This window comes from Tateyamaria sp. Alg231-49 (genome assembly GCF_900143535.1).
GTDB lineage: Bacteria > Pseudomonadota > Alphaproteobacteria > Rhodobacterales > Rhodobacteraceae > Tateyamaria.
The window spans coordinates 1-115343 of sequence record NZ_FRFA01000009.1; the positions used below are offsets into that span (position 1 = coordinate 1).

100 protein-coding genes, 1 pseudogene and 2 riboswitches (1 of these 103 running past the window's edge) are annotated in these 115343 nt (G+C 58.2%); of the genes and pseudogenes, 48 read left to right on the plus strand and 53 right to left on the minus strand.

From position 1 onward, the window contains the following. Positions 1-335: 335 nt before the first annotated feature. Both DHN60_RS14600 and DHN60_RS14605 read right to left on the minus strand, forming a co-directional pair. Positions 336-1574, minus strand: coding sequence for an L-rhamnose isomerase (locus tag DHN60_RS14600; protein WP_108838070.1), 1239 nt, complete (start codon positions 1572-1574; stop codon positions 336-338). Positions 1575-1583: 9 nt separating this feature from the next. After that, positions 1584-3686, minus strand: a complete 2103-nt coding sequence (locus tag DHN60_RS14605; protein WP_108838071.1) for a bifunctional rhamnulose-1-phosphate aldolase/short-chain dehydrogenase — start codon at positions 3684-3686, stop codon at positions 1584-1586. Positions 3687-3873: 187 nt separating this feature from the next. On the opposite strand from DHN60_RS14605, the gene DHN60_RS14610 reads away from it, so the two are divergent. The 7 genes from DHN60_RS14610 to DHN60_RS14640 all read left to right on the plus strand — a co-directional run bounded on the left by DHN60_RS14610 (position 3874) and on the right by DHN60_RS14640 (position 11001). Further along, positions 3874-4674: a DeoR/GlpR family DNA-binding transcription regulator gene (locus DHN60_RS14610; RefSeq protein ID WP_108838072.1), complete on the plus strand. Its 801-nt coding sequence runs from the start codon at positions 3874-3876 to the stop codon at positions 4672-4674. A gap of 40 nt (positions 4675-4714) precedes the next feature. Beyond that, positions 4715-5716: a rhamnose ABC transporter substrate-binding protein gene (rhaS, locus tag DHN60_RS14615; protein WP_108838073.1), complete on the plus strand. Its 1002-nt coding sequence runs from the start codon at positions 4715-4717 to the stop codon at positions 5714-5716. Between the two features lie 74 nt (positions 5717-5790). Continuing rightward, a complete protein-coding gene (locus DHN60_RS14620) occupies positions 5791-7323 on the plus strand; it encodes a sugar ABC transporter ATP-binding protein (protein ID WP_108838074.1) in 1533 nt (510 codons plus the stop codon). A 12-nt stretch (positions 7324-7335) separates the two neighbouring features. Then, positions 7336-8319, plus strand: a complete 984-nt coding sequence (locus DHN60_RS14625; RefSeq protein ID WP_199913683.1) for an ABC transporter permease — start codon at positions 7336-7338, stop codon at positions 8317-8319. Further along, positions 8316-9302: an ABC transporter permease gene (locus tag DHN60_RS14630; protein ID WP_108838075.1), complete on the plus strand. Its 987-nt coding sequence runs from the start codon at positions 8316-8318 to the stop codon at positions 9300-9302. Before DHN60_RS14625 ends, DHN60_RS14630 begins: the two co-directional genes overlap by 4 nt. After that, complete coding sequence (rhaM, locus tag DHN60_RS14635) at positions 9302-9616, plus strand: L-rhamnose mutarotase (protein WP_199913684.1); 315 nt, start codon at positions 9302-9304, stop codon at positions 9614-9616. The genes DHN60_RS14630 and rhaM overlap by 1 nt, the downstream gene beginning before the upstream one ends. Then, the gene (locus DHN60_RS14640; protein ID WP_108838076.1) at positions 9613-11001 is read left to right on the plus strand and encodes an FGGY-family carbohydrate kinase; all 1389 of its coding nucleotides are present in this window, start codon (positions 9613-9615) and stop codon (positions 10999-11001) included. Before rhaM ends, DHN60_RS14640 begins: the two co-directional genes overlap by 4 nt. Positions 11002-11390: 389 nt before the next feature. Here the strand turns inward: DHN60_RS14640 and DHN60_RS14645 are convergent, their stop codons facing one another. The 3 genes and pseudogenes from DHN60_RS14645 to DHN60_RS22680 all read right to left on the minus strand — a co-directional run bounded on the left by DHN60_RS14645 (position 11391) and on the right by DHN60_RS22680 (position 14891). Continuing rightward, positions 11391-12242 (minus strand): transporter, encoded by an 852-nt coding sequence (locus tag DHN60_RS14645; RefSeq protein ID WP_234423649.1) that lies wholly within the window; start codon positions 12240-12242, stop codon positions 11391-11393. A gap of 50 nt (positions 12243-12292) precedes the next feature. After that, on the minus strand, positions 12293-13177 hold the full coding sequence (locus DHN60_RS14650; RefSeq protein ID WP_108838078.1) for an NAD(P)-dependent oxidoreductase: 885 nt from the start codon (positions 13175-13177) through the stop codon (positions 12293-12295). A 409-nt stretch (positions 13178-13586) separates the two neighbouring features. Further along, positions 13587-14891: pseudogene (locus DHN60_RS22680) on the minus strand (choice-of-anchor F family protein). A gap of 375 nt (positions 14892-15266) precedes the next feature. Here DHN60_RS22680 and DHN60_RS14665 point away from each other — a divergent pair. The 3 genes from DHN60_RS14665 (at position 15267) to DHN60_RS14675 (ending at position 19432) form a co-directional block, all read left to right on the plus strand. Further along, positions 15267-15785, plus strand: coding sequence for a hypothetical protein (locus DHN60_RS14665; protein WP_108838081.1), 519 nt, complete (start codon positions 15267-15269; stop codon positions 15783-15785). Between the two features lie 159 nt (positions 15786-15944). Beyond that, positions 15945-18080, plus strand: coding sequence for a polyribonucleotide nucleotidyltransferase (gene pnp, locus DHN60_RS14670; RefSeq protein WP_108838082.1), 2136 nt, complete (start codon positions 15945-15947; stop codon positions 18078-18080). A 203-nt stretch (positions 18081-18283) separates the two neighbouring features. Then, on the plus strand, positions 18284-19432 hold the full coding sequence (locus DHN60_RS14675) for a rhamnan synthesis F family protein (protein ID WP_159089230.1): 1149 nt from the start codon (positions 18284-18286) through the stop codon (positions 19430-19432). 20 nt (positions 19433-19452) lie between these two features. Here DHN60_RS14675 and DHN60_RS14680 read toward each other — a convergent pair whose 3' ends face one another. Further along, entirely contained in the window at positions 19453-20106 is a 654-nt protein-coding gene (locus DHN60_RS14680; protein WP_108838199.1) for a peroxiredoxin, read from the minus strand. Between the two features lie 133 nt (positions 20107-20239). Between DHN60_RS14680 and DHN60_RS14685 the strand changes: the two genes are divergently transcribed. Then, on the plus strand, positions 20240-21679 hold the full coding sequence (locus DHN60_RS14685) for an aldehyde dehydrogenase family protein (RefSeq protein ID WP_108838084.1): 1440 nt from the start codon (positions 20240-20242) through the stop codon (positions 21677-21679). 307 nt (positions 21680-21986) lie between these two features. On the opposite strand, the gene DHN60_RS14690 is transcribed toward DHN60_RS14685, so the two are convergent. Both DHN60_RS14690 and DHN60_RS14695 read right to left on the minus strand, forming a co-directional pair. Continuing rightward, entirely contained in the window at positions 21987-23324 is a 1338-nt protein-coding gene (locus DHN60_RS14690; protein ID WP_234423650.1) for an amidohydrolase family protein, read from the minus strand. Between the two features lie 275 nt (positions 23325-23599). Next, positions 23600-24307, minus strand: a complete 708-nt coding sequence (locus DHN60_RS14695; RefSeq protein ID WP_108838086.1) for an RluA family pseudouridine synthase — start codon at positions 24305-24307, stop codon at positions 23600-23602. 47 nt (positions 24308-24354) lie between these two features. Here DHN60_RS14695 and DHN60_RS14700 point away from each other — a divergent pair, with 47 nt between their 5' ends. Further along, the gene (locus DHN60_RS14700; RefSeq protein WP_108838087.1) at positions 24355-25152 is read left to right on the plus strand and encodes a PHB depolymerase family esterase; all 798 of its coding nucleotides are present in this window, start codon (positions 24355-24357) and stop codon (positions 25150-25152) included. Here the strand turns inward: DHN60_RS14700 and rarD are convergent. The 10 genes from rarD to DHN60_RS14750 all read right to left on the minus strand — a co-directional run bounded on the left by rarD (position 25149) and on the right by DHN60_RS14750 (position 35715). After that, positions 25149-26054, minus strand: coding sequence for an EamA family transporter RarD (rarD, locus tag DHN60_RS14705; protein ID WP_108838088.1), 906 nt, complete (start codon positions 26052-26054; stop codon positions 25149-25151). The genes DHN60_RS14700 and rarD overlap by 4 nt on opposite strands. Before the next feature lie 46 nt (positions 26055-26100). After that, entirely contained in the window at positions 26101-28548 is a 2448-nt protein-coding gene (locus DHN60_RS14710) for an FAD-dependent oxidoreductase (protein WP_108838089.1), read from the minus strand. Between the two features lie 12 nt (positions 28549-28560). Beyond that, complete coding sequence (locus DHN60_RS14715) at positions 28561-29454, minus strand: homocysteine S-methyltransferase family protein (protein ID WP_108838090.1); 894 nt, start codon at positions 29452-29454, stop codon at positions 28561-28563. A 4-nt stretch (positions 29455-29458) separates the two neighbouring features. Then, positions 29459-29923, minus strand: a complete 465-nt coding sequence (locus tag DHN60_RS14720) for a cupin domain-containing protein (RefSeq protein WP_108838091.1) — start codon at positions 29921-29923, stop codon at positions 29459-29461. Then, the gene (locus tag DHN60_RS14725) at positions 29920-32367 is read right to left on the minus strand and encodes an FAD-dependent oxidoreductase (RefSeq protein ID WP_108838092.1); all 2448 of its coding nucleotides are present in this window, start codon (positions 32365-32367) and stop codon (positions 29920-29922) included. Before DHN60_RS14725 ends, DHN60_RS14720 begins: the two co-directional genes overlap by 4 nt. A gap of 2 nt (positions 32368-32369) precedes the next feature. After that, positions 32370-32741: a GFA family protein gene (locus tag DHN60_RS14730; RefSeq protein ID WP_108838093.1), complete on the minus strand. Its 372-nt coding sequence runs from the start codon at positions 32739-32741 to the stop codon at positions 32370-32372. After that, positions 32741-33361, minus strand: coding sequence for a LysE family translocator (locus tag DHN60_RS14735; protein WP_108838094.1), 621 nt, complete (start codon positions 33359-33361; stop codon positions 32741-32743). The genes DHN60_RS14730 and DHN60_RS14735 overlap by 1 nt, the downstream gene beginning before the upstream one ends. Continuing rightward, on the minus strand, positions 33361-33933 hold the full coding sequence (locus DHN60_RS14740; RefSeq protein ID WP_108838095.1) for a helix-turn-helix domain-containing protein: 573 nt from the start codon (positions 33931-33933) through the stop codon (positions 33361-33363). Before DHN60_RS14740 ends, DHN60_RS14735 begins: the two co-directional genes overlap by 1 nt. Before the next feature lie 67 nt (positions 33934-34000). Next, complete coding sequence (locus DHN60_RS14745) at positions 34001-34453, minus strand: GAF domain-containing protein (RefSeq protein WP_108838096.1); 453 nt, start codon at positions 34451-34453, stop codon at positions 34001-34003. Between the two features lie 89 nt (positions 34454-34542). Beyond that, complete coding sequence (locus tag DHN60_RS14750) at positions 34543-35715, minus strand: acetyl-CoA C-acyltransferase (RefSeq protein WP_108838097.1); 1173 nt, start codon at positions 35713-35715, stop codon at positions 34543-34545. A gap of 93 nt (positions 35716-35808) precedes the next feature. On the opposite strand from DHN60_RS14750, the gene DHN60_RS14755 reads away from it, so the two are divergent. The 3 genes from DHN60_RS14755 (at position 35809) to DHN60_RS14765 (ending at position 38538) form a co-directional block, all read left to right on the plus strand. Next, entirely contained in the window at positions 35809-36147 is a 339-nt protein-coding gene (locus tag DHN60_RS14755) for an STAS domain-containing protein (protein ID WP_108838200.1), read from the plus strand. A gap of 28 nt (positions 36148-36175) precedes the next feature. Beyond that, on the plus strand, positions 36176-36625 hold the full coding sequence (locus DHN60_RS14760) for an ATP-binding protein (RefSeq protein WP_108838098.1): 450 nt from the start codon (positions 36176-36178) through the stop codon (positions 36623-36625). Between the two features lie 338 nt (positions 36626-36963). Beyond that, entirely contained in the window at positions 36964-38538 is a 1575-nt protein-coding gene (locus DHN60_RS14765) for a gamma-glutamyltransferase family protein (RefSeq protein ID WP_108838099.1), read from the plus strand. A gap of 28 nt (positions 38539-38566) precedes the next feature. Here the strand turns inward: DHN60_RS14765 and hspQ are convergent, their stop codons facing one another. Then, the gene (gene hspQ / locus DHN60_RS14770) at positions 38567-38893 is read right to left on the minus strand and encodes a heat shock protein HspQ (RefSeq protein WP_108838100.1); all 327 of its coding nucleotides are present in this window, start codon (positions 38891-38893) and stop codon (positions 38567-38569) included. An 85-nt stretch (positions 38894-38978) separates the two neighbouring features. Here hspQ and DHN60_RS14775 point away from each other — a divergent pair, with 85 nt between their 5' ends. After that, complete coding sequence (locus DHN60_RS14775) at positions 38979-39860, plus strand: AEC family transporter (protein ID WP_108838101.1); 882 nt, start codon at positions 38979-38981, stop codon at positions 39858-39860. A gap of 87 nt (positions 39861-39947) precedes the next feature. After that, entirely contained in the window at positions 39948-40523 is a 576-nt protein-coding gene (locus tag DHN60_RS14780) for a lytic transglycosylase (RefSeq protein WP_108838102.1), read from the plus strand. An 11-nt stretch (positions 40524-40534) separates the two neighbouring features. Here the strand turns inward: DHN60_RS14780 and DHN60_RS14785 are convergent, their stop codons facing one another. The 4 genes from DHN60_RS14785 to DHN60_RS14800 form a co-directional block, all read right to left on the minus strand. Beyond that, positions 40535-41119, minus strand: a complete 585-nt coding sequence (locus DHN60_RS14785) for an outer membrane lipoprotein carrier protein LolA (RefSeq protein ID WP_108838201.1) — start codon at positions 41117-41119, stop codon at positions 40535-40537. A 213-nt stretch (positions 41120-41332) separates the two neighbouring features. Next, positions 41333-44167 (minus strand): DNA translocase FtsK, encoded by a 2835-nt coding sequence (locus DHN60_RS14790; protein WP_108838103.1) that lies wholly within the window; start codon positions 44165-44167, stop codon positions 41333-41335. Between the two features lie 18 nt (positions 44168-44185). Beyond that, a complete protein-coding gene (locus DHN60_RS14795) occupies positions 44186-45364 on the minus strand; it encodes an aminotransferase class I/II-fold pyridoxal phosphate-dependent enzyme (protein ID WP_108838104.1) in 1179 nt (392 codons plus the stop codon). 208 nt (positions 45365-45572) lie between these two features. Then, entirely contained in the window at positions 45573-46901 is a 1329-nt protein-coding gene (locus DHN60_RS14800; RefSeq protein WP_108838105.1) for an amidase, read from the minus strand. A gap of 48 nt (positions 46902-46949) precedes the next feature. Between DHN60_RS14800 and DHN60_RS14805 the strand changes: the two genes are divergently transcribed. Further along, complete coding sequence (locus tag DHN60_RS14805) at positions 46950-48206, plus strand: FAD-dependent monooxygenase (RefSeq protein WP_108838202.1); 1257 nt, start codon at positions 46950-46952, stop codon at positions 48204-48206. Positions 48207-48214: 8 nt separating this feature from the next. Here the strand turns inward: DHN60_RS14805 and DHN60_RS14810 are convergent, their stop codons facing one another. The 3 genes from DHN60_RS14810 to trxA are packed head-to-tail and all read right to left on the minus strand — an operon-like array spanning position 48215 to position 49971. Then, a complete protein-coding gene (locus DHN60_RS14810; protein ID WP_108838106.1) occupies positions 48215-48391 on the minus strand; it encodes a Trm112 family protein in 177 nt (58 codons plus the stop codon). After that, positions 48388-49029, minus strand: a complete 642-nt coding sequence (locus DHN60_RS14815) for an LON peptidase substrate-binding domain-containing protein (protein WP_108838107.1) — start codon at positions 49027-49029, stop codon at positions 48388-48390. Before DHN60_RS14815 ends, DHN60_RS14810 begins: the two co-directional genes overlap by 4 nt. A 27-nt stretch (positions 49030-49056) precedes the next feature. After that, entirely contained in the window at positions 49057-49971 is a 915-nt protein-coding gene (gene trxA, locus DHN60_RS14820) for a thioredoxin (protein ID WP_108838108.1), read from the minus strand. A gap of 533 nt (positions 49972-50504) precedes the next feature. On the opposite strand from trxA, the gene DHN60_RS14825 reads away from it, so the two are divergent. Further along, positions 50505-51575 carry an efflux RND transporter periplasmic adaptor subunit gene (locus tag DHN60_RS14825; protein WP_234423651.1) on the plus strand — a complete coding sequence of 357 codons (1071 nt, stop codon included), beginning with the start codon at positions 50505-50507 and terminating at the stop codon, positions 51573-51575. Between the two features lie 4 nt (positions 51576-51579). After that, the gene (locus tag DHN60_RS14830; RefSeq protein ID WP_108838110.1) at positions 51580-54711 is read left to right on the plus strand and encodes an efflux RND transporter permease subunit; all 3132 of its coding nucleotides are present in this window, start codon (positions 51580-51582) and stop codon (positions 54709-54711) included. Between the two features lie 219 nt (positions 54712-54930). On the opposite strand, the gene DHN60_RS14835 is transcribed toward DHN60_RS14830, so the two are convergent. Further along, positions 54931-55356, minus strand: a complete 426-nt coding sequence (locus DHN60_RS14835; RefSeq protein ID WP_108838111.1) for a tellurite resistance TerB family protein — start codon at positions 55354-55356, stop codon at positions 54931-54933. Between the two features lie 144 nt (positions 55357-55500). Here DHN60_RS14835 and DHN60_RS14840 point away from each other — a divergent pair, with 144 nt between their 5' ends. Continuing rightward, positions 55501-57078: a lysine--tRNA ligase gene (locus tag DHN60_RS14840; protein WP_108838112.1), complete on the plus strand. Its 1578-nt coding sequence runs from the start codon at positions 55501-55503 to the stop codon at positions 57076-57078. A gap of 64 nt (positions 57079-57142) precedes the next feature. Further along, the gene (locus DHN60_RS14845; protein WP_108838113.1) at positions 57143-57544 is read left to right on the plus strand and encodes a DUF4864 domain-containing protein; all 402 of its coding nucleotides are present in this window, start codon (positions 57143-57145) and stop codon (positions 57542-57544) included. 3 nt (positions 57545-57547) lie between these two features. On the opposite strand, the gene DHN60_RS14850 is transcribed toward DHN60_RS14845, so the two are convergent. Genes DHN60_RS14850 through DHN60_RS14865 form a run of 4 tightly spaced genes read right to left on the minus strand, consistent with a single transcriptional unit; the run spans position 57548 to position 62021 of the window. Then, entirely contained in the window at positions 57548-58198 is a 651-nt protein-coding gene (locus DHN60_RS14850) for an ABC-type transport auxiliary lipoprotein family protein (protein ID WP_108838114.1), read from the minus strand. Beyond that, entirely contained in the window at positions 58195-59973 is a 1779-nt protein-coding gene (locus DHN60_RS14855; RefSeq protein ID WP_108838115.1) for an MlaD family protein, read from the minus strand. The genes DHN60_RS14850 and DHN60_RS14855 overlap by 4 nt, the downstream gene beginning before the upstream one ends. Positions 59974-59991: 18 nt before the next feature. Continuing rightward, the gene (locus DHN60_RS14860; RefSeq protein ID WP_199913686.1) at positions 59992-60786 is read right to left on the minus strand and encodes an ABC transporter ATP-binding protein; all 795 of its coding nucleotides are present in this window, start codon (positions 60784-60786) and stop codon (positions 59992-59994) included. Then, the gene (locus tag DHN60_RS14865; RefSeq protein WP_234423652.1) at positions 60783-62021 is read right to left on the minus strand and encodes an ABC transporter permease; all 1239 of its coding nucleotides are present in this window, start codon (positions 62019-62021) and stop codon (positions 60783-60785) included. Before DHN60_RS14865 ends, DHN60_RS14860 begins: the two co-directional genes overlap by 4 nt. Positions 62022-62117: 96 nt before the next feature. Further along, positions 62118-62209, plus strand: a riboswitch (glycine riboswitch). A 16-nt stretch (positions 62210-62225) separates the two neighbouring features. Continuing rightward, a riboswitch (glycine riboswitch) is annotated at positions 62226-62333 on the plus strand. A 61-nt stretch (positions 62334-62394) separates the two neighbouring features. Between DHN60_RS14865 and DHN60_RS14870 the strand changes: the two genes are divergently transcribed. Beyond that, positions 62395-63627 carry a D-amino acid dehydrogenase gene (locus DHN60_RS14870; protein WP_108838116.1) on the plus strand — a complete coding sequence of 411 codons (1233 nt, stop codon included), beginning with the start codon at positions 62395-62397 and terminating at the stop codon, positions 63625-63627. Between the two features lie 29 nt (positions 63628-63656). On the opposite strand, the gene dacB is transcribed toward DHN60_RS14870, so the two are convergent. The 3 genes from dacB to DHN60_RS14885 form a co-directional block, all read right to left on the minus strand. Then, positions 63657-65150, minus strand: coding sequence for a D-alanyl-D-alanine carboxypeptidase/D-alanyl-D-alanine-endopeptidase (gene dacB / locus DHN60_RS14875; protein ID WP_108838117.1), 1494 nt, complete (start codon positions 65148-65150; stop codon positions 63657-63659). 47 nt (positions 65151-65197) lie between these two features. Further along, positions 65198-65812: a nicotinate-nucleotide adenylyltransferase gene (locus tag DHN60_RS14880; RefSeq protein ID WP_108838205.1), complete on the minus strand. Its 615-nt coding sequence runs from the start codon at positions 65810-65812 to the stop codon at positions 65198-65200. Between the two features lie 64 nt (positions 65813-65876). After that, on the minus strand, positions 65877-66347 hold the full coding sequence (locus tag DHN60_RS14885; protein ID WP_234423653.1) for an MOSC domain-containing protein: 471 nt from the start codon (positions 66345-66347) through the stop codon (positions 65877-65879). An 89-nt stretch (positions 66348-66436) separates the two neighbouring features. On the opposite strand from DHN60_RS14885, the gene ettA reads away from it, so the two are divergent. The 3 genes from ettA to DHN60_RS14900 all read left to right on the plus strand — a co-directional run bounded on the left by ettA (position 66437) and on the right by DHN60_RS14900 (position 69703). Beyond that, positions 66437-68092 (plus strand): energy-dependent translational throttle protein EttA, encoded by a 1656-nt coding sequence (gene ettA, locus DHN60_RS14890; protein WP_108838119.1) that lies wholly within the window; start codon positions 66437-66439, stop codon positions 68090-68092. 516 nt (positions 68093-68608) lie between these two features. Further along, positions 68609-69166 carry a L,D-transpeptidase gene (locus DHN60_RS14895; RefSeq protein ID WP_108838206.1) on the plus strand — a complete coding sequence of 186 codons (558 nt, stop codon included), beginning with the start codon at positions 68609-68611 and terminating at the stop codon, positions 69164-69166. A gap of 168 nt (positions 69167-69334) precedes the next feature. Beyond that, positions 69335-69703 carry a DUF4157 domain-containing protein gene (locus DHN60_RS14900; protein ID WP_108838120.1) on the plus strand — a complete coding sequence of 123 codons (369 nt, stop codon included), beginning with the start codon at positions 69335-69337 and terminating at the stop codon, positions 69701-69703. Between the two features lie 161 nt (positions 69704-69864). Here DHN60_RS14900 and DHN60_RS14905 read toward each other — a convergent pair whose 3' ends face one another. From DHN60_RS14905 to DHN60_RS14935, 7 genes are all read right to left on the minus strand, one after another. Continuing rightward, entirely contained in the window at positions 69865-70854 is a 990-nt protein-coding gene (locus tag DHN60_RS14905; protein WP_108838121.1) for an ABC transporter substrate-binding protein, read from the minus strand. 40 nt (positions 70855-70894) lie between these two features. Beyond that, positions 70895-71740, minus strand: a complete 846-nt coding sequence (locus tag DHN60_RS14910) for an ABC transporter permease (RefSeq protein WP_108838122.1) — start codon at positions 71738-71740, stop codon at positions 70895-70897. Continuing rightward, the gene (locus DHN60_RS14915; protein WP_199913688.1) at positions 71740-72600 is read right to left on the minus strand and encodes an ABC transporter permease; all 861 of its coding nucleotides are present in this window, start codon (positions 72598-72600) and stop codon (positions 71740-71742) included. The genes DHN60_RS14910 and DHN60_RS14915 overlap by 1 nt, the downstream gene beginning before the upstream one ends. 54 nt (positions 72601-72654) lie before the next feature. Beyond that, the gene (locus DHN60_RS14920) at positions 72655-73476 is read right to left on the minus strand and encodes an ABC transporter ATP-binding protein (RefSeq protein ID WP_108838123.1); all 822 of its coding nucleotides are present in this window, start codon (positions 73474-73476) and stop codon (positions 72655-72657) included. Further along, entirely contained in the window at positions 73476-74936 is a 1461-nt protein-coding gene (hydA, locus tag DHN60_RS14925) for a dihydropyrimidinase (protein ID WP_108838124.1), read from the minus strand. Before hydA ends, DHN60_RS14920 begins: the two co-directional genes overlap by 1 nt. Positions 74937-75003: 67 nt before the next feature. Beyond that, a complete protein-coding gene (locus DHN60_RS14930) occupies positions 75004-75303 on the minus strand; it encodes a hypothetical protein (RefSeq protein WP_159089231.1) in 300 nt (99 codons plus the stop codon). Between the two features lie 52 nt (positions 75304-75355). Beyond that, entirely contained in the window at positions 75356-76606 is a 1251-nt protein-coding gene (locus DHN60_RS14935; protein ID WP_108838126.1) for a Zn-dependent hydrolase, read from the minus strand. A gap of 152 nt (positions 76607-76758) precedes the next feature. Between DHN60_RS14935 and DHN60_RS14940 the strand changes: the two genes are divergently transcribed. Then, the gene (locus DHN60_RS14940; RefSeq protein ID WP_108838127.1) at positions 76759-77394 is read left to right on the plus strand and encodes a TetR family transcriptional regulator C-terminal domain-containing protein; all 636 of its coding nucleotides are present in this window, start codon (positions 76759-76761) and stop codon (positions 77392-77394) included. Between the two features lie 68 nt (positions 77395-77462). Beyond that, the gene (locus DHN60_RS14945) at positions 77463-78110 is read left to right on the plus strand and encodes a DUF924 family protein (RefSeq protein WP_108838128.1); all 648 of its coding nucleotides are present in this window, start codon (positions 77463-77465) and stop codon (positions 78108-78110) included. A 13-nt stretch (positions 78111-78123) separates the two neighbouring features. Here DHN60_RS14945 and preA read toward each other — a convergent pair whose 3' ends face one another. Both preA and DHN60_RS14955 read right to left on the minus strand, forming a co-directional pair. Next, positions 78124-79428 (minus strand): NAD-dependent dihydropyrimidine dehydrogenase subunit PreA, encoded by a 1305-nt coding sequence (preA, locus tag DHN60_RS14950; protein WP_108838129.1) that lies wholly within the window; start codon positions 79426-79428, stop codon positions 78124-78126. Between the two features lie 25 nt (positions 79429-79453). Continuing rightward, complete coding sequence (locus DHN60_RS14955) at positions 79454-80785, minus strand: NAD(P)-dependent oxidoreductase (RefSeq protein ID WP_108838130.1); 1332 nt, start codon at positions 80783-80785, stop codon at positions 79454-79456. Between the two features lie 293 nt (positions 80786-81078). Here DHN60_RS14955 and DHN60_RS14960 point away from each other — a divergent pair, with 293 nt between their 5' ends. Beyond that, complete coding sequence (locus tag DHN60_RS14960) at positions 81079-81285, plus strand: cold-shock protein (RefSeq protein WP_108838131.1); 207 nt, start codon at positions 81079-81081, stop codon at positions 81283-81285. A 199-nt stretch (positions 81286-81484) separates the two neighbouring features. On the opposite strand, the gene DHN60_RS14965 is transcribed toward DHN60_RS14960, so the two are convergent. Together DHN60_RS14965 and DHN60_RS14970 are read right to left on the minus strand one after the other, a co-directional pair. Further along, complete coding sequence (locus DHN60_RS14965; protein ID WP_108838132.1) at positions 81485-82099, minus strand: SOS response-associated peptidase; 615 nt, start codon at positions 82097-82099, stop codon at positions 81485-81487. A gap of 1 nt (position 82100) precedes the next feature. Next, positions 82101-82736 (minus strand): arylesterase, encoded by a 636-nt coding sequence (locus DHN60_RS14970; protein ID WP_108838133.1) that lies wholly within the window; start codon positions 82734-82736, stop codon positions 82101-82103. Between the two features lie 51 nt (positions 82737-82787). Here DHN60_RS14970 and DHN60_RS14975 point away from each other — a divergent pair, with 51 nt between their 5' ends. The 4 genes from DHN60_RS14975 to DHN60_RS14990 all read left to right on the plus strand — a co-directional run bounded on the left by DHN60_RS14975 (position 82788) and on the right by DHN60_RS14990 (position 87482). Continuing rightward, positions 82788-83480, plus strand: coding sequence for an ABC transporter ATP-binding protein (locus DHN60_RS14975; RefSeq protein WP_108838134.1), 693 nt, complete (start codon positions 82788-82790; stop codon positions 83478-83480). After that, complete coding sequence (locus DHN60_RS14980) at positions 83477-86005, plus strand: ABC transporter permease (RefSeq protein ID WP_108838135.1); 2529 nt, start codon at positions 83477-83479, stop codon at positions 86003-86005. The genes DHN60_RS14975 and DHN60_RS14980 overlap by 4 nt, the downstream gene beginning before the upstream one ends. Before the next feature lie 71 nt (positions 86006-86076). Then, positions 86077-86946 (plus strand): inositol monophosphatase, encoded by an 870-nt coding sequence (locus DHN60_RS14985; protein ID WP_108838136.1) that lies wholly within the window; start codon positions 86077-86079, stop codon positions 86944-86946. Continuing rightward, positions 86943-87482, plus strand: a complete 540-nt coding sequence (locus tag DHN60_RS14990; protein WP_108838137.1) for a gamma-glutamylcyclotransferase family protein — start codon at positions 86943-86945, stop codon at positions 87480-87482. The genes DHN60_RS14985 and DHN60_RS14990 overlap by 4 nt, the downstream gene beginning before the upstream one ends. Here DHN60_RS14990 and DHN60_RS14995 read toward each other — a convergent pair. Together DHN60_RS14995 and gltX are read right to left on the minus strand one after the other, a co-directional pair. Beyond that, a complete protein-coding gene (locus DHN60_RS14995; RefSeq protein WP_108838138.1) occupies positions 87462-88856 on the minus strand; it encodes an MATE family efflux transporter in 1395 nt (464 codons plus the stop codon). The two genes, DHN60_RS14990 and DHN60_RS14995, sit on opposite strands and share 21 nt — an antisense overlap. A gap of 75 nt (positions 88857-88931) precedes the next feature. Then, complete coding sequence (gltX, locus tag DHN60_RS15000) at positions 88932-90254, minus strand: glutamate--tRNA ligase (RefSeq protein WP_108838139.1); 1323 nt, start codon at positions 90252-90254, stop codon at positions 88932-88934. Between the two features lie 273 nt (positions 90255-90527). Between gltX and DHN60_RS15005 the strand changes: the two genes are divergently transcribed. Further along, complete coding sequence (locus tag DHN60_RS15005; protein WP_108838208.1) at positions 90528-91457, plus strand: MBL fold metallo-hydrolase; 930 nt, start codon at positions 90528-90530, stop codon at positions 91455-91457. 42 nt (positions 91458-91499) lie between these two features. On the opposite strand, the gene DHN60_RS15010 is transcribed toward DHN60_RS15005, so the two are convergent. Further along, complete coding sequence (locus DHN60_RS15010) at positions 91500-92294, minus strand: PHB depolymerase family esterase (protein WP_108838209.1); 795 nt, start codon at positions 92292-92294, stop codon at positions 91500-91502. 92 nt (positions 92295-92386) lie between these two features. After that, positions 92387-94045: an NAD+ synthase gene (locus DHN60_RS15015; protein WP_108838140.1), complete on the minus strand. Its 1659-nt coding sequence runs from the start codon at positions 94043-94045 to the stop codon at positions 92387-92389. Positions 94046-94314: 269 nt separating this feature from the next. On the opposite strand from DHN60_RS15015, the gene DHN60_RS15020 reads away from it, so the two are divergent. The 4 genes from DHN60_RS15020 to DHN60_RS15035 all read left to right on the plus strand — a co-directional run bounded on the left by DHN60_RS15020 (position 94315) and on the right by DHN60_RS15035 (position 98105). Continuing rightward, complete coding sequence (locus DHN60_RS15020) at positions 94315-95739, plus strand: MORN repeat-containing protein (RefSeq protein ID WP_108838141.1); 1425 nt, start codon at positions 94315-94317, stop codon at positions 95737-95739. Then, the gene (locus tag DHN60_RS15025; protein WP_108838142.1) at positions 95739-96446 is read left to right on the plus strand and encodes a hypothetical protein; all 708 of its coding nucleotides are present in this window, start codon (positions 95739-95741) and stop codon (positions 96444-96446) included. Before DHN60_RS15020 ends, DHN60_RS15025 begins: the two co-directional genes overlap by 1 nt. Positions 96447-96541: 95 nt before the next feature. Continuing rightward, the gene (locus DHN60_RS15030) at positions 96542-96916 is read left to right on the plus strand and encodes a hypothetical protein (protein WP_108838143.1); all 375 of its coding nucleotides are present in this window, start codon (positions 96542-96544) and stop codon (positions 96914-96916) included. Beyond that, on the plus strand, positions 96909-98105 hold the full coding sequence (locus DHN60_RS15035) for an HlyD family secretion protein (protein WP_108838144.1): 1197 nt from the start codon (positions 96909-96911) through the stop codon (positions 98103-98105). The genes DHN60_RS15030 and DHN60_RS15035 overlap by 8 nt, the downstream gene beginning before the upstream one ends. A gap of 16 nt (positions 98106-98121) precedes the next feature. On the opposite strand, the gene DHN60_RS15040 is transcribed toward DHN60_RS15035, so the two are convergent. Beyond that, positions 98122-99651 carry a cryptochrome/photolyase family protein gene (locus DHN60_RS15040; protein ID WP_108838145.1) on the minus strand — a complete coding sequence of 510 codons (1530 nt, stop codon included), beginning with the start codon at positions 99649-99651 and terminating at the stop codon, positions 98122-98124. After that, positions 99645-100307, minus strand: coding sequence for an SDR family NAD(P)-dependent oxidoreductase (locus tag DHN60_RS15045; RefSeq protein WP_108838146.1), 663 nt, complete (start codon positions 100305-100307; stop codon positions 99645-99647). The genes DHN60_RS15040 and DHN60_RS15045 overlap by 7 nt, the downstream gene beginning before the upstream one ends. A 304-nt stretch (positions 100308-100611) precedes the next feature. Here DHN60_RS15045 and DHN60_RS15050 point away from each other — a divergent pair, with 304 nt between their 5' ends. From DHN60_RS15050 to DHN60_RS15100, 10 genes are all read left to right on the plus strand, one after another. Beyond that, positions 100612-102183 carry a 2-isopropylmalate synthase gene (locus DHN60_RS15050; RefSeq protein WP_108838147.1) on the plus strand — a complete coding sequence of 524 codons (1572 nt, stop codon included), beginning with the start codon at positions 100612-100614 and terminating at the stop codon, positions 102181-102183. A 128-nt stretch (positions 102184-102311) separates the two neighbouring features. Next, positions 102312-103145 (plus strand): amino acid ABC transporter substrate-binding protein, encoded by an 834-nt coding sequence (locus DHN60_RS15055; RefSeq protein ID WP_108838148.1) that lies wholly within the window; start codon positions 102312-102314, stop codon positions 103143-103145. 679 nt (positions 103146-103824) lie between these two features. Further along, the gene (locus DHN60_RS15065; RefSeq protein ID WP_159089232.1) at positions 103825-105072 is read left to right on the plus strand and encodes a hypothetical protein; all 1248 of its coding nucleotides are present in this window, start codon (positions 103825-103827) and stop codon (positions 105070-105072) included. A 185-nt stretch (positions 105073-105257) separates the two neighbouring features. Beyond that, complete coding sequence (locus tag DHN60_RS15070; RefSeq protein ID WP_108838151.1) at positions 105258-106304, plus strand: rod shape-determining protein; 1047 nt, start codon at positions 105258-105260, stop codon at positions 106302-106304. 91 nt (positions 106305-106395) lie between these two features. After that, positions 106396-107298 carry a rod shape-determining protein MreC gene (mreC, locus tag DHN60_RS15075; RefSeq protein WP_108838152.1) on the plus strand — a complete coding sequence of 301 codons (903 nt, stop codon included), beginning with the start codon at positions 106396-106398 and terminating at the stop codon, positions 107296-107298. Then, positions 107295-107834 (plus strand): rod shape-determining protein MreD, encoded by a 540-nt coding sequence (locus DHN60_RS15080; RefSeq protein WP_108838153.1) that lies wholly within the window; start codon positions 107295-107297, stop codon positions 107832-107834. Before mreC ends, DHN60_RS15080 begins: the two co-directional genes overlap by 4 nt. Continuing rightward, the gene (mrdA, locus tag DHN60_RS15085) at positions 107831-109774 is read left to right on the plus strand and encodes a penicillin-binding protein 2 (protein ID WP_108838154.1); all 1944 of its coding nucleotides are present in this window, start codon (positions 107831-107833) and stop codon (positions 109772-109774) included. The genes DHN60_RS15080 and mrdA overlap by 4 nt, the downstream gene beginning before the upstream one ends. Next, a complete protein-coding gene (rodA, locus tag DHN60_RS15090; protein ID WP_108838155.1) occupies positions 109771-110910 on the plus strand; it encodes a rod shape-determining protein RodA in 1140 nt (379 codons plus the stop codon). Before mrdA ends, rodA begins: the two co-directional genes overlap by 4 nt. Before the next feature lie 10 nt (positions 110911-110920). Further along, positions 110921-111331, plus strand: coding sequence for a VOC family protein (locus DHN60_RS15095; RefSeq protein WP_108838156.1), 411 nt, complete (start codon positions 110921-110923; stop codon positions 111329-111331). Continuing rightward, the gene (locus DHN60_RS15100) at positions 111328-112260 is read left to right on the plus strand and encodes a glyoxylate/hydroxypyruvate reductase A (protein ID WP_108838157.1); all 933 of its coding nucleotides are present in this window, start codon (positions 111328-111330) and stop codon (positions 112258-112260) included. Before DHN60_RS15095 ends, DHN60_RS15100 begins: the two co-directional genes overlap by 4 nt. A gap of 93 nt (positions 112261-112353) precedes the next feature. Here DHN60_RS15100 and DHN60_RS15105 read toward each other — a convergent pair whose 3' ends face one another. Both DHN60_RS15105 and DHN60_RS15110 read right to left on the minus strand, forming a co-directional pair. Beyond that, positions 112354-114366, minus strand: coding sequence for a M3 family metallopeptidase (locus DHN60_RS15105; RefSeq protein ID WP_108838158.1), 2013 nt, complete (start codon positions 114364-114366; stop codon positions 112354-112356). A 37-nt stretch (positions 114367-114403) separates the two neighbouring features. Continuing rightward, a protein-coding gene (locus DHN60_RS15110) for a molybdopterin-synthase adenylyltransferase MoeB (protein ID WP_108838159.1) crosses the window boundary here: on the minus strand, positions 114404-115343 show its 3' portion. 116 nt of this gene lie beyond the right edge of the window; the window shows 940 of its 1056 coding nt (coding positions 117-1056); its start codon lies beyond the right edge, outside the window — the gene reads right to left on this strand; it ends in the stop codon at positions 114404-114406.

Genomic DNA, 115343 nt, shown 5'->3' on the forward strand with positions numbered 1-115343 from the left:
GGAATGAGCCATACAAAGTGAGGTCCGTTTAAACACACCGGCGTAAACACAGGAGTTTGCAAGACCAATGAAGTGATGGAACTTTGTCAGCCCTAAAACCAAGACGCCCCGTGCTTTGTCCTGAACGCTTGCTGTTCGAGTTGCGGAATGGGACTTGGTTGGTGGAAACCATCAGGGCCAGCGGCCATGTGCGTCGCGCGAATAGGCCGAACACAAGACTGCTTCTGACAAATCCAAATCATCAAATAGGACTTGCAAAAAGGGAGCCATCCACACAGGACAAAGCTGCCGTTTGTTGCCCTACGACCAACGTCGGCTTTCCGGTCATGGAAGGCTTAGTCGCGGTCTGACACACTGCTTTGATAGCGGTCTAGCTCTTCAATCAACTTCTGACCGTTTGGAACGCTTTCACGCTCAGAAAACTCACTCCAAACGGTGCCGAACGGCATGTCCTTGAACTCTTCTGTCAGCGTTAATCGTGTTGTGAAGTCCAGGTTCGTTTCGGCGGTTTTCAGAACCTCCGTCGGCATCAATAGCGCGCGCAACAGTGCTTTTTGCATATTACGGGTTCCAATGACCCACGCGGCAGTCCGGCTGATGGTCGCGTCAAAGAAATCGAGCCCGATGTGGGTGCGATCCAGCAAATCCGCGCTGACAAGTTCTTGTGCCATTTGAAGGATATCGTCGCTCAGCAAGATCACGTGGTCGCTGTCCCAGCGCATAGGGCGCGAAACGTGCAGCAGGATTTCGTCCAGCGAAAGGGCGACGGAACTGAGCTTGTCTGCGATGTTTTCCGTTGGGTGGAAATGCCCCATATCAAGGCATAGCGACGTCCCTTTGCGGATCGCATACCCCATGTAGAATTCATGGCTGCCGACCGTGCAGGCCTCCACACCGATCCCAAATAGTTTGCTTTCTACGGCATCCAGCATCTGCGCCTTGTCTTGTGGTGACGCCAGCATCGCATCCAGTGATGCCTCCAGCCGCGCGCGGGCAGACATCCGGTCAATCGGGGTGTCTTTGTAGCCGTCAGGCACCCAGATGTTGTTCACACAGGGCGAGCCCAGCGCCGCACCCATTTGTGCGGCAATCTCTCGGGACCGACGGCCATGTTCGATCCAGAAATCGCGAATGCCCTCATCAGGATGGCTGAGGGTCAAGTTGTCGTCTGCTTTTGCGTGAGCAAAGAAGGTTGGATTGAAATCGAGCCCGAGCTTCTGATCACGGGCCCAGTCAACCCAAGGTGCGAAATGCTGATACTCAATCTCATCTCGATCAGGGTTTGCATCGGTATCAAGATACATTGCATGCAGGTTCAACCGGTGATTTCCAGGGATCATTGCATAGGCGAATTCCAGATCGGCGCGCAATTCGTCCGGTGTGCGGGCACGTCCGGGATGATTTCCAGTCGCCTGAATACCTCCCCCCGAGGATCCGGACTTTTGTTCGAACCCCACTACATCGTCGCCCTGCCAGCAATGCATCGAGATGGGAATGGTCTTTAATCGGTCCAGTGCCGCTTCAGTATCGACACCCCAGTCGGCAAATGCCGCCTTCGCTGTTTCATAGCTCATTGCCGGTTCCTATCGCGTAAAGGCTTGGACGTTACCGGCATCAACATTGATGATGTTGCCAGTTGATTTGGACGACGTATCAGCTGCAAAGAAATAGCAGGCTTCGGCAATATCCTCGGGCAGAACCGAACGCTTGAGCATGGATCGCTGGCGATACATCTCTTCCAGTCCATCTTTGTCCGTGCCGTAGGTCCCAGCACGTTGTTCGAGCCAGTCCCCTTCCCAGATCTTTGAGCCGCGCAGAACCGCATCAGGATTGACCACATTTACGCGAATGCCTGCTTCAGCACCTTCCAGTGCAAGGCACCTTGCCAGATGGATTTCCGACGCCTTGGCAGTGCAATAGGCGGCGGCATTGGGCGAGGCCGCGAGGCCATTCTTGGAGCCAACAAAGACGACCGAGCCACCCATGTCCTGCACCCGCATCAGTTTGAACGCTTCGCGGCTGACCAAAAAATACCCCGTCGACAGGATATCCATGTTCTTGTTCCAAAGTGCGAGCGAAGTGTCTTCGATCGGCGCTGAAGACGCGATGCCAGCATTGGAGACCAGAATATCCACCCCGCCGAACTCGACAGCGGCGTCTGCAAAGGCGGCGGCAACCGCATCTTCGCTGGTGACATCCATGCGAACCCTGCGCACGACGTCTTTGCCATAAGTGCCGGCAAGATTTTCCTGAGTAGAGGCGAGGGCCTCTTCGTTTATGTCTGCCAACACGACGCAGGCGCCTTCGGACAGATAACGCTTCGCCGTGGCAGCGCCGATGCCACCAGCACCACCAGTGACAAGGGCGACCCGGCCAGCGAGTGATTTAGGTTTGGGCATGCGCTGTAGTTTTGCTTCCTCCAGCAGCCAATATTCGATGTCAAAGGCCTCCTGTTCGGGCAGGCCCTGGTATTCGCTGACAGCAGAGGCGCCGCGCATCACGTTGATCGCATTGACGTAAAACTCGCCCGAAATGCGCGCAGTCGCTTTGTCTTTGGCAAAGGTGATCATCCCGACACCGGGCACCAGATAAACAACCGCGTTTGGGTCGCGCAGTGCTGGACTGTCATCGTGCTTGCAGCGCTCATAGTAGGCTGCATAGTCCTTGCGGTAGGCGTCAACCTGATCCGGCAACCCTTCCAGAACAGCGTCAATATTACTGGTAGCGGGATCAAATGGCACCACAAGTGGGCGGATTTTGGTGCGCAAAAAGTGGTCGGGGCAAGACGTGCCCAAAGCCGCAAGCGGTTCCATGTTCCGCGCATTTACGAATTCGAGAACAGCATCGCTGTCATTGAAATGACCGACCATGTGCTGATTGCCTGACACGAAACCACGGATGGCAGGCATCAGTCGGGCTGCGATCGCGCGCCGCTCGTTGACAGGTTGACTGTCATGCACAGGCCCGCCAAAGGGGGCGACCCCGTCACTGCGATCTGCCAGCCATTTGGTGGCCACGTTGATGACGTCGATGGTCTGGTCATAACAGTCTTTGGCCGTATCAGCCCAAGTGAACAGCCCATGGCTTTCCAGCACAACACCGTCAGCATCCGGGTTTTCCAGACAGAACTTTTCCAACCAAAGACCCAGTTCATACCCGGGCTTTTTCCAGGGCAGCCAGCCTATGCGGTCACCAAAAATCTCTTGCGTGAGTTCCTTGGAGTTTGTCGACGCGGCAATCGCGATAATGGCATCGGCGTGCACATGGTCCACATGTTTGCGCGGCACGTAGGCGTGGAGCGGAGTGTCGATGGAAGCGGCCCGAGGATTCAGTTTATATGTGCAGTGCGGCAGATACCCCACCATCTCATCTTCAAACTCCACACCACGGTAAAGCGACTTCAGCGCCTGCAACTTGTCCATGTAGAGCGTAGAAAAGCCATCCATCTTGATCGAACCGATGTCGCCACCTGATCCTTTGACCCACAACACTTCGACGTTGTCACCGGTTAGTGGGTCAACTTCCATCACTTTGGCTGATGTGTTGCCACCGCCATAATTGGTCACACGCTTGTCCGAACCCAGGATGTTAGAGCGATAAAGCAATAGTTCTGATTCGCTCATGCCTTGAGCCGCATCGTCATCCCATCGGCTTTCAAGAAGCTGAGTTTGCACTGTTTTCAACATGTTTCCTCCCGGTTGGCTTTACGAGCCCATCATTAATCTTCGCTACAAGGCTGATTGGAGTGCGGCGGTTTGTCAATCATAAACGGTCAAAACCGATCATGCTGCACCGCAATATGATTGCTAATGATCGAAACTGATTGACAGGTGCGGCGAATCTCGACAGTTTGTCGGATCAGGGAGGCCAGCAATGCACGAGAAAGAACGCCATACGATCATTCTGTCTGCGGTCGAAGAGCGGCCCGTTGTGACCGTGGTTGACCTTTGCAATCTGACTGGCGCGTCGGAGGCGACGATCCGGCGTGATATCGCAACGCTGGATCAGGACAAGCTGCTGCGCCGGGTGCGTGGCGGTGCTGAAGCTTTAAGCCCGCCGCAGTTTGTTGGCCTTGCCGGACGTCCGTTTTCGGTCAATGAGGCCATGCGTATCGACGAAAAGCAGGCCATCGCTGCCGCCGCCGTCGACCTGTGTGAAGATGGCGATGCGATCATCATCAATGGTGGCACGACGACATTTCAGATGGTGCACCCGCTGGCCAGCCGTCGGCTGCAGGTCTTCACCAACTCTTTTCCGATTGCCGAGCATCTGCTCAAGCATTCCAAGAATACCATCATGCTGTCGGGTGGCACGATCTATCGTGAACAGAACATCATTCTTTCGCCATTCGACAACGACGTGACACGGAATTTTTGTGCTCGGCGCATGTTCATGGGCGCGCAAGGGTTGGGACCACTTGGGCTGATGGAAGCGGATCCCTTGCTGATCCAAGCTGAGCAAAAATTGATCGGGCAGGCAGACGAGCTTGTCGTTCTGGCTGACAGCACAAAGTTCGAGCAACGCTCAAGCCTCGTTTTGTGCCCGTTGAACCGGATCACAACCGTCATCACCGATGACCAGATAACAGACAAAGCGGCCTCGATGCTCGAAGCCGCCGAAGTGACGCTGATCGTTACCCAGTCAGGGGGCGCTCAGAAAAACGTGGCCTCTTGATCGGGGCATTACCAGCGAACGTACTTTAGGGAGGAAACCAATGAAACGTCGCACTTTCACTACACTCACCGCAGGCCTCAGCCTTGCAGCAAGCCTGTTCGGCACCACAGCAATGGCGCAGGACGATATGCGTATCGCGCTGGTCGTAAAGGCCCTCGGCATCGGCTTCTTTGAAGCGGCTGCAGAAGGCGCCCAAGAGGCTGCTGATGAACTTGGCGGTGTCGAGATCATCTATACCGGCCCCACCGATACAACCGCTGAAGGCCAGATTGAGGTGATCAACTCGCTCATCGCTCAGGGCGTGGACGCAATCGCGGTATCGGCAAACGATACCGACGCGCTTGTGCCGACACTGAAAAAGGCCATGCAACGGGGTATCACGGTTATCTCATGGGACTCAGGCGTCGCAGATGAGGGTCGTCAGATGCACCTCAACCCATCCTCCAACGCGCTGATCGGCAACATGATCATCAAACTGGCCGCTGATCACCTGCCCGATGGCGGGGACGTGGCGGTGCTTTCGGCTACGACCACGTCAACGAACCAGAACATCTGGATCGAAGAGATGACCAAGGTGATGGGCAACTATCCCGGCATCAACGTCGTCTCGACCGTCTATGGTGACGACCTTGCCGACAAGTCCTATCGCGAAGCGACAGGTCTCATGCAGTCTTATCCCGACCTCGACGCGATCATCGCACCGACATCTGTCGGCATCGTGGCTGCTGCACAGGCCGTTGTCGACGCTGGCAAAGTGGGTGAAGTCAACGTCACCGGCCTTGGTCTGCCGTCCGAAATGGCAGGTGCTATCGAGAGTGGTGCGTCACAGTCCTTTGCGATCTGGAACCCAATCGATCTTGGATACTCCGCAGCAATGATTGCCCATGCGCTGGTCTCCGGTGCGGCAACGGCAGAGCCCGGTGCCGAAATCTCGATTGGTCGGGTCGGCACCATCACTTTGGATGAAAGCAATTCGGCTGCCATGGCAGATCCGTTCATCTACGATGCGTCCAACATCGATCAGTTCAAATCGATCTTCTGATCAACTGACGCGATCACTGGCGCGGCCCAATCGGCCGCGCCGACATCCCCCATCTGAACAAGTCGAGACCTGAAATGCTGAAAAAATCAGACAGCGCGATACCGTCTGAAGGTTCGACTGTGCAGACAGCAATTCTTGCGCTCGACGGGATTACGAAAACCTTTCCGGGCGTCAAAGCCTTGTCCGAGGTCTCGCTGCACCTGATACCGGGCAAAGTCACCGCTTTGATCGGTGAAAACGGCGCTGGTAAATCCACAGTCGTAAAGATCCTTACAGGCATCTATCAACCTGACGGCGGCGCCATTCTGGTCGATGGGCAGCCCACAACCTTTCCCGCACCGCAGGCCGCCGCTGACAACGGCGTGACCGCGATCCATCAGGAAACGGTACTTTTTGATGAACTGTCAGTGGCAGAAAACATTTTTCTGGGCCATGCCCCGCGCGGGGCGTTTGGCCTGATAGACCGAAAGACGATGAACCAGAAGGCGGGTGAAATCCTTGACGGTGTGGGTGCCAAGATTGAGCCCGATCACAAGCTCAAGGATCTCGGCATCGCCAACAAGCATCTGGTGGCCATTGCCCGCGCCCTGTCGATTGATGCCCGCGTTGTCATCATGGATGAACCAACAGCGGCACTGTCACACAAGGAAATCGAAGAGCTTTACGAGCTTGTTGAAAGCCTAAAGGCGCAAGGAAAGGCTATCCTGTTTATCAGCCACAAGTTTGACGAGATTTTCCGGATCGCTGACAACTACACAGTATTTCGCGACGGACAATTGATCGGTGATGGCGCGATTGCTGATGTGACTGAGGCTGACCTCGTCAAGATGATGGTAGGCCGCGATGTCAGCCAAATCTTTCCGCAGCGCACGCCCAATCCGGGCGACGACATTCTAAAAGTTGCAGGCTACAGCCATCCAACAGAGTTCGAGGACATTGGGTTCACCCTGCGCACGGGCGAAATCCTTGGCTTTTACGGTCTCGTTGGGGCGGGTCGGTCCGAGTTTATGCAAGCGCTGTTTGGCATGACGCGCCCCTCAGCCGGCACCGTTGAAATTGATGGAGCGTCCGTCCAGATCAAATCCCCTGCTGATGCTGTCGATCATGGCATCGTCTACGTGCCCGAAGACCGCGGGAAGCAGGGTGCGATACTTGATCTGCCAATCTTTCAGAACGTCACGCTGCCCTCTTTGGGGCGGCTTTCCAAAAACGGGTTTCTGAAGCTGGCCGAAGAATTCAAGCTGGCGCGCGAATATACCGAGCGACTGGATCTGCGCGCCGCGTCTTTGGACACACACGTTGGTAACCTATCCGGCGGCAACCAGCAAAAAGTCGTCATCGCAAAATGGCTGGCGACACAACCCAAGGTGATCATTCTCGATGAGCCAACCAAAGGCGTCGACATCGGCTCCAAGGCTGCGGTGCACGAATTCATGGCTGAACTTGCCGCGCAAGGGCTCGCGGTGATCATGGTCAGTTCCGAGATCCCGGAAATTCTGGGGATGTCCGACCGCGTTATCGTGATGCGCGAAGGCCGTATGGTTGCTGAATTGTCTGATAAAGACCTGCAACCCGAAACGCTTGTCCGCCACGCCGCCGGTATCTGAGGGGAACACAGCATGCTGAAACGACTGATCACATCGCGCGAGGCCCTTCTGGTCGGAGCCATTGTCCTGTTGCTGGCGCTTATCTCGTCGCGCTTTCCGGGCTTCATAACACCAGCCAATCTGGCAAACGTATTCAATGACACGTCGCCACTGATCCTTTTGGCCATCGGTCAGATGATCGTGATCCTGACCAAATGCATCGACCTGAGTGTCGCGGCCAATCTGGCGCTAACGGGCATGGTGGTGTCCATGGTCAATGTTGCTGCCCCGGGACTTCCGATTATCGTTATCCTTGTCATAGCAATCGGCCTTGGCACCCTTTTGGGCATGATCAACGGCGTATTGGTGTGGAAGCTGGCCATCCCGCCAATCGTGGTCACGTTGGGCACGATGACCATTTTTCGGGGGATCATCTTTGTCATTTCGGACGGGAAATGGGTCAACAGCCACGAGATGAGCCCGGCGTTCAAAGCGTTCCCGCGCACCGAATTGCTCGGGTTGCCGGTCTTGGGTTGGATCGCAATTCTGGCTGTAATTGTGTTCACCATCGTGATGACACGCACCACTCTGGGCCGGGCGTTTTATGCGGCTGGCGGCAATCCACATGCAGCCACCTATGCCGGGATCAACGTGGGCAAGACGCAATTCTGGGCCTTTACGATCTCCGGCGCGCTCGCGGGTTTGACGGGGTATCTCTGGGTATCGCGCTTTGCCGTGTCCTACGTTGATATCGCCGGGGGGTTTGAGCTGGACGTGGTCGCCGCCTGCGTGATCGGCGGCGTGTCCATCATGGGGGGCATCGGTACTGTGGCAGGTGCGCTGCTGGGAGCCTTGTTCCTAGGCATCATCAAAAACGCATTGCCCGTCGTCGACATCTCTCCCTTCTGGCAATTGGCCATCTCCGGTGGCGCGATCATCGTCGCTGTGGCGCTGAACGCGCAGGCCAATCGAGAAAAAGGACGCATAATTCTCAAACGCGCGGAGCAGGCATCATGAGCACCACCGAACGCATCATCCCTGACCGCCTGCGCTCGCCGCTAGAACAAAGGCTAAAAAGCTGGGAAACACTTCTTTTACTGGTGGCCATCGGCATCTTTATCGCCAACAGCCTTGCATCGCCCTACTTCCTCAACGCGTGGAACCTCAGTGACGCGACCTTTAACTTTACCGAAAAAGCGATGATTGCCTTTGCCATGGCGCTGCTCATCATATCCGGAGAGATCGACCTGTCCGTGGCTTCGATTATCGCGCTGGCCTCGACCGCGATGGGCGCGGCTGTGCAGATGGGCGTTGGCACACCGGGCCTCGTGATGATCGGACTTGGCGTTGGGCTACTTTGTGGTGCCTTCAATGGTGTGCTCGTGACCCGTTTGGGTTTGCCGTCTATCGTGGTGACGATCGGCACGATGAGCCTGTTTCGCGGCATCAGTTACATCGTATTGGGCGACCAGGCATTTCGTGGCTATCCGGCCAGCTTCTCTTGGTTTGGTCAGGGCTATGTCTGGTGGGTGATCTCGTTTGAATTCGTGCTCTTTGCGATCATCGCTGTGATTTACGCAGTCCTGTTGCACAAGACCAACTTTGGCCGCGCAGTCTATGCAATTGGCAACAACGCGACGGGTGCCATGTTCTCCGGCATACGGGTGCAGCGGGTAAAATTCATCCTGTTCTTGCTCACTGGCCTGATGTCCGGCGTCGCCGCCATCTGCCTGACGGCACGGCTCGGCTCAACCCGGCCGTCCATCGCGACAGGCTGGGAGCTTGAGATCGTGACAATGGTTGTACTGGGCGGCGTCAGCATCTTGGGTGGTTCTGGTACGATTGTTGGGGTTGTCATCGCGGCCTTCGTGATGGGGTTGGTCACGTTTGGACTGGGGCTGCTGAACGTGCCCGGCATCGTCATGTCCATCGTAATTGGCGCGCTTTTGATCGGGGTCATCGCCCTGCCGCGCCTTTGGTCCATGTGGCGGGCGCGGTGATGGAAAAATACGCCTTCAAGATGCGCCTGAACCCCGGATGTCGCGCAGAGTATATCAAACGGCATGACGAGATCTGGCCAGAGCTTGTGACACTCCTCAAGGATGCGGGCGTCACGGATTATTCGATCCATCTGGATGCAGACACCAACACCCTTTTCGGGGTCCTGTGGCGACAGGACGGGCGCAGCATGGACGCGTTGCCCGATCACCCGGTCATGCAAAAGTGGTGGGCACATATGGCAGACATCATGGAAACGCACGCTGGCAACGAACCGGTTGCAACGCCACTAGAAACCGTTTTCCACATGCCATGACACATCACGTCGCGGTCATAGACATCGGAAAGACCAACGCAAAACTTGTGCTGGTCGACAGGGAAAGCCTGACCGAGATTGTGGTGATCACCCGCCCAAACACCGTCCTGCCGGGGCCGCCATGGCCGCATTTCGACGTGGAGGGGCATTGGGCCTTTCTGCTCAAGGGCCTGCGCAGCTTTCATGCAGCGCACGGCATTGACGCGATTTCCATCACCACCCACGGTGCCTGTGCCGCGCTGCTCGATAGCAGTGGATATCTCGCGGCACCCATCCTCGATTACGAGTTTGCCGGGCCGGATGAGTCGGCTGACGACTACGACGCCATCCGCCCCCCTTTTTCCGAAACAGGATCACCACGACTGGCGGGCGGGTTAAACATCGGCGCGCAACTGTTTTGGCAGTTTCAGGTCGATCCGGATTTGAAGGCAAAAACCGACCAGATCGTGACCTATCCACAGTTCTGGGGCGCAAAGCTGACGGGCAACACCGCCATGGATGTCACGTCACTTGGGTGCCACACGGACCTTTGGAACCCGCACAAGGGCGACTTTTCGTCATTGGTGGACAGGCTCGGCATCTCGGACAAACTGTCACCCGTTCGCAAGCCGTCAGAGGTTCTAGGCCCGATCCTGCCGACAATCGCAGAACAGACCGGCTTGCCGCCCGGTACGCCCGTTTATTGCGGCATCCACGATTCCAACGCTTCGCTTCTGCCTTACGTCCTTTCGCAAACACCCCCGTTTAGTGTCGTTTCGACGGGAACATGGGTGATTGCGATGTCAATCGGTGGCAATTCTGTTCAGCTTGATCCCAATCTTGACACTTTGATTAACGTCACCGCCCTTGGCGATCCGGCACCGTCTGCACGCTTCATGGGGGGTCGCGAACACGACCTTGCCACGGGTGGCACTTGTCCTGAGCCAACGCCTCAGGATGTGCGCGATGTTCTGACGGAAGGGATCATGCTGATGCCCGCCGTCGTCGAAGATACCGGGCCATTCCGGGGGTATCCTTCGGGTTGGCTGGGGCCTGAACCAAACGTCGGCACCGGCACAAGAGTGGCCGCAGTGGCGGTTTACCTGGCACTGGTGACGGCGGAATGCCTTTCCAACATTGGCCACAAGGATACGATTGTTGTTGAAGGTCCATTCGCAAACAATCAGCTGTATCTTGAAATGCTGGCCGTCGCAGCGGCTTCAAAAGTCTATGGAGCTGCTGGCAGCACTGGCACGAGTGCGGGCGCGGCCATGTTGGTGAGGGGCAAGACGGATGTACTCGCGCAAGAAACCCTATCATTGATCAACTCGGACATTGGCGAGTCACTGGAGGCCTACGCGTCTCATTGGCGTCAGACCGTGCAAAATCGTCACCGACAGCAATAGTCCTCGATGATGGTATGCAAGTGGTCCAGAAGAGAATGACGCCCGTTTCGGCAGACTGGCGGTGCAACCAGTTTTTCATTTGTTCCTGCACTGTGAAAATTGCCGGACAATTAGCGGCGGTTTAGCCCGAAACCGCTGGAGCAAATGCCAGTGGATTGCAGTTGGCCGTCATTAAATGGCCGCGCAATAATTGTAACTTGGGCTCGAGCGGTCTTTCACTGCGGAACGCACTCAAGGTCAGAGATGGGTGCAAAGCAACTTTTCGCCGCAAAACGTGCCGAGGGCTGCGTTACCCCAATCACTCGCTTTGAGTTTAATGGGTCCAGAGCCTGGGCGCCGGGAGATTTGCTCGGCGGTCGGTTAAGAACTGAAAAAGGTTCGTGCCTAGATCATTTTGGGAACAGGTAAGTCACAATAAGACGGAGGCCAAAGTCTTCAGGCCCGTTTTCGGGGCTTTCAGCCCAATACCTGACGCCACCAGTAATCTGGACCGGCTGGTCTCCGATGGTTAGCACCTTACCGACGAGAAAGTTGATGGGAACGCTCCATTGGCTTTCATCCCAGTTGTAGATCGCCTCTGTGTTGACCGTGAAACTAACTGCTTTTTTCGTCGTGTAGGATAAAAATGGCTGGAGGAAGGTGTTGTTAATATCTGTGTCGCCACTCACGTCCCACAAATGGTTGGCCAGCGCGCCGAACGTCCATGGCCCCGTCTGTTTCAGCGCGACAGCCGTCGGACCGATGGCCCATTGATCCTCACCGAACTGATCATCTGTTGACGTCGGGAACTGGATTACCGGACCTGCGCCCCATATCCAGCCGCCACGTGTCGGCGCTTTGGGCGAGAAAAACAAGCTTTGCAGCACATTCCCGACACCGAATTCCGTGTCGCCGGGCACAAGACCATCACCATAGCTGAGCGGGACGATTGTGCGCGAGATCAGGTTCCAGTTTTCACCGATACTAAAGGGAATGACCGGCTGGACATTGAGTACGGTCTTTTTTCCGCTTCCATCCGGCCCGAACCCTTCATCGTAGTTCAACTGGAACGGTAAACTGATGAGCGATGCGATTGGGTTGCTCAGTTGCTTTGCAAGCTCTTCCGCTGATTGGGCAAATGCACTCGTTGCTGCCATGCCGCAGATGGCCAAGCCTCCCAAGGCTCCAGAAATGCATTTCATGCTGCGCTCCAAACCGATTGCTCTCTCTTGAACCTTTGTGCAATGCGGCGCGCCGGTCAAGCGTCGCACGTGCCGCAGGCATCGTTTGGGCGTTCAGTCTGCGCGGCCTTTCACCCGATTGCGTCCCGCCACCCAAACTTCGGCGCGAACCCCACAAGCCTTTTTGCCTTGGCGTTGGAATAGAACGTCTCGTGCGCGCCCATCTCTGCCACCTGAATGCCTTCGTAATACCGCGCCATGATGTCATCCGTTTCCAGCGCCACCGAGGTGTCGTCGTTGGCGACGTTGAACACCTCATAGCCCAGCCCGTCTGTGTCGAGGCAGCATTGCACCATGTGCCCCAGATCGCGCGCATCAATATAGCCAAAGATGTTGCGCAGACGCAGGTCTGGGTTTTCGATATAGGCGGGAAAGTCGGTTTCGTATTCGTGCGGCTCGATCACATTGTTGATCCTGAGCCCGTAGATATCCGCGCCCGAACGGCGCTGGAAACTGCGTGCTGTGACTTCGTTGCAGACCTTGGACATGGCATAGCTGTCTTCCGGGATAACCGGGTGGTCTTCGTCAACCGGCAGGTAGTCCGGCTTGCGTGTACCGTCCGCGAAACACACCCCGTAAGTGGTTTCGGATGAGGCAAAGATGATCTTGCGCACCCCGGTCTTAAGGGCCGCATCGATCACATTGTACGTGCCAAGCGTATTGACCCGGTAGCATTCAGCGTCCCCGGTGACGAGAATGCGTGGGACGGCAGCGAAATGAACAACGGCGTCGAATTTAGGAACCCCGGTCCCGGGCAGCAGGTCGTCAAAGCCCGCAATACTGGTAAGCGCGTCATAGACCTGCCCAAGGTCCGTCATGTCGCCAAGGCGGTCGTCCACCCCGTCAAGCCCCAGTGGCACACGGTCGAAATTCACAATCCGGTGCCCTTGGTCGCGGAGGTATTCGCAGGCGTGTCGTCCGGCCTTGCCCGAACCGCCAGTAAAGAGGATGCGCATGTGTGATACCCTTTCGTTTTTCGCCACTCTAAAGGGCAGCGTGGATGTGGACCAGCGCTGCAAGCATTTGGTTCAGAACCTATGTAAGCTGACCAAAAGCGATCACCCCATGTGGACCAGACAAAGAACCGTTCTGCGGGGCTGACTGGACCTTCGCTTCGCATTGCCTGAACGGCTGCCTCGCGGACGAAACGGACTGACGCGGGCGCAGCAAAATTCGGATCGTACAGTCGGATACGGAGGAACTGTTAAATGAGTACTGATGCTATTCCCCTTGAACCAGATATTCTCAGGTGGCCAAAAATCGAAAATCAAATGAGATTTTTGCGCAAGCTAGCTTTGAATGGCCAACACCGAAAGCGCGCCAGCCGCAACTAAATGCGACTGGCGCGGGTCACAATTTACAAGATCAGGAAATCCGACGCTTTCTGAGGAAACCGATCATCGCAACGCCAGCCAGCAGGAGCGGCGCACCGGCTGGCAAAGGCACCGGAGAGACTGGTGCGGCGACGCTGGCCAGACGCAGGGTGAAGTTGGTGTTCGTTTGGCCTGTTAGATCATCCGTCCACCCCATAAATGTGTCAGCCAACGTGATCCCGAAATTGAGGTTCAGGTTGGCGAGATCTTCGATGTTTGGTTCGGTACTGACCGTAGCACCTTGATCGGTGAAATACGCAATAGCGACCGCTTCATTGGCAAAGGTCATTGGGTCGAGCAGAATGCTAACTGCTGTACCAGCAGTCGGATCTACGTCATCAAGAGGGTCCCCCGGGTTCGGCAACGTGGCGATGTCACGAAGCGCTTCCCACGTTCCATCCTCAAGCTCCCACGCCATGACGAGGGCGTCCGTTGCCTCATCATTGTCGTTGTCCCACAACAGACCGGCGGGTGCCATTTCCCGCGACAGCCAGTTGCCGAACAGGTCTTCGTAGCCTCGACCATCGTTTAGTTCGGTAAGAATACTCTCATAGAACCCGTCGCTCGCGATCGAATCCTCAGAAAACAGGACATTGAAACCGGAGCGTCCATTGTTAAAAAACCCATCCAAGTCGGCGTTTTGGGTGGGTGCATCGCCGAACAGGCCGAATGGATACTGCGTGAAAGCATCCAGATTCTCAGGCCCAAGAGTCAGACCCGTTGCAAAGCTCAATCCGTCGCCTGCGGTCGATGCTTCGAAGTCAGCCCCTACGCCGAACCCCAACTATAGTTCGAAGGACTCAAGCTCAAGTCCGGTCAGGTTCACGGCACGGCCAAACACCTGATAGGTATTTGTGCCGGGTGTCGCGAAACTACCGTCAGTGTTCATACCACCCTGCGTGCCGGCAGCAGCCGGATCGACGTTGAATACGAGATCGACCGCACCTGTTTCTGTCAGTTGCAGTTTAAACCGGTTGCCGGTTTGATATCCCGTTGCGCAGTCTGTTCCGCCAACTTCCGCGCGAATACAGCCGTCAAATGTACCCGCACCCGATGCGTAAAAATCATTTAGAGCGGTTAAGCCCGGAGTTTGGGCTTCCGGGGCAGCGTAAGCGATCTGACCGTTCGAGTCTGTACTGTTGTTATCCACAAAAATGGTGCTGACTTCGGTCTCGCCGTCGGCAGGCACTCCACCTACTGCGACATTGCCTAGGTTCCAAGTCCCTAGTGTCGTTGCCGAAACTGGCAAAGCTGCCGAAAGTCCGACGATTGCACTTGTTAGAAACGTCTTCCTCATGCTTTTCCCTCTTTAAAGTTGGTCGTCTGAGCATGCTTCTGGCGGTCTCTTCGTTACCAACACCGAACATTCATTACCTGGGGAGGCAGACTTAAGAGTCACACTCAGACACAATCATATATACATTATATTGAATGCGTTGAGTTGACTTACATCAAATTCATTCATCTTTTTGAATGTAGAAGCTAGAAATTCATCTGTTTGGTCTAATGAAGTTAAACTTGAACAGCGTCCCAACTGCCGACATTACGCGCTTTGCTTTCCAGTCTGCGTTTGCTTCGGGCTCAAAGCCGACGCTCTCTTCAGTGTGCCCAAAGGTCCGCCATAGAGGTTTGTTAGTATCCATCCATAAGGCCAGCCCCTACTATCCGAAACATGGATGATCTGCCCCGCCTCGCCTTGTCTGTCCGCCAGCCCTCCGCGTGGGCGATCATTGCCGGTCACAAGCCGATCGAGAACCGGTCATTGGGGTCCATCCGCGCTGGGCGGATGGGTCCGGGACGGATTGCCCTGCATGCTGCCCTAGGCCTGAAAGAAGACGAGTTTCGTTATCTGCATTGGCGATTGGGTGAGCATGGCGTGCAATGCCCGCATCCGCTGGATTTACCGCGCGGCTGCATCATCGGGTCCGTCGAGGTGACAGGCGTGATAACAGAGTCTGATAGTGAATGGTTTGGCGGTCAGGCAGGTTTGACATTGAAGGATCCTGTCCCGTGCGCACCGATCCCCTGTGCGGGCGCACTCGGTTACTTCGAATGGGCGCGCGGTGGTACACTGGCACCCCCAACGAAGTGGATGAAGAATTGGGGGACCCCCGGAGCAGGCGCTGCGAGTGATCTCTTTCCAGAAGCCCCAATTGCCTTTGAACGTCCGCCGAAAAAGCCTTGGGGATAGCCCGTTTCTGCGCGCTTTCCATTTACCGCATTCTGCTGTAGACGCGCGACATCTGAAAGCATGGCGCCCGGACCTCAGCGCCCGCAAAAGAAGATACAGGGGTCAGGGGGAATACGCCCCCTATGCAAATGGCGAAACGCGCCAATTTAGGAAACAGAAATGTTCAACGAAGTGAAAAAATCGATGCAGTGGGGCGAAGAAACGCTCACACTGGAAACAGGCAAGGTTGCCCGTCAGGCTGACGGGTCGGTCATTGCCACGCTGGGCGAAACCAGCGTTATGGCGAACGTGACGTTCGCGAAAAAACCAAAACCCGGTCAGGACTTCTTTCCTCTGACCGTCCATTATCAGGAAAAATACTACGCCGCGGGCAAAATCCCCGGTGGTTTCTTCAAGCGTGAGGCCCGCCCCACCGAGAAAGAGACCCTGACAGCCCGTCTGATCGACCGTCCGATCCGGCCCCTGTTCGTCTCCGGCTTCAAACACGAAGTTCTGGTGATGTGTACTGTTCTGTCCCACGATCTGGTCAATGACCCGGACATGGTGGCGATGATTGCGGCCTCTGCCGCGCTGACGATTTCCGGTGCCCCCTTCATGGGCCCAATCGGCGGTTGCCGCGTTGGTTTTGAGGACGGCGAATACGTTCTGAACCCAACTGTCGACGACATGCAGGACCTGCGTTTGAACCCTGAACAGCGCCTTGATCTGGTTGTTGCGGGTACGAAAGAGGCCGTGATGATGGTCGAATCCGAAGCTTACGAGCTTTCGGAAGCGGAAATGCTGGGTGCGGTGAAGTTCGCCCACGAGCAAATTCAGCCGGTCATCGACCTGATCATCAGCCTCGCCGAAGATGCCGCCAAAGAGCCGTTTGACTTCCAGGCGCCTGACTATTCTGACCTCTCAGCTGCTGTGAAAGCTGCCGGAGAAGAGCAGATGCGTGCGGCGTTCGCGATCTCTGACAAGCAAGAGCGTACAACGGCTGTGTCCGAAGCACGTGCCGCAATCCTTGCCGCACTGACCGAAGAGCAAGCCGAAGACTCAAACCTTGGCTCCGCCATGAAGGGTCTTGAGGCGTCCATCCTGCGCGGTGACGTTGTCAAAACGGGTACACGGATCGACGGTCGTAAGACTGACGAAATCCGCGACATTGTATGCCAGACTGGCCTTCTGCCCCGGACGCACGGCTCGGCCCTGTTCACCCGTGGTGAAACCCAAGGTCTGGTTGTGACCACGCTGGGCACCGGCGATGATGAACAGTTCATCGACGCCCTGCACGGCAACTTCAAATCCAACTTCCTGCTGCACTACAACTTCCCCCCCTACTCGGTGGGTGAAGCGGGTCGCGTGGGCCCTCCCGGCCGCCGCGAAATCGGTCACGGCAAACTGGCATGGCGCGCGTTGCAAGCCGTGCTGCCAGCCTCGACTGACTTCCCCTACACAGTGCGCTTGGTCTCGGAAATCACCGAATCCAACGGCTCAAGCTCGATGGCTTCTGTCTGTGGCGGTTCGCTGTCGATGATGGACGCAGGTGTGCCGCTGAAGAACGCGGTTGCCGGTGTGGCCATGGGTCTGATCCTGGAAGAAGACGGATCCTACGCGATCCTGTCCGACATCCTGGGTGACGAAGACCACCTTGGCGACATGGACTTCAAAGTGGCTGGTACCGAAAACGGCATCACCTCGTTGCAGATGGACATCAAGATCGCAGGCATCACGCCCGAGATCATGGAAAAAGCGCTGGATCAGGCCAAAGACGGCCGGATGCACATCCTTGGTGAGATGGCGAAATCCATCACGGGTGCGGCCGAGTTCTCCGAACACGCGCCACGTATCGAAACCATGCAGGTGCCAACGGACAAAATCCGTGAAGTCATCGGCTCGGGTGGTAAAGTGATCCGTGAAATCGTTGAAGTGTCCGGCGCCAAAGTCGACATCAACGACGACGGCATCATCAAGATCGCATCGCCAAACGGCGAGTCGATCAAGAAAGCCTACGACATGATCTGGTCCATCGTGGCCGAGCCCGAAGAAGGCGCGGTTTACACTGGTACAGTTGTGAAAATCGTCGACTTCGGTGCCTTCGTGAACTTCTTTGGCAAGCGCGACGGTCTGGTACACGTCTCTCAGATCGAAAACCGCCGCCTGAACCATCCTTCGGACGTTCTGAAGGAAGGCCAGGAAGTGAAGGTTAAGCTGTTGGGCTTTGATGATCGCGGCAAAGTGCGCCTGTCGATGAAAGTCGTCGATCAGGAAACTGGCGAAGAAGTGAAGAAAGAGGAAGCGGCAGAGGGCTAAGCCCAACGCGACCTACACTCAAAGGCCCCGGCGGAAACGCCGGGGCCTTCTTGTTTCTGAACCGCGACTATGGTTTTAGACCTCTATCAAATACGGAGTCCGATCATGCACGCTTTGCCCGATACTGAGGTCGTGACTGTAGTTTGTGACAGGGCAGTCTTTTGGCGCGCGCCAAACCCTGCACCGGCCGGGAATTCGGGGCCATGACATTTCCACCCGCATGGAAAATCAAACGGGAACTGTTCAGATTTTTCAGAACATTGCGAGATGTGCCTCGCACCTTGATCTGGTATTTGTTTGCGACGCCCTATTATGAATTCCGCATCGCCAAAGGACGCAAGACGTGGCAAGGCAAACAGACCCTGACGGACCGCATTGTGGTGTTGGTCATCTACCCGTCGCATGGATTGCCTGAAAGCACGCGGCTCATGATGCAACACATCCACGACAGCGGATACAGCATGGTCGTAGTGTCCAATCTGCCGTTGCCGCCAACCCATCGCGAAACAGTGCTGAACCTGTGTGCGACCTACATTGAACGCCCCAATTTCGGCTATGATTTCGGAGCTTACCGAGATGGAATGCTCTACGTCACGGAGCATGCCAAAAACGTGCACAGGCTCGCGCTGCTGAACGACTCTGCCTGGTATCCGCTGCCAGAAGGCTACAATTGGCTGAAGCAGGCCGAAGACATGGGACCCGATCTGGTCGGCGCTATATCCAACTACGGCGTCCCACGCATCAAACCCGAAATGTTTCAAGACGTGGAATGGACGTATTCTACAAAGCACCGCAACTTTCACTATTGTTCCTTCGCACTTAGTTTTGGTCCCGCCATCTACAACAATCCGAAATTCACCCAGTTTTGGAAAGGGTTTGCCATGGACAACAACAAAGCTAGAGTGGTCCGGCGCGGTGAAATTGGATTGACGCAATGGGTCATAAAAAGCGGTTACTCGCACGACTGTACCTGCAATCCGCAAATCCTCGCCACGACCCTCGACGGGCTATCAGATGACCGGCTGGACGGACTCGCACATAACCTCATTTTCCCAGAACACCCACGCGGTATGGACAAGAAAATGGAAGTTCTGAGGATACCGCGAGAGGATCCGGAATGGCGCGTCACACTCAAACGGCTTGTGTTTATGGCGGCGTCTACGCAAGGGATGAGCTACGCGCTTGCGGATCTCAACATCAATGAACTGAGATTCCCGTTTCTCAAGAAATCTCCGCTGCGCCTGTCGCGGGATGGATCAGACGTCTCTTTGCGCCTGATCCAGGATTTGCCCGGTGACATGGGCACCGCAATACGCGCAGAAGCAGAGCAACTGCGTCGGTCTTTGGACTAAGACCGACGCCACTCAGGGGTTCACCCCGGCGCTTTAGTAGTGCGAAGGTAAGGCAACACGGTGGTGAACTCCCCAAACTTGGCCTTGGCATCTTCGTCCGACACAGCAGCCGGGATGATCACGTCATCGCCGACGTTCCAGTTTGCTGGCGTTGCCACGCCATTGCCTGTCGACATCTGCAATCCATCCAGTGCGCGCAGCACCTCGGCAAAGTTCCGGCCCACTGTCATTGGATAAGTCATCGACAGTTTCAACTGCTTGTCTGGCCCAATGATAAAGACAGAGCGCACCGTGGCGCTGTCGGCAGGCGTACGGCCATCCGGCAGGTAAGCTTCGGCTGGCAGCATATCGAACGCTTTCGAAATCTCTAATCCGTCGTCCGCGATGATCGGGAAGCCCGCCGGCGCGCCGCCGACCGTTTCGATGTCGGCCTTCCAACGCTTGTGATCCTCGACCCCGTCCACGGACACGCCAAGAACTTTGGTGCCTCGCTTGGCCCATTCATCGCTCAGCTGTGCCACAGCGCCGAATTCGGTCGTGCAGACCGGCGTGAAATCCTTGGGGTGAGAAAACAGGATGGCCCAGCTGTCGCCAATCCACTCGTGCAGGGAAAATGTGCCCTGATCGGTCGTGACCGTCAGATCGGGTATCGTGTCATTAATGCGCAGACCCATGAGTTCCTCCATTGGGATAATTGCTGTCGCGTTAGATGTAGTCGATTTGCACCCGGCTTTCATCCCCTGTCTTGCCGCCGCTTGCGCTCGGTGTCACAGTCTGCTGCGAAACGCATGTCCTGGAGGGATTTTCATGCTCATCAAACGCGATTTTTACATCAACGGTGCGTGGGTCGCCCCACTGAACGGCACCGACCATCATGTCATCAACCCCTCGACCGAAGAGCCTTGTGCAACCATCTCACTGGGCGGTTCTGAGGATGCAGATGCGGCAGTGGCTGCGGCCAAGGCGGCTCTGCCCGGCTGGATGCACACGGACCCTGCCGAGCGGATTGCGCTGGTTGAAAAGCTGATCACCGCCTACGAGGCACGCGCCGATGATCTGGCCGAAGCGATGTCCACCGAAATGGGCGCGCCCATCGATATGTCCCGTGGCAGTCAGGTGGGTGCAGGCACATGGCATCTCAAGAACTTTGTGGAGGATGCAAAGGGTTTCCAATTCAATCGCCCCCTTGGCGACCACGCGCCCGGCGATCGCATCATTTACGAACCCGTCGGCGTTGCCGCCCTGATCACGCCTTGGAACTGGCCAATGAACCAGGTCACGCTGAAAGTTGGCGCGGCGGCCATCGCGGGTTGCACGATGGTCCTGAAACCGTCTGAGGAATCCCCGCTCAACGCGATGATCTTTGCTGAACTGATGGACGAAGTGGGCTTCCCAGCAGGTGTGTTCAACCTCGTGAACGGGGATGGCCCGGGCGTGGGAACAGCATTGTCCGGGCACAAAGACGTAGACATGGTGTCCTTTACCGGATCGTCCCGCGCCGGCACGCTGATCTCTAAGAATGCCGCAGACACGCTCAAGCGCGTGCATCTTGAACTGGGCGGAAAAGGCGCAAACCTGATCTTTGAGGATGCAGACGAAAAGGCCGTGAAACGCGGTGTGCTGCACATGATGAACAACACTGGCCAGTCCTGTAACGCACCCAGCCGCATGCTGGTCCAGCGCGGCATTTATGACCGCGTGGTCGAAGAAGCAGCCACGGTTGCGGGTAAAGTCACCGTTGGTCCCGCATCTGAGGCAGGCCGCCATATCGGCCCTGTCGTGAACGAAGTGCAGTGGAACAAAATCCAAGGTCTGATCGAAAAGGGCATCCAGGAAGGCGCCAAGCTGGTTGCAGGCGGCCCGGGACGTCCCGAAGGTTTCAATAAGGGCTTTTACGTGCGCCCCACCGTCTTTGCCGATGTGACCAACGAAATGACCATCGCCCGCGAGGAAATCTTTGGCCCAGTGCTCTCCATCATCCCATTTGAGACCGAAGAAGAGGCTGTCGAGATCGCCAATGACACGCCCTATGGCCTCACGAACTACGTCCAGACCCAAGACACGGGCCGGGCCAACCGGCTTGCCACGCAATTGCGCTCGGGCATGGTCGAGATGAATGGCACGTCGCGTGCGGCAGGCTCACCCTTTGGCGGCATGAAACAGTCCGGCAACGGGCGCGAAGGCGGCGTTTGGGGGATCGAAGATTTCCTTGAGGTCAAATCCGTCAGCGGCTGGGCGGCTGAATAAACGACGGCAGGCGGGGGATACCCCCGCCTGACCCATATCAGATGTCGCGCAGGATGCGGTCCGGCGCGGCGCGGCCCTTGGCGGGCAAGTTTGCCTGCACCTCGTCAATCACGTCAGGGCGCGAACAGTGGCGTGAAGGACAAACTCTGATTAGGCCTGACCGACAGAAAAAACCAAAATAAGTCGGCAAGCTCGAGACAATCCCGCGCTCAGGCGTAGATACCCAGTTGCGTTCGCATCAAGGTCAGCTTTGATCCCAAAGCAGCCGTTACACAATCGGCATTGCTCAAATGAATTGCACTCGAACTCAGTTCAGCGTGTTCTTATAGACTTTGCCGTCCTTCATGATCAGGTCAAAGTTCTCATGTGGGTCCGCGATCAAATCGATATCTTGCAGCGGGTTGCCATCAACTAGGATCAGGTCGGCACAAGCGCCTTTTGCGATCACACCCAAGTCACCTTGTTGATAGGGGTGACGCGGGCCGGAGAGCTTGAGCAGTTCGGCATTGGTCGAGGTGGCCATTTTCAGCACCTCGTAAGGGGAATACCAACGCTGCAATTTAGCAAGGAAAGCGCCCTGACGTTCCGCCAGTTTGGGATCGAAAAGAATATCCGTGCCAAAAGCAACTTTCACGCCAACTTCTTTCGCTGTTTTATAAGTAAAATCTGTCCCGTTGGTGACATCGATCCATTTTTGTTGGCTGACGGGGTCGTCAAAAGAAAAACCATCCTCGTCATCCAGAAGAGGTTGCACTGACAACCAAACGTCATTCTCTCGCATCAATTCCATCGTCTCTCGGCTCATCAGGAAGCCATGTTCGATAGACTTAACTCCAGCGGCAACGGCAATTTCCACTGCTTCGTCCGTGAATACATGCGATGCGACATAGGTGTTGTATGTGTCCGCCACCTCTACGAAAGCCTCGATCTCGGCTTTGGTATATTGGCGTACATCCAGAGGGTCGTAGGTGGATGATACCCCTCCGCCGGTGGAAATCTTAAGCTGGGTCGCGCCCATACGCATGATCTCACGCGCGCGTTTGATCACCTCCGGCACTCCATCGGCCTGCGCCATTAAACCAACGCTGTACCAGTACCATTGTGAATCTGCGCCGTTCGTCGGCACCGCCTGATATGGGCGATAATCAAAGTGACCGCCGGTTTGTGTAACGGGTGGGCCGGACGGCAGGATACGGGGGCCTTCGATCTCGCCCGCGTCAATCATCCTTTTGATGGCAAACGAATTACCGCCAACGTCGCGCACTGATGTAAACCCACGCATCAGCGTTCCTTGGGACCCTATGGCACCGCGCACCGCGACCTCAAGAATATCTCCGGTCACAACCACGCTCTGCGGGTTACAGCAATAAAGCGTGTGCCAGTGTACGTCGATCAGGCCAGGCATCAAAGTGCGTCCGCCGCCGTCGATGACGATAGCATTGGCGACTGCAAGGGGTTCAGAGGACACCGCTGTGATCAGATTGTCGGTTACAACGACATTTGCATTTTCAATAATTTCCTCATTCACACCATCGAACACGTTGACGTTTGTGAACAGGATCGACCCCGCGTCCTGAGAGATTGCTTGTGAACTCGCAATAGTAAAAGCAATCGACGAAGCCGCCGCAAGTTTGGAAAAGCGCATTTTCAAATCCTCGAAAAACTTTGTTGTAGAAATCATCACAGCGGAAACGAATTTTTACAAGGATTGCCTCACCTTTCTGCGTGGCTGCTTTGTCCCGCGCCGTCGCCCTTCATCCTTTGTTAACGAATACCATCGCGCGCCCTGTTACCCCTGCAGGCGGTGCGCAGGTATTGCACGGGCGGTGTATGGGGTGTGACGGCCTCAATCACCATAAACCAAGGACGTTAACCCTAGATTCGCGCCAAGGCGAAAACCTGGCACCGCGCCTTGGGCGTTCAGAAAGGTGCGGGTGCACGAAACCGCATCATGCGCCCCGAATCCGGATGCTTGATGCGCAGTTCTTCGGAATGCAGCATCAACCGCTCAAAGTCGCGCGCCTCACCTGTCGCATAGAACGGGTCGCCCAGTATCGGATGGCCCAATGCCAGCATGTGCACGCGCAATTGGTGGCTGCGCCCGGTCTGGGGCATCAGCCGCACGCGGGTCTCCGTCGCACTGTCGCGCAGCACTCGCCAATCGGTCACGGCAGCCTTGCCGTTCTCGTGGTCTACATGCTGGCGCGGGCGATTGGGCCAGTCCACAATCAGCGGCAGATCGACCCGGCCGGTTTTGAGCGTCAGGCGCCCCCAAACCCGCGCCACATAGGTCTTTTTGGCAGCGCGCAATTCGAACTGTTTGGACAGGAAGCGTTGCGCGTGCGGAGTGAGGCCAAACACCATCACACCGCTTGTGTCCCGGTCCAGTCGATGCACAAGCAGCGCATGAGGCCAGACCGCCTGCACCCGCGCGATAAGGCAGTCAGACAGATGTTCGCCCTTGCCCGGCACACTGAGCAACCCAGATGGTTTGCTGACCACCAGCATCTCTGCATCGTCGTGCAGCACATCAAGCGGATCGCTCGGGGGGGTGTAGGTGTCATCCATGTCCTTCGCCTGACAAATGCGCGCGCCAGAGGCAACCCCAATCACGTTTCGGCGAGGCATTGGGTTGTCCCTTTGCATCCCGAACAGGGGGATGATCTGTCAACAACATGAGATATCTTGCCGCCCTGCTGTTCGCCCTGCCCTCACTTGCCTTTGCCCAGTGCGGCCCGGACGCCCCCTGCGAAATCGACGGCGGCAGCTATCACATGCTGGTGCCCGACGGGGTGTCTGAAAACGCACCTGCATTGGTGTTCTTTCACGGGCACAATGCGACAGGCGGGATGATCTTTCGGGGCGGCATCCGGTCGGACTTTGCTGAGGCCGGATATGTGGTGATCGCGCCCAACGGCACACCCATCGAGGGGCGAAGGACCCTCCGCTGGGCTGGGCGCGAGGGGGGCACACGCGATGATGTCGCCTTTACACTAGACGTGATCGAGGACGCGAAGACGCGTGTGTCCATCGACCCCGAGCGCATCTATGTGGCGGGCTTTTCTGCCGGTGGATCAATGGCGTGGCTTATGGCATGCAAGGCCGCGGCGCCCTTTGCTGGCTTTGCCTCGATCTCGGGAGCCTTGCGCCAGCCGAACGACACCACAGATTGCCCATCCGCGCCCGTACGCTTTCTGCAAATCCACGGGTTTGGCGACAATCAGGTCCCGTTTGAGGGACGCGCCATCCGGGATTGGCATCAGGGCAGTGTGTGGGACAGCCTGTCTCTTGCCCGGACAGTCAACCAATGCCGCAGCCATCCTGACAGCATCGACATTGGCGAGCGGTTCCGCTGCCGGATGTGGGATGACAGTTGCGGTGAAGGTGCCATCAAATTCTGCGAACATGATGGCGGTCATGGGCTGCCCCGTGGCTGGACGGTGATGGCCCGCGATTGGTTCGAAGCGGGTTAGGGCCCAACCTTGTCCCGGCTGCGCATTTGCCGGAACATCGACACCGAATAGATCACCAGCGCCGTCCAGATCATCGGGAAGGCAATCATGCGGGCCTGTCCAAAAGGCTCTTTGAATACCAGAACAGCACAGAGAAAGATCATAGTGGGCGCGACATATTGTAGGACTGCAATGGTGGTCAACTGTAGCCCTTTGGCCCCATTGGCATAGAGCATCAACGGGATCGCCGTCACCGCGCCACAGCCCAACAGTAACCAAGTGTTGCGCGCATCACCCGCCATGAATTGCCCCTGCCCGGTCAGTCCCAGCCATGTGGCATAGGCAAGCGCAGGAACAAGCAGGATCAACACTTCGAGCAGGAACCCTTGATTTGGCCCGATAGGAAGTTGCTTTTTGGCCAGCGCATAAAAGCCCCATGTGATTGTCAACGTTAGGGCCGCCCACGGCACAGTGCCTGCCGATATTGTCAGCACAGCCACCGCGCAGGCAGCCAATGCAATGGCGACCATTTGCGCGCGGGTCAGCCGTTCACGCAGGAAAATCGCCCCGAGGGCGACGGAAAACAGCGGGTTGATATAATATCCCAAGGCCGCATCCAGCGTCCTGTCAGCCGAGATTGCCCAGACGTAGATGCCCCAGTTCACCGACACGAGGGCCGCGGTCACACAGCCCATCGCCAACATCCGCGGATTGCGCAAGGCAGCGCTCAGATCACCGGTGCGCCTGATCACGATCAACACGACCGCCGCGATTGGCACCGACCAGATAACACGATGCGCAACGACTTCCGCCGCGCTGATATGGCTGAGCATTTTCATGTAAAGCGGCAAGAAGCCCCAGAACACATAGGCCCCAAGCGCGAACATCAGCCCGCGCGGCGTATCGCCAGAATTTTGCGTCATGAACGGGGTCCTCTCGAGCGACCCCTAGCACCGGATCAAAGCGGCGTCACGCCTTCACCCGCTCTGATTTCGGGTCATACATCGGTTTAAGCGACACCTCAGCCTTGACTCGCGTACCTGCCACGTCGATCTCGTAGTCTGACCCCAGAACATCCGCGACCGTCTGGCCCTTACACGGCACATAACCAAGACCCATCGCGGCTCCAAGGTGATGCCCATACCCGCCAGAGCTGAGGTAGCCCACGATCTCGTTGTCCCGCACAATCGGTTCGTTGTGATAAAGCAGCGGCTCGGGGTCCGTCAGCTTGAATTGCACAAGGCGATTGTCCAGTCCTTCGTCCTTTTTTCGCAGAACGGCATCGCGCCCGATAAAGTCAGGTTTGTCCGTTTTGACGGCAAAGCCAAGACCCGCCTCAAGCACGTGATCCTCGCAGGTGATGTCGTGCCCAAAATGGCGGAACCCTTTTTCGATGCGGCAGGTGTCCATCATGTGCATCCCGCACATCCGCAGGTCCATGTCCTGCCCGGCCTCATGCAGAACCTCAAAGACATGCCCCGCCATATCCGCGCTGACATAGACCTCCCATCCCAACTCGCCCACATATGTCACACGGTGCACACGAGCATGGCCCATGCCAATCTCGACGTCCTGCGCGGTGCCAAAGGGGTTAGTGTCGTTGGAAAAGTCATTCGGGCTGACAGCCTGCAACAGTTTGCGCGCGTTGGGGCCCATGACGGCCAGCACCCCCTCACCTGCGGTAACGTCCGTAATGACGACATTGAAATCACCCACATGGCGCTGCATCCATGTCTGATCGGCCAGCCGCGTCGCAGCAGGGGTGACCACAAGATAGGCAAGCTCAGAGAGCCGGGTCACTGTCACATCTGCCTCGATCCCACCCCGATCGTTGAGGAACTGGGTGTAGACGATCTTGCCCGCTGGTACGTCGTATTGCCCGCCACCAACATAGTTCATAAAGGCCATCGCGTCCGGGCCTTCGACCCGGATTTTTCCGAAAGACGACATGTCGTACATGCCAACATTCTCGCGCACTGCCTTGTGTTCCTGTGCGACGTTGCCAAAGAAGTTCTGGCGTTTCCACGAGTATTCGTAGTCAGCATTTTGCCCCGGATTGGCGAACCAGTTGGCCCGTTCCCATCCTGACAATTCACCCATGACCGCACCCCGTTCGATCAGGTGGTGATGGAAGGGCGTGCGACGCACACCGCGTGCCGTGGCCTTTTGTCGATAGGGGAAATGGTCTGCGTAAAGCAGGCCAAGCGTTTCAGTCGACCGTTCTGCAAGGTATGTTTTGTTGCCCTGAAATGGCTGCATCCGGGTAATATCAACGTCGCCCAGGTCAAAGGGCTTTTGCCCATCTTCCATCCACTGCGCCAGCGCCATACCTGCGCCACCCGCCGATTGGATGCCGATGGAGTTAAAGCCGCAGGCAACCCAGACATTGTCCATCTCGGGCGCGAGGCCAAGGTGGTAGGCATCGTCCGGCGTGAAGGACTCCGGCCCGTTGAAGAAGGTGTGAATGCCCGCCTCGGCCAACATTGGCATGCGGTTCACCGCCGCCTCAAGGATCGGTTCAAAGTGGTCGAAGTCCTCGGGCAGTTGATCGAATTCAAAATCGCGTGGGATACCGTCCACGGCCCACGGTTTAGCGTTGGGTTCAAACGCACCCAGCAGCATCTTGCCAGCGTCTTCCTTGTAGTAGGCGCATTCGTCCGGCACCCGCAGCACAGGTAGTTGGGTGAGTCCCGAAATGGCTTCGGTCACAATGTAGAAGTGTTCGCAGGCTTGAAGCGGTACGTTCACGCCTGCCATGCGGCCAACTTCATGGCCCCACATGCCCGCGCAGTTGACAACATGATCGCAAGCGATGTGGCCGCTTGTGCCATCCTCACCCTGCCAGTCGACGCCCGTGATGCGCCGCCCGTCTTTGGTCAGCCCGGTGACCGCCGTGCGTTCCTGCACCCGCGCTCCGCCTTGCCGCGCTCCCTTTGCCAGTGCCAGCGCGATGTTGGCCGGATCGCCCTGCCCATCCAGCGGCAGGTAAACGCCGCCCGTGACATCTTCGATATTGAGGTGTTCGTAGCGGGCTTTGATCTCGGCCGCCGAGGCTTCTTCGACCTCGACCCCAAAGGCCCGCGCCATGCCGGCCTGCCGGTGCAATTCCTCCAGCCGTTCCTCCGTGAGGGCCGCTGTGATCGACCCCACCCGTTTGAACCCGGTGGCCACGCCGGTTTCGGCCTCAAGGTTTCCGTAGAGTTCCTGACTGTACTTGGCGAGCTTGGTCATGTTGGCCGTGGCGCGCAGCTGCGCGATCAACCCGGCTGCGTGCCACGTGGTGCCAGAGGTAAGCTGTTTGCGTTCCAACAGCACAACGTCCTTCCAGCCCAGTTTGGTCAGGTGGTAAGCGACAGAACAACCGATGACGCCACCGCCGATGATGACGACGCGAGCGTGGGAAGGCAGATCAGGCATGACGCGGTTCCTTTAAACGATGGTGTGCCCCGCCGCGCGCAGGCGTCGGGCAATTTCGGCAATGTGGGTCGGGCTAACTTCGCAACAGCCCCCAACGATGGTCGCGCCCATGTCGATCCAAGTCATGACATGATCGGCGTAGGCTTCGGGCGCGAAGTCATGGCGCAGGGTGAGCGCATCAACAGTCGGCTTCTCCTCCAAAAATCCTTCGGAGATTTGGACAAAGCCGTTGGCATAGGCGCCGAAGGGGAGAGCTGTGTGCTTGATCTTGTCGAGCGCTGTGGTGATCGCCTCGGGTGCAGAGCAGTTGATCAGGAGAGCCGCCGCGCCGCTTTCGGCAATGGGCAAAACGTCTGCGACGGGCTCACCAGAGCGAAGGACGTTCCCGTCCTGATCATCGACGGTCATGGCAAGCCAGACAGGCTTTCCAGTTGTTCGGGCTGCGGCCAGAACGTCACGAGCGTGAGCAAGCGAGGACACGGTTTCGCACAGGATGAAATCGCAGCGTTCACCCAGATGGTCCGCGACTTCGGTGAACAAAGCGACCGCCTCATCCGACGCCGGATGCAAGTCGGGTCGATAGCTGGCACCAAGCGGGCCGATGGCCCCAGCCACACGGCCTGAACCGTGTTGGGCACGCGCCGTTGACGCTTCGTTCAGCGCGCGGGCGAAAAGGTCGGGCAGTTGCCCCTCGAGCGGAGTGTCTGCGACCCGGTCACGGTGCAAGGCATAGGTGTTGGCGGTGGCGATCGTGGCCCCGGCGGCAAAGAAATCCGCATGAATTGCCTGAACGAGACCCGGGTGGTCCTGCATCACTTGCGTGGACCATAGAGGTGTCGGGATGTCGCCAGAGCGGCGGACAAGTTCCTGCCCCATGCCGCCGTCCAGAAGGGTGATGTCTGTCATGTCTTCAGTCCTCGGGATGGGGCGGGACAGGGCCCATGGGCACGATGTCGTACTTTGCGTTCAGGGCATCCATCTTTGCACTGTCGGCAAAGTCGGCCTCGGACATCTGCGCCATCTCGGCCAGAAATCCGTCAAAGCCGGAGGGTTGGTAGATCATCAGCATGCGGGCCGGACCACCTGCACTGCGGCAGGCATGTGGCAGGCCCGGCGGCACGTGCAACGTCGTGCCCGCAACCGCCTTGTGCCACGTGCCATCGACGTAGAAATCGACCGCACCTTCGAGGATGTAAAACGTCTCTGCATGGGTGTCGTGCCGGTGCAGTCCAAGGGCAAAGCTGGCCTTGAGATTGTCTTCCATCAACGTGTAGGCGCCGCCTGTATCAGCGGCGGACACCTTCACAAACGTGTGGTCATTCTCCCACTGATAGTTGGTACCGGTGCCCGGCGGCAGGATGGAAGCCTTGGTCATGCCCGCAGCCGTTCGTTTTCCGGATCCCAAAGCGGAACGTCTGGCTGCACAGTCGCTTTGCACCGTTTGCCATAGATTTCGACTTCAAGCGTTTGGCCCGGCGTCGCCAGTTCGGTTTTCACCACACCCAACGCCACGGACGCCCCGATACGGTAGCCCCAGGCACCTGACGTGGTTTCCCCCACAACGGTGTCCCCGTCCCAAATCGTCGACATGTAAGGCGCGTCTTGATCACCTGCGTCCACCAGCAACGTCACGAACCGCTTTTTCGATCCCTGCTGCTTTTCGTTCATCAAGGCCGCCTTGCCGGGGAAATCCTGTGGCTTGTCGAGTTTGACAAACCGGTCGAGCCCACCCTCAAACAAGGTGTAGTCGGTCGACAGATCGCCCTTCCACGCGCGGTACCCTTTTTCGATACGCAGCGCATTGAGGGCATACATGCCAAAGGGGATGGCCCCCGCACCACGCACCGCCGCGTAAAGCGCGGGGATATCGGCGTTCTTGGCGTGGATCTCCCACCCCAGTTCGCCCGCAAAGCTGACGCGCGCCAACATGCAAGGCACGCCCGCAACCGTTGCAAGCTGGTGGCTGAGCCACGTCGCCCGCAGGTCCGCATCCGTACCCATCGCCTGAAACGCGTTGCGTGAATCCGGACCACACACGATCAGAGTGCTGAATTCTTCCGTGTGATCGGTCAGGCTCAACCCCTCGGGCAGGCCTGCCTTCAACACTTCGAAATCATGCCATTGCGCATTGGCCGCTGTGATCAGGGTAAAGTCATCCTCGTCGTGCCGGATCAGCGACATCTCAGTCAGGATGCGGCCACGGCTGTCTGCAAAGTAACCGAGGTTCATACGCCCTGCTTTGGGCAAACCGCCTGTAATGCGGCCACGCAAATATTCTGCGGCCCCCGCGCCCGTCAGTTTGAAACGGGAGAATCCGGGCAGGTCCAGAACGCCAACCTTGTCGCGCACAGCTTCGCATTCTTCTTTGACCCGAATGGTCCACGGCCCCTTACGGTTCCATGTTTCTGTCGCCTCAAGCGAGGTGTCGTCCCCGTCCTTGGCGAACCAATTGGCCCGTTCCCATCCGTTGTAGGCCCCCATGACACCGCCCTGCTCAAGGATCGTTTCATGCACGGGCGACAGTTTCTTGTCGCGCCCAGCTGGCCATTCGTGATGCGGGAAGTGCATGGCGTATTCGTGCCCGTATGTTTCCAGCGCTTTCTGCAGGGAATAGTCGTGATCGGCGTAGCCGGTATAACGGCGTGGATCGACGGCCCACATGTCCCACTCGGTTTCGCCGTGCATGATCCACTCCGACAGGACCTTGCCCGCACCGCCTCCTTGGGCGATCCCAAAGGTAAAGCAGTGCCCTTCGAACGCGTTTTTGACGCCCGGCATTGGCCCAAGCAGTGGTAGCCCATCGGGTGCGTATGGAATCGGTCCGTTGATGTTGCGGCCGACGCCAGCGGTGCCAAGGGCAGGAACGCGCTCCATCGCGTCTTCGATGTAGAACTCCAACCGCTCCAGATCGTCGGGGTAGAGCTGGAATGAGAAGTCTTCGGGCATCAGATCGTCAGGTGTGATCCAGTGCGCTTTGCAGTTGCGCTCGTATGGGCCGAGGTTCAGGCCGTTCTTGTCCTGACGCAGGTAGTAGCTGATGTCGACATCGCGGATGATGGGCAGTTTGCGCCCGTTTTCCTTTGTCCATGCGGCGACTTCAGGAATTTCGTCCGTCAGGAAGTACTGGTGGGACATGACCACCATCGGCACGGTACGCCCGCCGAAGGGTTTGAACATCTCGCCCACGCGCTGTGCGTAGTAGCCCGCACAGTTCACGACGAACTCGCAGCGGATGTCGCCCTTGTCCGTCTTCACAATCCACTCGTCCCCGTCCTTGTCGATGCCTGTGGCTGGGCAGAACCGTTCGATCCGCGCACCTGCGTCGCGTGCGCCCTTGGCCATGGCTTGGGTCAGCTGGGCTGGGTCAATGTCGCCGTCCAACGGGTCCCACATGCCACCTGCAAGCTCGTGCGTTTCCATGAAGGGATGGTGTTCTTTCATCTCGTCAGGCGTCAGGATCGGCATCTCAAGGCCCTGATAACGGCCCATGCCTGCGACCCGCTCGAACTCCTGCATCCGCTCTTTGGAATGTGCCAGACGCAGGGACCCTGTGACGTGGTAGTTCATCGGATAGTCCACGTCCGTCGCCAGCGTCCGGTACATTTCCAGCCCGTAGCGCTGCATATTCAGGATCGCCCAGGAGCCCGAAAAGTTCGGGCAGTTGCCCGCAGCGTGCCATGTTGAACCTGCCGTCAGTTCGTTCTTTTCCAGCAGAACGCAGTCTTTCCAGCCCGCTTTGGCCAGATGATAAAGGGTCGAGGTCCCGACAGCACCACCACCGATGATGACCACGCGGGCCGTTGTTGGAAAATCACTCATGCTCAGTTCTCCCGTTGCGGAACATCGTCCGCGATGTCGTAATAATCGCCCTTATCGGCAGTGAAGATATGGCGTTCCAGCCGGATGCCCGATGGCCCGTCGATCAGACCCATCGAAAAACTAATCTTGGGTTCGCTGTCCATTTTCCAGAACAGAAACGACCCGCAGGTAGGGCAAAACCCCCGACGTGCAACGTCGCTGGAGGCATACCAGCGCACCTCGCCTTGTGTTGTCAGGTCTTCGTCAGCGACCAGGCCAGACGCCCAATGATGGCCGGACTGTTTGCGGCACTGGGTGCAATGGCATGCACTGGCTCGGATCACGTTTTTGACCGTAAAGGTCACCGCGCGGCAATTGCAGCTTCCCTTCAGCATTACGCCCGCCCCGGTGTGGCGGCGGTGCCAAGAAGGACGCCATAGATAACAAAGCATGCGGCCATGACGCGTCTCACCCAGACATTGAAAACGGCCCCTAAGGCTGCGCGCCCGATCCCTGCCCCAAGTGCGGTGAACCCGACATAACTGAGCGCGGTGATGGTCAGCGCCGTTGGCACAATCAGCCCCATCTGATCCCAGACGGGCACGTCGGGCTGAACGAACTGCGAGAACGCTGCGAGGTAACCGGCCACGCTTTTGGGGTTGATCGTGGCAATGGCGAATGCGCGCAAATAGATGGATTTTCCCGAAGGGGCCACGAGTTTGGGCGGCTTGGTCGCATTCATCCACCCCCGAATGCCAAGAAACACAAGGAAAGCGGCCCCGATCAACTTGGCCACCCAGAACGCAGTGGGCGAAGCGGCAATCAACGCCGTCACACCAAGCGCCGAAAGCAGCAAGAACAATGTGGCTTGAGTAAGGATCGCCAGCACGCCGATCAGAGAGCGGCGAAAACCGAGCGTCATCCCGTTTGTGATGCAGTTCACGGCATTTGGCCCCGGCGTGGTGACAAACACCACCCAGAACAGCGCAAATATGGCCCATCCCTCAAACGACATCAGTACACCGGCGGCGCAATGACCCAGATCGCAACGGCTGGGGTGTCATAGGGGTTCATCCAGCGAAACGCCTCGCCCCGGATGCGAAAACTGTCGCCGGGGTGCAGGGTGAAATGCTGTCCAGCGATATCCAGATCAAGGCGACCTGAGATCAGATAGCCAACCTCTTGAGTTGGCCTTGCGACCGGGGTTTCGATCTCGCTATGCGCCTCGAAGGTGGAGTGCACCATTTCGAAATCATCCGTGAGGTCCGGAGAAAGTAATTCCTCGACCAGACCCGCGGTGCGTGAGCCAATTGGGCGGCGCGCGGTGCTGCGCACAACATACCCTTCCTCTTCTGCAGGGGCCGCGCCGCGCCGGAACAAGGTGGACACGGCAATGTCCAAGGTCGCTGCTATGTGACGCAAATCGGTAATTGAAGGCTCTGAAAGATCGCGCTCCACCTGACTGAGCCAACCGACCGAGCGCCCCAGAGCAGCCCCCATATCCTGTAGCGTCATTCCTCGCGCCTTGCGCAGGGCACGTAGGTCAGCCCCTAGGCTGGACGGGGAGGAGAGTTGGGTTTGCAGCATGATCTCGTGAAATTTTGGTTTCAAATTTCACGTAAAGTCAGAATCAGTGAAAAATCAAATGATTTTTTCACACAGCCCGAAATACGCCGGCAAGAATCTCGATCAAAGAGTCCGCGTCATCCCATGTGAAAGCGTCCTGTTGGTCACTGTCGATGTCAAAGACCGCAATCAGGTCACCCGCGCCGTTTCGCACCGGCAGGACCAATTCAGAACGGGTCGATGAAGCACATGCAATATGTCCCGGAAAGGCATCGACATCCGCCACCAACTGCACCTCGCCAGTCCGCGCCGCAGCCCCGCATACCCCGCGCGAAAAGGGTATTTGCAAGCAGCCGTGTCCGCCTTGATAGGGCCCGATCTTGAGCATTTCGGGGCCAGTGACCCGGTAAAACCCGGTCCAGTCAAAACGTGTGTCGCTGTGATGCACTTCGCAAGCAACTGTTGCCATGAGTGCAACGGCGTCATCTTCGCCTTCGGTCAGAGCCGCAATGGTTTTGGCGAGGTCTGTGTAGTCGGGCATGGTTTGTCTTTTTGGCTGAGCTCGGTTTGGGGGCTGTCTGCCCCCGGCGCTGGCGCGCCTCCCCCGAGGATTTTTTTAATCAGAGAAGGTTATGGGCGCTCAATGGCGATAGCTGTGCCTTCGCCGCCGCCGATGCAGATTGCTGCAACGCCGCGCTTGAGATTGCGCTTTTCCAGAGCGTTCAGCAACGTCACCATGATCCGCGCACCCGACGCGCCAATTGGATGTCCCAAGGCGCAGGCCCCACCGTTGACGTTGACCACATCATGGGACAGTCCCATTTCGCGCATGAAGGCGAGTGGCACCACGGCGAATGCCTCGTTTACCTCCCACAGATCCACGTCGTCTTTGGTCCAACCGATACGTTCGAGCAGCTTTTGCGCAGCCGGTACAGGCGCTGTTGTGAAAAGGCCCGGCGCCTGCGCATGACTGGCGTGCCCAAGGATGCGCGCTCGGATCGTCAAACCTTGAGTTTCCGCAGCTTTTTCAGAGGCGAGCAGAAGGGCCGCCGCGCCGTCCGAAATCGAAGATGAGTTGGCCGCTGTCACCGTCCCCCCGTCTCGGAATGCGGGTTTCAGGTGCGGAATCTTGTCGGGCCGCGCGGTGCCGGGTTGTTCGTCGGTATCAATTGTAATGGCCCCTTTGCGTGAAGGCACTTCGACCGGCGTGACTTCTGCGTCGAACGCGCCGTTCGCGATGGCGGCCTGAGCGCGCGAGAGCGATGTCAAAGCGAATTCATCCTGAATGTCCCGCGTGAACTGAAATGCCTCAGCACAATCTTCGGCGAAAGTGCCCATAAGACGGCCCTTGTCATAGGCATCCTCGAGCCCGTCGAGGAACATATGATCCACCACCTGTCCATGCCCCAGACGGGCCCCATCACGCATTTTAGGCAACAGGTAAGGGGCGCTTGACATGCTTTCCATGCCACCCGCGATCATCGTGTCTGTGTGCCCGAGAGCGATCTGATCAAAGGCGATCATTGCCGCTTTCATGCCTGACCCACACATCTTGTTCAGGGTGGTTGCCGGGACGTCCTCGCCAAGGCCCGCGGCAAACCCCGCCTGCCGCGCTGGGGCCTGGCCCTGTCCGGCGGGCAATACACATCCCATAAGAACTTCCTCCACCGTCTTGGCCCCGGCACCGGCCATGGCCGCCGAAATGGCCTGCCCCCCCAAACTGGCGGCAGGCACATCAGAAAGCGCGCCCTGGAAACCGCCCATCGGCGTGCGGGCTGCGCCTGCGATTACAACTGAGGTCATGGCTTTGGAATCCTTCGCGCAAGAGTGGAAACATAATAGTAAGGATTGTCTTTTAGACACGCAATCTAACAGGAAAACTGGATGAGGGCGGCCATGAATCTTCTCAGCCGATCAGAAGAAAACTTGCAAGTCATCTCTGTTCTCGACAACCGGATCGACGCCGCAGTGGCCATCGAGTTCAAAGATGCCATGCGCGCATCCACCGACGGGGGCTGCGAAACTGTGGTGCTAGACCTCAGTCAGGTCCAGTTTATCGATTCCAGTGGGCTTGGTGCGATTGTCGCGTCGATGAAGCACATGGGGGCATCGCGAAAACTGGCGCTGGCTGGTCTCACTCCGACAGTAGAGAAAGTGTTTAGATTGACCCGAATGGACAGCGTTTTTTGCGTCTTCAGGACGCTCAACGAGGCGTTGGGCAAATTGAAAGCCTGATTTGTCGTTCCATTTGAAAGACCGCGCCATGTCCCTCATATCGCAAATGCCTGCCTTTAAAATCTCGGTCCAAAGTGGCGAGTTGGCAGTACGCGAGGCACTTGCCAAGTTGCAGGACAACTTAACTCCTCTGTCGCTCGACGTTGAAGAGTCTGGCACTGTCGAACTGGTCATGGCCGAGGCGTTGAATAACGTTGTCGAACACGCCTATCCCCGCGGTGACCCCTGTGGCCCAATCTACATTACCTGCGCTCATGCGCGGGACGGGCTTCACTTGACTGTGGTCGATTCAGGTCGTGCCATGCCGGATGGGCACACGCCTCTAGGCGTCGCAGTTGAAACGGATGTGGCATTCGATGATATACCCGAAGGCGGCTTTGGCTGGTTCTTGATCCAAGACCTCGCCAAGGACGTCAGCTATGTCCGCGTTTCACGTCAAAATCGCTTGTGCCTGCGTTTGGCCGTTGCCATCTCTTGAGCGGCCGGGGAGTCTGAGTGCGCTCCCGATCTCCGTCTGCCCAAAACCTCGCCAAACATTCTGGCGCTCTGTTTTGCCAATTTCAGCCTGTGGATGGCACTGGGCGAACCAAAACCCCCGACATTCCAAGAAAGCGCCGCTCAGCGACCACATTACTGCCTTGATTCCCCGACATACCGTGACTTGTAGCTGCATATGGCTTCCCTCGGTGTCGCGTTTAATTGCCCCCACCCAGTGCGCGGCACCGAGGAACTATTGCCCCCAAAACAATCGAGTGGACAAAGCGGGTAACGCAGATACGTTACGCTTCAGTTTGAACACCACAGGGGCCAGCCAACATGCGAGACTTTCATCAACCGGGCCGTTCGCCTGTTCTGGCCACTTCTGGAATGTGCGCAACTTCTCATCCACTGGCGGCTCAAGTTGCTGTGGAAACGCTGAAGGCTGGTGGCAACGCCATGGACGCGGCCATCGCTGGTGCCGTGTTGCTTGGAATTTGCGAACCACAGATGACCGGGATCGGAGGCGACTGCTTTGTCCTCTGGTCAGATGCGAGCGGCAAAATCAACGCGCTCAACGGGTCGGGACGCGCTCCGTCTGCATTGGACGCTGCTGATCTAAGGGCCGAGGGCCATTCCGTGGTCCCACCACAAAGCGCGCATGCCGTCACCATCCCCGGCGCAATCGACGCCTTTTGCACCCTCTCTGAACGGGTCGGCACTCTTGGCCTTGACCGCCTCCTGGCCCCCGCGATCCACTATGCAGAACAGGGCATACCCGTGTCGCAGCGCGTCGCCTTTGACTGGGCAAGCGATTCAAGCGTTTTGCAGGGTGTGGCCCGCGACAAGTTTATGATTGACGGAAAGGCACCGTCCACCGGACAGATATTTGCCGCACCCGGTCAGGCCGCCGTTTTGCGCAAGATCGCGAGCCAGGGACGCGATGCGTTCTACACGGGTGAGATCGCAGAAGACATGGTCAGCGCGCTGAACGCAGCCGGTGGCAAGCACAGCCTCGCAGATTTCGCGACCACCGCCTGCACCGACACGACCCCAATCAGCAGCACATACAAAGGTATCGAGCTGTTCGAGCATCCGCCGAACGGCCACGGCGCGACGGCCAACCTGATCCTGAATATGTTCAAGCACTTTGACGTGGCCAACATGGACCCCTTCGGCACTGAACGGACCCATATCGAGGCAGAAGTGACCAAACTGGCCTATGACACGCGCAACCGGTTGATTGGCGATGCGGATTACACCACGCGTCTGGATCACATGCTGGCACCTGAAACAGCCGCCGCACTGGCCGCGCTTGTTAATCCAAACCGCGCCATGGACGACCCCACTGCCTTGTCCGAACAGGTTCACAAAGACACGATCTATATCACCGTTGTGGACCGCGACGGCATGGCCGTGTCGCTGATCTATTCGATCTTTCACGGGTTCGGGTCGGGCATTGCCACCGACAAATACGGAATCCTGCTGCACAACCGCGGCGCAGGCTTCACTGTGGAAGAAGGCCACCCCAACGAACTGAAGGGCGGCAAGCGACCCATGCATACGATCATTCCGGGCATGTTGGCCAAAGACGGCAAACCCTTCATGCCTTTTGGCGTCATGGGCGGCGCCTATCAGGCGACGGGCCATTCCCGGTTCGTGACCAACATCGTTGATTTCGGCATGGACGCGCAGACGTCAATCGATGCGCCACGTGCCTTCAGCGACAATGGCGATATGAAACTCGAACGTGGTTATTCCGATACGGTCCGCGCCGAACTGGCCGATATGGGACACAAGGTGGTTGTTCCAGACACGCCAATTGGCGGGGCGCAGGCCATCGAAATTCACGACAGCGGCGTGCTGGAAGGCGCCAGCGATCCTCGCAAAGACGGGTGTGCATTGGGGTATTAAGTCAGGCGGACGGCACGTCCGCCCGGCATTAGTTCAGCTGAAAGTGCAGCGGGTAGGTCCCGTCTTGAAACGGGCCAAACAGATCAGGGATGTCCGGGTGATCTACCGGCTCGCCGGAATAATCCGCAACAAGGTTCTGCTCGGACACGTAGGCCACGTAGTAGCTTTGGTCATTTTCCGCCAGCAAGTGGTAAAACGGCTGCGCCTTTTTGGGGCGGCTGTCTTCGGGGATCGCCTCGTACCACTCGTCCGTATTGGAAAACTCAGGATCCACGTCAAACACCACGCCTCGGAAGGGGTGTTTTTTGTGGCGGACGACTTGGCCCAAGTGATATTTTGCGCGCGTTCTGAGCATAGCGTTGCGCCCCCTATCTTGCGTGATTACACGGTGCAAGGGACATTTGTCCAACAATTGAGCACATTATTGCTGGAAACAGTCTGTGAACCTGACAGTAACAGTCCTTCAGATCGTCGCCCCTGTATTTTTACTGGCCAGTATCGGCTTTGTCTGGGTCAAGATCGGGCTGGAGTACCGCATTCAGTTTGTAACGCAGTTGGCAATGACACTGTCTTTGCCCTGCCTGATCTTCGTTTCTCTGATGCAGACCCGAATCGCGCCCGAGGCGTTGACCGCCCTGTCGCTGGCTTCGGTCATGGCTTATGCCCTCATCTCTCTGGCGTTTTTGGCACTGGTCAACTTGCTGCGTCTTGAAGGGCGCACCTATACCGCACCCCTTATTTTCGGAAACACCGGCAATCTGGGCCTGCCGCTGGCGCTGTTTGCGTTTGGGGATGAGGGTCTGAGCTATGCCATCATCGTTTTCGCAATCATGGCGCTGTGGTCCTACACTTATGGTATATGGCTGGTTGCCGGTTCCGGTTCGCTGGGCCGGGTCCTGCGCGAACCTTTGGTCTGGGCCACTATACTGGGCGCTCTGCTCATGTGGCAGGGATGGGAAACGCCCGGCTTTGTGACCAATACGCTGGAACTGATCGGACAGATGGCAATCCCGATGATGCTGATCACGCTTGGCGTCGCGGTGGCCCGTTTGTCGGCAAAGGGTATGTTGCGTGCGATCGGCTTGTCCTTTGTCAAACTGTCGCTCTGTGTGGCCGTCGCATGGGGTGTTGGCTCAGTCTTCGAATTGGATCGGGTTGCATTCGGCGTGCTTGTTTTGCAGGTGGCCACACCTGTTGCGGTGACTTCATATTTAATTGCTGAAAAGTACGGAGCCGATGCGCCCTCTGTCGCGGGCCTTGTCGTGGCCTCGACCCTGATGTCGGTCGCCGCCCTGCCCTTGATCCTCGCCTTTGTGCTTTAGCGACGCCTGCTAACAATTCGTGATTTCCACGTCCGGTGTTTTTCGCTATACTGCCTGCAAAATAAAAAACAAAAGCGAGTGAGGCAGATGAGCAGACTCTTTCGCGCATTGGCATTGGTTCTTTTGGCTGCCAGCTGTGGTGGCGGGTCGGGCACGGCCCCCCGTCAGCTGGACAACGCCTGTTCGATCCTTGCCGAGCGTCCCGGATACCTGAAGGCGTTCCGCGCAACTGAGCGGAAATACGGCGTCCCTGTGCACGTGCAGATGGCGACGATCTATCAGGAAAGCAAATTCATTTCCGATGCGCGCACCCCGTATCGGTATGCGGCTGGTGTGATCCCACTTGGCCGTCAATCCAGCGCCTTTGGATACTCTCAGGCTCTGGATGGCACGTGGGAAGAATACCTTGATGAAACGGGGCACCGCGTCGCCCGTCGCGATCGCATTCGCGATGCCACCGATTTCATGGGATGGTATATGCAGGAAACCCAAGAGCGCCTTGGCGTTCCCGTTTCGGACGCGCGCAACCAGTATCTGGCCTATCACGAAGGCCGCAGTGGTTACCGCCGTGGTAGCTACAATTCCAAACCATGGCTGGTGCGCGTGGCCGGAGAAGTCGACAAGCGTGCGGACATGTATGCCCTGCAGTTGCAGTCCTGTTAAGAGCAGTGAGCCTAGTTCCGATCGGGGCGCGGCTCACTGAAAAGGCGGTTTGACAGGGACCCACCGGTCTTCAGTTCGCCCAGTACAACGGTGGTTTTGCCACCACCGTTGTCGTTGACCACCCATTGCCGCAGTTGCACAGGGTTGCCTGTGAACTTCATCTGGATGCTGCCATATTCAGGATTTTTAGGATCTTGCGCCGTCACAACCGTCGCTGTGCCGTCAAAGTTGTGACCCACAACCATGTTTGCAGCACTCAGGTTCACATTGCGGGCAAGGATCAGCGACAAGGGCGTGCGCCGCAAGGGGTAGGTTTCGGGTGGCTGGTTGGATTTCGAGTCCACGATATAAACTGCGTTTGCAGAGGCAACGACCAATGCCGTATCGGGTGCGTTGTATTCAAACCGCATTCTGCCTGGCCGTTTGATGTAGAGTTTGCCGGTACTGATCGACCCATCGTCGTTGATCTGTGTGAACGACCCTTCGGCGGTTTTCAGGTCATTGAGATAGGCTGAAAGTGCATTCAGCGATAGCTTGTCGGCCAAGGCCGCTTGTCCTGCCAACAGGGCCAGTACGATTGCGGCGATACGTGTTATCCGGATCATAGGGTGTCTGCGTCCTTGGGGTCATGTGTCTTGAGTCTGATATAGAGCGCACCACCTTGATATGCGATAGCGCGGCCCAAAAGCTGGCAAATCACTGCCCACAGGGGCCGCACATCTGCGGCACTCATTTCCAAGCTCTGAAATAGCCAGACCTAATCAGGCGATGCACAAACTGTGCTCGGCCGGTACATCGCAAGGTGCAAATCACCCGTGCTCAGGCACCAGAATCTCGCGTTTTCCGACGTGGTTGGCACTGCTTACCACACCCTCGTCTTCCATCTGCTCAACCAGCCTTGCCGCCTTGTTGTAGCCGATGGCCAACTTGCGTTGGATGTACGAGGTCGAACACTTGCGGTCCTTGATCACGATGGCGACAGCAGTGTCATAAAGAGCGTCTTCACCGTCCGTATTGCCGCCAAGGCCCAGCACCTGATCGATGCTGCTTTCCTTGTCTTCGTCCGGCCCATCAAGCACGCCGCTGACATAGTCAGGTACACCAAATGCCTTAAGGTGGGTCACGACTTCTTCGACCTCTTCATCCGACACAAACGGGCCGTGGCAACGGGTGATCTTCGCCCCGCCCGCCATATAAAGCATGTCGCCCATGCCCAGCAGTTGTTCGGCGCCCATTTCACCAAGGATCGTCCGGCTGTCGATTTTCGACGTCACCTGAAACGAGATCCGCGTGGGGAAGTTGGCCTTGATCGTACCGGTAATAACGTCAACCGACGGGCGCTGTGTCGCCATGATCAGGTGGATACCCGACGCCCGGGCCATCTGAGCCAGCCGCTGAATGCAAGCCTCGATCTCTTTGCCGGCAACCATCATCAGGTCGGCCATCTCGTCGACGATCACAACGATATAAGGCAGGGCCTCGGGCGCGAACTCTTCCGTCTCAAAGATGGGCTCGCCGGTATCGTCATCAAATCCGGTCTGAACTGTGCGGCTGAACATCTCGTTCTTGGCCAGCGCTTCGCGCACCCGGCCATTGTATCCTTCGATGTTGCGCACGCCCATCTTGGACATCTTGCGATAACGTTCTTCCATCTCGCCCACGGTCCATTTCAGGGCCACGACCGCCTTTTTCGGATCTGTCACAACGGGGGACAGAAGGTGCGGAATGCCATCATAGACAGACAGTTCCAGCATTTTGGGGTCAATCATGATCAACCGGCATTCTTCAGGCGTAAGCTTGTAGAGCAGGCTGAGGATCATAGTGTTGATCGCCACCGATTTACCCGAACCCGTTGTCCCCGCGATCAGCAGGTGAGGCATCTTGGCAAGGTTGGCGACCATTGAATCGCCACCAATGTCTTTGCCCAGTGCCAGCGGCAAACGCATGTTGCTGTCGCCAAAGTCGCGCGACGACAAAATTTCGCGTAAGACCACCTTTTCGCGGTTTTCGTTGGGCAGTTCGATACCGATGACAGAGCGTCCGGGCACTGTGCTGACCCGCGCAGACAGTGCCGCCATGGAACGGGCAATGTCATCTGCCAGCCCGATCACGCGCGAGGCTTTGAGGCCCGGCGCAGGTTCAAGTTCGTACATCGTCACCACAGGGCCGGGGCGCACGCTGACGATCTCGCCCTTAACGCCATAGTCGTCCAGCACGTTTTCCAGCATCCGCGCATTTTCTTCCAAAGCCTCGTCGCTCAGGTGGTGGCGCTGCACATCTGTCGGGGTTTCCAACAGGTTGAGCGGGGGCAACTCAAAGCCGGGATGGGTGTCTTCGAATGCAAGCTTCGGCTGCGCCTCTGCTTGGGCGCGCGCACTGGGTTGCACAGGCTTGCGGGCGGGTTGCTGCACCACTTTACGCGGCTCGGCCACCGGGATTGCAGGCGCGGCAACAGGCTCGGGCGCAGCCGGTTCAATCAGGTCATCCTCAAATTCCTGCGCGCTCAGCGGTGGTTCGGCCCGGCGTGCCACAAGATCGGCAGTGAGGGGCGGTTCAGGTGGTAGAGGTGCGTGTGGAGCGCCATGAACCAGCAGTGGATCGGGGCCACGTCCACGACCTTTCGTCAGAGGCGCAGTTGGGTGTGCCTGCCCGGCCGGAGCAGCGCGCACCCGTGACTTGATCACATCTGCAATTTTACTTCTAACCCGCGCATCTACAGGGCTATCGTCCACTTCGACATCAGAATAGGTGTCGACCAATTCCATTTCCGGCAGCGTCTGCGGCTCTGGATCGGCGCGTTTGATCAGGGCGGGCATGCGGGCCAGCAGCCCCGGTTTGGGCGGTTCCATCTCAAGGCTTTCGTCATATGCTGGCTCGGGCACCGGGGCGATCGGCACCGCATAGGCTTCAGCCTCTTGCGCTGCGATCTCACGTTGAGTGCGCCGGTCTGCGGACCGCTCCTGCATCGTGCGCGCAGCCTGCACGGCCCCACTTGCGCCACGACCCAACACAGTCATCAGCGCCGCATAGACCATCACCAAACCGACCAGCAGGAATCGCGCAATGCGCGACAATTCTGCCCGTGTGAACCCAAGAACAAAGGCCCCGAACACCACAATTCCAACACCCATGGCAAAGGACATCAGCTTGACCGTAAAGGTGGACCCGATGGGCAAAGCCGTCAGCAAAAACGCCATAACCGTATCGCCAAACAGCCCACCAAGGCCAAAGCCATGCGTCGCGCTCCACTCCGAACCCGGCTGCAATGTGGCGGCATAAATCGACCCGAAGGCGATGGCTATGGGGGCAAAGATCAACCGCCCCAAGGCGCGTTCACGGCCCAAGTGCAGCGCAAACCGCACGCCCCAGACCATCAGCACAATGGCAATCCCAAAGATGCCCCAACCTGCGATCATCACCATGGGTGCTGCCAGCGAAGCGCCCGTGCGCCCCATCCAGTTCTGCACAGGCGCGTCCGTCGATGCCATCCAGTTCGGATCATGCGGCGTGTAACTCAGCATCATGGCTGCGACCATTGCACCGGCGATCACCAAAGCGATGCCGATCAGCTCGCGACTGCGTTTTTCAATCGCTGCCTGCACATCTTGATCAAAAAGTGGGTCACGCCGTGTTTGGTATGCCATGCCTTGTCCTTCGTTAATTCAATCGGCGTAGAGCGTGTCGCGGATGGCCATCAGCCCCCGCTCCGTCTCTGCCTTTGGGGCGACCAGAGCCACCCGAATGTATCCATGCCCGGGGTTCACCCCGTCTATTTCGCGCGCAAGGTAGGCGCCGGGCAGCACCCGCACACCAGTCGCCAGCCATAAGTTCAGTGCAGCGGCCTCTCCATCCCGAACCGGCAGCCACAGGAAAAATCCAGCCTCTGGGGCGGCGTAACCCGGCACATTGCCAAGAATGCGGTCGGCCAGATCGTATTTCTCATGATACTGCGCACGGTTGTCGATCACATGTTCCTCATCCGCCCAGACCGCGGCTGCCGCGTGCTGCAACGGGGTTGGCAGCGGTGTGCCCGCATAGGTACGCAACTGGCGCACTTCGCGCATTGTGTCAGGTCCGCCAACGATGAACCCTGACCGCAGCCCCGGCAGGTTCGAACGTTTTGACAGCGAATGAAACGCCACAACCCGCTCTGGGTTCGCATCACCAATGCATTCCAAAACGCCAACGGGCGGAACGTCACGATAGATCTCCGAATAACACTCGTCCGCAAAGACCTGGAAATCATATTGTTCGGCCAAGGCGATCAGATCACGCCAATACCCAGCATCCGCAACCGCCCCTTGGGGGTTTGCAGGTGAACACATATAGCACGCGACCGCACGGTTCAGTATGGCCGGGTCAACACTGGCAAAGTCAGGCAAATGATCGGTTTCAGCCGTCGCAGGCACCAATACCGGATCAGCACCGGCAGAAATCGCCGCCAGCATATAGACCTGATAAAACGGGTTGGGCATCAAAACGACGGGGCGCTGCCCCTTCTTCTGCTCCGGGCACAGTGCCATCGCAGCATTATAAAGCCCCTCGCGCGTCCCATTAAGCGGCATCACGTGCACATCCGGGTCTTTTTCGACCCCATAACGACGCCCAAGCCAATCACAAAAGGCACGACGCAACTCGGGAATGCCTTCATTGGGGGGATAGTTGTTAAACCCGGCGGCATGCGCCGCAATGACATCCGTAATCCACGCAGGAAAGGCATGCTTGGGCTCGCCGATGGTCATATGCACCACTTCGCCGCCCGCTGGATGGATGTCCAACAGGGCGCGCAAACGCGGAAATGCATAGGCCGGAAGGTTCGAAAACCGCTCGGGAAACTTCATCAAACTGCCTCAGGTTCGGGATCGTTATCGCCCCGTTTCTCCCAAGATAGCCCAAGCAAGACTCCCACGTCCAGAAAAACCGAGCCAAAACGTAAGCGGCGTGGCAATTCCGCCAACCAACGGCTTCTTTTGACAAAAAATACCATGGGGGAGTCCGAAGGACGGGGGTGAAACCCCCTAAAACATGGCGTCGCGCAAAGCGCGCTCGTCAGATCAACGCCGCTTCTGCTGCCATACCCATCCGCAACAAGGCCGTATCGCGATCACGCGCACCAAAAATCATGAGGCCGCAACTGGGCACACCCGTGGGCAACGTCAGCGCACAAATCCCAAGCAGGTTGCCAATGCGGGTGTTGCGCAGCGCCAGCAGGTTCTCTGTCTTGTAATACACTCCATCCGCATTCAAACGCTTGAGATTGGGTGGCAGGATCGGGGCGGTCGGCGCAAGCACACCATCATAGGCAACCGTGGCAGCATCCCAAGCAGCGCGCGCTGCGTCCAGTTGCGCCCAGGCTGCACTGTAATCCGGTGCGCTGAACTCCTTGCCAAGGCGGAACCGCTCAAGGATTTCCGCATACATCGCCTCTGGCTGTGCCTCGATCACGTCGCGCCAAAGGCCATAAACCTCGCCCGGCAACAAAGGCCCCGCAAGGGCCAGCGCGTCCGCAACTGCGGGCACCTCCAGCGGCTCGACAATGGCGCCTGCTGCTTCCAGCCTTGCAATCGCGGTTTCATAGGCCGCCAATGGGGCATCGCGGGTGTCTTCCAGCACAGATGTTTGCAAAGCCGCAAAGCGGCGACCCTTCAGCGACGCACCCCGTAAATCAGGCACGGGCACCCCTTGCATCAAAGCGATCAGAACAGCCGCATCTTCGACTGTCCGGGTCAGCGGACCCACTGTATCGAACTTGAGGCTGAGCGGCACACAGCCTTCCAGTGACAACTGTCCATGTGTGGTCTTCATCCCCACCAGATCGTTCCACGCCGCCGGAATCCGCACTGATCCGCCGGTGTCAGACCCAATGGCTGCGGGCGCGAGGCCAAAGGCCACCGACGCCGCCGCCCCCGATGACGAGCCCCCTGACACAGCCGACGCGTCATTCACGCAGGGCGGTGTTTGCGTGGACGGGTTGTAGCCAAGGCCAGAAAAAGCCAGCTCGCTCATATGGGTCTTGCCCAAACAGACCAACCCAGCAGACGTCGTATTTTGCAGCACTACGGCGTCCGCCTCCGGCACCCGACCCGCCAGCAGTTTTGATCCGGCTTCCGTCCCGTCTCCGGCAGTGTCGAACAGGTCTTTCCAACTGATCGGGACGCCATCAAGCACAGACAGCCGCTGCCCTGATTTTGCGCGCTGCGATGCGGCCCGTGCTTCGGCCATCGCGCGATCCTTGGTCAGACGGGCATAGATTTTGTCTTTGAGATCGTGACCCTCGATACGGTCAAAGAATGCGTGAGCCAGATTGACAGGATCAACGTCACCCGCGCCGATCGCGCGCCCCAGATCGCATGCACTTTTGCTCAACCAGTCCTGCATATGTCTTCTCCGCTGCTCTTTGCGGTGACGGTAGCGACGTCGGGGCGCATGGACAATCCCACCCTCACGGCCATATTGCGAGGCATGAGCACTGACATCCTCATCGTTGGCGGCGGCCTGTCGGGTCCGATCCTTGCCCTAGCGCTGGCACAGACGGGTCAACGGGTAACCGTGATCGACGCCTTGGAAAAAGAAACCCGCACCGCGGCCGACTTTGACGGGCGCAGCTATGCGGTGGCTCTCACCTCACAACGGCTGCTGGATGGCATCGGCATTTGGGACACGATTGCGGATCATAGCCAGCCCATCCTCGAGATCAAAGTTTCGGATGGCCGCGCGGGCGAAGGGCCCTCACCCTTTTTCATGCACTTTGATCATGCCGAGATTGAAGAAGGTCCAATGGGCCATATGGTGCAGGACCGCCACCTGCGCCGCGCGCTGATCGAAGCCATGGAAAAGACTGAAGGTATCACGCATCTGGCAGGTGAGACGGTGACCGATCAAGCGGTGACACCGGGAGGCGTTACGCTGACCCTGTCTTCTGGCAAAACCCTGACCGGGTCGCTTGTGGTTGGTGCCGACGGGCGCAGCAGCGGCACGGCGGTGCGCTCTGGGATCAAGCGGACAGGCTGGGAATATGGGCAGACCGCCCTCGTTTGCGCCATTGCCCATGAAAAACCGCACCATGGCATTGCGCACCAATTCTTTATGCCCGCCGGCCCACTGGCGATCCTGCCCCTGCCCGGCAATGTCAGTTCCATCGTATGGAGCGAGCGGGCCGAGACGGCGGCCGCCTTCAATGCCATGCCTGACGCGGAATACCTCACCATGCTTCGCCCCCGCTTTGGCGACTTTCTGGGCGAGATCAGTTTGACAGGTAAACGCTTCACCTACCCTCTGTCCCTGTCGCTGGCGTCGCGATTGGTGGCACCGCGCACTGCATTGGTCGGGGATGCGGCCCACGGCGTGCACCCGATTGCGGGTCAGGGATTGAACGCAGGTATGCGAGATATCGCCGCTTTGGCAGAAGTGATCACGGATGCCATACGGCGCGGCGAAGATGCTGGCAGCGAAGCGGTGCTGGCCCGCTACGAGGAATGGCGCCGCTTTGACAACACGGCGTTGGCACTGGCCACGGACAGCTTCAACCGATTGTTTTCGAACGATAATGCCTTGCTACGCGGCCTGCGCGATCTGGGCATGGGTGTCGTGAACAAGATGCCGGGCCTAAGACGCGGCTTTATCCGCGAAGCCGCCGGGCTGACGGGCAACTTGCCACGGCTGATGCGCGGCGCTCCGCTCTGAGGGCGGCCTCAGTCGATCTTGCGCGCCTCATCCACCAGCATAACCGGGATCCCGTTTCGGATCGGATAGGCAAGGCCCGCGTTGTCCGACACCAGTTCCTGCGCCTCCGCGTCATAGCGCAACGTGGCGTGGGTCTGTGGGCAAATGAGCGCCTCAAGCATCTTGCGATCTGCATCCGTGCTCATTGCAACATATCTCCTTCGCCGCCACGCAAATCAAACTCGATCAGTGTCACCAACGTCTCGCGCCGCGTGCTCAACGATGGCGCCTCAAGCAGCGCCTGTTTATCCTCGGGATCGAGATCCAGCATCATCGACAGAGAGTTGATCAGCAACTCATCATCCGCGTCCTTCAGCGTTTCCCAATCTGCCGAGAGCGAGCGCGCCTCAAAATACCGGCCCAACAGGTCAAGGAACCCATCCCGATCAAAAACGGCGTCTTCTTCGGTCTTGCCCTGATCGCGTTCAAACCCGTCCCAGATCACGTCACAACGCCGATATGGGGTGAACCCATCAACTTCCTTCATCACGCGAAAGCGTGAAATACCGCTGAGCGTAATCAGATAGCGGTTGTCTTCGGTTTCTGAAAACTGGGTGATCCGGCCCGCACAACCAATTGTGTGAAGCCCCGTGCCCCCGCGTCCGGCGACCTCGTTTGGTTGCACCATCCCGACCAGACGGCCTTCTGTTTTGAGCACATCATCGAGCATCTGCAGATAACGCGGTTCAAAAATATGGAGCGGCAACCGGGATCGCGGCAACAGCAACGCCCCCGGCAATGGAAATACCGGAATCGTATCGGGGAGGTCAGTCACTTTTATCATGTTCTGCCAGCTAGCCCGACAACGCCGTCAGGCAAATATCATTGAGCTAAGTTTACGACGGCCATTGAGCACAATCGGGTCATTGGCCTTGAGCGCGTCGAAAATGGTGAACAGCTGGGCCTTAGCCGCGCCATCGTTCCACTCTCTGTCACGACGGAACAGATCAAGCAGTTGGTCAACCGCCGCCTCGGTCTCGCCATTGGCATGAAGCGCCTTGGCCAGTTCCAGCCGCGCCTCGTGATCGTCCGGGTCAGCCTCGACCACAGCCCGCAAGTCAGCGACGGGGCCCGCATCGGCTGCCTGCTTGGCAAGTTGCAGTTGGGCATGGGCCGCATCAAGTTCGGGCGTGTCCGAGATTTCGGCAGGCGCGCCGTTCAGGATCGCTTCGGCCTGGTCCAGATCTTCGAGGGCGATGTGGGCGCGCACAAGGCCGCTATAGGCCACGGCATGAGCCGGTTCTTCGCCCAAAATTGCGGCAAAGGTTTGGGCGGCATCCACCGCAGCACCCTCGTTCAGCATCTCTTCGGCGGCGGCAACGGCCTCGTTCAGGCCATCTTCGGGGGAAGCGCCACCAGAGGCTTTGATCACCCGGTCAACAAAGGCCGTGATTTCGGAGTTGGGCTGCGCGCCCTGAAACCCATCCACGGGTTGTCCCTGCCAGAACGCATAGACGGTAGGGATCGACTGGATCTGCAACTGACCCGCGATCATCTGCGCCTCGTCAACGTTGATCTTAACCATCTTGACCGCGCCCTTGGCGGCTTTCACAGCCTCTTCGAGCATCGGCCCGAGAGTCTTGCAGGGGCCGCACCATGGGGCCCAGAAATCAACGATCACCGGCGTGGTCTGGCTGGCTTCGACCACGTCAGCCATGAAGGTCGCCTCAGTGCTGTCCTTGATCAGGTCAGCGTCGGCAGGGGCAGCAGACAATCCCAAATCCATGAATTTGATCCTTCTATCAAAACTTGGGGCTTATATGGATTGGAATGGGCAAACTTCCAAGGGGTGTTGGGGTGCCCGAGGCCAAGACAGGGTAAGGCAGACATGGACACATCGGGCGACGACGGCGGGTAGGACAGAGCGCCAAGGCGACCGGCATAGGACCGTGCAAAGGGCTTGATGTGTCCGTTTGTGCGCCGACCTGGTGCATTGTCCTGCCGTCTTTTTGTTTGGCGAACGGTGGGTTTGAAAGCACGTTAAACTGATAAAAACAAAGAGCATGGCCGCTCCTGATCCACCCCCGCAATCAGACATCGAACGCTATTGAACGACAGCCGGCATACGGGCGCGACCGCTATCGGGTGGCCACAGGCTTTATCTTGTGTTTTTAACTAAATGACGCGACGTTGGCTGGGAAACATCCGGACAACGCAAACAGAACTCTACGGTGGGGCAGGTACAGCATGACTTCGAGATTGTCGTTTTTTTTTCTGACGGTGGTGCTGAGCGTCACTTTTTTGAGCGCTCAGTTCTCAATGGCACAGGAACAAGCCGCCCCGGCGCCTAAGGTCGTCATATCCGCCGCGTACAGCAAAGAGCTCTTGAGTGAGACCACATTCGTTGGCCGCGGAGAAGCTGCGGCCGTAACAGACTTGGTCGCGCGCGTGACGGGGATCGTTACCGAGATTGTCGCCGAAGAAGGCTCCTTGGTCAAAACAGGCGATGTGATTTTTAAGATCGAGCCAGACACATATGCCGCGGAAGTGGCGGGGCAAAAGGCCGCTGTACAGCGTGCTGAGGCCAACGTAAAACTTGCAGAGATTGAACTGGTCCGAAAAACAGAGCTCTTCCGCCGCGACACCATTGCGGAGTCCGAGAAAGACATCGCAGAGGCCAATGCCTCGGTTGCAGAAGCCGATTTATCCTCTGCGCAAGCGTCTCTGAAGGAAGCTGAACTCAACCTTGAACGCACCACAATCACGGCCCCGTTCGACGGGCGGATTGGTCGATCAAATATCAGCCTTGGCGCTTTGGTCGGTCCTTCGACGGGTCCTTTGGCGACGGTGGTGCAAGAAACCCCAACATATGTGACCTTTTCGCTTTCGGAGTCTCAACTCTTGGGCGTTCTGGATCGTCTCGACAAAGGTGTGGATGATTTGGTGAACGACGGCGAGTCACCCAATGTGTTTGTTAAGCTGCCCAATAGCACCCTCTTGGACGAGCCGGGCGAGATCGTATTCATCGACAACCAGATCGACCCATCAACCGGGACAATTTCACTGCGTGCTAAATTCCAAAATGACCGCCGGATGATCCTCGACGGCGGCTTTGTGTCTGTTGTGATCGAAGCTCTGGAACCAACGCTGAGCGTTCTCATCCCGCAAAATGCGGTTCAGCGCGACCAGCGCGGCGATTTTTTGCTGGTGGTGACCGACAAACAGCTGGTGGAACAACGCTATGTCGTGCTCGGCGCACAGCACGAAATTGACGTGGTCGTAACTGAAGGGTTGCGTGAAGGCGAAAGCGTCATCGTCGAAGGCTTGCAACGTGTTCGCCCCGGCGTCGAAGTGAATGCGGTTCTGGCTGGCACGGCCGAGGGGAACTGAATTCATGCTCTCCACGGTATTTATCAAACGGCCCAAGATGGCCATCGTCATTTCGACCGTCCTTACGATCATGGGGCTGATCGCCTATGCCGTGATCCCGGTCGAGCAATTCCCAAATATCACGCCCCCGGTCGTGAACGTTACAGCATCGTATACAGGCGCCAATGCCGAGACCGTGGAAGCAACGGTGGCTGCTCCAATCGAGGCTGAGGTGAACGGCGTAGAGGACATGATCTACATGTCTTCCGACAGCTCAGACACCGGATCGTATTCACTGTCGGTCACATTCGAAGTCGGCACCGATCCGACTATCGCGACTGTGAACGTGCAAAACCGCGTGGCACAGGCCACCAGCGGGCTACCCGTAGAAGTCACCTCAACTGGGGTCTCAACCGAAAAATCGTCCACCAGTATGCTGTTGGTTGCGACACTGTATTCGCCCGAAGGAACCTATGACGAGGTATTCCTGTCCAACTACGCCTCTATCAATCTCAAAGATGCGCTTGCACGCGTACCCGGCGTCGGCAAAGCCGAAGTCCTGACGGATTTCGCCTACGCTATGCGGATTTGGATGGACCCGGATCGCATGACAGGGCTCGGCGTCACGCCCGCCGATGTGATCGCGGCTATTCAGGAACAAAACATCATTGTCTCCGCAGGCCAGATTGGGGCGCCACCTGCCCCTGATGGCCAACAGTTTCAATACTCTGTCACAGCGCAAGGCCGCTTGTCCCAAGCGTCCGAGTTTGAAAACATCATCGTGCGTACCGGAGATTCAGGCAGCGTTTTGCGCCTCGGAGACATTGCCCGCATTGAGTTGGGTGCCAGCTCTTACGGAGTGTCCGGGCGCTATCAAGGCCAGCCCGCAACAGTGCTGGCTGTCTACCAGGCACCCGGTGAAAACGCTTTGGGAGTCGCCCAAGGCGTCTATTCCGAACTGGAACGTTTGTCGGCCGCTTTCCCGCAGGACGTGGAATATGAAGTCCCGTTTGACAGCACTGATTTTGTCGAACAGTCGCTGAATGACGTGGTTTCCACGCTGATCCTGACCTTCGTTCTCGTGATGTCGGTCGTATTTATTTTCCTCGGCAGTGCGCGGGCGACCGTCATCCCCGCCGTGGCCATTCCAGTGTCTCTGATCGGGACCTTCGCCTTTTTGCTGCTGATGGGAATGACGCTGAATACAATCTCGTTGTTCGCTCTGGTTCTGGCCATCGGCATCGTTGTTGATGACGCGATTGTCGTTGTCGAAAATGTGGAACGGATCATTGCTGACGAGGGCCTCAGCCCGCCAGAAGCGACCGCCAAAGCCATGACGCAGATCACGACACCGGTGATCGCCACAACGCTCGTCTTGTTGGCCGTGTTCGTTCCCGTGACCTTCATGCCGGGCATTTCCGGTCAGCTGTTTTCACAGTTCGCCGTTACAATCTCTGTGGCTGTGGTGATCTCATCGATCAACGCGCTGACGCTGTCACCTGCGCTGTGCGCGATCGTTCTGAAAGCCCGGTCAGGTCCGCCCAAAGGTCTGTTGGCGGTGTTTGAACGCGTCATCGGAGGGCTGCGCGACGGCTATGCCGCGATTGTCGGGCGTTTGATCCGCATTCCCATCATAGGACTGGTTATCCTCATTGGCCTCGGCGCCGGTTCCGGAAGTTTGATGAACATGTTGCCCCAAGGGTTCCTGCCATTGGAAGACAACGGGTACGTTTTTGTTGATGTGCAATTGCCTGACGCGGCGACTGTCCAACGCACCGAAGTGGTGTCAGAGCGACTGAATGAACAAATTGCGAAAATACCCGGTGTGGCAAATACCGTTCAGGTCAACGGGTTCAGCCTGCTGAACGGGGCCGGCTCGAACGGGGCGATGATTATCGTCAACCTGAACAACTGGGAAGAACGTCCCGACGAAGAGCAAAGCGCCGACGGTATTCTTGCCCAGATTTTCGGTATCGCAGCACAAGAAGCGTCGGCCAAAGTCATCGCATTCAACCCACCCCCGATTTCCGGTCTGGGTGTGAGTGCGGGTGTTGAAATGAAAGTTCAGCAAACCGGAGGAGGCGAAGCCCGTGATCTTTCCGCCGCGATCAACTCACTTGTTTATGCGGTGAACCAGCGCCCTGAAATTGCGCAGGCTTACACCAGCTTCAGCGCGAATGTGCCCAAGCTGTTTGTTGATCTCGACCGAGAGAAAACGCGCACCCTTGGCATCCCTGTCAGCGATGTGTTCCAGACGTTGCAAGCGCATCTGGGGTCGATCTACGTCAATGACCTTAACCTTTTTGGCAAAGTGTATCGGGTGATGATTCAGGCCGACGCGGATTATCGCGATACGGTGGAAGACATCGGGCGTCTGCACGTGCGCACTGCAGACGGGCAAATGGCGCCGCTTGCGACACTCATGAATGTGGAAAAGGTGTTAGGCCCAGTTCTGTTGAACAGATACAACCTCTTCCGCGCGGCAACCGTGACAGCTGTTCCCGCCGCAGGCTTTTCGACCGGTGACGCCATTGCCATCATGCAAGAAGAATCCCTGACGGCCCTGCCGCCCGGCTACAGCTACGAATGGACAGGCACGGCCCAACAGCAACAGGACGCGGGCGGAACAGTCGTGTTCGTCCTCATCGCTGCGATTGTGTTCGGATATCTTTTCCTCGTTGCCCAATACGAAAGTTGGACAATGCCCTTCGGAATTCTGCTTTCGGTGACAGTGGCGCTTTTTGGGGCTTTGGCGGCCGTGCTGGTCACCGGGGGTGATGTGAATCTCTACACCCAGATCGGCATGATCATGTTGATTGGTTTGGCGTCGAAAAACGCGATTCTGATTGTTGAATTCGCAATGGACCAGCGGTCAAATGGGGCCAGCATCCGAGAAGCGGCGTTAGAAGCGGCGCGCCAGCGTTTCCGCGCTGTGATGATGACGGCACTTTCTTTCTTGTTGGGCGTTGTGCCTTTGCTGGTTGCATCGGGGGCTGGCGCTGCCAGCCAGAAGGCAATCGGGATCGCAGTATTTGGCGGCATGCTCGCCGCGACAGTCATAGGCGTTGTGATTATTCCAATCCTATACGTGTTGCTGCAATCCCTTCGAGAGCGCTTGAAGGGTGGAGCGCCTGTATCGAACCAACCCGCCGAGTGATCCTGTTGTCTGCTTGAACACGCGATCAACACGGCGTGCGGAAATTGCACAGCGAGGCATCTGCGATTGGTGCTCGCTGTGCCAATACGCGTTCTGTGCGAAACCGAAGTACCTGAACATCGAACGGCGCATCAACGCTTGGTCAGTTTCGCCTGATGTCCGCTGTGACAAGGCCTGGTGGAACTGGCCTCGCTGACGGTCAATCAGACGGCCACAACCTCAAACTGTCAAATGGCGTGCGCGGGCACCACGTTCGATCGCCGCCGCATGCAACCGGTCAATCTCCAGCTCATACCGCATCTCTTCCAGCAGACGCAGTTCGGTTTCTTCAAGCGTTCCGTCTGCCGCGGCCACATCGCAGGCCAACGCATAGGCTGTCTCGTAGAGCGGTTCAGGCAACGCTTCACGCACCAACCCAAACAGCGCATCCAGCCCGTCTTCCTGTTCGAACAGGTCAAACACGGTTTGCGCCACGCCATTCATGCGGTCCAGATCGTAGGACGCAAAGATCGGCAGGTGGTTTACCGCCGCATTGATCTTGACCAATTCAGCGGTGCGGATGTCCTCATCCGAGGCCGAAATTGCGATCATCATCGCCACAAGAGCATCCTGCGGCGTCAGGCTCAGCTGTTCGGTCTCAGACATGGGTATTCCTTTCCACTCACACTCCCCCTCAATATTGACGGCTGCCCCCCCTCGCAATAGGTAGCGGCGGAATGATGCTGTCCGTGGGGCGCGTCACATTGGCCCCCGCATCGGGCGGGTGGGCATAAATTAGGACAGTATCTTATGTCGAGTACGCGTGACAGTGCGATGACGAGCAAAGCATGGCCGTTTGAAGAAGCGCGCAAAGTGCTCAAACGCTATCAGAAAGCACCTCCTGAAAAGGGCTATGTGCTGTTCGAAACCGGCTATGGCCCGTCCGGTCTGCCGCACATCGGCACCTTCGGCGAAGTGCTACGTACAACCATGGTGCGTCGCGCGTTTGAGATGATCTCGGACATCCCGACCAAGCTGATCTGTTTTTCAGACGATCTGGATGGACTACGCAAAGTGCCCGGCAACGTGCCAAATCCAGAGCGCCTTGAGCAGCATTTGCAGCGCCCGCTGACGGACGTGCCAGACCCATTCGGCACGCATGAAAGCTTTGGCCACCATAACAACGCCATGCTGCGGCGGTTTCTTGATACCTTCGGATTTGATTACGAGTTTGTCTCGGCCCGCGAATTTTATGCGTCGGGACAGTTCGATGAAATTCTGCTGCGCTGCGCCGAAAAATACGATGACCTGATGAAAATCATGCTGAAGTCCCTGCGAGAGGAACGCCAGCAAACCTATTCGATCTTCCTGCCCCTGCATCCCGAAAGCCGCCGGGTGATGTATGTCCCGATGAAACATGTGGATGCAGTGAATGGCACCGTGACGTTCGACGATGAGACGGGCAAGGAATGGACGCTGCCTGTGACTGGCGGCAACGTGAAACTCCAATGGAAGCCAGACTTTGGCGCCCGCTGGGCTGCCCTTGGTGTCGACTTTGAGATGTATGGCAAAGAACACGCCACCAACGAAAAGATCTATGACGCGATCTGCCGAACACTCGGCGCACGCCCGCCCGAGCATTACAGCTACGAACTTTTCCTCGACGACAAAGGGCAAAAGATTTCGAAGTCGTCCGGCAATGGGATCAGCATTGACGAATGGCTAACCTATGCCAGCACCGAAAGCCTGTCCTACTTCATGTATCAAAAGCCGAAGACGGCCAAGCGCATGTATTTCGACGTGATCCCAAAGGCCGTAGACGAATATCACCAGCAACTGCGCGCCTATGTGGGGCAGGACGAAACACAGCGACTTAATAACCCGGTCTGGCACATTCATGGGGGCGACGTGCCCGCCAGTGACATGGTGGTGCCGTTCTCGATGCTGCTCAACCTCGCCTCTGTCAGCAGTGCGGAAACCAAGGACACGCTTTGGGGCTTTATCCAGCGCTATGCGCCCAACACTGGCCCGGAAACAAATCCCAGTATGGATCAGGCCGTCGGCTTTGCGGTGCGCTATTACAACGACTTTGTGAAGCCCACCAAAACCTATCGCCTGCCCACAGACCCCGAACGCGAAGCGCTTGAGGCACTGCGCGCTGAATTGGCCGCCTATGACGGCGCTATGGACGACGAGGCGCTGCAATCCGTTGTCTACGCAGTGGGACGCGACCGGTTCGACCCGCTGCGCGGATGGTTCACGGCCCTCTACGAAGTCCTGCTTGGCGCGAGCCAGGGACCGCGTTTTGGCGGATTCATCGCGCTTTATGGATTGGACGAAACCATCGCATTGATCGATCAGGCACTGGCCGGAGAACTCGTCGCTTAAACCCCAAGCCCTTGGCCGTTTCGAATCCCGCACTATCATCCTTGCATCAGCAAGGAGACCAGCAATGCACAATTGGATAATCGGGGCGGCCCTGGCCATCAGCATGACTGGCGCCGCTTGGGCCCAAGGCACAGAGATCGAAGGCGTAATCAGCGACCAACTTGACGCGTTCAAGGCGGACAATTTCGCCGAAGCATTCGAATTCGCGTCGCCCAACATCCGCGGTATCTTCGGCACGCCCGAGAATTTCGGTCGCATGGTGACCCAAGGCTATCCGATGGTCTGGCGCCCCACCGAAGTGACCTATCTGGAGCTGCGCCAAGAAAACGGCAGCTATTGGCAAAAGGTGCAAATCGTGGACGCCAAAGGGCAAGTGCACGTGCTGGACTACCGGATGCTCGAAACCGAGAACGGTTGGAAAATCAACGGCGTGCAGCTGCTTGAAAGCGCGGGCGTCAGCGCCTGACGCTTAGAACCGGGGCGCTCCATAAGACGCGATTGAACGAATACTCCACTCCACGGCATCCCGAAGCGTATCGCCCAGCGCTTCGTCAAAGGCGATGGCGACATCGCTGGCGTCGTCAGAGTCGGCCAGTGAAACTTCCTGGAACGACCGTGACGCGATGATGCGGTCGGAAAACGCATCGATGACCTTTATGTTCAGGCGGACATGAATGTTCAGAGGCGCGTCCGCGTCGACGGCCGGCACAAAGGCTTGAAATTCACGGATGTCCGTCACGATCAAAAAATCAGCGCGCAAACCGATGGCCGAACTGCCAACCGCAGGCACTTTGCCCGAATTCTCAAAACTTTCGATCATCAGTGACTGCACGATCAACGGGGCACGGTCCACCCAACGCGCCTCAGGCAGGTACTGCACCCGTAGCGGCGTGGGCTGCACGGCGATCTGGTCGGTATTGACTGACGCCGTCGCCGTCGGCTCCTCAACGGCGATCTGATAGCGCAGCCTTGGCAGGTTCGCATCAAACGTGCTCTTCGGGGTCAGCACATAAAGCTCACTGGGAACACTTGCTGCGGACAACCCCGAAAGGGCGGCACAGCCGGACAGCGCCATCATAAGCACCAAGGCCAATGGCCATGATCTGGAAAACGTCTTCATCGGCTGAACCTTGAATTCTGAGTACCTAACAAAAAGCGGGCCGGATCGCGTTCGATCTTGTTGACCAGACGATCAATATTGCTCACCAGACTGCGCGCGTCATCCGTAAACAATAGCAAGGAAGGCAGACCCAGCCGCACAAAGTCGGAGAGTTGGCGCTGGTTGCTACTGATCACCTCTTCCAGTGATGCGGTCAGGTTTGCAGCGGATGTGGACGCCGCAAGAACCTGCTCAGTGACTGTGTCGAGGCTTGCGGACGTTTTGTTGATCGTAGTGGTAAACGCCGTGGTTGCGCCACGTACATCAGCAACGATCCCATCAATATCCGTATCGAGAATGCGATTGGCCACCTCGAAGGTGGAATTGGCAGTCGCCAATGTGGCAGACGCATCCTCCATCGCCGTATAGATCGCGGCCAGAGTGATATCGGCATTGGCAAAGGTTTTGTCCGCCGTCGCGATCAGTTCAGTGCCATCATCGGCAAAGGTGATGAACCGGTCCGCAACCACCGACGCCTGACTGCCCACCTCGTCAATCACGCGGTTGGCGGTCTGTGTGGTTGTGCGCAAATCGCTGGTGAGGGGGGTCAGTTGTTCGTCAATATAGGTGTTCGCCCGCGCCACAGTGGTGCGTGCGTCCCGAATGGTGTTCTGAGCATCGTCCAAAGCAACAACGGTACTGTCCAGCACCACCGTTCCACGATCTGCAAGGTCGTCTATCCGCCCTGCGACCCGCTGAACCTCGGTCCCCGTTTCCGAAATGACCCGGTTGGCCGTCTGTGTCGTTGTGCGCAAATCGTCTGACAAGGGCACAAGGTTCGTGTTCGTGAACTCTGTGATCCCCTCAATCGCCGTATTGGCGGATGCAAAGGTCTGATTGGCCGTGGCCAGTGCTTGGCTCGCATCATCCAGAACGACACCACCACGCACCGCCAATTCATCAATCCGTCCCGCAATCACGCTCGCTTGCCCGCCAACATCGTCGATCACACGATTGGCGGTCTGGCTGGCAGTGCGCAAATCTTCGGCCAGAGGCACCAGTTGATCCGTTGTCAGATCACCCACGCGGGTCACCGTTTCGTTGGCAATTTCCAAGGTGCCAGTTGCAGTCGTCAGCGTCACGTCCGCCGTATCTGCCAGTGTATCCAAACGGTCCGTGAACGACGCAATCTCGCGCGCGGCAGACCCCAAATCACCCGACAAGGACTCGAAATCTTCCAGCACCGTATCAATCCGCGCCGAAGCCGACGACAGATTTGCGAGCAGGGTCGAAACGGCATCCTTGTTTTCGGTGTCAAACACGTCGTTGACGTTTTCCAGCAATTCAATCGCCCGCTCCAGCACCTCCGGCGCGCCCTCAAAAACGGTTTGCAGGGCGGTGCGCTCTGACGGGATTTCGCTGTTGTTAGGCAATGGCGTTGAGGTCTCAGAGCCACCCGACAAGCCAACAAAGCTGACGCCTGTCACCCCTTGGGATTGCAACTTTGCGACGGTTTCAGTGTTCACCGGTGTGTCTGCCGAAATCTCAATTTTCACACGGACCTGCGAGGAATCGCCGTCGTCCAACGCAAGATCAACCACCTGCCCCACCGGCAGACCGTTATAGCGCACGTCACTGGCCGCGCCCAACCCAGACACATCCTCAAACAGAATGTCGTAATAGGAATACTGGCGATCCACCTGAACTTTGGCCAGCCACAACAAAAGACCCAGCGCCCCCACGATACCGGCAAGGGTGAACAGCCCGATCAGAACATAGTTGGCTTTGGTTTCCATGGCCGCGGGCCGCTTCCTTCAGGTTTTCTTTGCTTGGGCCGCACGCGCGCGCGGACCGGTGAAATATTCTTGCACCCAAGGGTGGTCGATCTCTGTCATTCCCTCAATCGGCCCTTCAAACAACACGCGCTTTTCCGCCAGTACCGCAATTCTGTCGCAGATCGCATAAAGGGAGTCGAGATCATGGGTCACCATAAACACGGTCAGACCCAGCGATCGCTTAAGTTCGTTGATCAATTCGTCATATGCCGCCGCCCCGATGGGATCGAGGCCGGCGGTCGGTTCATCCAGAAACACGATTTGCGGGTCGAGCGCCAGTGCGCGCGCCAAAGCCGCACGTTTGCGCATACCCCCGGACAATTCCGAAGGCAGCTTGCCACAGGCCAAGGCGGGCAGACCTGCCATGCTGATCTTGAGTTGTCCGAGCTCTTTCATCAGCGCGGGGCTGAGGTTCAGGTGTTCCCTCATCGGGGCCATGACGTTTTGCAAAACCGTAAGCGATGAAAACAGCGCCCCATCCTGAAAGGCCACGCCCCAGCTTTGTTCGGTCTTCAGACGATCTTCGCGATTGCCATGCAGCACGTCTGTGCCCAGTACATTGATCGACCCGGCCGCAGGCGTGTTCAGCCCGACAATGGTGCGCAGCAAAACCGACTTGCCCGTGCCCGATCCACCGACAACGCCCAGCACCTCACCCTTCCAGACATCAAGGTCCAGATTTTCGTGCACCACTTGCGGCCCAAATTGGGTCCTCAGACCCCGCACAGTGATCACCGCCTCGCGGTCGTTTCGGGTTGCCGGGCTGTCGCTCACAATCCCAACTCCGCGAAAAAGATCGAAAATACAGCGTCGGCCACAATGACAAGGAAAATGGCCTGCACCACAGAGGTTGTCGTCCGACGCCCCACGCTTTCGGCAGAGCCTTTGACCTGCAACGCCTGCCAGCACGCCACGATCCCGATGATGGCGGCAAAGAACGGTGCCTTGATCATGCCAATGGCCAGATGCCAGACGTCAGTGTTCTCCTGCAAACGGGTCACGAACATGCTGGGACTGACGCCCAGTTCAATCCAACTCATCAACGCCCCCCCGAACAGACCCGCGATGTTGGCGATAAAGCCAAGGATCGGCAACATGATGATCAACGCGATCACCCGGGGCAGCACCAGTACCTCAATAGGATCAAGGCCAAGAGTGCGCATGGCATCCAGTTCTTCGCGCACCTTCATCGACCCGATAGAGGCGGTAAAGGCCGACCCCGACCGCCCTGCAACGATGATGGAGGTGAGCAGAATACCAAGCTCGCGCAGGATCGAGATGGCGATCAGATCGACGACAAACACCTCGGCCCCGAACTGACGCAATTGCGAGGCCCCTTGAAAGGACAGAACAACCCCAATCAGAAAACTCATCAAAACCACGATGGGGATGGCGTTGAACCCGACCTCTTGCATCTGACTGACAAGGGCCGCGCTACGCCAACGCCATGGGCGCACCAGCCCATAGGCAAACCGGGACAACACCTCACCAACAAAGCTCAGCAAAGACACAACCGCGTCACCCGCACCCGCCATCGCCGCGCCAATACTGGCCAGCCACGGAACAAACCCGCGGGGCGGGTCTTCGCCACCCTCTTGGTCGGGCAGTGCTGCGCGCACGGTGTCCACCAAAGCCTTGCGGTTGGTCGATGCGTCAATGATCTCAACCGTGACGCCCTCGGCCTCAAGACGCACCATCAGGGTGGCAATCAGCCACGCGCCACTGGTGTCCAGCGCTTCGACCGTGTCCAGATCGATTTGCAGATGCTTGGCACTGGTCGTCAGGTCGTGAAACTTTGGTGCTATCGCCTCAAGATGTGCGATCACCAAACGCCCCGCCACGCGCAGGACGGGCGCGGCCTGTGACTGATCGAACTCGAGCGTCGGGGTGGTCATACAGATGAAATCCAGCAGCAGGATCAGGGGCCGCCATGGGCAGACCCGCCCTTGATAGCCCAAGCATTTCCCGATGGCTACGCCCCTCAACACACAGGCCCGATCTTGGCACATGTGTCCCCGTCAACACGCTCACGCAGGTGCACTCAAACGTGCAATCGAATCCATTGACCGATTGGCAGAACACCCCCTATATGCCTCTCAGTCGCTAAGGCTGACATGGGAGAGCGCAGGCCAGATGCCTGCCGCCGAAGGAGCAACGCCCCGACAAACTCTCAGGCACAAGGAACCGTGCCAGCCGCGTCCCAACTTTGGGGCAATCGACGATCTGGAGAGTGGTTGGGTGCAGACGCCCCCAGCCCACCGACGGAGAAAGCGCCAGAAGACCGGCGTGAAACTCTCAGGTTACGCAACAGATGGGGACGTGATCCGGCATTCCGCCGGGGGCGTCCTTTGTCAACTGCGTCGCATCTGGGGGACCCCCACCATGACCCATATCGCCGTGATCGGCGCCGGCATCACCGGTATCACCACCGCCTACGCATTGGCCAGCCGTGGCTATGCAGTGTCCGTGTTCGACAAAAACCGCTACGCGGCGATGGAAACGTCCTTTGCCAATGGCGGACAACTCTCGGCCTCCAACGCCGAGGTCTGGACACGCTGGGGCACTGTGATGAAGGGGCTCAAGTGGATGTTCAACCCCGACGCACCGCTGCTGGTGAACCCAAAACCCAGCTGGCACAAACTGTCGTGGATGGCGGAATTCATGGGCAACATCCCTGATTACGAGGCCAACACAATCGCCACAGCCCAAATGGCCATTGCCGCACGCGAACACCTGCTCGATTTCGCGAGCGAGGTCGGCATGGACTTTGACATGGAACAGCGCGGCATCCTGCACATCTACAAAAAGCAATCCGAATTCGATCACGCCCGCCGGGTCAACGTCCTGCTGGAAAAGGCGGGGCTGGAACGGCGCGAGGTGTCGGCAGAAGAGGTTCAAAAACTCGAACCAACGCTTCAGACCGAAACGCTGGGCGGGTTCTACACCGAAAGCGATTTCACAGGCGACATCCACAGCTTTTCCCGCAAACTCAGCGCAGCCTGCGAAGACATGGGCGTGGCCTTCCACTACAAATCCGTGGTCAGCGAAATCCACCACACCGGCACCGACGTCCGGCTGGACTGGAAAGAAGGCAACGCCAAAAACAGCGAAGTCTTTGATGGCATCGTTGTGTGCGCAGGGGTTGCCAGCAAAGCCATCGCTGAACAGCTTGGCGACCGGGTCAACATCTACCCGGTCAAAGGGTATTCCATCACCGTCAACCTTGATGATGCCGCCAGCCAGGAAGCCGCACCTTGGGTCAGCCTGCTGGATGACGAGGCCAAAGTGGTCACCTCGCGCCTCGGCAAGAACCGGTTGCGCATTGCGGGCACGGCGGAATTCAACGGCTACAACCTCGACATCCGCGATGACCGGATCAAACCACTGCGCGACTGGTGCGAGATGTTCTTCCCAGCCGTCTCGACGGAACACTGTGTGCCGTGGGCAGGTCTGCGGCCTATGTTGCCCTCAATGATGCCCAAGGTCGGACCGGGCAAAAAGCCGGGCGTGTTCTACAACACCGGGCACGGGCATCTGGGTTGGACACTGTCAGCGGCGACAGCACAAGGTGTGGCAGACAGCATCGACGCGACGCGGATGAAAAACGCAGCCTAACGGGTTGGGCGGGTCAAGATCTGCCCTCCTCAGGTCCCGTAGAGCAGCCCCCACCGGTCAATCAGCTTTTGCTGCATGACCTTGGCGCGCCCATTCCAACTGCGCGCGCCTTGGGGGGACTCGCGGTTGGCTTTGGAAATGCGAGACCGGGTGGCTTCGTCGGCAGCAAAGATGGCAAAGGCCATCACCCGGCCATCCCGCGCCGTCATGTAGCCGGCAAGGCCGGATACATAGTTCAGCGTACCCGTCTTGGCATCCACAGTAATCGGATGGTTTTTAAGGACACGGCGTTTGTTGTCCCGCATCGGGATCGGTTTGAGGATCGGGCGCAACACCGCGCTGGAATGTGCCTTGACCAACGCCTGCACCATGTCATCCGCCGTCATCTTACTTTTGCCGCCAAGGCCCGAATGATCGACAAGCTTCATGGCAGAGGTGCCAAGAGTGCTGTTGGCCCAACGGTTCATTTCCGCCGCCGACGCCTTGAGGTTGTTCGGAACCCGCCCCGTGCGTTTGACCGTCGCAGACATGCCAACCATTTCCGCCGTGATGTTGGTGGAATAGCGCAGCATATCCTTCAGGATTTTACGCAAATCATCGCTTTGGCGTGACGCAAGCACAGTGCCACGCGGCGCCTTCTTCACGACCTTCGGGTTCTTCAGCACGATACCTTGCGAGCGGGCCAGTGTTTGAAACACATCACCTGCATAAAGCGCAGGCTTGCGGACAGGCAGCCACCGCGCCCCACCGTTGCCCAGCGCGGCTTTGGCGACCGTCCAGTTGTCGCTGCTCCCGCCATCTTTGTAGGTATAGACAGGCACACGACGGTCGACGATCTGCATCTTGGTCACGTAAACCGCAGGGCGGAACCGGTCCGACCGCGCATCCATGGTCACGCCATACGCCCCACCCGACCGTTTCCATTCGAAATGCACACGGTTGTAGTTCAGGGACACGCCGCTCACCGCTGGGCTATAGCCGACGTGATCGGGTTGTTCTGAGTCGATGGTCTTGACGTAGGGCAACGCCCCTTCAGCGACTTTGAATGCGCCGCGCACCTCGCGGATGCCTTTGTCTTTGAGCGCCGACACGAGGGCGGCCAACCCGTTTGTGTCCAAAGTCGGGTCGCCGCCACCCACAAGGATCAGATCGCCCGAGACCACGCCGCCAGACACTGATCCCGTTGCCACGATTTGTGTTGAAAACCGATGCGCAGGCCCAAGGACGTTCAGCGCATAAAGGGCCGTGACCGCCTTGGCGACACTCGCCGGGGGCGTGCCCGTCTTGGCGTTGCCCACCTCAAGCCGCGCGCCGGTACGCGCATCCGCCACCGCAAAAGAAACCTGCCCGTCCAGTTTGGCCGCGCTAATGATGGCCTCCGGGCCGGCTACTGCTTTCTTGGAATGGCCCACTGCGCGCGCCACAGGGCGCAAGGATGCTGCGGGCGGGGCCGCAAGGGCTGTCGTGGCTGCACTGCTGGCCAGAAAGCCAAGGAAAACGCGTCTGGAAACCGATCTGAACATGGGCGCATCTAACCCCAGCTTTGGCGGGCAGACAAGCGCTCAAAACATCACGTTTGCTCAAGCTTTCCCCAACCCCCCGCCGCCCGGATTGCGCTGGACGATTGGGCTGACATGGGAACGTTCACAAAGCACCACGCCGGGGCGTCTGCGCGGCCAAGAATTTGGCTGGCCCGCCCCGATATGCGGTATTGTGCATAGACGCGCGCGGCCCGGCTCATCCGCGCAGAAATGCGGTCTCCCGGGCGGGCCAGCACTCCCACAGGCACGCTTTCCATGATCCACTCCCAATCCTGCCAGTGGTGCAATTGCGCCAGATTGTCCGCGCCCATCAGCCAGACAAAGCGCACACCGGGATAGCAGGCCCTCAAGGCCTCCAGCGTCTCAGCGGTGTAGCGGGTGCCAAGACGCGCCTCGATATCCGTAACAGTGACGCGCGGGTCTTGCATAACGGCGCGGGCGCGGGCCATCCGCTGCTCCAATGGCGCAGGGCCATGGGTTTTCAAAGGGTTGCCGGGGCTCACCAGCCACCACACATGGGACAGGCCAAATCGCTTCATCGCCTCGCGGGTGATGTGCACATGGCCCTCATGGGCCGGATCAAACGACCCACCCAGCAGGCCGATGGTCTGCCCCGGTCGGGCAAGGGGAAAGGCGTGGCGCATCAGGGCGTGGTCCTCGGCTCGCAAAGGCTGCGACGCAGGACCGGACAGCAGATGGGCACGTTTGTCAATCAACAGGGCGCACAAGATCACCGCGCGTGATCATACCCTCCTGCACGATCTCGGCACACCACCCCCCGTGACCGCGCACCGCCGCATATCCGCCATGACCAAAGGTCTCTTCCATGCGCGAACAGGGCGCACAAATGGTGGTCAGCCGGACAACTGCCGAACCCAGCACCACCTCACGCCCCTTCAAGGCGGCCAGATTCAAACCCGCAACCACCACATTGCGACGCATCTGCGCAGGCAACACCGGGGCACGGCCCAGAAAGGCACCAATCGCCCCCAGATGCTCTGCCTGCATCAAGGTCAACGCGCGCTTGCCGGGGCGGCCATGATCGCCCTCAGGGCCTGCACCGGTCACACGCACGGCCTCCACCTCAACCATATCGGCGCGACGCATAGGGCGCAGCCCAATCCACGCAACCCGACCGGGCACCGCATAGCGCGCCATCATCGCATGTAACTCACTCAACGCACCGCTCCCAAACCACCATTGCACCCCGCCCAACGCACCTGTATCTGAACGCCCAAACGCGTCCCCTCTCTCCAAAGGAGCCTGCCATGGCCGCCTATCAATACGTCTACCACATGTCCGGCGTTTCCAAGACCTATCCAGGTGGCAAGAAATGCTTTGAGAACATCCACCTCAACTTCCTACCCGGCGTGAAAATCGGCGTGGTCGGCGTGAACGGCGCGGGTAAATCCACGCTGATGAAAATCATGGCTGGGATGGACAAGGATTTCACCGGCGAAGCATGGGTCGCCGAAGGGGCCAAGGTCGGCTACCTGCCACAGGAACCCAAACTCGACCCCGAACTGTCAGTACGCGAGAACGTCATGCTGGGCGTCGCGCCGAAAAAGGCGATCCTCGACCGCTACAACGAACTGGCGATGAACTACTCCGACGAAACAGCGGACGAGATGGCCGAGTTGCAGGACAAGATCGACGCCGAAAACCTCTGGGATCTCGACAGCCAGATCGACGTCAGCATGGAGGCGCTGCGCTGCCCCCCTGACGATGCGGACGTCACAACGCTGTCAGGTGGTGAGGCACGCCGCGTCGCGCTCTGCCGCCTCCTGCTTGAAGCGCCCGAAATGCTGCTGCTGGACGAACCAACCAACCACCTTGATGCGGAAACCATCGCGTGGCTGCAACAGCACCTCATTGACTACAAAGGCACGATCCTGATCGTGACCCACGACCGCTACTTCCTCGACAGTATCACGGGCTGGATCCTTGAACTGGATCGCGGCAAAGGCGTGCCATGGGAAGGCAACTATTCCTCGTGGGTCGAACAAAAGGCCAAACGCCTCGAACAAGAAGCGCGCGAAGACAAATCCCGCCAGAAAACGCTGGAACGCGAACTCAAATGGATGCGTCAGGGGGCCAAGGCCCGTCAGGCGAAATCCAAGGCGCGGATCAACAACTACAACGACATGCTGGAAACGTCCGAGCGCGAGCGTTTGTCCTACGCCCAGATCGTCATCCCCAACGGCCAGCGATTGGGCGGCAAGGTGATCGACGTGGCGGGTCTGTCCAAACACATGGGCGACAAGCTGTTGATGGAAAACCTCGAATTCTCCATCCCCCCCGGCGCGATTGTCGGCGTGATCGGTCCGAACGGCGCGGGTAAATCCACGCTGTTCAAGATGATCACAGGGCAAGAAACGCCTGACGCGGGCAGCGTCGAAATCGGTGACACGGTGCAGATGTCTTATGTCGATCAGTCCCGCGACGACCTGAACGCAGATGACAACGTGTGGGAAGCAATCTCTGGCGGTGCCGAACTGATCGCCCTTGGCGATGCCGAGGTGAATTCGCGCGCCTACTGTTCGTCGTTCAACTTCAAAGGCGGCGATCAGCAGAAAAAAGTCGGCCTGCTGTCAGGCGGTGAGCGCAACCGCGTGCACATGGCGCGGCTGTTGAAATCCGGCGGCAACGTCCTGCTGCTTGATGAACCGACGAACGACCTCGACGTCGAAACGCTGCGGGCTTTGGAAGACGCCCTTGTCGATTTCGGCGGCTGCGCGGTGGTGATTTCGCACGACCGTTTCTTCCTCGACCGGATTTGCACACACATCCTCGCCTTTGAAGGCGATGCGCATGTGGAGTGGTTCGAGGGGAACTTTGAAGACTACGAAGAAGACAAGAAGCGACGGTTGGGGCCGGATGCCCTTGAACCCAAACGATTGAAACACAAGAAATTCGCACGTTGAACTTTACGAAGTAAATTCAACGGGTGCGAGGCAGGGTAGGCGTCAGCCTGCCCGTTCGCACTCAGATGAGAATAGTGTGCGATGGGTGTCACCGACCCTCTATGCTCGCATTCGGCTCACAAACGTTAGCGCGGCACACTCAGACAGGACCAAGCCCCGACCGCGGGTCGAAGGCCGTCTCGCAAACTGTCCAGTGGAGCCTTTGAGGCCGCAGAGGGCGATAGCCCCGGGGAAGACAACGTCGCCCCCGCCCATGGGGGCGGTCGAGGGCGGCGAAAACGCGGTGCGTTTCCGCTGGGAACAATTCAAACACCTCTCATCGGGCCCTCTCGCACGTTTCTACGAAACATGCTGCCGGGTGACGCGCCCGCGCTGCGCGGACGCTGAGGCGGCGAAAACGCGTGGCATTTCCGCTCCACACCTACAAACCCCACCGGATTGTGACACCTACAATTCAACAGACTCTTGACGCAGCGCGCCATACGGGCATCCTCGTGGCACATTACATTCGGAGAGATTATGGACCGCCGCAATTTCCTCAGCCTCAGCGCCGCAGCCGCGCTTGCCCCGACCCTCATTCAAGCACAGTCAAACATTGCCTTTGACCCCACCCCCCAAGAGGTGCGGATCAAGAAAGACTTTTTGCCAGGCCAGATCCTCGTCCTGCCCCGCAGCTACTACCTCTATTGGGTGACCGAAGAACGCAAAGCGATCCGCTACGGCGTCGGCGTCGGTCGTGCCGGGCTGGAATTCACAGGCAGCGCCACCATCGACGTCAAGAAAGAGTGGCCAACCTGGCGCCCCACCCAGGAAATGATCGAACGCGATCCGCATCTGTATACCAAGTTCATCGACAACAACTACATCATGCCCGGTGGTGAAGGGAATCCTCTGGGTGCGCGCGCGCTCTACCTGTTCCAGAACGGTGTCGACACATATTTTCGCATTCATGGCACGACCCAGCCCAACACAATCGGAACGTCCGTGTCCAACGGATGTATCCGGATGCTGAACGAACATGTTGCCGATCTCTACAACCGCGTGCCCATTGGCACGGTTGTGACGGTTCTGTAAGCCACAGACGGTCTCCGCACAGGTTGCGATGCATTGCCCGTGTGGGCTTTGCACGCAGCGGTTGGGGTGGATGCCCTGTGCCGTTTACCGGCAATACCCGACTATCCGTATCCCCATATTTTGTGCTATATATCACCGCATTGAACATACTCTTTTGGAGAACATCACATGGCCGACGACCCGCTCAAAAAGATCAAGGACAAACTCAAAGGCAAGAAAGCCAAGTTGAAGTCGATCAAGAAAGATCCAGAAGAAACCAAAAGCGTTAAGCTCGATCAGAAAATCGCCAAAAGTTTTCAAGAGTCCCACGGCGCCGATCTCAGCAAGGTAAAAGTCCACAGCGGAGGCAATGCCCCCGAAATCTGTAAGGAGCTTGGCGCCAAGGCGTTTACCCAAGGCAACAACCTCTTTGTGGCCAAGGCCGGAGACGCCAAAAACATGAAGCTTCTGGCCCATGAACTTACACATGTGGTGCAGCAAGGCGGCGGCAGTAAGATGCCCAAGGAAACAAAGGGCAAGGTTCTGGTCTCGAAATAGCCCGCTGAACGGGCGATCCGGGCGGGGTCAGGTCCTAACAGAATGTAAATACGCCTCTGTAACCCATTGATTTCCCACACCCGCGCCCCTGTCCCAGCGTGGGACATCAAAAAAGGCCAGCCCGGAGGCTGGCCTTTGATGTTTTCAGGATAGTGACTGTCTCAGTTCAGGGCAGCATCCGTGATCGCGTGCGTCCAGGCCCCTTCCGGTGCCTTGGAAATCACAGGATCAGACCCGCCCGACAGCAACGATGCCACCGTGCGCTCATAGTCCGCCGGGTCCAACGCGCCGTTGCTACCCGCTGTCAGCTTGGCAATCTCGCCCATCATCCGTTTTTGATGCTCTTCGGTCTGCGCACCCGAGGCATCGTTGTCCAGAACGATTTCGGCAGCCTCATCCGGGTTCGCTTCGGCATACTTCCAGCCCTTCATCGAGGCACGCACAAAGCGGACCATCTTGTCCTGAAAGGCGGGGTCTGAAAGGTTCTCTTCCAGCGCATAAAGACCGTCTTCGAGCGTCGCAACACCCTGATCCTCATACTTGAACACCTGCAATTCCTCAGGCGTCAGACCGGCATCAATGATCTGCCAGTATTCGTTGTAGGTCATGGTCGACACGCAGGCTGCTTGCCCCTGCAGGATCGGATCCACGTTGAACCCCTGTTTCAGCACGGTGACTCCGCCGTCTGATCCATCAGTTGGGATGCCCAGTTGGCTCATCCACGATAGGAACGGGAATTCGTTGCCAAAGAACCAGACCCCCAGCGTCTTGCCCGGGAAGTCATCCGTGCTGCTGACGCCTGCGTCCTTGCGGCACGTCAGCATCATGCCCGACGATTTGAACGGTTGTGCGATGTTCACCATCGCCAGTCCCTTTTCACGGGCTGCCAAGGCGGCTGGCATCCATTCAACGGTGACGTCTGCGCCACCACCAGCCAGCACTTGGGTCGGCGCAATGTCCGGGCCACCGGGTTTGATGGTCACGTTCAGGTCTTCTTCCTCGTAGAAGCCTTTGTCGAGGGCGACATAGTAACCCGCGAACTGGGCCTGCGTGACCCACTTCAGCTGCAAGGTAACGTCATCTGCGGCTTGGGCCGCAAAGGCGCTCAGGGTGATTGCCGCGCTCGCGGCAAAGGTTGTTATCGTTCTCATGTGGTACTCCTTCGTTGGTTTTGGTTTGTGGTTCGGACCTTCATGACCGGGCCCGCTGAGATGGATGCCAGAATGTCACAGTACGCTCGATGAGCGCAACGCCCCCATAGGCGGCCGATCCAACAATGGCGGCGACGACAATTTCGGCCCAGACAAGGTCAAGCGCAAGCTGCCCGACAGATGTCGAGATACGAAAGCCCATGCCTCGGATGGGCGAGCCGAAAAATTCAGCAACAATTGCCCCGATCAAGGCCAGCGTGGTGGCAATTTTGAGACCGTTGAAAATGAAGGGCATGGCCAGCGGCAGGCGCAGTTTGATCAAGGTGGTCAAAGGGGGTGCAGCGTAGGTCTTCATCAAATCCCGTTGCATCTGGTTGCTGGCTTGCAACCCCTCGACCGTGTTTACGAGCATCGGAAAAAACACCATGACGACGACCACGGCGGCTTTCGACTGCCAGTCAAATCCGAACCACATCACCAGGATCGGGGCCATGCCGACAATTGGCAAGGCCGCCACGAAATTGCCCACTGGCAACAAACCCCGGCGCAAAAACGAAAACCGATCAATAAAGATCGCAGTGAGGACCGCGGCACCACACCCGATGATGTACCCGCTCAGTGCGCCCTTGATCACCGTTTGCACAAAGTCTTCCCACAGGATGTCTGTCGAAGCGGCAAAGCGCACAGCAATCGCAGATGGCGCGGGCAACAAAACGGCCGAGATGTCAAAGCCGCGTACGACCCCTTCCCAAATCGCAATCAGGGTCAGGCCAAAGACAACGGGCATCGCAAGCCGGATAACCGGCGTGGCAGGCTGGCGCGACATCCAGACGTTCGCCATCCATCCCATTACCCACGCAAGAAATGCGAAAACGATCCACCCCATCAGGCCATCCCCATCCGGTTCAGCGTCACACGCTGGATCACCCCAATGATGGCCACAAGCACAGCCGCCAGAGCCGCCGCCATGATAAGGGCCGACCAAATCTGGATCGTTTGCCCGTAATAACTGCCAGCCAGCAGGCGCGCGCCCAGCCCTGCAACCGCCCCCGTCGGCAATTCACCCACGATGGCGCCCACAAGGCTCGCAGCGACTCCAACCTTCAACGAAGCAAAGAGATACGGCATCGAGGCCGGCAACCTCAGCCGCCAGAATGTCTGAGCCGCGCTCGCATTCCACGTGCGCATCTGGTCCAGCTGCATGACCTCCGGGCTGCGCAACCCCTTTACCATGCCCACGACCACCGGGAAAAAGGACAGATACATCGAAATCATCGCCTTGGGCAGCAAACCCGATATGCCCACCGCGTTCAGCACAACGATGATCATCGGGGCAAGGGCCAGAATGGGAATAGTCTGGCTGGTGATGACCCACGGCATGACCGATCGATCCATGACCGTGTTATAAACAATGCCGACCGCCAGCAGTATGCCCAACCCCGTCCCAAGGGCAAAGCCCAGCAGGGTCGCGCTGAGGGTCACCCATGAATGCCAGATCAGCGAGCGTTTCGAGGTGATCTTTTTCTCAACCGTCGTTTCCCAAATCTCTACAGCAACTTGATGTGGAGCGGGTAGCTTGGGCTTGTCCTGCGCCCATGTGTCGGCAACCAGCTCTGATGCGCTCAAACTCACACCAGCGCGCTCCGCCTTGTCATAGGCCCACGGCGCATTGAGCCAGATAGCCGCGAGATACCAAAGGACAAAGATCGCACCAACAACGGTCAACACGGGCACAACGTTGCGCATCACGGGCACGTCCCCCGCGTCTCTGATTTAAAAAAATCCCCCCCGGAGGGCCGATCAAACATCGCCGTGCCCCGCTCGCAACCCTTCGCGGACCCTATGGGCTACTTCCAGAAACTCCGGACTTTCCCGAATATCCAATAGCCGTTCCCGCGGTAAAGGGCTGTCAATCACATCCGTGATACGTCCCGGGCGCGGCGACATTACAACGATCTTCGTCGACAGATACACTGCCTCAGGGATCGAATGCGTGACAAATGCGATCGTCTTGCCGGTCCGGTCCCAAAGCTGCAACAGCTGTTCATTCAGGTGATCACGCACTATCTCATCGAGCGCGCCAAAGGGTTCGTCCATCAGCAAGATGTCTGCATCGAACGCCAACGCCCGTGCGATTGAGGCACGCTGTTGCATGCCCCCGGACAGTTGCCAGGGAAACTTCTTCTCGAACCCGGCAAGCTCCACCAACTCCAAAACGCGGGTCACACGCTCCGCCTGATCGGCTTTGGAATAGCCCATGATCTCAAGTGGCAGAGATATGTTCTTGCCAATGGTGCGCCACGGATACAGCCCGGCGGCCTGAAAAACATAGCCATAGGCACGGGCTTCCCGCGCCGCCTCGGGGCTGACCCCGTTAACTGTGATGGTCCCGCCAGTAGGTTGCTCCAGATCGGCCATGACACGCAGAAAGGTCGTCTTTCCGCAGCCAGACGGGCCGATAAAACTCACGAAGTCACCCTTCGCAATATCCAGCGACACATCCTTGAGGGCGTGGACTGGCCCGTCGTTGGTCTGGAACGTCAGATCCAGATTGACAGCGGAAATAACCGAAGTGTTTGACGCAGCAGAACTTGTCTCTGGGCCAGCGGTGCCTGTTGCCATTAAATACCTGCCGGAATGTTTAACGGGTCGCGCTGAATCATCTTCGGCGCGGTCAGCGCTTTCCACTTGGACAACGCCGTCGAGGCCGACGAGAACGCAGGGCGCGGCACGAACTTGCCCCGACCCGGACTTGGCTGCGAATTCTGGCCCCAGGCCCAGATCACCTCGCCCCGCGACAAGGTATACCGAGACTGCGCCTTGACCTCGAAGCCTTCAAACACGTTGTAATCCAGCACCGAGTGGTGGTTTGCGGGCGATATCGTCTTGGTGATCTTCGGATCCCACACCACGATGTCCGCATCCGCACCTTCCACGATCGCGCCCTTCTTGGGATAGATATTCAGGATCTTGGCCACGTTGGACGAGGTTGCGGCGACGAACTCGTTCGGGGTCAACCGCCCGGTCTCGACCCCTTCGGTCCAGAGCACGGCAAGGCGTTCTTCCAGACCGTTCGAACCGTTGGGAATGATGCGGAAATCATCGCGGCCTGCACGCTTTTGATCGGTGTTGAAAGCCGCGTGATCCGTGGCCACCACCTGCAAGGACCCCGCTTGCAGACCCGCCCAGAGCGAATCCTGATGGTCCTTGGAGCGGAACGGTGGCGACATCACGCGGCGTGCGGCATGATCCCAGTCTTTGTTGAAGTACTCGGACTCATCCAGCGTCAGGAACTGGATCAGCGGTTCGCCATATACCCGCATGCCCTTCTGACGCGCCCGGCGGATCGCCTCATGGGCCTGCTCGCAAGATACGTGCACAATATAAAGCGGCACACCCGCCGCATCCGCGATAGTGATGGCGCGGTTCGCCGCCTCGCCTTCAACCTCCGGAGGGCGGGAATAAGCATGACCCTCGGGGCCCGTGATCCCCTCGTTAAAGTACTTTTCCTGCAACGCAGCGACCAGATCACCGTTCTCGGCATGCACCATCGGCAAAGCGCCCAACTCGGCACAGCGCTGGAACGAGGCGAACATCTCGTCATCCTCAACCATCAACGCACCTTTGTAGGCCATGAAGTGCTTGAAGGAATTGACGCCCATATCAACGGCGTCCTTCATTTCGTTGAACACATTTTCGTTCCAGCCGGTGATGGCCATGTGGTAACCCACGTCAGAACAAATCTGCGGGGCAGATTTGCGGTGCCATTCATTGATCGCGTTCTTGATCGACCCATCGGCACCCGGCAGGCAGAAATCCACAACCATCGTGGTGCCGCCAACGGCCGCGGCCCATGTGCCGGACTCAAACGTCTCGGCCGCGGTGGTGCCCATGAACGGCATCTCAAGATGGGTATGGGGATCGATACCGCCGGGAATGACATAGGCCCCCTCGGCATCGATGTACTCATCGCCCACCAAATCCTCACCAATCTGCTTGATCACCTCACCTTCGATCAGCACGTCGGCTTTCCATGTCCGGTCTGCCGTACAAACCATGCCACCTTTGATCACCTTGCTCATGTCAGTTCTCCTCTGGAGTCCATCTTCTCTGATTCAAAAAATCCTGGGGTCTGGGGCAAAGCCCCAGTCATACGCTCGCAAAACACCCTAACGCCGATCCATGCACCCCAATGTCCAAAGGGCCAAAATCGCTCTCAACACAGAGCGAAAAGTAGCCCGCAAGCGGCAGGTACACCACGCGATAGCACCCGTCGGTGCGCGTCACGCTCCAACAGCGTTGTGTCATGCCACCTGAAAACTGCACCGTCGTTTCGAACGGTTCAACCAGTGCCGACTGAAAGGCAACGAGGGTATTGCACTCAGACTGGCTGCCGATCGGGGCCTCCACGACTTCCTCGCCAATGATCGCCTCTATGCGCTCTGCCACACTGAGGTCCGGGTCAATCACAACGGCCCCCGCGTGTCTGAAAACGGGACCCTCACCCGACAATCTCTGCTGTTTCTACAACCGCATGCATCAGCACATCCGTCCCGGCCATGGCCCATTCTTTTGAAATCTCCTCGGCCTCGTTGTGGCTCAACCCATCGACGCAAGGGCACATGACCATCGCAGTCGGCGCCACACGGTTGATCCAGCACGCATCATGGCCCGCACCCGAAATCAGGTTCATGTGTGTATAGCCAAGGCGCTCTGCCGCACTGCGTACCGCCCCGACGCAGGCCTCGTCGAAGGCAACCGGGTCAAACCCGCCCACTTTCTCAAACGCGATCTCTAGACCCATCTCATCGGCTACCTTCTTGCCTTCAACCTTCAGACGCGCTTCCATGTCCTCGATCACACTCAACTCGGGCGAACGGAAATCTACGGTGAACACCACCTTGCCCGGGATAACGTTGCGCGAGTTCGGATAGACATCAATGTGACCAGCTGCGCCTACGGCGTGGGGCGCATGAGACCACGCGATCTCGTCCACCTTCTCGAGAATCCGCGCCATGCCCAGCCCCGCATTCTTGCGCATCGGCATCGGGGTCGACCCGGTATGACTGTCCTTGCCCACTATGGTCACTTGAGTCCATGACAGCCCCTGCCCATGGGTGACAACGCCAATATCCTTAGCTTCCGCCTCCAGAATGGGACCCTGTTCAATGTGCAATTCAAAGAACGCATGCATCTTGCGTGCGCCCACATCCTCGTCACCGCGCCAGCCGATCCGGTTCAATTCATCGCCAAAGCTCTTTCCGTCTGCATCCACCCGATCATAGGCCCAATCCTGCGTGTGAATGCCCGCAAACACGCCCGAAGACAGCATCGCAGGCGCATAGCGCGTGCCCTCTTCGTTGGTAAAATTGGTCACAACGATTGGATGTTTGGTCTTCACATCCAGATCGTTGAGGGTCCGAATGATTTCCAAACCACCCAGCACACCCAGAACCCCGTCATATTTGCCCCCGGTCGGCTGCGTGTCGAGGTGAGAGCCCACATAGACAGGCAACGCCTCGGGGTCCGAACCAGCGCGATGGGCGAACATGTTGCCCATCTGATCAAGGCCCATGGTACAACCCGCCGCCTCACACCACGACTGAAACAGGGCGCGGCCCTCGGCATCTTCATCTGTCAGGGTCTGACGATTGTTACCGCCCGCCACACCCGGGCCGATCTTGGCCATTTCCATCAGACTGTCCCACAGTCGATCGCCGTTGATGCGCAGGTTCTCACCCGGTGCTGACATGCTATCCCCCGATCGTTTCGGCCACTTTTTGACCAATTGGTAAAGACACGATTGCCAAGGCGCGCATTTGTGTCAAGAACTGCTTTGGACTGAATTGCCTAAACAGGGCGCATCTGCCTAGACTTGCAGCATCTGATGTCAAAGGACCGCCCATGCCCGACGGCCCCCCGAAAAAGCCGAGCCGCATCCAACAACGTAATCGGCACCTTATTCTTGATGCGGCACTCGATGTGTTCTCGGCCCATGGCTATCGCGGTGCAACGCTGGATCAGATCGCTGAGGCCGCTGGTCTGTCCAAACCCAACATCCTCTATTACTTCAGCGGCAAAGAAGAGATCCACGTCACCCTGCTGAACCAGCTGATGGAAACATGGCTCGACCCGCTGGTGGAAATGGATGCGATGGGCGATCCGATGACGGAACTGCTCGCTTATGTGCATCGCAAACTCGACATGGCCCGTGACCTGCCTCGGGAAAGCCGCCTGTTCGCCGGTGAAATTCTGCAAGGCGCCCCACGCATGCACCCGCACCTAGTATCAGACTTAAAACCGCTGTTTGACGAAAAATGTGCTGTGATCCAGGGTTGGGTGGAGGAAGGCAAACTCGCGCCAGTCGACCCCCACCACCTGATCTTTTCAATCTGGTCGACCACGCAGCATTACGCAGATTTCGATGCACAGGTTCAGGTGTTGTCGAGCGATGACCCGTTGGAGGGCGCTCGGCGCTACATTGACACTCTGTTTCGGCGGATGCTCAGCATTCCAACAAGCACCTCTCAGACCCAATAATCTGGTGGCCAAAGACAGATACCAAACCACGCACAACACTTTTGCATTTTGATTAAGGTAACTCCGTTATGACCCTCGCAGCAGACCAGTTTGAGCCTCAGGACGTTCTTGACTTCTGGTTTCCGGACACAAGCTATTGGACCAGTATGGAAGCCTTGGGCGAGTGGATTTCCGAACGCATGTACGGTGGAATGGATGCCGCGATTTGCGAAAGGTTCGCGGACCTGACCAAAGCTGCTGCGATGGGACAGCTAGATCATTGGGCTGACACCTCACGCGGACGGCTGGCACTGCTTATAGCGCTCGATCAATTCCCCCGCTCACTTTGGCGGGACACCCCCGGAGCCTACGCGCAAGACTGCAAGGCAGCCCGGCTCGCCATGGACGCGGCAGAGATCGGTCATTGCAAGGCCGCTAAGCCATGGGAACGCATTTTCTACCTTATAGCCCTGGGCCACTGCGAAGGACCTGACCATCTCGCACGCCTGGATCTGATCGATAGCCTTACCGAGGATCTCGTCGCAGATTTACCTTCTACGTTAGAAGGATTGGGAGAAAAGCTGATAGCGCAGAACATGCGCGTCCGAGGCATCATAGAACGCTTCGGCCGCCATCCTCATCGCAATCCCATCTACGGGCGCGTATCCTCCCCCGAAGAAGAGGCATACGTCGCAACCGGCGACTTCCCACACGTACAAAGCACGCCTCCAACCTAACCGGCGTCAGGCGTCACTCCGCCGCCGTAGCACTCGGGTTGTTCGGGTGTGTCGTCCAATTGGCATATTCCGGCTCGACCACCTTTTCAGTGCGCGGATCGACCGTGCCGGGGGCCATCGCCTCCATGGTTATGCAGTCCTCAACCGGGCAGACGTTCACACAGAGATTGCAGGCAACGCATTCTTCATCGATGACTTCAAACACCCGCTCGGGGCTCATCGAAATGGCCTGATGCGATGTGTCTTCACAGGCTGCAAAACAACGCCCGCAAGAGATACAAAGATCCTGATTGATCTGCGCCTTGGCCACATAATTCAGGTTCAGATATTGCCAGTCCGTCACATTGGGCACCGCCGCGCCACGGAAGTCTTCAATGCTGGTGTGGCCTTTTTCGTCCATCCATTCCGACAGACCGCTGATCATCTCCTGAACAATCTTGAACCCATAGGTCATCGCCGCCGTACAGACCTGTACGTTGCCGCAGCCCAGAGTGATGTATTCCGCCGCATCGCGCCATGTGGTGATGCCGCCAATGCCTGAAATGGGGATACCAGCCGTGTCGGCACCACGTGCAATCTCTGACACCATCGACATCGCAATCGGCTTGACCGCCGGGCCGCAATAACCCCCGTGCGATCCCTTTCCGTCGATCGACGGTTCTGGCGACAACGTGTCCAGATTGACCGATGTGATCGAGTTGATCGTGTTGATCAGGCTGACCGCATCTGCCCCACCCGCCTTTGCGGCAGCTGCAGGTTTGCGGATGTCAGTGATGTTCGGAGTCAGTTTAACAATGACGGGCTTGGAATAGTACTGCTTGCACCAGCGCGTGACCATTTCGATGTATTCTGGCACCTGACCAACGGCGGCCCCCATGCCGCGCTCGCTCATCCCATGAGGACAGCCAAAGTTTAGCTCGATCCCATCCGCGCCCGTGTCCTCAACCAACGGCAAGATGGCTTTCCACGCCTCTTCCTCGCAGGGGACCATGATCGACACGATCATCGCACGGTCAGGGTAGTCGGCTTTGACGCGCTTGATTTCTTCAAGGTTGGTGTAAAGGTCGCGGTCCGTGATCAGCTCGATATTGTTCAGACCCAACAAGCGACGATCTGCGCCATAGATCGCCCCGTATCGCGGCCCGTTCACATTGACGACTGGCGGACCTTCGGACCCAAGGGTCTTCCAGACGACACCGCCCCACCCCGCTTCAAAAGCCCGGCGGACATTGTATTCCTTGTCCGTCGGAGGGGCCGAAGCCAGCCAGAAAGGGTTGGGGGATTTGATCCCTACGAAGTCACTTGTCAGATCAGCCATATGCAAGCCTCCCTATAGGCGGGGTTTATCCCGCGGCGCCCATTAAAACGTCATGAATATCCATCGCCGCGTCGCGCCCTTCGGCCACAGCCGTTACGGTCAGGTCGTCGCCTCCACTGGCGCAATCGCCCCCGGCCCAGACCCCCGAAACGCTGGTGCGACCAGCATCACTTACGGCAATTTTCCCGCTCTCCAGATCAGGCAACCCATCGCTCTCAAGCGTCTGCCCGATGGCGCGCAGGACCTGATCTGCTGCGACGCACACAGTCTGGCCCGTTCCAGTCATGTCCTGGTTCACGTATTCAAATTCGATCTCACGCACCGCGCCATTTCCGTGAATAGCCTTTGGCACCACATGAGTCATGATCCGGACCCCTTTCGAGGCCGCAAGGTCCTGTTCAAACACACTGGCGTTCATGCGATCTCGCCCCCGCCGATACGCCAGCGTGACGTTAAGCGCACCCAGTAACTTGGCCTGTACGGCGGCATCGACAGCGGTCATGCCACCACCAATTACAACTACGTCACGGCCCACGGGCAGGTCGGCCAAATCGCCCGCTTGCCGCAGATCAGAGATGAAATCGACGGCGTCCAAAACACCTGCCTTGTCGCCACCTTCAACAGACAACCCGTTCACGCCACCAAGGCCCATGCCCAAGAACACCGCATCATAATCAGCTCGCAATCTGTCCAGCGTAACGTCAGTGCCCAGCGCCTTGCCATGCTGCAACGTGATGCCACCGATGCCCAGCAACCAGTCCACTTCAGCCTGCGCAAATCCCTCGGGCGTCTTGTACGCGGCAATCCCGTACTCGTTCAAACCACCGGGCTTGGCACGCGCATCCATGACAACAACATCGTGCCCCAACATGGCCAACCGATGCGCACAGGCCAAACCGGAAGGGCCAGCGCCTACAACGGCAATCGACTTGCCGGTGGACGGCGCGCGCGTGAAAGGGTGTCCGCCTTTTTCCTGCAAATGGTCGGTGGCGTACCGCTGCAATTGACCAATCAAGACCGGCTTACCTTCAGCGATCTCGCGCACGCACGCCTCTTCGCACAGCGTTTCGGTCGGGCAAACGCGTGCACACATGCCGCCCATGATGTTCTGCGTCAAAATCGTCTTGGCCGCAGCATCCGGGGTTCCGGTCGCGATCTGGCGTATGAAAAGCGGGATATCAATGTCCGTCGGACAGGCCGTGATACAGGGCGCATCATGGCAAAAATAGCACCGATCGGCCGCCACAAGCGCCTCATGCGCATCCAACGCAGGATGCAGATCGGAAAAATTCGCGTCATACTCCGGCGCGGCCAACCGACCCGAAGCCACACCCGGTGTGAAAGGAGATTGCGTCATTTCTGCTCCAAAGCGACAACTGTTTCGTACCAAAACGCTTTCACAGACGAATATTTTTATCAACTGGTAAAATTTGTCATACACAACCAATCGGTCAAACTGCCTAAAGAAGCGGCAAGATGCCAGAAACAGGCATTGTTACGAGAAAAGCTTGATTTGGAGCGAAAATCAGCCATCTTTATAAGTGCTAAATCATCTATCGACCTACTGCTCCTACTGGCTCAGTCACTCGATCTAAATGACAATGCCAAGCTGCCGCATGTTGCGGGCAGGACAAATTAGGAGTTACGACGATGGCCACTGGCACCGTCAAATGGTTCAACACAACCAAAGGTTATGGCTTTATTGCGCCTGAAAGCGGCGGAAAAGATATTTTTGTCCACATTTCCGCAGTGGAACGATCAGGCCTCACAGGTCTGGCCGACAACCAGAAAGTGACCTACGACCTCGAAGCAGGACGTGATGGTCGCGAAAGCGCTGTGAACATCGCGCTGGTCTAACGATCAAAGAGTTCTAAGAGAATCAAACGGGCGGTGCATTTCCCATGCGCCGCCCTTTTTTGCCCAAAACACCTGAATTGACGCAAGACGGACCCACCGCACCCTTCTCTGATTCAAAAAATCCCGGGGAGTCGCGTATGCGACGGGGCAGAGCCCCCAAAGATTATCAATAAAATGGTGTCGCGAAGCGTCCTTTGGATCACGGACCGTCCCAATCGACATCGCCCGCCTCTGCGATCTCCAGGCGACCATCGGGCCAGGGCACCATCAACGCCTTGGCTGCCTCCAGATCATCCCCCATCCAGACAGGCAAATCATCACGTGCCAATAGTACGCCCATACGGTGATGGATTGGGGCAACGTCGGTGTTGGTGGCACAGGTCACCGCCGCCACCTGTGGAACGCGCAGCCCACCCGGAGCGGTCCATACGTCTGTGATTGCCGCAAAGTACAAGAAACCGCCGCCACAGGGTGCAATCCGCCACGCGGTCTTTTTGCGTGTTTCACCCGTCCACTCATACCAGCCGTTTACAGGGATCACGGCCCGACCCACACCATCAAAGGCGGATTTGTCAAAGACAGTCTCGCTACGTGCGTTGATAATCTGCTCCATCACCGGGCGGCCTCGCGCGTTAACCCGGCCGACCGGCACAATGCCCCAACGCATACGCGACAATTCCCCGTCAAACACAACGATGTCCTGCCCGGGCGCGATGTTGCGCCGCGCAGGTTCGCTGCCAACCACATCCGCCGAAACGCCCAGCACCTCGGCCAAAGCAGTCATAGGGTCCGTCAGAAAGAAACGGCCAGGCATGTCACTCAGCCTTTCGGGCGAGGTCCAGAACAAAGGGTCCCAACCCTTCAACAATCCGCGCCACCCCACTGGCATTTGGGTGAATACCGTCGGCTTGCATAAAGTCGCCAAGCGTGGCCGGGTCCGTGCCCGCTCCTCCCAGCCCTTCAAAAAAGCTCTCGGCATAAAAAGTGCCATAGGCCTCGGCCAGGTCGGGATACATGGAATCAAACGCAGCCTTGTATTCAGGTCCGTAGTTGCCCGGCGCTTGCATACCGACCAACAGCACTTCGACACCTGCGCGGGACGCAGCATTCAAAATTCCGTCCAGATTGGCCCGGCTCACCTCAGGGTCGATCCCGCGCAGCAGATCGTTCCCCCCCAACGTCACGATCAGCGCATCCACATCCGGAGTCAGGGTCCAGTCCACGCGGGACAACCCGCCAGCAGTCGTATCCCCAGAAACGCCCGCGTTTATCACAGTCGCGTCCTGCCCCTGATCCTGCAGCCACTGCTCCAGCTGCGGAACAAAGCCCTGTTCTGCGGGCAAGCCATACCCTTGGGTCAGACTGTCGCCGAGGGCGGCAATCGTCACCTCCTCTGACCACGCCACAGATGCGCAAAAAACCAGAACAATCGCGCCCACTGCCTTGCTCATATCAATCCAACCTCCATATGACCTCGTAACAGACAATAAAGGCACGCGCATATGTCCGATCCAGTCCTGTCCCTCAAAAATGCAGCGCTCAGCCTTGATGGCAATGCCGGGCGGGTCGACATCCTGCATGGGATCACACTCGATATCGCACGGGGTGAGACTGTGGGGCTTGTGGGTCCCTCTGGATCCGGAAAATCCTCGTTGCTGATGATCATGGGTGGGCTGGAACAGGCAACGGGTGGGACGATCCATGCTTTGGGTCAGGACCTGACAGCCATGAATGAAGACGCGCTCGCCCGTTTTCGACGCGGGCATATGGGTGTGGTCTTTCAGTCTTTTCACCTGATCCCGACAATGACCGCCCTCGAAAATGTGGCCACACCGCTGGAACTGGCGGGCGTCCGGGACGCGTTTGAACGGGCCGAGGCCGAACTGGACGCCGTGGGCCTGAGCAGCCGCGCCAACCATTACCCAAGCCAGATGTCGGGCGGCGAACAACAGCGCGTGGCCCTTGCGCGCGCCTCGGTCACGCGGCCCGAGATCTTGCTGGCGGACGAACCCACGGGAAATCTGGATGGGGCCAATGGCAGTGCGATCATGGATTTGCTCTTTGATCTGCGCGACCGGCACGGGGCGACCCTCGTGCTTGTAACCCATGCGCCTGAACTGGCGGCACGGTGTGACCGCGTGATCCGGCTGTCCGATGGCGCTTTGGAACCCGACCGCAAGGCCGCTGCCGAATGAGCCTCGCCACCTCCGCTCGATTTGCGGCCCGCGAGTTGCGCGGAGGCCTGCGCGGGTTTCGCATTTTTCTGGCCTGCCTCGCTCTTGGCGTTGCAGCCATTGCCGCTGTCGGATCAGTCCGCTCAGCCATCGAAGCCGGTCTTGAACGCGAGGGCGCTGCGCTGCTTGGCGGTGATGCGGAGCTCGACTTTACCTACCGGTTCGCGTCTGAGGGCGAATTGGAATGGATGAACGGCGTCGCCACAGAAGTGTCAGAAATCGCGGACTTCCGGTCCATGGCCGTCGTCGATGGCCCCGACGGGACAGAACGGGGCCTGACCCAGATCAAGGCCGTCGATGACCTTTACCCCTTGATCGGAGCTGTTGAACTCACGCCTGATATGCCGCTCGATCAGGCACTCGCTGTCAACAACGGCATACCCGGCGCCGTGATGGAGCGCGCGCTGATCGATCGCCTTGGCCTCAGGGTCGGCGACACCTTCCGCCTTGGCATCCAAACCTTCACCCTAAATGCAGAGCTCAGCCGCGAACCTGACAGCGCCGCTGGAGGTTTTGCATTGGGCCCACGCACCATCGTGTTGCGCACCAGCCTTGAAAACGCACAGCTCTTGGCGGCAGGCACGCTGTTCAATTCCAAGTACCGCCTTGCCCTGCCCCCCGGCACAGACCTCGAAACGCTTGAGGCAGAGGCACGCACGCGTTTTGAAAACAGCGGCTTGCGCTGGACAGATGCCCGCAACGGGGCGCCAGGTGTTTCCGAATTCGTGGACCGTTTAGGTGCTTTCCTTGTGCTTGTCGGCCTGTCAGGCCTTGCTGTCGGCGGCGTTGGTGTGTCGGCGGCGGTACGCGCCTACCTTTCGGAAAAGACCAGCGTGATCGCCACCCTGCGCACGCTCGGTGCCGAACGCAGCACCATCTTTCAAACCTATTTTATCCAGATCGGGACGCTGTCTCTGCTGGGCATTGCCATCGGGTTGGTTCTTGGTGCGCTTATCCCCCTCGCCCTCGCACCAGTGATCGAGGCGCGGCTTCCAATCCCTGCCAGCTTTGCCATCTACCCCGGCCCGTTGTTTGAATCCGCGATCTACGGCCTTTTGACCGCCTTTGTCTTCACGCTCTGGCCGCTGGCACGGGCTGAAGACGTGCGCGCAGCCACTCTGTTTCGCGACGCACTTGGCACCGCACGTCTCTTGCCCGCCCCACGCTACCTGCTGTGGATCGCACTTGGGCTTGCCACACTGATTGGGCTCGCGGGCCTTTTCTCAGGCACATGGTGGCTGACACTCTGGACCTCGGGCGGCATCGCATTTGCTCTGGCTTTGTTGGCCATCGCTGCCACCGGCATCCGCTGGTTGTCGCGCCGCTTGGCACCAAGGGCCAAAGGCAGACCGGCACTCCGCTGGGCGCTTGGTGCGATCTCGGGGACGCGCGAAGGGGCCGCCTCTGTTGTTTTGTCCCTTGGCCTCGGCCTGTCCGTACTTGCCGCCGTGGGGCAGATCGATGGAAACTTGCGCAACGCCATTTCGGGCAACCTGCCGGATATCGCCCCCAGCTACTTCTTTGTAGATATCCAGCGCGATCAGATTGATGGCTATACGGAACGGTTGGAGAGTGACGACAGCGTCAGCCGCATCGAAAGCGCGCCGATGTTGCGCGGCATCATCACCCAGATAAACGGAACACCAGCCAGCGAAGTCGCGGGCGATCACTGGGTGATTCAGGGCGACCGGGGGCTGACATACTCCGAAACCCCAAGCGAAAATACACGCATCACCGCTGGCGAGTGGTGGCCCGAAGGCTACTCCGGCGCACCGCAAATCAGCTTTGCCGCAGAAGAGGCTGAGGAAATGGGGATCGGACTTGGCGACACCCTCACCATCAACATCCTCGGGCGCGACATCACCGGGACGATCACATCCCTGCGCGAAGTAGACTTTTCCACCGCAGGCATCGGGTTCATCCTTTCGATGAACCCCAGCGCACTGCAAGGCGCGCCGCACAGCTTCATATCCACCGTCTACGCGACCGAAGAATCCGAAGCTCAAATCCTGCGCGACATCGCAAACGCCTATCCCAACGTCACCGCCATCCGCGTGCGCGACGCGATCGACCGGGTCGCTGATGTGCTCGCCGGGCTGGCCGCTGCGACGTCCTACGGCGCGGGGGCGACGTTGCTGACCGGTTTTCTTGTGCTGATCGGGGCAGCGGCGGCCGGCACACAGGCACGCACCTATGAGGCGGCAGTGCTCAAGACCCTCGGGGCCACGCGACGGCGCATCCTGATCAGCTTTGCCACCCGCGCCGCCCTTTTGGGGCTGGCCGCAGGTGCGGTGGCTCTGGCGGCTGGGATCACGGGTGGCTGGGCGGTCAGTACGTTTGTGATGGACACTGATTTCAGCGTCATCTGGCCCTCTGCTCTGGCCATCATCATCGGCGGGGTAACAGCCACTTTGGTCGCCGGTCTCGCCTTTGCGTGGGGTCCGCTGGCCGCACGCCCCGCCCAAGTGCTCAGGGGGCGCGAATAAGCGCAGTTGCGACAGCACGCTGCCCGTGCAAAACCCGTCCCTAGCCATTGAACCACAAAAGACGCAGGCCCATGACTGACCAATTGCCCATGCCCGTCACCGCCCCTCTTTCTTCCGCTCAAAAGACGCAACTGATCAACCTGATCCGCCGCGCGGCTCGGGCCGAGATCATGCCCCGGTTTCGCAGCCTTGATGCGGGCGAGATCGACACAAAGAAAGACGAAAACGATCTGGTCACCGCCGCCGACATTGCCGCCGAAGCGATGATCACGCGGGGCTTGCAGATGGCGTTCCCCCACGCGCTTGTGGTCGGAGAAGAAGCGATATCCAAAAACCCGGACCTCCTCAAAGGGATCGGTGACGCCGAGTTGTGTTTCATCATCGATCCTGTCGACGGCACGTGGAACTTCGCCAAGGGTATGCCCCTTTTCGGCACGATCATCGCGGTGTGCCGATTTGGGCAGCCTGTTCTGGGGTTAATCTATGACCCCGTTGGCGACGATCTGATCGTGACGGACAACACGTCCCCTAGTGTCTGGCAAACCCGGACGGGCCGACAGCGGCCCATCACTACTGCCGCTGCAAAACCGCTCGACCAGTTGGCCGGATACTTGCACATCCGCCTGATGCCGCCAGCGGATCGCGCGCTGATGTGGTCCAAAGTCGGCGTCCTTGCCTATGTCGGCACCTTGCGCTGTTCGGCCCATGAATACCGGTTGCTGGCGACCGGGGCGACGGACTTTGTCTTGTCCGGGCACCTCAATTGCTGGGATCATGCGGCGGGCGTATTGCTATGTCAGCAAGCGGGCGGCAAAGCGGCCATGCTGGACGGAACGCCCTATAATGCGGGCTTGACCTCTGGCTATCTGCTCAGCGCTTCATCTGATGCGGTCTGGGACGCGGTGGCCACCCACTTTGCCGATCTTGTGGCTGACACATGACCCCCTGGTTCTTTGGCTACGGCAGCCTCGTCAACCGAGCCACGCACAGCTACCCGCAAGCACAAGCCGCGACGCTGACGGGATGGCGCCGGGTCTGGGTGCGGACCGAGTTGCGGGATGTGGTGTTTCTGTCAATCCACCCCGCCCCCGGACACAGCATAGATGGCCTGATCGCAAGTGTGCCAAACGCGGATTGGGCCGCGCTGGACCAGCGCGAAAGCGGCTATGCCCGCATCGACGCGACACACCACGTCAACCATGCAGCACCGGCCAACAACATCGCCGCATATCAGGTCCCGCCTGAACAGCAGCGCAGCAGCGGAGATCACCGCATCTTGCTCAGCTACCTCGACGTGGTCGTGCAAGGGTTTGCCCGCGAGTTCGGCCAAGCAGGGGCCGAGGCCTTCTTTGCGACAACAGACGGTTGGGACACACCGGTTCTGGATGACCGCGCTGCTCCGCTCTACCCCCGCGCTCAGAATCTGAGTGCGCAGGAACGTGCCTTGACGGACCGGCTACTTGCGCAGGTTCAGTAGGGACAAAAGCCGTCCCTCACGCGCGAATTGGTCGCGCGGCACTTGTGTCGTCCCGCCCGCTGCGATCACCCGCAACGCCAGCACCCATGCGATCCCGCCGAATAGCACACCCGCCAATGCTTGCCCGATCAACACGCCGGGTGCGCCGAACAAGGCCGCACCCAACCACACCAAGGGGATCATGGCGATCGTATTGCGACCCCAGTTCATGCCCGTTGAATAGAACGGATGTCCAAGGTTGTTGAACGCCGCATTGGCGATGAACAAAACCCCGTTGAAAAAGAACAAGAGCGCCAGCGGCCCGCAAAACAGGTACACCAGATCGCGCGTTATACCAGTGGCTGTAAACAAGTCCGCAATCGGACCGCGTAAGGCAAATAGAACCACAGAGATGACAAGGACCACACCGGCAGCAAAGATCAGCGCAGCATTGAACCCCCGTCGAACGCGATCATAGTTCTGAGCGCCAAAATTCTGACCCAAGATCGGCCCAACCGCCCCCGAAAGGGCAAAGATCACAGCAAAAGACACAGGCATCAAACGGCCCACAATGGCCATGCCCGCAACAGCCTCTAACCCGTATTGTGCCATGGAACGTGTGACGATGGCCTGACCTACCGGCGTCGCCAGTTGCGTCAGAATTGCGGGAAAACCGATACTGACCAGCGGGCCAAAGTCTCTCAACATGGTCGGCAATCTGGGACGCGGAAACCCGCCGTGGTGGCGTAGGATCGGCAAAACCGCCGTCAACCCGATCACCACCCGCGCCGCAACCGAGGCCAGTGCCGCGCCAGTCAGATCAAGGCCCAAACCAAAAATCAGGATCGGGTCCAATACCGCATTCACAACCCCGCCATAAATCGTGGCCATCATCGCGCGGCGGGCATCTCCGTGGGCGCGCAGGATGCCACCCCCCATCATACCGACCACCAGAAATGGCAGCGATGGCACAATGATACGCAAATACCCTTGAGCCAGCGTGGCCGTCTCGCCTTCGGCGCCAATCCAGGACACGAAAAGCGGCACGTTGATCCAGACGAATGCGGCAAAGATGATGCCAAACCCAATACCGTAAATCAGCCCATGAGTGCTGCGCATTCGCGCTTCTTCAAGGTCTCCGGCACCCAATGACCGGGCCACAAGCGCACCCACCGCAATCGCCATGCCAATGGAAAAGGACGTGGTGAAAAAAAGGATCGATCCGGCATAACCCACGGCTGCGGCCAGTTCGGCCTTGCCCAGCATCGCGATGAAAATCATGTCGATGAAATCGACCAGAAACACCGCCGTGATGCCAAGGGCCGAGGTGAGCGACATCACTGTCACATGGCGCAAAAGCGAGCCCGAGACGAATTTGGCCTGTGCATCAGCCAACTTCCCGTCCCTTCTCTGATTTCAAAAAATCCCCCCCGGAGGGCCGATCAACATCAGCGCCGAAGGGTCCAGACATCAGCGCGCCTTGACCACCTGCAGCAGCGGCATCAACGCCGCCATATCAGGCCCATGCGCCTGCCCCGTCAGCGCCTTGCGCAAAGGCATGAACAGCCCACGCCCCTTGCGACCTGTGGCCTCTTTGACAGCACCTGTCCAAGCCCCCCATGTGTCGGGCGTAAATGGCCCGTCTGGCAACATCGCGATGGCCTGCGCTACAAACTCACGATCTTCATCTTCGATCACCGGGTCAGCGCCATCACGGCACAGGGTCCACCACCCCTCAAGATCGCCCAAGGTCTCGATATTATCGCGCATGACAGTCCAGAATGCAGGCGCAAGTTCGCTGGACACGCCAATGGCCTCGATCCGCTCGACCACCGCGTCAAGCGGCAGGGACTGCAAATACCGACCGGTCAGCGGGAACAAATCCGCCTCGTCGAATTTGGTCGGGGCCGAGCCAAAGCGGGACACATCAAAGCCCTCAATCAACTCTGCCATCTCGCTGCGCAATTCAACCGGGTCAGACGCCCCAAGGCGGGCCATCAACGACAGCAGCGCCATTGGCTCCACTCCGCGTTCGCGCAAATCACGCAACGCCAACGTGCCCAGTCGTTTTGACAAAGCCTCGCCTTGCGGGCCGGTCAGCAGCGAATGGTGGGCAAAGCGGGGGGCGGTGCCGCCCAAGGCTTCAATAATCTGGATTTGCGTCGCCGTATTTGTGACGTGGTCCGATCCACGTACAACATCGGTCACACCCATCTCCATGTCATCGACAACCGAAGCAATCGTATAAAGCACCTGCCCGTCCTGCCGGATCAGCACGGGATCAGAGACCGAAGCCGCATCAATGCTGATGTCACCCAGAATGCCGTCGGTCCATTCAATGCGGGTTTGATCCAGCTTGAACCGCCACACACCTTGCCCGCGTTCGGCGCGCAATGCGTCCTTTTCAGCTTCGCTCAGATCAAGCGCCGCACGGTCATAAACCGGCGGTTTGCCCATATTGAGCTGCTTCTTGCGCTTCAGGTCTAGTTCAGTTGGCGTCTCAAACGCCTCGTAAAACCGCCCGTTGGCACGCAGCGTGTCTGCGGCCGCAGCATAGCGGTCCAGCCGTTCTGACTGACGCTCAACCCGGTCCCAATGCAGGCCCAACCATTCCAGATCAGCCTTGATTGCATCAACATACTCTTCCTTGGACCGCTCCGGGTCCGTATCATCAATACGCAGAATGAAGGTCCCCCCCGCCTTGCGCGCGATAAGGTAGTTCATCAGCGCAGTGCGCAGGTTTCCAACGTGGATGTAGCCAGTGGGGGATGGTGCGAAACGGGTGGTGGTCATGAGGTGCTCTCCGGGAACTTGGCCTTGCCTTGTCATAGGGGCACGGCCTTGTCCAGTTTTGCACCAGCTTTCAGTGCTAAAGGGGACCTGACGGCAAGATAATCGAGAATGCTGCCGGGCGTGAACCACACGCATCGCGGGCAGTTCTTAATCCCTCTTGTCCCGCACCTTGCACAATACCGCATTAAAAAAATCGATAATTTTTACGTGATCGCCCGTGACATCGACAATTTTGCGCTATGTTAGCATTATCTGACAAGAAGGATGACATTCATGGCAAACACACCCAAACTCTCTCGCCGCTCTGCCCTGATGGGGGCCGCAGCGCTGCCATTGGCCGCAGCAACAGCCACCGCAACCCGGGCCGCCGCGCCTATGCTCGGCGTCACACAATCCAACTTTCGCCGTGTCAAAGTCGGCAGCTTTGAGGTCACGACGCTGCTCGCGGGCACGCGGCCCGTGGAAAACCCACACAAGATCTTTGGTCTGAACGTGGACGAAGAGACGTTCAATTCCGTCTCTGCGGACGCGGGCCTGTCCACCACTGCTGCGCAGTTCTTCTTTACACCGACACTTGTAAACAACGGTTCCGAACTGGTTCTGTTTGATACTGGGCTTTCTGGTGCAGCGACGGTTCAGGCGATCGAAGCCGCCGGGTATACAGCTGATCAGGTCGACAAAGTCGTGATTACGCACATGCACGGCGACCATATCGGCGGTATCTCAACCGATGGCACACCGACATTCGCAAACGCCGCCTACATTACCGGCGCCACTGAATTCGACGGCTGGTCCGGCACAGGCAACGAAAACTTCGACGGCAAGATTGTCCCATTGGCCGACCAGTTCACCATGCTGGATGACGGCGGCTCGCCCGCTTCGGGGATCACTGCCATGGCCGCCTTTGGCCATACACCGGGCCACATGGCCTATATGGTCGAAGACGGTGGTACGCAGCTGGTGATTGGCGCGGACTTTGCCAACCACTATGTGTGGTCACTGGCCCATCCCGATTGGGAAGTCCGTTTTGATATGGACAAAGCCGCAGCCGCAGCAACGCGCAAAACCATGCTCGACATGATGGCCACAGACCGCACGGCGTTCATCGGCTATCACATGCCATGGCCCGGCATTGGGTATGTCGAACGCAACGGTGAAGGCGGATACCGCTATGCCGCACACAGCTACCAGTTGATGCTGTAACTGGCCGCGAATGAATACAGTAAGGCGGACGTGTTGTTCGCCTTACACCTTGCCCGCAGCGCGCAAGCGATCCCATGCATAGCTCAGGTAGCTGCGCGAAAAACTGTGACCGCCGTCAAAGGTGCAGAACTCCAACAGATCATCAGCCGCGTTGCCCTGCCGGGTGCAGGACATTGCGTCGATCTGCACAACTGTCTCAGGGCCAAATCCGCCTACCGCGCGATACATTGCCAGAACGTCCAGAACATCACCCTGCTTTGTCGGGCCAATGGGTCGCCCCGCCAGCGGCACTGTGCGGTCCTTTGTCCCATGGATATGAATGACCGAAGCCGGGGCGGCACAAGCCGCAGGCGGTCCTCCCCAGAACGTACCCGATACTGGCGCAAAACCTGCAAACAGGTTTGGACGCTGGCACGCCAATTCCCATGTCACCATGCCGCCAGCAGAAAAGCCCGACATCATGACCCGATCAGGATCGATCCCGAACCGCGCAACAGCATCCGAAATCATCGCCTCAAAATAGGCGATTTCGGCCGCGCCCGTGGATGCCATATCGCTGGGCGCACCGGGAATATCCCAGTCGTCCCGCGCCGATTTAGGAGCAATCAGCGCCAGTCCCATCTCGGACACCATGCGGCGCAGCCCGCCATTGCGCATCACGCCCCGCGCTGATCCGCGATAGCCATGGGCAAAAACGATTGCCCCGACAGGACCTGCCTGCCCCTCGGGCATCGCAATGCGGTAGTGCCGGTCGCCAATCATGCAGTCACTGTCCGGGCCGCAGGCCACAGCGATCGAAGGCAGCAGCATCAAAGCCAAAGACAGGGCAAAGCGCATGGAAACAACCTCATGATATGCATCAAAATCGCGTGCATATATGGAAGCCGCCGGCGGTCCCGGCACAAGTCACATCACCGTGTAAACGCAGCTCAGGTTGGCTCGCGCCATGCGTTCACGATGGGGTAACGGCGATCCAACCAGAACGCACCTTTGGTCAGGCGGGCTCCGGGCGCGGACTGGAATCGCTTGTATTCGCTCAGGTAAATCAGACGCTCGATCTTGCGCGCCACATCGCCTTCAAACCCTGCCGCTACGCAGTCAGCAATCGATCCATTGCGGTCCACAAGGATCTCAAGCATCGCATCAAGGTCCGGATAGTCCGGCAAGCTGTCGCTGTCCTTCTGATCTTCGCGCAACTCGGCACTGGGCGGTTTTGTTATGATCCGCTGCGGAATGACCTCTCCTTCATTCCCCATCATCCAGTCACGATGATTGGCATTGCGCCAGCGGCACGTCTCAAACACGCGGGTTTTGTAAAGATCCTTGATCGGATTGTAGCCACCGGCCATGTCGCCGTAGATCGTCGCATAGCCCACCGCCACTTCGGATTTGTTGCCAGTTGTCAGCAGCATCTCGCCAAATTTGTTAGACAGCGCCATTAACAGCAGCCCCCGTATCCGGCTTTGAATGTTTTCTTCTGTCAGGTCTGCATCCAACCCCTCAAACAGCGGGGCAAGGGTGCTCGTCACAGCCGCGCGTGTCTCTGAAATCGGAACGTAGTCATAGCGACAGCCCAGCGCTTTGGCGCAAGTTTCGGCGTCTTCCAGCGAATGCGGCGAGGTATATTCGGACGGCAGCATCACGCAGCGGACATTCTCTGGTCCCAGCGCGTCCGCTGCAATGGTGGCCACTAGGGCAGAATCCACGCCACCGGACATGCCGAGCAGGACCTGCTTGAACCCGGTCTTCGCACAATAGTCGCGCAAAGACGTGACCATGACACGGTAGTCCTGCTCCCACGGATCAGGATGTTGCGCCTTTTCGCCATCAACCACACGCCAGCCCTCAGGACCGCGTTCAAGGTCCACATGGGCCACTACCTCATCAAAGATCGGCAACTGCACCGCCAACTGCCCGCCGGGGTTCAGCGCAAAACTGCCCCCGTCAAACACCTGATCGTCCTGCCCCCCAACCATGTTGAGGTAAATCAATGGCAAACCGGTTTCGACCACACGGGCAACCATGTGATTGATGCGGGTGTCGAACTTGCCTCGGTAGTAAGGTGACCCGTTGGGAACCAGCAGGAACTCCGCCCCTGTCTCCTCCAAAGTCTCGGCGACATCCGGATGCCACGCATCTTCGCAGATTGGGCTACCAACGCGAGTATTGCCGACAGAGTAAGGACCACCCAAAGGACCGGCATCAAAAATCCGAACCTCGTCAAACACAGTCTCGTTGGGCAGATGATGCTTAAGAACACGGCTCGCAATCTTGCCGCCCTTGCAAATCAGGTAGGCATTGAACAACTCCGCGCCCTCAGCCCAGGGACAGCCAATGGCCAGCGCCGGGCCATCCGCACAATCGACCGCCAAAGCCTCAACCGCTTCCATCGCAGTGGCGTGAAAGACAGCCTTCATCACCAGATCCTGCGCGTTGTAGCCAGCGATGAACATCTCGGGCAGGGCCACCAGATCGGCGCCCGCGTCGCGACCCGCCTCCCAGGCATCCCGCGCTTTGGCGGCGTTCCCGGCAATATCACCAACCGTTGGGTTCAACTGACCCAGCGTTATGCGGAATGTGTCGGCCATTGGCGCGCTCCTTCAATCTCCCACGCGATGTAGCAGAAAGCGCGGGCGAGGAAACCCACAGGCGACGTCTGCACCCGCCTCTCACGCTGCTTCTTTGTTTCCCAAAAACCCCCGGGCGTTCCGAACGAGGGAAAACTGGTCCCTCCGCGCCCGCGCATTCAGCGCAATCCTCAACTTTCCGCCAAGGCCATTGCTCACACTTCGCCCCTGTCCTAACTTCCCCCTGCCCGCATAATTTCAGCGGGTCCGCGAATCTAAGAGGTTGCCCCATGTCTTTGCGCAGTTTGTTGTTCTGCATCGCCCTTTTGCCGGGCACCGCGCTGGCGCAATCAAACGCCGTGCTGACCAAGCAATATGACGATGGCGGCATTTACGAGGGGACGTTCCGCGGCGGCCTTCAACATGGGCAAGGCTCTTACCGGCTCCCTAACGGATACGAATATACCGGCGAATGGGTCGACGGAGAGATCAAGGGGCAAGGCACCGCCCGCTTTCCCAATGGCTCCGTTTACGAAGGCAGCTTTTCCAAAGGCAAACCCGACGGGTTCGGCAAGATCACCTTCGCTGATGGCGGCACCTATGAAGGGGATTGGGCCACCGGTGCCATCGTTGGTACTGGCGTAGCTCTTTACGCGAACGGCGTCCGTTACGAAGGGTCGTTCCGCAACGCCAAACACCATGGCAAAGGGGTCATGCAATCCCCCGGCGGATACGAATACAAAGGCGACTGGGTCGACGGCGAAAAACAGGGGACGGGCGTAATAACTTACCCTGATGGCGCCGTGTATGACGGCCAGATCGAAAGCGGCGTACGTCAGGGAACAGGCACGCTGACGATGCCAGACGGGCTTATCTATATTGGCTTGTGGAAAAACGGCCAAATCGATGGTGCAGGCACACTCACTCAACCCAATGGGGACGTCTACGAAGGCGACCTCGTCTCAGGCCGCCGAGAAGGCAAGGGCCGTGTCACCTACTCCAACGGCGACGTCTACGAAGGACAGTTCGCCGATGACCGCCGCCACGGGCAAGGCACGTTCATCGGCAATGACGGCTACACCTATATCGGCCAATGGGTCGAAGGGCAGATCGAAGGTCAGGGTCGGGTCACCTATCCCGACGGGGCCGTCTATGAAGGGGACTTCAAGGACGACCTCGCCGATGGCACTGGCAAAATTACCTATACCGATAGCTCCACCTATGAAGGAGAATGGGTGGCAGGCGTGATCGAGGGAACAGGCAAAGCGACCTACCCCAACGGCGTGGTCTATGAAGGCGGGTTTCAAAACGCGCGCAACCACGGGCAGGGTGTGATGACCTATGCCGATGGCTATCGCTATGAAGGCACTTGGGAAAACGGGCAGCGGCACGGGACAGGGACCGCAACCTATCCCGATGGCACCGTCTATACCGGTGACTTCCTTGATGGTCAGCGGCACGGAACCGGCAAAATCGTTATGGCCTCAGGCTTTGTATATGATGGCCAGTGGACGCGCGGTGAAATCGACGGAGAGGGCGTTGCCACCTACGCCAACGGCGACATCTACGAAGGGACGTTCAAGAACGGCAAGCGGCAGGGAGCGGGCACCATGCGCTACTCCAGCGGCGAAGAAGCGACGGGTGATTGGGACAGTGGCGCACTGAACGAAGCGGAGACGCCGGAAGAAACCGAAGCCACCAGCGACGGCGGCTGATGCCCGGCTTTTGGCTGCTACGCCTCATCCCAGCGCTTGCGCTGATTGTTCTTGCTCATGCGGCAGCAGCAGATTGGCAATACATCGAAAAATATAGCGATCCTATCCAGGGATTTGATACACGTGCGGCCAGCACGACGAACGCGGATGGCTATGGTCTACACCTCTATCGCAACCCGATCGGGCGGGTCTATGCACTGATCACCCTGCCCGACAGCAGCCCCGATCTGGTTCGCACTGGCCCTGTGGCCACGGTTACACCTATGGGTTTTGAACCCAAAGAGGTCGAAGCCCAAAGCGAACGCGGACGGGTCGTCGAATACGCCATCAGCACAGGGCGGGCCCTGCGCGACAGGCTTTGGCATGGCGAAGGGCAAGCGCCAGCATTTGGCACTTTCCACGACTTGCTTGAGGCCCCCAGCCTTGCCGTTTCTTTGATGTTTGAAAACGGGGGCACCGATCAAACGGAATGGTCGATGGAAGGTGCTGAAACCGCCATCGCCAAGGCTCTCGGCATCTCGATGAACGGCGTCCCGGCAGGATCCGAATGGGAAGACGAAGCCGCCCAGGCGTTGTTGGCCGCGATGACGGCCTGCCAGTTCCCCAAGTTGGACGTAGAATGCGTGCAAAAAGTGTCGACGTGCAGCGCAAAAATCAGTGAAGACAGAGATATCGATGGTTTCGACACCTGTGTCGCTGCCGAATGACAATAGACGGCGGAACGCCGCCCGAAAAGATAGACAAAGAAGCCTGACCTCGGTAACGAACGACGAAGTAGAAAAGCAAATGCGGGGCCCTCAAAATGGCTACAGAAGGCGCAGAAGGTCATGGCGATCCCGGTTGGTTTGTACCTCCGGATGCGTTCGACCAGATGTCTTGGGTTATTCTGATCCTGCTGGCGCTGGCGATTTATGGGCTGGTGTCGCTTTATGCTGCTTTTGATCGCTGGGCCGAACATCAATCCCACGGCACTCCGCTGGCCAAGACGATCCCGACAATGCTCACGATTGCGCTGCTTTACGAGATCTTCCCCCTCGCCCATTTCAACATTCTGCTGCCGGTTGCCGCGATCCTGATTGCGCTGATGGCCGATTGGTCACGGTTCCATCTGCACTTCCCCAAAGGCCACGCGGCACATGAGGCCAAGCCGCACGAGGAGCCAAAAGCAGATGTTTGAGCTCATGTTTACGTCCTTCCCGGTCATCATCCGCTATTACCAACTCAAACGGCGCGGCGAAGAGATGACTGTTTGGAATATGCGCGCCGCCGTCCTGATGTGGTTGGGCATGGCCTTCGCACTCTTCCTGACGATCTTCTATTTCCACCCCAAAAGCTATTCAGGGATCGTGCCCTTCCGCACCGTTTCCGTGGTTGCACAAACCAGCGGACCGGTCACGGAACTCCCTGTTCTGAACGAGGATCGGGTCGCCAAAGGTGATCTGCTGTTTCGGATCGAAGATAGCAGCCAGCGGTCGGCCGTCGCTCAGGCTGAGGCCCAACTTGCCGAAATCGATGCCGAAGAAAACAAAGCGCGGGATGAGCTGATCGTGGCCCAATCGACTGTGGACCAAGCCGTAGCTGAACGGGACAAATATGCGGTTGATCTGGAAAACGCGCAGACTCTGTTCGAGCGAAATGTCGGGCGCGAGGACGACGTGCGCCGATTTCAGGCTGCATTTGACTCGGCCGAGGCCGCCGTAACGGCCACCACCGCACAAGTCGATCTGGCACGTGTCGAAATCGAAGAAACCATCCCCGCCAAACGCCGCACGGCCGAAACGGCACTCGAAGCGGCCAAGACGGAGCTGGCAAAGACCGAAGTTCGGTCCTTTACAGATGGCGTCGTGACCCAACTGTCCCTTGCCGTCGGAAGCCCGGCATCACGCCTCGTCCTCAGCCCGGCCATGGTGATTATTCCCGACCGGGACGAAAAACACCCCATCGGTGTGATCGCAGGGTTCGACCAGGTCGCCCGGGCAACTCTGCACGCAGGAATGCCTGCAGAAATCGCGTGTGACAGCAACATCAACATCTCGTTCAGGAACACGGTCATGCCCGCGCATGTGACGTCGATCCAACCGGCGATTGCCACCGGTCAGGTACAGCCAAGTGGCGTAATGCTTGAGCCCAGCAATGCCACCTCTCGCGGATCATTGCTGGTTTACTTCGATCTGGTACACCCCGAGCATAAAGACATCATGCTGAACGGAACGGGGTGTCTGGTGCAGACCTACACCAACAATCTGCCCGGTGTGTTTGGCCATGTGATCGCTGCCACAGGCATAATCAAGGCCGCTGGATTGCGACTGAAAGTGTGGGGCTCGCTGGTTTCTGGCGTTGGTCTGGCCGGGGGCGGTGCGCACTAAGGCGTGCCATCAGCGACTAAACCGTCTCGCCCGAAGACATCTTGTCCAGAAACGCTTCAGCGTCGCGCAACACAGTAGCGCGGCGCTCTTCGTCCATCCGATCCCAAGTCCGGTACATGTTCCCCATGCGGGCATTGTTGGAAAACCGATCCCGGTGACGGTCTAGGAAATGCCAGTAAAGCAGGTTGAACGGGCAGGCTCCCTCGCCCGTTTTGACGTTGACCTTGTAGTGGCAACCTTTGCAGTAATCCGACATCCTGTTGATGTACACGCCCGATGACACATAAGGCTTGGACGCAATGACGCCCCCATCAGCGAACTGCGACATGCCCACAACATTCGGGGCCTCCACCCATTCAAAGGCATCTGCGTAGACCGCCAGATACCATTCGGACACTTCCGCCGGGTTCAACCCAGCGAGCAGGGCAAAGTTGCCCGTGACCATCAAACGCTGGATGTGGTGGGCATAGGCCTCGGTTTCAGTCTGCGCCACGGCCTTTGACACACAGCGCATCCGCGTCTCACCACCCCAATAGAACGCCGGCAGCTTGCGATGGTGGTCTAACCCATTGCGATGCGGATAGTCGGGACCCTCATGAAAATAAATGCCGCGCACATATTCGCGCCAGCCAATCACCTGCCGTATGAACCCTTCGGCTGCGTTGATGGGCACATCGCCCGCCTTCCACGCATCTTCGACCGCCCGGCAGACCTCAAGCGGGTCGAGCAATCCGATGTTGAGGTAGGGCGACACCAGCGCATGGTAGAGGAACTGATTGTCCGCCAGCATCGCGTCCTGATAGTCGCCAAAACGGGCCAGACCATAGCGGACAAAATGCGCCAGTGCCTGTCTGGCCTGCGCCTGATCCGTGGCAAACCAGAACGGGCGCAAATCCCCGAAATGATTGCCAAAGCGCGCCTCGACCAAATCCAGAACTTCGGTCACGACGTCATCTGGTTCAAACTGCATGGGTCCGGAAAATGTGACCTCTCCGGGGGCAGGTTTGCGATTGTCGTGATCGAAATTCCACTTGCCGCCTGCCGGTTGATCCCCATCCATCAACAGGCCGGTCTTGCGGCGCATATCGCGATAGAAATATTCCATCCGCAGCGCCTTGCGCCCCTCAGCCCAAGCCTCGAACTCGGCATGGGAGGCGATGTACCTGTCATCTTCCAGCATCTCCACATCCAGCGGACAATCCTCGAGGGCTTCAATCAGGCGGTACTCGCCCGGGCGGGTAACAAGAACCTTGCTCACCCCATACTGATCTGCCCGGCGCAGCAACTCGCCTGCAATGGATTGGGAGTTTTCGGTGTCATCAAGCTCGGAATAGGCCACCTGCCAACCATCTTCGCGTAACTGGGTCGCAAACTTGCGCATCGCAGCCAGAACCAGCGCAATCTTCTTGGGGTGATGGGGAACGTACGATCCTTCATCACCGACTTCGGCCATGACAACAACGTGGCGGTCTTTGTCCGCCGCGCACAACGCTGCCACGTTTTCGCTCAACTGATCCCCAAGGATCAGGATCAACCGCGCTACCATGGAACGGAAGCCCCGGAGTAATCAAAGAACTGCCCAGTCTGCTCGGGTCTCAACCCATCCATAACCTCCATCAGATTGGTCGCCGCGTCTTGCGGAGGCACCGCAGGATGGCGGCCCACATACTTATCAGTAAAGGCCGTGGCCACGGTGCCGGGATGCAGCGCCACAACTGTCGCCTGTCCATGCGTGCGCGCCAATTCAATCGCAGCCGTATGAACGATCTGGTTTACAGCAGCCTTGGCCGCACGATAACTGATCCAGCCACCAATCCGATTATCCCCAATCGACCCGACGCGCGCAGACAGCACCGCCATAACGGCGGGCCGATCACGGGGCAACAGATGATGCGCGTGCGACAGGATCAAGGCCGGGCCAATCGCGTTCAATGCAAACTGACCCGCCATCACGGCAGGGTCCAACCCCTTGATGGTCTTTTCAGGGGCAGCGCCCGCAATCTCAAGCGCACCAGTCGCGACAACAACCCGGTCGTAGGGGCCGCGCCCAGTCAGATGGTCGGCGACCGATCCGGCATCCGTCACATCAAACCCATCACCCGAGCGCGACAGTCGGTCCACCTCTGCCCCACTGGCTGCATATGCATCCACCAAAGCAGACCCGATGCCCCCAGAGGCCCCAATAATCAAAATCTTATCCATGATCCCCGACCTAGCAGGCAAGGCGTGCGCATCAACTTCTTCTGACGAAAAATACCCCCTTTGAAGGTTTCGGAATGCGCAACGGGGTTACGGTCCGCAATTCCAGTCTTTCCATTTGCAAAAGGCGCGGTATAAATGCGCCCATGACATTCGCCACACATATCCCTTGCACACGCCTTTCGGGCGTGCTCGGCCATGGCCTCCTGCTCCTAATTCGCCTCTGAGCGCAGCCGGTTGGCGCGCCCGCTCAGAGGATCGCCCGCGCGCCAAAGGCTTCAGGAACAGAACTCAAAGAGATACCAAAATGACCGATACTGACAAAACCCAGGACCGCGTTGTCATCTTCGACACCACGCTGCGCGACGGCGAACAATCTCCGGGCGCCACCATGACCCACGCGGAAAAGCTCGAAATTGCAGGGCTGCTGGACGACATGGGCGTCGACATCATCGAGGCCGGATTTCCCATCGCCTCCGAAGGCGACTTTAACGCCGTTACCGAAATCGCCAAGAACGCGCAAAACTCGGTGATTTGCGGCCTTGCCCGCGCGCAGTTTGGCGACATCGACCGCTGTTGGGAGGCCGTCAAGCACGCAAGCCAACCGCGTATCCACACCTTCATCGGGACCTCGCCCCTGCACCGCGCCATTCCAAACCTCACCAAGGACGAGATGGCCGAGCGGATTGAACAGACCGTCACCCACGCCCGCAATCTGTGTGACAACGTGCAGTGGTCACCGATGGACGCGACGCGTACGGAAATCGACTACCTCTACCGCGTTGTCGAAATCGCGATCAAAGCGGGTGCGACAACGATCAACATCCCCGACACTGTCGGCTACACTGCCCCTCGTGAAAGCGCAGACCTGATCTCCAAACTGATCGAAAATGTGCCCGGCGCCGACGAGGTGATCTTTGCTACGCACTGCCACAACGACCTTGGCATGGCGACAGCCAACTCTCTTGCCGCTGTCGAGGCAGGGGCACGCCAGATCGAGTGCACGATCAACGGTCTGGGCGAACGCGCCGGCAATACTGCTCTGGAAGAAGTGGTGATGGCCCTTAAAGTGCGCAACGACATCATGCCGTTCCGCACCGGCATCGATTCAACCAAGATCATGAACATCTCGCGTCGCGTTGCCACGGTCAGCGGCTTCCCGGTGCAGTTCAACAAGGCCATCGTGGGCAAGAATGCCTTTGCACATGAATCTGGCATCCATCAGGACGGCATGTTGAAAAACGCCGAGACGTTCGAAATCATGCGGCCCGAAGACGTGGGGCTGTCGGCGACCAACCTCGTGATGGGCAAACACTCTGGCCGCGCTGCCCTGCGCTCCAAGCTCGAAGAACTTGGCTTTGAACTGGGCGACAACCAACTCAAGGACGTCTTCGTGCGATTCAAAGCGCTGGCCGACCGCAAAAAGGAAATCTACGAAGATGACCTGATCGCGCTGATGCGCACCGCCACTGATCCGGAAGAAGACCGGATCAAGCTGGTCTCAATGCGCGTTGTGTGTGGCACCGATGGCCCTCAGCAGGCAGACATGGTGCTCGACATCGATGGGACCGAACACAAAACGACGCAAACCGGTGACGGCCCAGTAGACGCGTCTTTCAACTGCATCAAAGCGCTGGTGGAACACACCGCCCGCCTGCAGCTGTATCAGGTCCACGCTGTGACCGAAGGTACTGATGCGCAGGCGACAGTGTCCGTGCGGATGGAAGAAGACGGGCGCATCGTGACCGGCCAATCCGCGGACACAGACACTGTCGTGGCCAGCACGCGGGCCTACATTCACGCGCTCAACCGTCTGCTGGTGCGACGTGAGAAAACAGGCTCTGACAAGCGCGAAGTCAGCTACAAAGACGTCAGCTGATTGCGCATCCGGCGCAAACAACCCGCTTAAAGAAGCGCCTGAGATGCCGCATGAATGTGCGGCATCTCTTTTGTTGTTCGCCAGTTTCACCCATAAGCAACCCACCAAACCAAAAACAGGATAGTGTCATGCGCCTTTTATCTGCTGCAATCGCGGCAACTCTGCTTCTGACGACAGTCGCGTCTGCCCAGACAATCGACAAAATCAAAGATACCGGCGAGCTCGTCATTGGGTTTCGCACAGACGCATCCCCGTTGTCGGTCCTCGGTGATAATGGCCCGCAAGGGTATTCCGTCGAACTTTGCGCGCGTTTGGCCCAAAAAATTGCGGACTCACTCGCTCTTGAGACCATGGATGTGGTCTTCGAACCCGTTACAACTGAAAACCGGTTCGAAAAAGTCGCAAACGGCGAGATTGACTTGCTCTGCGGTGCGGCAACTATCACCTTGTCCCGGCGGGCACTGGTCGATTTTTCGACACCCACCTACGTCGATGGCACCACGGTTGCCCTAAAGAACGGCGGACCGGGCTCATTCGAAGAATTGGCTGGCAAAAAAATTGGTGTCCGAAGCGCCACAACAACGCTTGAAGCGCTCAACACAACATTGGGATCGATGAATATGGACGCAGAAGTCGTCGAATTCGATGATCATGCCGCCGGCATGGCAGCGCTCGAATCCGATGCTATTTCCGCATACTTTGCAGACCAATCCATTCTGATGCAAATGGTGCAGTCCGGTGGCAACGCAGATGCGTACAATGTCTTTGAGAATCTTTTGACCGTCGAAAAACACGGGCTGGCCATGCGCCGTGGGGATTCTGATTTCAGGCTGCTTGTTGATACAGGTCTGTCGACCTTGTTCGCAGAAGGAGGTGTTTCTGACGCTTTTGGCAACAACATAGGCGCAACTCCGGGTTTTGCGCTTGAAGCGATGTACCTTTTGTCCCCGACGTTGCCCTAAACAGGCACAGATTTGATATCACTGGCCCGGGCATTTGTGCCCGGGTTTGCTACACTGATACCGACGGGCTGTACCGCACACACCGTTGGCAGTGTTGCCTACTCCGGTCCCCACAATCGCGACAAAACAGGACGGCCCATTGGTGTCGGACGCATCCACTTGCGCAGGTGTGCAAGCACCGCAGACCCCATTGAAGCTCAACCTAAAATCGTACCCAATGCGCGCGCAACGCCTTGAAACTCGAGTCAAATTTTATTGACTCGAAACGGTGTGTAACCCAAGGTTGAAGGATTAACGCCAAAATTATTGAGGTTTTGCCATGCACAACATGCGTAAGCGCACCGCAACCGCTCTCTTTGTTATCACTTGCATCGCCGCAAGCGCGGCCACCATGTCCGCGGCGCAGAACGCGCCGTCTGGATCGTGCGTGGTCCCGGGTGGTTGGTGTTGGCCGCTCAGTCCTGGGCCATCAGGCGCGCCATGCCAGTGCAACACACCAAACGGGCTTGTGACAGGATTCATTCAATAAAGCCGGCATGTCTCTCAAAGTCATTGAAAGGATCGCATTATGGATCAAGAACAACGACTTTCCACACTGGTGTACAAGGCCTCGAACCTACGCGACTATCTTATGCATGTGCAGGGCGAAGACAGCGCAGAATTGGCCCATGCCCTGAGCGTGTTTGATCGCAGCGACGACTTTTCCGCCATCTCGGATGACGATATTCTTCACCTGCGCAAAGCGTTCCAGAAGGCCTATGACAGATTGTGCCTGCGCATCGACTCCTACACGATTGGTGAGGTTATGATCGGCAAGTCTCCGGTGGAACGGGGAACTCCGATCCTGACCAGCTTGCTGCTATGTCTGGCAGGCCTGTTGTTGGTGACGTCCGTGTTCAATTTCACCTACTGGTCGAACCGGGCCACTGTCGCGATGGCCGATGCACAAGAATTTCTGGCATTTGATCATTCCAACGAAATTGCTCAGCTCGTTGAAATGAAAATACTTTTTGACAAGGTCGTATCTGAGGAAGGCTCGGATAATCTTGAACCGCAATTGATGTACCTCGAAGGTATCTCCAATTTACAGCAGCACTATTCGCGCGAAAGAGAGTTAATCGAGCGCATTCAGGGCTTGTGGTCAGAAGCGCAAGTCTACAGAGCCCCGGGTCAATTTGTGAGCAACTGGTCCTGCGCAAGAGCGGCAAACACGGTGGTGATCAAGGCGACCCTTGACCCCATTTTCAGGTGTTCCGAGAAGGAGGCCGCCCGGGCAGCTGCAGTTTCTAAAGCAGCACAAAGAGAAGAGGAACTAAAAAAAGCCAAAGAGGAAGCGGATGCGAAGGCGGCAGCAGAAGCAGCGGAGGAGGCCGCGCTGATCGCGGCTGGCAATGCCGAGGTTCAAGATTCGGCTACCGATGCGGAAACCATGCAGGCAATCAAAGTCGCAAGTGTTTTTGACAACCGGTTCACGGCGGTCAAAAACGCACAGGTAGAGACCATGAAGACTGCCAATCGCACGGCCCTCAATATCTACCAAGACACGCTCGATGCGATGGGTGTGCGCATCAAAGACCTACGCGAATGGTTGAACACCATTCACCTTTGGGCTTTGCCGATCCTTTACGGCATGCTTGGCTCCATCGTGTATTGCATGTGGCGTGTACTAAACCCCAGCGTAGCCCCGCTTGGCTTTTTCTATTCCTTTATGCGCACGATTTTCGCTGGCCTCGCGGCGATGACACTGTCGATGCTGCTGGTTCCCTCCAACATACTTACGGCGGGTGTCGAATTGAACAGGCCATTGATTTATCTACTCAGTTTCGTCTTTGGCTATTCTGTAGAAGTTTTCATCAACACGCTAAACATGTTCAACACCTACTTCTTGGCCAACCTCACCACACGAGAGCGGCAGGATGCAAAGTGACCGGCTGGATGTTCCCCGCGATTGAGATAACGAAGGGGCAACCCATCCGGCCACTGCGATCGGCGCGATAGCGCTTGTTATATGCTGAAAACGTCCTTTAACCCGGTCAAAGCCCTCCCTATAAGACCACGAATTGCACGCACTCCCGAGTCGGGGTGCCCATAAGCATTCGAGGTGCGCAGCAGATGTCGATATTCGGAAATCTTGGTGGCTTGTTCTCGTCAGACATGGCGATCGATCTCGGCACCGCAAACACGCTGGTCTACGTCAAAGGCAAGGGTGTGGTGCTGTCCGAGCCATCTGTTGTGGCCTATCACATCAAGGACGGCGTTAAAAAAGTCCTCGCCGTGGGCGAAGACGCCAAACTGATGCTAGGGCGCACCCCCGGCAGCATCGAAGCGATCCGGCCAATGCGCGAAGGGGTCATCGCCGACTTTGACACCGCCGAAGAGATGATCAAACACTTCATCCGCAAGGTCCACAAACGCTCGACCTTCTCGAAACCGAAAATCATTGTCTGCGTGCCTCACGGCGCCACGCCTGTCGAAAAACGCGCCATCCGCCAGTCAGTTTTGTCCGCAGGGGCACGTCGCGCAGGCCTGATCGCAGAACCCATCGCAGCGGCAATCGGCGCAGGCATGCCCATCACTGACCCCACCGGCAACATGGTTGTGGATATTGGCGGCGGGACAACCGAGGTGGCCGTTCTGTCCCTTGGCGATATCGTTTATGCCCGATCTGTGCGGGTCGGTGGCGACCGCATGGACGAGGCAATCATTTCCTACCTGCGCCGCCAGCAAAACTTGCTGGTGGGTGAGACAACGGCTGAGCGGATCAAGACTTCCATCGGCACGGCCCGCATGCCCGACGACGGGCGCGGCACCTCGATGCAGATCCGAGGCCGTGACCTGCTGAATGGTGTTCCCAAGGAGATCGAAGTGACTCAGGCCCAGATCGCCGAGGCGCTCGCCGAACCCGTTCAACAGATTTGTGAAGCGGTTATGACTGCTCTTGAAACCACGCCGCCTGATCTGGCCGCTGACATCGTGGACCGGGGCGTCATGCTCACCGGCGGTGGCGCGCTATTGGGCGATCTTGATCTGGCCTTGCGCGAACAGACCGGACTGGCCGTATCCATCGCTGACGAAAGTTTGAACTGCGTCGCCTTGGGCACGGGCAAGGCGTTGGAGTATGAGTCCCAATTGCGTCACGCCATCGACTACGACAGCTAAGCTGACAGGCAGACGCCAACAAACAGTTTTCTTGCCCCAAAGGGGCAAATAGCAGACCATCAGACCAATCTCCCAACCGAGGTGAGGTATCTTGGCCAAGGACAGCACAAATGTGGACTATGCCGGCCCGCTGCGGCGGCTGGTTTTGGCTGTGCTGGTTTTGATCCTGACGGGTATTTTCCTGCTTTGGAGGATCGACAGCCCCAGGGTCGAACGGTTCCGCGCCCAGGTCACCGACCAGATCGTACCCAACCTTGATTGGGCTATGGCCCCAGTCACCGGCACCATCAATCTTGTTCGCGATTTCCAAAGCTACCGCCGGATTGTTGAGCAGAATTCGGAACTGCGCCGCGAACTGCGTCAGATGCAAAGCTGGAAGGAAGCCGCGCTTCAACTCGAACAGGAAAACGCGCGGCTGCTTGATCTCAACAACGTGCGCCTCGATCCGCGCCTCACTTATATCACCGGCGTGGTACTGGCAGACTCTGGCTCTCCGTTCCGCCAGTCCGTTCTGCTCAACGTTGGCGCGCGAGATGGCATCGTTGAGGGATGGGCAACCATGGATGGCATCGGGCTTGTCGGGCGCATCTCGGGAGTGGCCCAGAACACCAGCCGTGTGATCATGGTCACCGACGCCTCCAGCCGCATTCCGGCCGTTATCCAACCTTCCGGCCAGCGCGCGATTGTGGCAGGCGACAACTCGGCCGCTCCGCCCATCGACTTTCTGGAAAACCCCGACCTCGTACGCCCCGGCGATCGTGTGGTAACGAGCGGGGATGGCGGTGTCTTTCCTGCCGGATTGCTCATGGGGCAGGTTGCTGCTGATCCCGGTGGACGGCTTCGCGTGCGGTTGGCCGCCGATTACGAACGGCTCGAATTCCTGCGTGTGTTGCGCCACTACGGCAATGAACCCGTATCCGATACAACAGACGTTCTGGATGGCGGCGCCACCTCCGAAGACGAGGCCGAAGAACTGACGGAGGTGGCCGAATGAACGAGCAGGTCTCCTCTCGCCTTTGGACTATGCGGCTCAGTTTCGGGCTGCTGGTACTGGCCATCCTGTTCCTGCACCTGTTGCCTTTGCAAACTGCCGCTGGCGGTCTGATCTGGCCGAATTTCGTGCTGTGTTTCGGGCTGGCGTGGTCTGTGCGCCGCCCTGAATATGTGCCCGCCGTCCTTCTGGCAGTGGTGTTTTTGATGGCCGACCTGCTGCTCCAACGGCCACCGGGGCTGTGGGCTGTGCTAGCCCTGATCGCGTGCGAACAAATGAAGTCGCAGTCGCGCAGCCTGCGGGATGCGTCACTTGCCAGCGAATTTGCGTCCGTCGCTGTCTGGATCATCGGGATCGGGATCGCCTATCAACTCATTCTGGCATTGCTGCTGGTTGAACGTGCGCCGCTTGTCCCTGCTCTGATCCAGATTGTCGTCACGGTTCTGGCCTATCCGCTGGCCGTTGCGATCACCCATGGTCTCTTGGGCGTGCGTAAGGCCGCCCCGAACGAGATGGGCAGCAAGGGGGTGCGCTCGTGAAACGACCCCGCGTTGATATCGAAGCAAGCCACCGTCTGATCACGCGGCGGGCGGCGATCCTTGGTGGTGTACAACTGGCCTTTGTCGGCGCGCTGGCCGCGCGCATGCAGTTTCTGCAGGTCGATCAGGCCGACCAGTTCCGCCTGTTGGCCGAAGAAAACCGGATCAACATGCGCATCATACCACCGTCACGCGGTGAAGTGTTTGACCGCAATGGCGTACCGCTGGCGCGCAACGCGCCCAGCTACCGCATCGTGGTGGTACGCGAGGATGCAGGCGACGTGGCTGACGTGCTGGAACGGCTGGGCAAAGTGGTCGCGCTGGATCCCGAAGAGGTCGACCGCGCCATGGCCGAGATGAAGCGTTCCGCGCCATTTTTGCCGGTAACAGTTGCGGATGAGGTAACTTGGGAAGACCTCAGCCGCGTCAGCGTCAACGCCCCCGCCCTGCCCGGTGTCACACCCGAAGTTGGCCTCAGCCGGGTCTATCCCTTTGGCTCTGACTATGCCCACGTACTGGGCTACGTAGGCCCGGTCAGCGACTACGATTTGGAACGGCTGGATGATCCAGACCAACTGCTGCGCATACCACGGTTCCAGATCGGCAAGGTTGGGGTCGAAGCCAAAGCTGAAGACTTGCTGCGTGGCAAAGGCGGTGCCAAACGGGTTGAGGTCAACGCGACGGGCCGGGTGATGCGCGAGTTGGATCGCCGCGAAGGCACGGCAGGATCCGATCTGCAACTGACCATCGACTCCAAACTACAAAGCTATGTGCAAGCGCGCCTGAGCGGGGAAAGCGCAAGCACCGTTGTGATGGACTGTACCAACGGCGATCTTCTCGCCATCTCCTCTGCGCCCACATACGATCCCAACCTTTTCGTGCGGGGGATCTCGACCCGTGACTATGCCTCACTGACCGAAAACAAATACAGACCACTGGCCTCTAAAACTGTGCAGGGCATCTACCCACCCGGTTCGACCTTTAAGATGATCACGGCCATGGCCGCGCTCGAAGAGGGATTGATCGGGCCGGACGACACCGTCTATTGCCCCGGTCACCTTGAGGTATCCGGGCGCCGTTTTCACTGCTGGAAACGCGCAGGACACGGTTCGGTCAATCTGCAAAACTCGCTGAAACAGTCATGTGACGTCTATTACTACGATCTCGCCGTAAAGGTCGGGATCGAAAAGATTTCGGCTATGGCCAACCGCTTTGGTCTTGGTATCCGCCATGATGTGCCAATGTCCGCAGTGGCGGCAGGCCTGACCCCGACCAAGGACTGGAAACTGCGCACCCACGGGGATGACTGGCGCGTCGGCGATACGGTCAACGCCTCTATCGGGCAGGGATACATGCTGGCCTCTCCTCTGCAACTGGCGGTGATGGCTGCGCGGCTGGCCAGCGGGAACGAGGTCAAACCAAGGTTGATCAAATCTGTAGACGGAATCGAACAGCCCGAACTTGGCGGCGAAAGCCTTGGCTTGAACGAAAACAACCTGCGCAAGATGCGGCGGGCGATGTTTGATACGGTCAACGACCGGCGCGGCACAGCCTATGGCAGCCGGATCATTGACGATACCATGCGCATGGCGGGCAAGACGGGCACATCACAAGTGCGCAACATCACCGCCGCGGAACGCGCGCGCGGTGTCACCCGCAACGCAGATCTTCCTTGGGAACGGCGCGACCACGCACTGTTCGTGAACTATGCACCCTACGACAATCCGAAATACGCCGTGGCCGTGGTTGTCGAACATGGCGGCGGCGGGTCACGGGCGGCCGCCCCGATCGCGCGCGATGTAACTTTGCAAGCCTTGGCAGGTGGTGATCCTCCACTTGAGGCCTACCCAACCAAGGACCGCGAGCGCATCCGCGAACAACAAGAGAAGTTACGTGCCATTCAACCGCTGGCAAATATCACCGGCAAGGATCAGGCATGAGTTATCTTGAGTATAATGCCAAATACGTCCCCACCGGGCCGCGCAAGATCCTGTACCTGAACTGGCCGCTTGCGCTGCTGCTGGCGGCGGTGGCCGGTGTCGGTTTCCTGATGCTGTATTCGGTGGCCGGTGGGTCCTATACGCCATGGGCAGAGCCGCAGATGAAACGCTTTGCGGTCGGATTTGTGTTGATGATCATGGTGGCGATGGTGCCTGCGTGGTTCTGGCGCAACATGGCATCCGTGGCCTATCTCGGTTCACTTATGCTCCTTTTGGCTGTCGAATTCTTTGGCTCGGTCGGTATGGGCGCACAGCGCTGGATTGATCTGGGGTTTATCCGGCTACAGCCATCCGAATTGATGAAAGTCACGTTGGTCCTGATGCTAGCCGCCTACTATGACTGGCTGCCCTCAGCCAAAAAGTCGCGACCGATCTGGGTGCTTCTACCCGTCATCCTGATCCTGATCCCGACGGCGATGGTGCTGCGCCAACCCGATCTTGGTACATCAATCCTGTTGATGGCCGCAGGCGGCGGGTTGATGTTTCTGGCCGGTGTCCATTGGGCCTATTTCGCAGCCGTGATTGCAGCAGGTGTGGGCCTGATCACCACAGTGCTGCAATCGCGCGGCACGCCGTGGCAGTTGCTTCAGGATTACCAGTTCCGACGGATCGATACGTTTCTTGACCCAAGCTCTGACCCGCTCGGCGCGGGCTATCACATCACACAGTCCAAGATCGCTTTGGGATCCGGCGGTTGGACGGGGCGCGGGTTCATGCAGGGCACCCAGTCCCGGCTAAACTTCCTGCCCGAGAAACACACCGACTTCATCTTTACGACGCTTGCCGAAGAGTTCGGCTTTGTAGGTGCGTTCTCCTTGCTCGCCCTCTACGCACTCATCATCGTGTTCTGCGTGGTCTCGGCGCTGGCGAATAAGGATAGGTTTTCGTCACTGCTGACGCTCGGCATCGCGCTCAACTTTTTCCTCTTTTTTGCGGTCAACATGTCGATGGTCATGGGTCTTGCGCCCGTGGTTGGCGTCCCCTTGCCACTGGTCAGCTATGGTGGATCAGCCATGCTGGTCCTGATGCTAGCCTTTGGTCTGGCCCAAAGCGCACATGTCCACCGCCCCCGCTAAAGGAACTGCCATGGCCCTCTTTCACCTTGCTTTCAACGTCGTTGACCTAGACGACACCCGCGCATTCTATGGCGATCTACTGGGCTGTGCCGAGGGGCGCAGCACCGACACTTGGGTGGACTTCGACTTTTTTGGGCACCAGTTGTCCTGCCATTTGGGCACGCCCTTTGCCTCCGCCCCCACAGGCAAAGTGGGCGAACACGACGTGCCTATGCCCCACTTTGGCGCTGTCCTGCCGATGTCGGACTGGCGTGCGCTTGCCGACAGGCTGACTGCACAAGGCGTCGATTTTATCCTCGCCCCGCAAATCCGCTTCGAAGGGGAACCGGGTGAACAAAGCACCATGTTCTTCACTGACCCCGCAGGCAACCCGGTCGAGATCAAAGGCATGGCCAGCTTGGACGGAGCCTTTGCAACGTGAGCGTCAATGTCCTGTTCGCCGCCCAATCGGATGCCTGGCCAGAATATGAAGCTCCGCTGAGACGCGAGATCGCAGCAGTTGGGATCAAAGCGCACCTCGATACTGATATCCCGGCCCACCAAGTAGACTACATCGTCTATGCGCCCAATTCTGACCTTCAGGATTTTGCGCCCTACACCCGCGCCAAGGCCGTGCTGAACCTCTGGGCAGGGGTCGAGGCCATCGTGGGCAATCCCACTCTACACCTACCGCTGGCGCGCATGGTCGACCCCGCTCTGACCCAAGGGATGATCGAATGGGTCACAGGGCATATCCTGCGCCTGCATCTTGGAATGGACGCGCATATCACAGCGGCCCCCGGCACGTGGGAGCCTGTGCCGCCGCCTTTGGCATTTGATACCCGTGTGACCATTCTGGGCTTGGGCGAACTGGGGGCGGCCTGCGCCACTGCCCTCGCCACCTTCGGTTTTGACGTAGCAGGGTGGAGCCGAACGCCAAAAGAGATCGACGGCATCACCTGTTTTTCCGGCCCTGACGGGCTCGAGGCTGCGCTGGAACGATCAGATTTCTGCGTCCTGCTGCTGCCCAGCACGGCCCAGACCGAAAACACACTGAATGCCCGCACCCTTGCGCTGATGCCCAAAGGGGCGTGTATCCTGAACCCCGGACGCGGGCCATTGATCGACGATGACGCCCTGCTCGCAGCACTCGATACAGGCCAGATTGGGCACGCCACACTGGATGTGTTCCGGATCGAACCGCTGCCAAAGGACCACCCCTTCTGGGCGCATCCAAAGGTGACCGTCACACCCCATGTCGCGGCAGAAACCCGCGCCGCCTACTCCGCCAAAACTATCGCCGAAAACATCCGGCGCGGAAAGGCAGGCGAACCCTTCCTGCACCTCGTGGACAGACGCGCCGGGTACTGACGCCCCCCAACTTCTCTGATTCAAAAAAATCCTAGGGAGTCCGAAGGACGGGGCAAAGCCCCTAAAAAATGTCGTGGCGCAGCCTCATCAGGATCACGCAGCAAGGCCCCGCCCTTTGAGCAACGCCTCAACGCCGGGCAACCGTCCGCGAAACGCCTTGTACAACTCTCCCGCATCCACAGACCCGCCTGTGCTGAGGATATGCGCCTCAAGCGCCTGCGCCTGCTCGGCATCAAACGGCCCGCCCGCCTCTTCAAAGGCGGCAAAGGCGTCGGCATCCATTACTTCGGACCACATGTAACTGTAGTACCCCGAAGAATAGCCATCGCCCGCAAACACATGAGCAAAATGCGGGGTCGCATGGCGCATCGAAATCGCGGCAGGCATACCCAGATCGGCTAGAACCTCCTCTTGTTTGGCCATCGGATCAGCAGGTGCGGCACCGTCGTGAAACGCCAGATCAACCATCGCCGATGCGACATACTCGACAGTTTGGAAACCCATATCGTAGGTTGCTGCGGCCAACACATTTTCCAAGAGCGCCGCAGGCATCGCCTCGCCGGTCTCGGCGTGTACCGCGTATTCCCGCAGCACCTCGGGCACCTCCAGCCAGTGTTCATAAAGCTGGCTGGGCAGCTCCACAAAGTCCCGGGCCACAGAGGTGCCAGAGACCGACTCGTAAGTCACATCCGACAACATCTGATGCAGGGCGTGGCCAAACTCGTGAAACAGGGTGCGCGCATCGTCATAGGACAAGAGCGCCGGATCCCCTTTGGCAAAATTGCAGACGTTGATCACCACCGGGGCCTGTACCTCCGGGTACTTGGCCTGCGCACGCATGGCCGAACACCATGCACCCGAACGCTTTGATCCACGCGCAAAATAGTCCCCGATAAACACGGCCACATGGGCACCACGGCGGGTGACTTCCCATGCGCGACAGTCAGAATGATAAAGCGGGATATCCAGCGGGCGAAACTCCAACCCAAACAATCGGTTCGCACAGGCAAAAGACGCCTCGATCATACGTTCCAGTTGGAAATACGGTTTGACCTCTGCTTCATCCAGATCATGCATTTCCTTGCGTCGACGCTCCGAATAGAACCGCCAGTCCCAAGGGGCCAAGGGGCCGTTTACGCCGTCCTCAATCATCATCTGTTCCAGCGCTTGCGCGTCTGCATTGGCTTGCGCACGTGCAGGCTTCCACACATCCATCAACAGATCACGGACAGCCTCGGGTGTCTTGGCCATCTCGGTTTCCAACTTGTAAGCCGCAAAGCTTTCGTAACCGAGCAGCTTGGCCCGCTCTTCACGCAAAGCCAGTATCTCAGCAGCAATGGCGCGGTTGTCCGTCTCACCGCCATTGGCCCCGCGCGCGGTCCACGCCTTGTACGCTACCTCGCGCAGATCACGGCGGGTCGAAAACTGCAAAAACGGCACGATAAGCGAGCGCGACAGCGTCACAACAGGGCCATCTGTCCCCTTTTCCTCACCAGCGGCGCGGGCCGTGTTCACCACAAATTCGGGCAGGCCCGCTAGATCATCTTCGCCCAGTTCCATGAACCAGTCGCGCTCATCTGCCAGGAGGTTCTGGGTAAAGGATGTCCCAAGCTCGGCCAGCCGCCCTTTGATGACCTTCATGCGTGCTTCTTCGGCACCTTCAAGCGCGGCACCCGACCGGACAAAGCCGCGATGGGTCAGCATCAAAACACGCGCCTGCTCGTCCGTCAGCTCCAGTTGATCACGCGCAGCGTAGACGTCGGCTACACGTGCAAACAACGCCTTGTTCCCCGATATCTCCGCAAAATGCGCCGCCAGCTTGGGGGAAAAATCGCGCTGCAACGCCTCGCGCGCCGGATTGCTGTCGGCCCCGGCCACTGTGTAAAATGTGCCCAGAACCTTATCCAGATCGCGTCCAACCGCCTCCAATGCCTCGATCGTATTGGCAAAGGTCGCAGGCGTTTCGGCCCCCGCAATCGCATCGATCTCAGCGCGGTGACGCGCAAGCGCTATGTCCAGCGCGGGCGCGAAATCCTCGTCCGAAATGGCATCAAAGGGGGCGATCTGGAACGGTGTGTCCCAGTCCTGCAGTAGCACGTTGGTCATAGGGGCAATCTCCTTTGCCCTCTATGTAGGGCGCGGGTCAGCCCGCCGCTACCGCCGATCCACAGGTTGTGCAGTCCGGGCGTCGTTTGAGCGAAATCTTTCGGCTTTCGCCATAAAGCGCGTCATAAATGACCATCTCACCGCGCAGGACCGTGCCGGCACCGGTAATGATCTTGACCGCCTCCACAGCCATCATGGACCCGACAACGCCCGGCAGTGGGCCAATCACGCCTGCTTCTGCACAGGAGGGCGCCAATTCCGCTGCCGGCGCCTGCGGAAAAACGCAAGCGTAACAGGGCGCGTCATTGGCTGGATCAAAGACACTCACCTGCCCCTCCCACTGCGTCAACGCACCCGAGATCAGCGGAATCCCTGCACGTACAGCAGCGGCATTCACCAGATAGCGTGTGTCAAAGTTGTCCGTCCCGTCGATCACCAGATCGTAGTCGCCCAGAAGGTCATCAACGATGTCGGCACTCAGGCGGCGGTGATAGGGGCGCACGCTTACAAACGGGTTCTGGGCCTCCATGGCGGCTTGGGCGGAAAAAACCTTGGGCGTGCCAATCTGGGCGTCGTGGTGGATGATCTGGCGTTGCAGATTGGTGTTCTCGACCACATCATCGTCAATCACACCGATGGTCCCCACACCAGCGCCCGCGAGGTATTGTAGAACGGGCGATCCCAGCCCTCCCGCACCAACGACTAGAACACGGGCATCTTTCAATGCCTTCTGACCAGTCCCACCCACTTCGCGCAACACGATATGGCGAGCATAGCGATTCAGTTCAGTATCGGAAAACGGGCCTGATTGCGCAGGCGCGGCTTTGGCCTCTTCTTGCTGTGCGCGTCCCCTCAGGCGACGCAACACAGCGCGATATCCAAGCACAAGGGCTGCAAATCCACCAAGGATCAGCCAGAAGGCGGGGCTTTCCCCGGTGGCGAGCCGAACTGGGTGATCATCTGGCAGGGCGACCTGT

What these genes read in the sequence shown, in the direction of transcription:
- DHN60_RS14600 (WP_108838070.1), bottom strand. Translation starts at nt 1,574, where the DNA reads ATGAGCTATGAAACAGCGAAGGCGGCATTTGCCGACTGGGGTGTCGAT.
- DHN60_RS14605 (WP_108838071.1), bottom strand. Translation starts at nt 3,686, where the DNA reads ATGTTGAAAACAGTGCAAACTCAGCTTCTTGAAAGCCGATGGGATGAC.
- DHN60_RS14610 (WP_108838072.1), top strand. Translation starts at nt 3,874, where the DNA reads ATGCACGAGAAAGAACGCCATACGATCATTCTGTCTGCGGTCGAAGAG.
- rhaS (WP_108838073.1), top strand. Translation starts at nt 4,715, where the DNA reads ATGAAACGTCGCACTTTCACTACACTCACCGCAGGCCTCAGCCTTGCA.
- DHN60_RS14620 (WP_108838074.1), top strand. Translation starts at nt 5,791, where the DNA reads ATGCTGAAAAAATCAGACAGCGCGATACCGTCTGAAGGTTCGACTGTG.
- DHN60_RS14625 (WP_199913683.1), top strand. Translation starts at nt 7,336, where the DNA reads ATGCTGAAACGACTGATCACATCGCGCGAGGCCCTTCTGGTCGGAGCC.
- DHN60_RS14630 (WP_108838075.1), top strand. Translation starts at nt 8,316, where the DNA reads ATGAGCACCACCGAACGCATCATCCCTGACCGCCTGCGCTCGCCGCTA.
- rhaM (WP_199913684.1), top strand. Translation starts at nt 9,302, where the DNA reads ATGGAAAAATACGCCTTCAAGATGCGCCTGAACCCCGGATGTCGCGCA.
- DHN60_RS14640 (WP_108838076.1), top strand. Translation starts at nt 9,613, where the DNA reads ATGACACATCACGTCGCGGTCATAGACATCGGAAAGACCAACGCAAAA.
- DHN60_RS14650 (WP_108838078.1), bottom strand. Translation starts at nt 13,177, where the DNA reads ATGCGCATCCTCTTTACTGGCGGTTCGGGCAAGGCCGGACGACACGCC.
- DHN60_RS14665 (WP_108838081.1), top strand. Translation starts at nt 15,267, where the DNA reads ATGGATGATCTGCCCCGCCTCGCCTTGTCTGTCCGCCAGCCCTCCGCG.
- pnp (WP_108838082.1), top strand. Translation starts at nt 15,945, where the DNA reads ATGTTCAACGAAGTGAAAAAATCGATGCAGTGGGGCGAAGAAACGCTC.
- DHN60_RS14675 (WP_159089230.1), top strand. Translation starts at nt 18,284, where the DNA reads ATGACATTTCCACCCGCATGGAAAATCAAACGGGAACTGTTCAGATTT.
- DHN60_RS14680 (WP_108838199.1), bottom strand. Translation starts at nt 20,106, where the DNA reads ATGGGTCTGCGCATTAATGACACGATACCCGATCTGACGGTCACGACC.
- DHN60_RS14685 (WP_108838084.1), top strand. Translation starts at nt 20,240, where the DNA reads ATGCTCATCAAACGCGATTTTTACATCAACGGTGCGTGGGTCGCCCCA.
- DHN60_RS14690 (WP_234423650.1), bottom strand. Translation starts at nt 23,324, where the DNA reads ATGCGCTTTTCCAAACTTGCGGCGGCTTCGTCGATTGCTTTTACTATT.
- DHN60_RS14695 (WP_108838086.1), bottom strand. Translation starts at nt 24,307, where the DNA reads ATGCCTCGCCGAAACGTGATTGGGGTTGCCTCTGGCGCGCGCATTTGT.
- DHN60_RS14700 (WP_108838087.1), top strand. Translation starts at nt 24,355, where the DNA reads ATGAGATATCTTGCCGCCCTGCTGTTCGCCCTGCCCTCACTTGCCTTT.
- rarD (WP_108838088.1), bottom strand. Translation starts at nt 26,054, where the DNA reads ATGACGCAAAATTCTGGCGATACGCCGCGCGGGCTGATGTTCGCGCTT.
- DHN60_RS14710 (WP_108838089.1), bottom strand. Translation starts at nt 28,548, where the DNA reads ATGCCTGATCTGCCTTCCCACGCTCGCGTCGTCATCATCGGCGGTGGC.
- DHN60_RS14715 (WP_108838090.1), bottom strand. Translation starts at nt 29,454, where the DNA reads ATGACAGACATCACCCTTCTGGACGGCGGCATGGGGCAGGAACTTGTC.
- DHN60_RS14720 (WP_108838091.1), bottom strand. Translation starts at nt 29,923, where the DNA reads ATGACCAAGGCTTCCATCCTGCCGCCGGGCACCGGTACCAACTATCAG.
- DHN60_RS14725 (WP_108838092.1), bottom strand. Translation starts at nt 32,367, where the DNA reads ATGAGTGATTTTCCAACAACGGCCCGCGTGGTCATCATCGGTGGTGGT.
- DHN60_RS14730 (WP_108838093.1), bottom strand. Translation starts at nt 32,741, where the DNA reads ATGCTGAAGGGAAGCTGCAATTGCCGCGCGGTGACCTTTACGGTCAAA.
- DHN60_RS14735 (WP_108838094.1), bottom strand. Translation starts at nt 33,361, where the DNA reads ATGTCGTTTGAGGGATGGGCCATATTTGCGCTGTTCTGGGTGGTGTTT.
- DHN60_RS14740 (WP_108838095.1), bottom strand. Translation starts at nt 33,933, where the DNA reads ATGCTGCAAACCCAACTCTCCTCCCCGTCCAGCCTAGGGGCTGACCTA.
- DHN60_RS14745 (WP_108838096.1), bottom strand. Translation starts at nt 34,453, where the DNA reads ATGCCCGACTACACAGACCTCGCCAAAACCATTGCGGCTCTGACCGAA.
- DHN60_RS14750 (WP_108838097.1), bottom strand. Translation starts at nt 35,715, where the DNA reads ATGACCTCAGTTGTAATCGCAGGCGCAGCCCGCACGCCGATGGGCGGT.
- DHN60_RS14755 (WP_108838200.1), top strand. Translation starts at nt 35,809, where the DNA reads ATGAATCTTCTCAGCCGATCAGAAGAAAACTTGCAAGTCATCTCTGTT.
- DHN60_RS14760 (WP_108838098.1), top strand. Translation starts at nt 36,176, where the DNA reads ATGTCCCTCATATCGCAAATGCCTGCCTTTAAAATCTCGGTCCAAAGT.
- DHN60_RS14765 (WP_108838099.1), top strand. Translation starts at nt 36,964, where the DNA reads ATGCGAGACTTTCATCAACCGGGCCGTTCGCCTGTTCTGGCCACTTCT.
- hspQ (WP_108838100.1), bottom strand. Translation starts at nt 38,893, where the DNA reads ATGCTCAGAACGCGCGCAAAATATCACTTGGGCCAAGTCGTCCGCCAC.
- DHN60_RS14780 (WP_108838102.1), top strand. Translation starts at nt 39,948, where the DNA reads ATGAGCAGACTCTTTCGCGCATTGGCATTGGTTCTTTTGGCTGCCAGC.
- DHN60_RS14790 (WP_108838103.1), bottom strand. Translation starts at nt 44,167, where the DNA reads ATGGCATACCAAACACGGCGTGACCCACTTTTTGATCAAGATGTGCAG.
- DHN60_RS14795 (WP_108838104.1), bottom strand. Translation starts at nt 45,364, where the DNA reads ATGAAGTTTCCCGAGCGGTTTTCGAACCTTCCGGCCTATGCATTTCCG.
- DHN60_RS14800 (WP_108838105.1), bottom strand. Translation starts at nt 46,901, where the DNA reads ATGCAGGACTGGTTGAGCAAAAGTGCATGCGATCTGGGGCGCGCGATC.
- DHN60_RS14805 (WP_108838202.1), top strand. Translation starts at nt 46,950, where the DNA reads ATGGACAATCCCACCCTCACGGCCATATTGCGAGGCATGAGCACTGAC.
- DHN60_RS14810 (WP_108838106.1), bottom strand. Translation starts at nt 48,391, where the DNA reads ATGAGCACGGATGCAGATCGCAAGATGCTTGAGGCGCTCATTTGCCCA.
- DHN60_RS14815 (WP_108838107.1), bottom strand. Translation starts at nt 49,029, where the DNA reads ATGATAAAAGTGACTGACCTCCCCGATACGATTCCGGTATTTCCATTG.
- trxA (WP_108838108.1), bottom strand. Translation starts at nt 49,971, where the DNA reads ATGGATTTGGGATTGTCTGCTGCCCCTGCCGACGCTGACCTGATCAAG.
- DHN60_RS14825 (WP_234423651.1), top strand. Translation starts at nt 50,505, where the DNA reads ATGGCACAGGAACAAGCCGCCCCGGCGCCTAAGGTCGTCATATCCGCC.
- DHN60_RS14830 (WP_108838110.1), top strand. Translation starts at nt 51,580, where the DNA reads ATGCTCTCCACGGTATTTATCAAACGGCCCAAGATGGCCATCGTCATT.
- DHN60_RS14835 (WP_108838111.1), bottom strand. Translation starts at nt 55,356, where the DNA reads ATGTCTGAGACCGAACAGCTGAGCCTGACGCCGCAGGATGCTCTTGTG.
- DHN60_RS14840 (WP_108838112.1), top strand. Translation starts at nt 55,501, where the DNA reads ATGTCGAGTACGCGTGACAGTGCGATGACGAGCAAAGCATGGCCGTTT.
- DHN60_RS14845 (WP_108838113.1), top strand. Translation starts at nt 57,143, where the DNA reads ATGCACAATTGGATAATCGGGGCGGCCCTGGCCATCAGCATGACTGGC.
- DHN60_RS14850 (WP_108838114.1), bottom strand. Translation starts at nt 58,198, where the DNA reads ATGAAGACGTTTTCCAGATCATGGCCATTGGCCTTGGTGCTTATGATG.
- DHN60_RS14855 (WP_108838115.1), bottom strand. Translation starts at nt 59,973, where the DNA reads ATGGAAACCAAAGCCAACTATGTTCTGATCGGGCTGTTCACCCTTGCC.
- DHN60_RS14865 (WP_234423652.1), bottom strand. Translation starts at nt 62,021, where the DNA reads ATGTGCCAAGATCGGGCCTGTGTGTTGAGGGGCGTAGCCATCGGGAAA.
- DHN60_RS14870 (WP_108838116.1), top strand. Translation starts at nt 62,395, where the DNA reads ATGACCCATATCGCCGTGATCGGCGCCGGCATCACCGGTATCACCACC.
- dacB (WP_108838117.1), bottom strand. Translation starts at nt 65,150, where the DNA reads ATGTTCAGATCGGTTTCCAGACGCGTTTTCCTTGGCTTTCTGGCCAGC.
- DHN60_RS14880 (WP_108838205.1), bottom strand. Translation starts at nt 65,812, where the DNA reads ATGCGCCACGCCTTTCCCCTTGCCCGACCGGGGCAGACCATCGGCCTG.
- ettA (WP_108838119.1), top strand. Translation starts at nt 66,437, where the DNA reads ATGGCCGCCTATCAATACGTCTACCACATGTCCGGCGTTTCCAAGACC.
- DHN60_RS14900 (WP_108838120.1), top strand. Translation starts at nt 69,335, where the DNA reads ATGGCCGACGACCCGCTCAAAAAGATCAAGGACAAACTCAAAGGCAAG.
- DHN60_RS14905 (WP_108838121.1), bottom strand. Translation starts at nt 70,854, where the DNA reads ATGAGAACGATAACAACCTTTGCCGCGAGCGCGGCAATCACCCTGAGC.
- DHN60_RS14910 (WP_108838122.1), bottom strand. Translation starts at nt 71,740, where the DNA reads ATGGGGTGGATCGTTTTCGCATTTCTTGCGTGGGTAATGGGATGGATG.
- DHN60_RS14915 (WP_199913688.1), bottom strand. Translation starts at nt 72,600, where the DNA reads ATGCGCAACGTTGTGCCCGTGTTGACCGTTGTTGGTGCGATCTTTGTC.
- DHN60_RS14920 (WP_108838123.1), bottom strand. Translation starts at nt 73,476, where the DNA reads ATGGCAACAGGCACCGCTGGCCCAGAGACAAGTTCTGCTGCGTCAAAC.
- hydA (WP_108838124.1), bottom strand. Translation starts at nt 74,936, where the DNA reads ATGAGCAAGGTGATCAAAGGTGGCATGGTTTGTACGGCAGACCGGACA.
- DHN60_RS14935 (WP_108838126.1), bottom strand. Translation starts at nt 76,606, where the DNA reads ATGTCAGCACCGGGTGAGAACCTGCGCATCAACGGCGATCGACTGTGG.
- DHN60_RS14940 (WP_108838127.1), top strand. Translation starts at nt 76,759, where the DNA reads ATGCCCGACGGCCCCCCGAAAAAGCCGAGCCGCATCCAACAACGTAAT.
- DHN60_RS14945 (WP_108838128.1), top strand. Translation starts at nt 77,463, where the DNA reads ATGACCCTCGCAGCAGACCAGTTTGAGCCTCAGGACGTTCTTGACTTC.
- preA (WP_108838129.1), bottom strand. Translation starts at nt 79,428, where the DNA reads ATGGCTGATCTGACAAGTGACTTCGTAGGGATCAAATCCCCCAACCCT.
- DHN60_RS14955 (WP_108838130.1), bottom strand. Translation starts at nt 80,785, where the DNA reads ATGACGCAATCTCCTTTCACACCGGGTGTGGCTTCGGGTCGGTTGGCC.
- DHN60_RS14960 (WP_108838131.1), top strand. Translation starts at nt 81,079, where the DNA reads ATGGCCACTGGCACCGTCAAATGGTTCAACACAACCAAAGGTTATGGC.
- DHN60_RS14965 (WP_108838132.1), bottom strand. Translation starts at nt 82,099, where the DNA reads ATGCCTGGCCGTTTCTTTCTGACGGACCCTATGACTGCTTTGGCCGAG.
- DHN60_RS14970 (WP_108838133.1), bottom strand. Translation starts at nt 82,736, where the DNA reads ATGAGCAAGGCAGTGGGCGCGATTGTTCTGGTTTTTTGCGCATCTGTG.
- DHN60_RS14975 (WP_108838134.1), top strand. Translation starts at nt 82,788, where the DNA reads ATGTCCGATCCAGTCCTGTCCCTCAAAAATGCAGCGCTCAGCCTTGAT.
- DHN60_RS14980 (WP_108838135.1), top strand. Translation starts at nt 83,477, where the DNA reads ATGAGCCTCGCCACCTCCGCTCGATTTGCGGCCCGCGAGTTGCGCGGA.
- DHN60_RS14985 (WP_108838136.1), top strand. Translation starts at nt 86,077, where the DNA reads ATGACTGACCAATTGCCCATGCCCGTCACCGCCCCTCTTTCTTCCGCT.
- DHN60_RS14990 (WP_108838137.1), top strand. Translation starts at nt 86,943, where the DNA reads ATGACCCCCTGGTTCTTTGGCTACGGCAGCCTCGTCAACCGAGCCACG.
- gltX (WP_108838139.1), bottom strand. Translation starts at nt 90,254, where the DNA reads ATGACCACCACCCGTTTCGCACCATCCCCCACTGGCTACATCCACGTT.
- DHN60_RS15005 (WP_108838208.1), top strand. Translation starts at nt 90,528, where the DNA reads ATGGCAAACACACCCAAACTCTCTCGCCGCTCTGCCCTGATGGGGGCC.
- DHN60_RS15010 (WP_108838209.1), bottom strand. Translation starts at nt 92,294, where the DNA reads ATGCGCTTTGCCCTGTCTTTGGCTTTGATGCTGCTGCCTTCGATCGCT.
- DHN60_RS15015 (WP_108838140.1), bottom strand. Translation starts at nt 94,045, where the DNA reads ATGGCCGACACATTCCGCATAACGCTGGGTCAGTTGAACCCAACGGTT.
- DHN60_RS15020 (WP_108838141.1), top strand. Translation starts at nt 94,315, where the DNA reads ATGTCTTTGCGCAGTTTGTTGTTCTGCATCGCCCTTTTGCCGGGCACC.
- DHN60_RS15025 (WP_108838142.1), top strand. Translation starts at nt 95,739, where the DNA reads ATGCCCGGCTTTTGGCTGCTACGCCTCATCCCAGCGCTTGCGCTGATT.
- DHN60_RS15030 (WP_108838143.1), top strand. Translation starts at nt 96,542, where the DNA reads ATGGCTACAGAAGGCGCAGAAGGTCATGGCGATCCCGGTTGGTTTGTA.
- DHN60_RS15035 (WP_108838144.1), top strand. Translation starts at nt 96,909, where the DNA reads ATGTTTGAGCTCATGTTTACGTCCTTCCCGGTCATCATCCGCTATTAC.
- DHN60_RS15040 (WP_108838145.1), bottom strand. Translation starts at nt 99,651, where the DNA reads ATGGTAGCGCGGTTGATCCTGATCCTTGGGGATCAGTTGAGCGAAAAC.
- DHN60_RS15045 (WP_108838146.1), bottom strand. Translation starts at nt 100,307, where the DNA reads ATGGATAAGATTTTGATTATTGGGGCCTCTGGGGGCATCGGGTCTGCT.
- DHN60_RS15050 (WP_108838147.1), top strand. Translation starts at nt 100,612, where the DNA reads ATGACCGATACTGACAAAACCCAGGACCGCGTTGTCATCTTCGACACC.
- DHN60_RS15055 (WP_108838148.1), top strand. Translation starts at nt 102,312, where the DNA reads ATGCGCCTTTTATCTGCTGCAATCGCGGCAACTCTGCTTCTGACGACA.
- DHN60_RS15070 (WP_108838151.1), top strand. Translation starts at nt 105,258, where the DNA reads ATGTCGATATTCGGAAATCTTGGTGGCTTGTTCTCGTCAGACATGGCG.
- DHN60_RS15080 (WP_108838153.1), top strand. Translation starts at nt 107,295, where the DNA reads ATGAACGAGCAGGTCTCCTCTCGCCTTTGGACTATGCGGCTCAGTTTC.
- rodA (WP_108838155.1), top strand. Translation starts at nt 109,771, where the DNA reads ATGAGTTATCTTGAGTATAATGCCAAATACGTCCCCACCGGGCCGCGC.
- DHN60_RS15095 (WP_108838156.1), top strand. Translation starts at nt 110,921, where the DNA reads ATGGCCCTCTTTCACCTTGCTTTCAACGTCGTTGACCTAGACGACACC.
- DHN60_RS15105 (WP_108838158.1), bottom strand. Translation starts at nt 114,366, where the DNA reads ATGACCAACGTGCTACTGCAGGACTGGGACACACCGTTCCAGATCGCC.